Source organism: Pseudomonas sp. P5_B3, from assembly GCF_056400405.1.
The window spans coordinates 1-115,343 of the sequence record NZ_JBFULI010000012.1; the positions used below are offsets into that span (position 1 = coordinate 1).

Annotated in this window: 106 protein-coding genes and 2 pseudogenes (1 of these 108 running past the window's edge); 34 read left to right on the forward strand and 74 right to left on the reverse strand. The window is 55.4% G+C overall.

The features are described 5' to 3' along the window. The 10 genes and pseudogenes from AC1DRN_RS09810 to AC1DRN_RS09855 all read right to left on the reverse strand — a co-directional run. A partial coding sequence (locus tag AC1DRN_RS09810) for a methyl-accepting chemotaxis protein (protein ID WP_477786698.1) occupies positions 1 to 697 on the reverse strand: 697 nt, incomplete at its 3' end. A gap of 42 nt (positions 698 to 739) precedes the next feature. Next, positions 740 to 1,765, reverse strand: a pseudogene (locus AC1DRN_RS09815) (methyl-accepting chemotaxis protein); the annotation flags it as partial. Positions 1,766 to 1,969: 204 nt separating this feature from the next. Next, positions 1,970 to 4,432 carry an efflux RND transporter permease subunit gene (locus tag AC1DRN_RS09820; RefSeq protein WP_223457573.1) on the reverse strand — a complete coding sequence of 821 codons (2,463 nt, stop codon included), beginning with the start codon at positions 4,430 to 4,432 and terminating at the stop codon, positions 1,970 to 1,972. 4 nt (positions 4,433 to 4,436) lie between these two features. Next, positions 4,437 to 5,540: a WD40/YVTN/BNR-like repeat-containing protein gene (locus AC1DRN_RS09825; RefSeq protein WP_223457571.1), complete on the reverse strand. Its 1,104-nt coding sequence runs from the start codon at positions 5,538 to 5,540 to the stop codon at positions 4,437 to 4,439. A gap of 76 nt (positions 5,541 to 5,616) precedes the next feature. Beyond that, positions 5,617 to 6,978, reverse strand: coding sequence for a DUF1329 domain-containing protein (locus tag AC1DRN_RS09830; protein WP_477786688.1), 1,362 nt, complete (start codon positions 6,976 to 6,978; stop codon positions 5,617 to 5,619). Between the two features lie 12 nt (positions 6,979 to 6,990). Continuing rightward, positions 6,991 to 8,694 carry a DUF1302 domain-containing protein gene (locus AC1DRN_RS09835; RefSeq protein ID WP_223457569.1) on the reverse strand — a complete coding sequence of 568 codons (1,704 nt, stop codon included), beginning with the start codon at positions 8,692 to 8,694 and terminating at the stop codon, positions 6,991 to 6,993. Positions 8,695 to 9,365: 671 nt separating this feature from the next. Further along, on the reverse strand, positions 9,366 to 10,268 hold the full coding sequence (locus tag AC1DRN_RS09840; RefSeq protein ID WP_223457567.1) for a SphA family protein: 903 nt from the start codon (positions 10,266 to 10,268) through the stop codon (positions 9,366 to 9,368). Positions 10,269 to 10,353: 85 nt separating this feature from the next. Beyond that, positions 10,354 to 10,704, reverse strand: a complete 351-nt coding sequence (locus AC1DRN_RS09845) for a Rieske (2Fe-2S) protein (protein ID WP_223457565.1) — start codon at positions 10,702 to 10,704, stop codon at positions 10,354 to 10,356. An 18-nt stretch (positions 10,705 to 10,722) separates the two neighbouring features. After that, positions 10,723 to 11,649: a VOC family protein gene (locus AC1DRN_RS09850; protein WP_223457563.1), complete on the reverse strand. Its 927-nt coding sequence runs from the start codon at positions 11,647 to 11,649 to the stop codon at positions 10,723 to 10,725. Between the two features lie 98 nt (positions 11,650 to 11,747). Next, the gene (locus AC1DRN_RS09855; RefSeq protein ID WP_223457560.1) at positions 11,748 to 12,746 is read right to left on the reverse strand and encodes a fumarylacetoacetate hydrolase family protein; all 999 of its coding nucleotides are present in this window, start codon (positions 12,744 to 12,746) and stop codon (positions 11,748 to 11,750) included. Positions 12,747 to 12,990: 244 nt separating this feature from the next. Here AC1DRN_RS09855 and AC1DRN_RS09860 point away from each other — a divergent pair, with 244 nt between their 5' ends. Then, positions 12,991 to 13,632 carry a TetR/AcrR family transcriptional regulator gene (locus tag AC1DRN_RS09860; protein WP_223457557.1) on the forward strand — a complete coding sequence of 214 codons (642 nt, stop codon included), beginning with the start codon at positions 12,991 to 12,993 and terminating at the stop codon, positions 13,630 to 13,632. A 114-nt stretch (positions 13,633 to 13,746) separates the two neighbouring features. On the opposite strand, the gene kce is transcribed toward AC1DRN_RS09860, so the two are convergent. The 7 genes from kce to AC1DRN_RS09895 form a co-directional block, all read right to left on the reverse strand. After that, on the reverse strand, positions 13,747 to 14,673 hold the full coding sequence (gene kce / locus AC1DRN_RS09865) for a 3,5-dioxohexanoate:acetyl-CoA acetone transferase (protein WP_477786689.1): 927 nt from the start codon (positions 14,671 to 14,673) through the stop codon (positions 13,747 to 13,749). Continuing rightward, positions 14,670 to 15,209, reverse strand: coding sequence for a cupin domain-containing protein (locus AC1DRN_RS09870; protein ID WP_223457553.1), 540 nt, complete (start codon positions 15,207 to 15,209; stop codon positions 14,670 to 14,672). Before AC1DRN_RS09870 ends, kce begins: the two co-directional genes overlap by 4 nt. Positions 15,210 to 15,265: 56 nt before the next feature. Next, a complete protein-coding gene (locus AC1DRN_RS09875) occupies positions 15,266 to 15,736 on the reverse strand; it encodes a PaaI family thioesterase (RefSeq protein WP_223457551.1) in 471 nt (156 codons plus the stop codon). An 11-nt stretch (positions 15,737 to 15,747) separates the two neighbouring features. After that, positions 15,748 to 16,737 (reverse strand): fumarylacetoacetate hydrolase family protein, encoded by a 990-nt coding sequence (locus AC1DRN_RS09880; protein ID WP_223457549.1) that lies wholly within the window; start codon positions 16,735 to 16,737, stop codon positions 15,748 to 15,750. A gap of 13 nt (positions 16,738 to 16,750) precedes the next feature. After that, positions 16,751 to 17,596 carry an ABC transporter substrate-binding protein gene (locus tag AC1DRN_RS09885; protein ID WP_223457547.1) on the reverse strand — a complete coding sequence of 282 codons (846 nt, stop codon included), beginning with the start codon at positions 17,594 to 17,596 and terminating at the stop codon, positions 16,751 to 16,753. Between the two features lie 97 nt (positions 17,597 to 17,693). Continuing rightward, a complete protein-coding gene (locus tag AC1DRN_RS09890) occupies positions 17,694 to 18,701 on the reverse strand; it encodes a PDR/VanB family oxidoreductase (protein ID WP_223457544.1) in 1,008 nt (335 codons plus the stop codon). A gap of 29 nt (positions 18,702 to 18,730) precedes the next feature. Beyond that, complete coding sequence (locus AC1DRN_RS09895) at positions 18,731 to 19,978, reverse strand: Rieske 2Fe-2S domain-containing protein (protein WP_223457542.1); 1,248 nt, start codon at positions 19,976 to 19,978, stop codon at positions 18,731 to 18,733. Between the two features lie 269 nt (positions 19,979 to 20,247). On the opposite strand from AC1DRN_RS09895, the gene AC1DRN_RS09900 reads away from it, so the two are divergent. Then, positions 20,248 to 20,811, forward strand: coding sequence for a MarR family winged helix-turn-helix transcriptional regulator (locus tag AC1DRN_RS09900; RefSeq protein WP_223457540.1), 564 nt, complete (start codon positions 20,248 to 20,250; stop codon positions 20,809 to 20,811). 61 nt (positions 20,812 to 20,872) lie between these two features. On the opposite strand, the gene hpaR (AC1DRN_RS09905) is transcribed toward AC1DRN_RS09900, so the two are convergent. Together hpaR (AC1DRN_RS09905) and hpaA are read right to left on the reverse strand one after the other, a co-directional pair. Beyond that, entirely contained in the window at positions 20,873 to 21,295 is a 423-nt protein-coding gene (gene hpaR / locus AC1DRN_RS09905; protein ID WP_223457538.1) for a homoprotocatechuate degradation operon regulator HpaR, read from the reverse strand. 127 nt (positions 21,296 to 21,422) lie between these two features. Continuing rightward, positions 21,423 to 22,325, reverse strand: coding sequence for a 4-hydroxyphenylacetate catabolism regulatory protein HpaA (hpaA, locus tag AC1DRN_RS09910; protein ID WP_223457536.1), 903 nt, complete (start codon positions 22,323 to 22,325; stop codon positions 21,423 to 21,425). A 177-nt stretch (positions 22,326 to 22,502) separates the two neighbouring features. Between hpaA and AC1DRN_RS09915 the strand changes: the two genes are divergently transcribed. The 8 genes from AC1DRN_RS09915 (at position 22,503) to hpaI (ending at position 29,815) form a co-directional block, all read left to right on the forward strand. Then, a complete protein-coding gene (locus AC1DRN_RS09915; protein WP_223457535.1) occupies positions 22,503 to 23,177 on the forward strand; it encodes a fumarylacetoacetate hydrolase family protein in 675 nt (224 codons plus the stop codon). Further along, positions 23,174 to 23,944 carry a fumarylacetoacetate hydrolase family protein gene (locus tag AC1DRN_RS09920; RefSeq protein ID WP_223457534.1) on the forward strand — a complete coding sequence of 257 codons (771 nt, stop codon included), beginning with the start codon at positions 23,174 to 23,176 and terminating at the stop codon, positions 23,942 to 23,944. Before AC1DRN_RS09915 ends, AC1DRN_RS09920 begins: the two co-directional genes overlap by 4 nt. Before the next feature lie 5 nt (positions 23,945 to 23,949). Next, positions 23,950 to 25,410 carry a 5-carboxymethyl-2-hydroxymuconate semialdehyde dehydrogenase gene (gene hpaE, locus AC1DRN_RS09925; protein ID WP_223457533.1) on the forward strand — a complete coding sequence of 487 codons (1,461 nt, stop codon included), beginning with the start codon at positions 23,950 to 23,952 and terminating at the stop codon, positions 25,408 to 25,410. 107 nt (positions 25,411 to 25,517) lie between these two features. Beyond that, positions 25,518 to 26,375 (forward strand): 3,4-dihydroxyphenylacetate 2,3-dioxygenase, encoded by an 858-nt coding sequence (gene hpaD / locus AC1DRN_RS09930; protein WP_477786690.1) that lies wholly within the window; start codon positions 25,518 to 25,520, stop codon positions 26,373 to 26,375. A 61-nt stretch (positions 26,376 to 26,436) separates the two neighbouring features. Next, complete coding sequence (locus AC1DRN_RS09935) at positions 26,437 to 26,829, forward strand: 5-carboxymethyl-2-hydroxymuconate Delta-isomerase (RefSeq protein ID WP_223457532.1); 393 nt, start codon at positions 26,437 to 26,439, stop codon at positions 26,827 to 26,829. A 46-nt stretch (positions 26,830 to 26,875) separates the two neighbouring features. After that, complete coding sequence (locus AC1DRN_RS09940; protein ID WP_223457657.1) at positions 26,876 to 28,180, forward strand: MFS transporter; 1,305 nt, start codon at positions 26,876 to 26,878, stop codon at positions 28,178 to 28,180. 12 nt (positions 28,181 to 28,192) lie between these two features. Beyond that, a complete protein-coding gene (gene hpaH, locus AC1DRN_RS09945; protein WP_223457531.1) occupies positions 28,193 to 28,996 on the forward strand; it encodes a 2-oxo-hept-4-ene-1,7-dioate hydratase in 804 nt (267 codons plus the stop codon). Between the two features lie 18 nt (positions 28,997 to 29,014). Continuing rightward, entirely contained in the window at positions 29,015 to 29,815 is an 801-nt protein-coding gene (gene hpaI / locus AC1DRN_RS09950) for a 4-hydroxy-2-oxoheptanedioate aldolase (RefSeq protein ID WP_223457530.1), read from the forward strand. A gap of 64 nt (positions 29,816 to 29,879) precedes the next feature. Here hpaI and hpaR (AC1DRN_RS09955) read toward each other — a convergent pair whose 3' ends face one another. The 3 genes from hpaR (AC1DRN_RS09955) to AC1DRN_RS09965 form a co-directional block, all read right to left on the reverse strand. Further along, a complete protein-coding gene (gene hpaR / locus AC1DRN_RS09955) occupies positions 29,880 to 30,302 on the reverse strand; it encodes a homoprotocatechuate degradation operon regulator HpaR (RefSeq protein WP_223457529.1) in 423 nt (140 codons plus the stop codon). Positions 30,303 to 30,429: 127 nt separating this feature from the next. Further along, positions 30,430 to 31,380, reverse strand: a complete 951-nt coding sequence (locus AC1DRN_RS09960; RefSeq protein WP_223457528.1) for a p-hydroxyphenylacetate 3-hydroxylase reductase component — start codon at positions 31,378 to 31,380, stop codon at positions 30,430 to 30,432. 76 nt (positions 31,381 to 31,456) lie between these two features. Next, positions 31,457 to 32,626 carry a p-hydroxyphenylacetate 3-hydroxylase oxygenase component gene (locus AC1DRN_RS09965; RefSeq protein ID WP_223457526.1) on the reverse strand — a complete coding sequence of 390 codons (1,170 nt, stop codon included), beginning with the start codon at positions 32,624 to 32,626 and terminating at the stop codon, positions 31,457 to 31,459. A 591-nt stretch (positions 32,627 to 33,217) separates the two neighbouring features. Here AC1DRN_RS09965 and AC1DRN_RS09970 point away from each other — a divergent pair. Continuing rightward, entirely contained in the window at positions 33,218 to 33,841 is a 624-nt protein-coding gene (locus tag AC1DRN_RS09970) for a TetR/AcrR family transcriptional regulator (protein ID WP_223457524.1), read from the forward strand. A gap of 118 nt (positions 33,842 to 33,959) precedes the next feature. Here the strand turns inward: AC1DRN_RS09970 and AC1DRN_RS09975 are convergent, their stop codons facing one another. The 7 genes from AC1DRN_RS09975 to AC1DRN_RS10005 all read right to left on the reverse strand — a co-directional run bounded on the left by AC1DRN_RS09975 (position 33,960) and on the right by AC1DRN_RS10005 (position 40,041). Next, on the reverse strand, positions 33,960 to 35,258 hold the full coding sequence (locus tag AC1DRN_RS09975; RefSeq protein WP_477786691.1) for an oxidoreductase: 1,299 nt from the start codon (positions 35,256 to 35,258) through the stop codon (positions 33,960 to 33,962). Between the two features lie 66 nt (positions 35,259 to 35,324). Then, positions 35,325 to 36,098, reverse strand: coding sequence for an SDR family NAD(P)-dependent oxidoreductase (locus tag AC1DRN_RS09980; RefSeq protein WP_223457520.1), 774 nt, complete (start codon positions 36,096 to 36,098; stop codon positions 35,325 to 35,327). Positions 36,099 to 36,141: 43 nt separating this feature from the next. After that, entirely contained in the window at positions 36,142 to 37,314 is a 1,173-nt protein-coding gene (locus tag AC1DRN_RS09985) for an MFS transporter (RefSeq protein WP_223457518.1), read from the reverse strand. Continuing rightward, a complete protein-coding gene (locus AC1DRN_RS09990; RefSeq protein WP_223457517.1) occupies positions 37,311 to 37,664 on the reverse strand; it encodes a c-type cytochrome in 354 nt (117 codons plus the stop codon). The genes AC1DRN_RS09985 and AC1DRN_RS09990 overlap by 4 nt, the downstream gene beginning before the upstream one ends. Further along, complete coding sequence (locus AC1DRN_RS09995) at positions 37,661 to 39,337, reverse strand: FAD-binding oxidoreductase (RefSeq protein ID WP_223457515.1); 1,677 nt, start codon at positions 39,335 to 39,337, stop codon at positions 37,661 to 37,663. Before AC1DRN_RS09995 ends, AC1DRN_RS09990 begins: the two co-directional genes overlap by 4 nt. 3 nt (positions 39,338 to 39,340) lie before the next feature. Beyond that, positions 39,341 to 39,796 carry a hypothetical protein gene (locus tag AC1DRN_RS10000; RefSeq protein ID WP_223457513.1) on the reverse strand — a complete coding sequence of 152 codons (456 nt, stop codon included), beginning with the start codon at positions 39,794 to 39,796 and terminating at the stop codon, positions 39,341 to 39,343. Between the two features lie 2 nt (positions 39,797 to 39,798). Further along, on the reverse strand, positions 39,799 to 40,041 hold the full coding sequence (locus AC1DRN_RS10005) for a hypothetical protein (RefSeq protein ID WP_223457511.1): 243 nt from the start codon (positions 40,039 to 40,041) through the stop codon (positions 39,799 to 39,801). Positions 40,042 to 40,372: 331 nt separating this feature from the next. On the opposite strand from AC1DRN_RS10005, the gene AC1DRN_RS10010 reads away from it, so the two are divergent. Continuing rightward, the gene (locus AC1DRN_RS10010) at positions 40,373 to 40,966 is read left to right on the forward strand and encodes a TetR/AcrR family transcriptional regulator (RefSeq protein WP_223457509.1); all 594 of its coding nucleotides are present in this window, start codon (positions 40,373 to 40,375) and stop codon (positions 40,964 to 40,966) included. A gap of 108 nt (positions 40,967 to 41,074) precedes the next feature. Here AC1DRN_RS10010 and AC1DRN_RS10015 read toward each other — a convergent pair whose 3' ends face one another. Further along, positions 41,075 to 42,187, reverse strand: coding sequence for an FAD-dependent oxidoreductase (locus AC1DRN_RS10015; protein WP_223457507.1), 1,113 nt, complete (start codon positions 42,185 to 42,187; stop codon positions 41,075 to 41,077). 500 nt (positions 42,188 to 42,687) lie between these two features. On the opposite strand from AC1DRN_RS10015, the gene AC1DRN_RS10020 reads away from it, so the two are divergent. The 3 genes from AC1DRN_RS10020 to AC1DRN_RS10030 are packed head-to-tail and all read left to right on the forward strand — an operon-like array spanning position 42,688 to position 46,229. Beyond that, positions 42,688 to 43,692, forward strand: a complete 1,005-nt coding sequence (locus tag AC1DRN_RS10020; RefSeq protein WP_223457505.1) for an ornithine cyclodeaminase family protein — start codon at positions 42,688 to 42,690, stop codon at positions 43,690 to 43,692. A 46-nt stretch (positions 43,693 to 43,738) separates the two neighbouring features. After that, positions 43,739 to 44,749: a dihydrodipicolinate synthase family protein gene (locus AC1DRN_RS10025; protein ID WP_223457503.1), complete on the forward strand. Its 1,011-nt coding sequence runs from the start codon at positions 43,739 to 43,741 to the stop codon at positions 44,747 to 44,749. Between the two features lie 28 nt (positions 44,750 to 44,777). Then, positions 44,778 to 46,229 (forward strand): NAD-dependent succinate-semialdehyde dehydrogenase, encoded by a 1,452-nt coding sequence (locus AC1DRN_RS10030; RefSeq protein WP_317850356.1) that lies wholly within the window; start codon positions 44,778 to 44,780, stop codon positions 46,227 to 46,229. Positions 46,230 to 46,479: 250 nt separating this feature from the next. Here AC1DRN_RS10030 and AC1DRN_RS10035 read toward each other — a convergent pair whose 3' ends face one another. The 4 genes from AC1DRN_RS10035 to AC1DRN_RS10050 are packed head-to-tail and all read right to left on the reverse strand — an operon-like array spanning position 46,480 to position 50,320. After that, a complete protein-coding gene (locus AC1DRN_RS10035) occupies positions 46,480 to 47,376 on the reverse strand; it encodes a LysR substrate-binding domain-containing protein (RefSeq protein ID WP_223457501.1) in 897 nt (298 codons plus the stop codon). Then, positions 47,373 to 48,299 (reverse strand): alpha/beta hydrolase, encoded by a 927-nt coding sequence (locus AC1DRN_RS10040; protein WP_457266054.1) that lies wholly within the window; start codon positions 48,297 to 48,299, stop codon positions 47,373 to 47,375. The genes AC1DRN_RS10035 and AC1DRN_RS10040 overlap by 4 nt, the downstream gene beginning before the upstream one ends. Before the next feature lie 10 nt (positions 48,300 to 48,309). Continuing rightward, on the reverse strand, positions 48,310 to 49,266 hold the full coding sequence (locus tag AC1DRN_RS10045; protein WP_223457498.1) for a PDR/VanB family oxidoreductase: 957 nt from the start codon (positions 49,264 to 49,266) through the stop codon (positions 48,310 to 48,312). A 1-nt stretch (position 49,267) separates the two neighbouring features. Next, a complete protein-coding gene (locus AC1DRN_RS10050) occupies positions 49,268 to 50,320 on the reverse strand; it encodes an aromatic ring-hydroxylating dioxygenase subunit alpha (protein ID WP_223457497.1) in 1,053 nt (350 codons plus the stop codon). Positions 50,321 to 50,423: 103 nt separating this feature from the next. Here AC1DRN_RS10050 and AC1DRN_RS10055 point away from each other — a divergent pair, with 103 nt between their 5' ends. Further along, positions 50,424 to 51,338, forward strand: a complete 915-nt coding sequence (locus AC1DRN_RS10055) for a LysR family transcriptional regulator (RefSeq protein ID WP_223457496.1) — start codon at positions 50,424 to 50,426, stop codon at positions 51,336 to 51,338. Positions 51,339 to 51,630: 292 nt separating this feature from the next. On the opposite strand, the gene AC1DRN_RS10060 is transcribed toward AC1DRN_RS10055, so the two are convergent. The 10 genes from AC1DRN_RS10060 to AC1DRN_RS10105 all read right to left on the reverse strand — a co-directional run bounded on the left by AC1DRN_RS10060 (position 51,631) and on the right by AC1DRN_RS10105 (position 64,525). Beyond that, on the reverse strand, positions 51,631 to 52,812 hold the full coding sequence (locus tag AC1DRN_RS10060) for a hypothetical protein (RefSeq protein ID WP_150658880.1): 1,182 nt from the start codon (positions 52,810 to 52,812) through the stop codon (positions 51,631 to 51,633). A gap of 249 nt (positions 52,813 to 53,061) precedes the next feature. Beyond that, positions 53,062 to 54,300: a serine hydrolase domain-containing protein gene (locus tag AC1DRN_RS10065; RefSeq protein ID WP_223457495.1), complete on the reverse strand. Its 1,239-nt coding sequence runs from the start codon at positions 54,298 to 54,300 to the stop codon at positions 53,062 to 53,064. 6 nt (positions 54,301 to 54,306) lie between these two features. Then, entirely contained in the window at positions 54,307 to 55,263 is a 957-nt protein-coding gene (locus tag AC1DRN_RS10070) for an ABC transporter ATP-binding protein (protein ID WP_159389621.1), read from the reverse strand. Positions 55,264 to 55,287: 24 nt separating this feature from the next. Then, positions 55,288 to 56,319 (reverse strand): ABC transporter ATP-binding protein, encoded by a 1,032-nt coding sequence (locus AC1DRN_RS10075; RefSeq protein ID WP_223457494.1) that lies wholly within the window; start codon positions 56,317 to 56,319, stop codon positions 55,288 to 55,290. Continuing rightward, positions 56,319 to 57,203, reverse strand: coding sequence for an ABC transporter permease (locus tag AC1DRN_RS10080; protein ID WP_223457493.1), 885 nt, complete (start codon positions 57,201 to 57,203; stop codon positions 56,319 to 56,321). Before AC1DRN_RS10080 ends, AC1DRN_RS10075 begins: the two co-directional genes overlap by 1 nt. After that, positions 57,200 to 58,216 carry an ABC transporter permease gene (locus AC1DRN_RS10085; RefSeq protein ID WP_056723400.1) on the reverse strand — a complete coding sequence of 339 codons (1,017 nt, stop codon included), beginning with the start codon at positions 58,214 to 58,216 and terminating at the stop codon, positions 57,200 to 57,202. The genes AC1DRN_RS10080 and AC1DRN_RS10085 overlap by 4 nt, the downstream gene beginning before the upstream one ends. A gap of 178 nt (positions 58,217 to 58,394) precedes the next feature. Continuing rightward, the gene (locus tag AC1DRN_RS10090; protein WP_477786692.1) at positions 58,395 to 59,939 is read right to left on the reverse strand and encodes an ABC transporter substrate-binding protein; all 1,545 of its coding nucleotides are present in this window, start codon (positions 59,937 to 59,939) and stop codon (positions 58,395 to 58,397) included. 222 nt (positions 59,940 to 60,161) lie between these two features. Beyond that, complete coding sequence (locus AC1DRN_RS10095; protein WP_477786693.1) at positions 60,162 to 60,989, reverse strand: helix-turn-helix domain-containing protein; 828 nt, start codon at positions 60,987 to 60,989, stop codon at positions 60,162 to 60,164. A gap of 496 nt (positions 60,990 to 61,485) precedes the next feature. Then, positions 61,486 to 62,862 carry an aspartate aminotransferase family protein gene (locus AC1DRN_RS10100; RefSeq protein WP_223457489.1) on the reverse strand — a complete coding sequence of 459 codons (1,377 nt, stop codon included), beginning with the start codon at positions 62,860 to 62,862 and terminating at the stop codon, positions 61,486 to 61,488. 682 nt (positions 62,863 to 63,544) lie between these two features. After that, entirely contained in the window at positions 63,545 to 64,525 is a 981-nt protein-coding gene (locus AC1DRN_RS10105) for a LysR substrate-binding domain-containing protein (protein WP_223457487.1), read from the reverse strand. Positions 64,526 to 64,638: 113 nt separating this feature from the next. Between AC1DRN_RS10105 and AC1DRN_RS10110 the strand changes: the two are divergent. Beyond that, positions 64,639 to 64,881: pseudogene (locus AC1DRN_RS10110) on the forward strand (IS5/IS1182 family transposase); the annotation flags it as partial. Between the two features lie 376 nt (positions 64,882 to 65,257). Here AC1DRN_RS10110 and AC1DRN_RS10115 read toward each other — a convergent pair. Then, entirely contained in the window at positions 65,258 to 66,196 is a 939-nt protein-coding gene (locus tag AC1DRN_RS10115; RefSeq protein WP_223457485.1) for a LysR family transcriptional regulator, read from the reverse strand. 124 nt (positions 66,197 to 66,320) lie between these two features. Between AC1DRN_RS10115 and AC1DRN_RS10120 the strand changes: the two genes are divergently transcribed. After that, entirely contained in the window at positions 66,321 to 67,247 is a 927-nt protein-coding gene (locus tag AC1DRN_RS10120) for an alpha/beta hydrolase (RefSeq protein WP_477786694.1), read from the forward strand. 322 nt (positions 67,248 to 67,569) lie between these two features. Here the strand turns inward: AC1DRN_RS10120 and AC1DRN_RS10125 are convergent, their stop codons facing one another. The 10 genes from AC1DRN_RS10125 to AC1DRN_RS10170 all read right to left on the reverse strand — a co-directional run bounded on the left by AC1DRN_RS10125 (position 67,570) and on the right by AC1DRN_RS10170 (position 78,179). Then, complete coding sequence (locus AC1DRN_RS10125; protein WP_223457480.1) at positions 67,570 to 68,475, reverse strand: LysR family transcriptional regulator; 906 nt, start codon at positions 68,473 to 68,475, stop codon at positions 67,570 to 67,572. An 86-nt stretch (positions 68,476 to 68,561) separates the two neighbouring features. After that, positions 68,562 to 69,098: a 2,4'-dihydroxyacetophenone dioxygenase family protein gene (locus AC1DRN_RS10130; RefSeq protein WP_223457479.1), complete on the reverse strand. Its 537-nt coding sequence runs from the start codon at positions 69,096 to 69,098 to the stop codon at positions 68,562 to 68,564. Positions 69,099 to 69,274: 176 nt separating this feature from the next. After that, the gene (locus tag AC1DRN_RS10135; protein WP_223457477.1) at positions 69,275 to 70,294 is read right to left on the reverse strand and encodes a LacI family DNA-binding transcriptional regulator; all 1,020 of its coding nucleotides are present in this window, start codon (positions 70,292 to 70,294) and stop codon (positions 69,275 to 69,277) included. A gap of 175 nt (positions 70,295 to 70,469) precedes the next feature. Next, positions 70,470 to 71,432 carry a cyclase family protein gene (locus tag AC1DRN_RS10140; RefSeq protein WP_223457475.1) on the reverse strand — a complete coding sequence of 321 codons (963 nt, stop codon included), beginning with the start codon at positions 71,430 to 71,432 and terminating at the stop codon, positions 70,470 to 70,472. A gap of 58 nt (positions 71,433 to 71,490) precedes the next feature. Next, positions 71,491 to 72,606: a glycerol dehydrogenase gene (locus AC1DRN_RS10145; protein WP_223457472.1), complete on the reverse strand. Its 1,116-nt coding sequence runs from the start codon at positions 72,604 to 72,606 to the stop codon at positions 71,491 to 71,493. A 97-nt stretch (positions 72,607 to 72,703) separates the two neighbouring features. Next, on the reverse strand, positions 72,704 to 73,441 hold the full coding sequence (locus AC1DRN_RS10150; protein ID WP_263289552.1) for an SDR family oxidoreductase: 738 nt from the start codon (positions 73,439 to 73,441) through the stop codon (positions 72,704 to 72,706). A gap of 89 nt (positions 73,442 to 73,530) precedes the next feature. After that, complete coding sequence (locus AC1DRN_RS10155; protein ID WP_223457468.1) at positions 73,531 to 74,235, reverse strand: ABC transporter ATP-binding protein; 705 nt, start codon at positions 74,233 to 74,235, stop codon at positions 73,531 to 73,533. After that, entirely contained in the window at positions 74,228 to 76,009 is a 1,782-nt protein-coding gene (locus tag AC1DRN_RS10160; RefSeq protein ID WP_477786695.1) for a branched-chain amino acid ABC transporter ATP-binding protein/permease, read from the reverse strand. The genes AC1DRN_RS10155 and AC1DRN_RS10160 overlap by 8 nt, the downstream gene beginning before the upstream one ends. 11 nt (positions 76,010 to 76,020) lie before the next feature. Next, positions 76,021 to 76,896: a branched-chain amino acid ABC transporter permease gene (locus AC1DRN_RS10165; RefSeq protein WP_223457466.1), complete on the reverse strand. Its 876-nt coding sequence runs from the start codon at positions 76,894 to 76,896 to the stop codon at positions 76,021 to 76,023. A 71-nt stretch (positions 76,897 to 76,967) separates the two neighbouring features. Further along, the gene (locus AC1DRN_RS10170; protein WP_223457464.1) at positions 76,968 to 78,179 is read right to left on the reverse strand and encodes an ABC transporter substrate-binding protein; all 1,212 of its coding nucleotides are present in this window, start codon (positions 78,177 to 78,179) and stop codon (positions 76,968 to 76,970) included. A 75-nt stretch (positions 78,180 to 78,254) separates the two neighbouring features. Between AC1DRN_RS10170 and AC1DRN_RS10175 the strand changes: the two genes are divergently transcribed. Then, the gene (locus AC1DRN_RS10175) at positions 78,255 to 78,434 is read left to right on the forward strand and encodes a hypothetical protein (RefSeq protein ID WP_223457462.1); all 180 of its coding nucleotides are present in this window, start codon (positions 78,255 to 78,257) and stop codon (positions 78,432 to 78,434) included. A gap of 102 nt (positions 78,435 to 78,536) precedes the next feature. Here AC1DRN_RS10175 and AC1DRN_RS10180 read toward each other — a convergent pair whose 3' ends face one another. The 6 genes from AC1DRN_RS10180 to AC1DRN_RS10205 form a co-directional block, all read right to left on the reverse strand. Next, positions 78,537 to 79,373, reverse strand: a complete 837-nt coding sequence (locus tag AC1DRN_RS10180; RefSeq protein ID WP_223457460.1) for an alpha/beta fold hydrolase — start codon at positions 79,371 to 79,373, stop codon at positions 78,537 to 78,539. Between the two features lie 136 nt (positions 79,374 to 79,509). After that, on the reverse strand, positions 79,510 to 80,730 hold the full coding sequence (locus tag AC1DRN_RS10185; RefSeq protein WP_223457458.1) for an alpha/beta fold hydrolase: 1,221 nt from the start codon (positions 80,728 to 80,730) through the stop codon (positions 79,510 to 79,512). 82 nt (positions 80,731 to 80,812) lie between these two features. Further along, positions 80,813 to 82,201: an MFS transporter gene (locus AC1DRN_RS10190; RefSeq protein ID WP_223457456.1), complete on the reverse strand. Its 1,389-nt coding sequence runs from the start codon at positions 82,199 to 82,201 to the stop codon at positions 80,813 to 80,815. A 431-nt stretch (positions 82,202 to 82,632) separates the two neighbouring features. Continuing rightward, the gene (locus AC1DRN_RS10195) at positions 82,633 to 83,169 is read right to left on the reverse strand and encodes an antitoxin Xre/MbcA/ParS toxin-binding domain-containing protein (protein WP_223457454.1); all 537 of its coding nucleotides are present in this window, start codon (positions 83,167 to 83,169) and stop codon (positions 82,633 to 82,635) included. 188 nt (positions 83,170 to 83,357) lie between these two features. Then, positions 83,358 to 83,576: a BPSL0761 family protein gene (locus tag AC1DRN_RS10200; RefSeq protein ID WP_223457451.1), complete on the reverse strand. Its 219-nt coding sequence runs from the start codon at positions 83,574 to 83,576 to the stop codon at positions 83,358 to 83,360. Positions 83,577 to 83,909: 333 nt separating this feature from the next. Next, a complete protein-coding gene (locus AC1DRN_RS10205) occupies positions 83,910 to 84,836 on the reverse strand; it encodes a site-specific integrase (protein WP_223457449.1) in 927 nt (308 codons plus the stop codon). Positions 84,837 to 84,969: 133 nt separating this feature from the next. Between AC1DRN_RS10205 and AC1DRN_RS10210 the strand changes: the two genes are divergently transcribed. Further along, positions 84,970 to 85,920 carry a DNA-binding protein gene (locus tag AC1DRN_RS10210; RefSeq protein ID WP_223457447.1) on the forward strand — a complete coding sequence of 317 codons (951 nt, stop codon included), beginning with the start codon at positions 84,970 to 84,972 and terminating at the stop codon, positions 85,918 to 85,920. A gap of 139 nt (positions 85,921 to 86,059) precedes the next feature. Here the strand turns inward: AC1DRN_RS10210 and AC1DRN_RS10215 are convergent, their stop codons facing one another. From AC1DRN_RS10215 to AC1DRN_RS10225, 3 genes are all read right to left on the reverse strand, one after another. Further along, a complete protein-coding gene (locus tag AC1DRN_RS10215) occupies positions 86,060 to 86,509 on the reverse strand; it encodes an antitoxin Xre/MbcA/ParS toxin-binding domain-containing protein (protein WP_223457445.1) in 450 nt (149 codons plus the stop codon). 645 nt (positions 86,510 to 87,154) lie between these two features. Next, entirely contained in the window at positions 87,155 to 87,979 is an 825-nt protein-coding gene (locus tag AC1DRN_RS10220; RefSeq protein ID WP_223457443.1) for an inositol monophosphatase family protein, read from the reverse strand. 277 nt (positions 87,980 to 88,256) lie between these two features. Next, positions 88,257 to 88,406 carry a hypothetical protein gene (locus AC1DRN_RS10225; RefSeq protein ID WP_223457441.1) on the reverse strand — a complete coding sequence of 50 codons (150 nt, stop codon included), beginning with the start codon at positions 88,404 to 88,406 and terminating at the stop codon, positions 88,257 to 88,259. A gap of 823 nt (positions 88,407 to 89,229) precedes the next feature. Between AC1DRN_RS10225 and AC1DRN_RS10230 the strand changes: the two genes are divergently transcribed. Then, complete coding sequence (locus AC1DRN_RS10230) at positions 89,230 to 89,883, forward strand: hypothetical protein (RefSeq protein ID WP_223457438.1); 654 nt, start codon at positions 89,230 to 89,232, stop codon at positions 89,881 to 89,883. Positions 89,884 to 90,231: 348 nt separating this feature from the next. Here the strand turns inward: AC1DRN_RS10230 and AC1DRN_RS10235 are convergent, their stop codons facing one another. Next, entirely contained in the window at positions 90,232 to 91,110 is an 879-nt protein-coding gene (locus AC1DRN_RS10235; protein WP_223457436.1) for a hypothetical protein, read from the reverse strand. A gap of 1,734 nt (positions 91,111 to 92,844) precedes the next feature. Between AC1DRN_RS10235 and AC1DRN_RS10240 the strand changes: the two genes are divergently transcribed. The 7 genes from AC1DRN_RS10240 to AC1DRN_RS10270 all read left to right on the forward strand — a co-directional run bounded on the left by AC1DRN_RS10240 (position 92,845) and on the right by AC1DRN_RS10270 (position 101,144). Further along, the gene (locus tag AC1DRN_RS10240; RefSeq protein WP_223457434.1) at positions 92,845 to 93,567 is read left to right on the forward strand and encodes a Tn7 transposase TnsA N-terminal domain-containing protein; all 723 of its coding nucleotides are present in this window, start codon (positions 92,845 to 92,847) and stop codon (positions 93,565 to 93,567) included. 303 nt (positions 93,568 to 93,870) lie between these two features. Beyond that, the gene (locus AC1DRN_RS10245) at positions 93,871 to 95,790 is read left to right on the forward strand and encodes a hypothetical protein (protein WP_223457432.1); all 1,920 of its coding nucleotides are present in this window, start codon (positions 93,871 to 93,873) and stop codon (positions 95,788 to 95,790) included. 4 nt (positions 95,791 to 95,794) lie between these two features. After that, positions 95,795 to 96,727, forward strand: coding sequence for a TniB family NTP-binding protein (locus AC1DRN_RS10250; protein ID WP_477786696.1), 933 nt, complete (start codon positions 95,795 to 95,797; stop codon positions 96,725 to 96,727). Further along, the gene (locus AC1DRN_RS10255; RefSeq protein WP_223457428.1) at positions 96,720 to 98,654 is read left to right on the forward strand and encodes a TniQ family protein; all 1,935 of its coding nucleotides are present in this window, start codon (positions 96,720 to 96,722) and stop codon (positions 98,652 to 98,654) included. The genes AC1DRN_RS10250 and AC1DRN_RS10255 overlap by 8 nt, the downstream gene beginning before the upstream one ends. Positions 98,655 to 98,854: 200 nt before the next feature. Further along, a complete protein-coding gene (locus tag AC1DRN_RS10260) occupies positions 98,855 to 99,484 on the forward strand; it encodes a hypothetical protein (protein ID WP_477786697.1) in 630 nt (209 codons plus the stop codon). Positions 99,485 to 99,503: 19 nt separating this feature from the next. After that, entirely contained in the window at positions 99,504 to 100,133 is a 630-nt protein-coding gene (locus tag AC1DRN_RS10265; protein ID WP_223457426.1) for a helix-turn-helix transcriptional regulator, read from the forward strand. Between the two features lie 150 nt (positions 100,134 to 100,283). Next, positions 100,284 to 101,144 (forward strand): CAP domain-containing protein, encoded by an 861-nt coding sequence (locus tag AC1DRN_RS10270; RefSeq protein WP_223457425.1) that lies wholly within the window; start codon positions 100,284 to 100,286, stop codon positions 101,142 to 101,144. An 813-nt stretch (positions 101,145 to 101,957) separates the two neighbouring features. Here the strand turns inward: AC1DRN_RS10270 and AC1DRN_RS10275 are convergent. Then, the gene (locus AC1DRN_RS10275) at positions 101,958 to 102,590 is read right to left on the reverse strand and encodes a Vgb family protein (protein ID WP_223457424.1); all 633 of its coding nucleotides are present in this window, start codon (positions 102,588 to 102,590) and stop codon (positions 101,958 to 101,960) included. Between the two features lie 35 nt (positions 102,591 to 102,625). Beyond that, positions 102,626 to 103,846: a helix-turn-helix domain-containing protein gene (locus tag AC1DRN_RS10280; RefSeq protein WP_223457423.1), complete on the reverse strand. Its 1,221-nt coding sequence runs from the start codon at positions 103,844 to 103,846 to the stop codon at positions 102,626 to 102,628. 84 nt (positions 103,847 to 103,930) lie between these two features. Here AC1DRN_RS10280 and AC1DRN_RS10285 point away from each other — a divergent pair, with 84 nt between their 5' ends. Together AC1DRN_RS10285 and AC1DRN_RS10290 are read left to right on the forward strand one after the other, a co-directional pair. Further along, a complete protein-coding gene (locus AC1DRN_RS10285) occupies positions 103,931 to 104,689 on the forward strand; it encodes a DUF899 domain-containing protein (protein WP_223457421.1) in 759 nt (252 codons plus the stop codon). A 242-nt stretch (positions 104,690 to 104,931) separates the two neighbouring features. Then, a complete protein-coding gene (locus AC1DRN_RS10290; RefSeq protein WP_223457419.1) occupies positions 104,932 to 105,204 on the forward strand; it encodes a DUF2790 domain-containing protein in 273 nt (90 codons plus the stop codon). Positions 105,205 to 105,260: 56 nt separating this feature from the next. On the opposite strand, the gene AC1DRN_RS10295 is transcribed toward AC1DRN_RS10290, so the two are convergent. From AC1DRN_RS10295 to AC1DRN_RS10315, 5 genes are all read right to left on the reverse strand, one after another. Further along, positions 105,261 to 106,193: a LysR family transcriptional regulator gene (locus tag AC1DRN_RS10295; RefSeq protein WP_223457417.1), complete on the reverse strand. Its 933-nt coding sequence runs from the start codon at positions 106,191 to 106,193 to the stop codon at positions 105,261 to 105,263. 64 nt (positions 106,194 to 106,257) lie between these two features. Beyond that, positions 106,258 to 107,208, reverse strand: a complete 951-nt coding sequence (locus AC1DRN_RS10300; protein ID WP_223457415.1) for an aldo/keto reductase — start codon at positions 107,206 to 107,208, stop codon at positions 106,258 to 106,260. A 23-nt stretch (positions 107,209 to 107,231) separates the two neighbouring features. Then, positions 107,232 to 108,710, reverse strand: a complete 1,479-nt coding sequence (locus AC1DRN_RS10305) for an efflux transporter outer membrane subunit (protein ID WP_223457413.1) — start codon at positions 108,708 to 108,710, stop codon at positions 107,232 to 107,234. 19 nt (positions 108,711 to 108,729) lie between these two features. Further along, a complete protein-coding gene (locus tag AC1DRN_RS10310; RefSeq protein ID WP_223457412.1) occupies positions 108,730 to 110,226 on the reverse strand; it encodes an MDR family MFS transporter in 1,497 nt (498 codons plus the stop codon). Then, positions 110,226 to 111,362, reverse strand: a complete 1,137-nt coding sequence (locus tag AC1DRN_RS10315; RefSeq protein WP_223457411.1) for an HlyD family secretion protein — start codon at positions 111,360 to 111,362, stop codon at positions 110,226 to 110,228. The genes AC1DRN_RS10310 and AC1DRN_RS10315 overlap by 1 nt, the downstream gene beginning before the upstream one ends. 260 nt (positions 111,363 to 111,622) lie before the next feature. On the opposite strand from AC1DRN_RS10315, the gene AC1DRN_RS10320 reads away from it, so the two are divergent. Next, positions 111,623 to 112,249, forward strand: coding sequence for a TetR/AcrR family transcriptional regulator (locus tag AC1DRN_RS10320; protein ID WP_223457410.1), 627 nt, complete (start codon positions 111,623 to 111,625; stop codon positions 112,247 to 112,249). Further along, complete coding sequence (gene mug / locus AC1DRN_RS10325; protein ID WP_223457409.1) at positions 112,242 to 112,751, forward strand: G/U mismatch-specific DNA glycosylase; 510 nt, start codon at positions 112,242 to 112,244, stop codon at positions 112,749 to 112,751. Before AC1DRN_RS10320 ends, mug begins: the two co-directional genes overlap by 8 nt. A gap of 164 nt (positions 112,752 to 112,915) precedes the next feature. Here mug and AC1DRN_RS10330 read toward each other — a convergent pair whose 3' ends face one another. Together AC1DRN_RS10330 and AC1DRN_RS10335 are read right to left on the reverse strand one after the other, a co-directional pair. Continuing rightward, complete coding sequence (locus tag AC1DRN_RS10330; RefSeq protein WP_223457407.1) at positions 112,916 to 113,998, reverse strand: sterol desaturase family protein; 1,083 nt, start codon at positions 113,996 to 113,998, stop codon at positions 112,916 to 112,918. 77 nt (positions 113,999 to 114,075) lie between these two features. Next, complete coding sequence (locus AC1DRN_RS10335; protein WP_223457405.1) at positions 114,076 to 114,738, reverse strand: hypothetical protein; 663 nt, start codon at positions 114,736 to 114,738, stop codon at positions 114,076 to 114,078. Between the two features lie 151 nt (positions 114,739 to 114,889). Between AC1DRN_RS10335 and AC1DRN_RS10340 the strand changes: the two genes are divergently transcribed. Continuing rightward, positions 114,890 to 115,261 (forward strand): DUF3302 domain-containing protein, encoded by a 372-nt coding sequence (locus AC1DRN_RS10340; RefSeq protein WP_223457403.1) that lies wholly within the window; start codon positions 114,890 to 114,892, stop codon positions 115,259 to 115,261. A gap of 3 nt (positions 115,262 to 115,264) precedes the next feature. Next, positions 115,265 to 115,343, forward strand: the beginning of a protein-coding gene (locus tag AC1DRN_RS10345) for an HlyD family secretion protein (protein WP_218431934.1). The gene runs 881 nt beyond the window's last position; 79 of the gene's 960 nt are visible here — the first part of the coding sequence; its start codon is at positions 115,265 to 115,267; the stop codon falls past the right edge of the window.

Consider the following 115,343-nt stretch of genomic DNA (forward strand, 5'->3'; position numbering starts at 1 on the left):
CTGTTTCACCTGTCAGTGCATGGCTACCCTGTAGCCGTTCAGTTGCCTGCTGGGCGACGCCACGCAGGCGACTAATCAAGTCTTCAATTTCGGCTGTTTCACCTGTCAGTGCATGGCTACCCTGTAGCCGTTCAGTTGCCTGCTGGGCGACGCCACGCAGGCGACTAATCAAGTCTTCAATTTCGGCGGTAGAACTCTGCGTGCGGCGTGCCAGACCACGCACTTCGTCAGCTACTACCGCGAATCCCCGACCGTGCTCACCTGCTCGCGCTGCTTCTATGGCCGCATTTAACGCCAATAAATTAGTCTGTTCTGCTACAGCTTTAATCACATCAAGAACGCCGCCAATAGCCGTACTTTCTGCCAGTAACGATTGCATTGCTTCAGCGCAGCCGGTCATTTCTAAAGCCAGTTGGTCGATCTTGGAGCCGGCTTGGCGCGCTAAATCGTCACCTTCGCGCGCCTGGTCATCAGCAAGAGCTACTGCAGCACTAGCGTCCTTGACGTTACGTGCGACTTCGCCGGCCATCGTAGTCATCTGTTGCATTGCGGTAGCGGCGATTTCAGTCTCCTGTCGTTGTCTCTCAACTCCCTGGCTGCTGCGTTGAATGACTTCTGCCAGGCTCCCTGCCGTTCCATTGAGCAGGCCTACCCCGGTACCAATTCGACCAACCAAGCCTCTCAGACTACCTAGCATGCTATTGACGGTATCCAATAGCTGCCCAAGCTCATCGTGGCGGCCGTTGCCATCAAGTGCACAACTCAGGTCACCTGCAGCAACCTGCTGAGCCAAATGAACAGCTCGACGCAACGGCGGCAGTATCAAATGACGTATTAGTAGACTCGCGCCAATACCCAGCGCTAGCGCCAGTAGGCTAATAAGGCCAAGCTGACTGTATGCGTTGCGACTATCGAGTTGAATCGCGTGGCTCTGAAATTGGTTGGCCTTATCTAACAACTCGCTGACTTGCTGGGTTTGCGTGTTCATTGCTTCGCTACTAAGAGCGATTTGCTTGCGGCTGGCAACGAACTGTTCGAAGGCTTTTCGATAATCTCCCAAAGCATTGCTTGCAGCCTGCAGCGAAACCTTTTCCTGATCATCGAGATTGAGCACCTGCATTGAAGACAGCAGGTCGCTCATGCTCATCTCCCAATCGCTACGGAAGCGCTCCTCACCATCCAACGAATAATTCAGCTCGCTGTCACGGAGCCTGGCCAGCTTGTCACGCAGAGCGGTGGTCTGTTCCAGCAACAACAGTTGCCCGCTGTCCGGAGGGGTACCTCGTTCCTGTTGCGCACTCAATGCATCCAGCTGGTCGAGAAATACCAAGGTGAAGCTTTCTCCCGCTGTCTGCGCGAGTGTTTGCATGCGCATGCGAGCCTCTCGTGCTTGCTGAAGAGATTCGGCATAACTTAGGAACTGCTTTAAATAGTCGCTGGACGCATCCCGCATCGCGATGTCGGCGCTATTTTTTTGGGGGAGGCCATCAAAATGCCGAGTGAGCTGCTCAACTGCACCTCGCACTTGATCCTGCGCCTGAGGAGAAAGACTCAGCGCATATTCTTTTTCCGCGATACGAGCCTGCAGGACCAACGTTTGAATCCAGTCCTCGGTACGAAGTTGTTCACCGCGAAGCCCTAACAGACTCAAAGAATGGAAGGCGGTAATCCCCACCCCGAGAGTGAATAGCAACACCAACCCAAAACCGATCGACAGCTTGGCTCCTACCGAGAGATTACCCAGTAGCCGGCTCACCAAAGACATACAAATCTCCTCTTCACACTGTGGTGGTGCACCCAGGAACAGGAAAACATGCCCACTGAAGGAGCCACTACTGCTTCTCCGACGAAGGAAGGGTCACTGGCCGGATAAACCTGAACCAGGTCCAGGATTATCCGGGCGCTACATGCCCCCACCGCAGTTGTTATGAAAGCCCTTGATCGAACGTAATACGCCGTGGCGCGCCAATCAGGAGTTGGCGCTGTACAGACGCAGTGAATGACCTGGAGTGGATTGCTCACTCAACGCCACCGGGCTAGCCACCTTGCGGCCAGAAGCATCATTGCGTGGTGTGGAAGGCAAGAGGAAGTAAGCCAGTGCCGGCAGCAGTAGAAGAGCCCCCACCATGTTCCAGACAAACATGAACGCCAGGAGTACACCCATGTCAGCCTGGAACTTGATTGGGGAAAATACCCAGGTACCCACACCTATCGCCAACGTTATCCCCGTGAGCATTACAACCTTGCCGGTGGAGACCAGGGCGCGGTAGTAAGCTTCGGAGAGGCTTTTACCTTCGCGCAAGAACCCCAGCATGATGGTCATTACATAAAGCGCGTAATCAACGCCGATACCTACACCTAGAGCGATTACCGGCAGGGTCGCCACTTTCACACCGATACCTAAACCGACCATCAGTGCCTCACACAGAATCGACGTGAGCATGAGCGGAATCACGGCACACAGAGTGGCTCGCCAGGACCTGAAGGTGACGAGGCAGAGCAAAATAACCGCGCCATACACCCAGAACAGCATCTCGCGATTGGCCTCTTTGACCACAATGTTCGTCGCCGCCTCAATTCCCGCATTACCGGCGGCAAGCTGGAATTTGACCTCATCAGTGTCATTAGCCGCTGCAAACGCTTCGACGTGACTAACCAGGCGCGAAAGGGTTTCGGCCTTATGGTCTTTGAGAAAAACGTAAAGCGTCAGCAGGCTGCAGGACTCGTTGTAAAGTCCACGTGGCGCGCTGGCGGTAATCATGTTGAGCATTGCCTGGTTGTTTTGCAGCTCGTACCACTTCGAGTTGCCCTCAGACAGCCCAACCAACATACGACGATTCAGCAGAGCCATGGAGTTCGTTGAGTCTACCCCGGGCAAACTACGCAACTGCCAATCCAAATCGTCGACCTTACGCAAGATATCGTAGCGCGAGCAGGCACTCTTCGGCGTCTTCACCATAATGGCGAACAAGTCACTACTGGCTCCGTAGCTACGCGTCATGAAGGCATCATCCAGGTTATAACGCGAGTCCGGACGTAGCTCTGGCGCACCAGCATCCAGATCGCCAATTGCCAGATGCAAGCTGACCATAAAGCCCAGCACAGCGGCCACCAGGCTGACACCTACGCTGATCAAGGCCCATCGCTTGCGAGTAAAAAGATCAAGGAATCGCCAAAAAACGTGTCGCGCTTGACCACTCTGCTCTGTCCGTTCGCTCTTGAGGCTTAGTTCGGCCGCGCGGGGATTGACGCCAACATAGGAGAGCAGGACGGGTAGCAGAATGAGGTTGGTGAAAATCAGCACGGCAACGCCGATGCTAGCGATAACGGCCAAGTCTTGTATGACTTTGATCTGAATAATCATTAGCACGGCGAAACCCACCGCATCACACAGCAGCGCAGTCAGACCGGCGAGAAACAGGCGACGAAACGTGAAGCGCGCAGCAACCACTCGGTGCATGCCACGACCAATATCCTGCATGATGCCGTTCATTTTCTGGGCGCCATGACTCATGCCAATGGCAAACACGAGAAAGGGCACCAGGACCGAATACGGGTCAAGCTCATACCCCAACAACGGCAGCAATCCAAGCTGCCAGACTACCGCGACTACCGAGCAAAGCACGACCAGAAATGTGCTCCGCAGGCATCGTGTGTAGCCATAGAGCACTACTGTCGTGATAGCGATGGCGGCGGCAAAGAACAGCATAATCTGCCCCAACCCATCAATCAGGTCCCCCACCTTCTTTGCGAATCCCGTGATGTGAATGTCGACGTTTTCACTTTGATACTCGGCGCGAAGCGCTTCCAACTGAGCAGACAGTTTTGCGTAATCGAGGGGCTGGTCATCCGGCGTGCGTGCCAGCAAAGGAATGGAAATGATGCTGGACCGCTGGTCGAAGGCTACCAGTTGGCCTATCTCGTTAGACAGCTGCACATTGCTGCGCAACTCAGCGAGTGATGCGGGGCTGCCGTCGTATTTGTCAGGAATGACCGGCCCGCCATCGAGCCCATCCTCCGTTACCGAAACCCAGCGGGTGGCAGGCGTCCACAGCGACTTCATGTAAACGCGGTCCACGCCTGGCAGCAAAAAGATACGATCGTTCATGGACTGCAAAGTACGCAGGTAATCCGTGTCGTAGATGTCCCCCTTCTTGTTGGCAACAGCGATGCGCACCGTATTACCGAGTCCGGAGAGCTCCTTTTGATTGGCTAGATAATTGGCAATATAGGGATGTCCAGTAGGGATCATCTTCTCGAAACTAGCGTTCAATCCTAGTCGAGTGGATTGCCAGCCGAGCAAGACCGTCATCAGCAGACATAGCAGAAGCACCCAGTGGCGATGGTTGAACAGAGCACGCTCAACCAAGGTCCCTGAGCTTGGATCAAATACGCCTGATTCAGGCAGGGAAGGATGACGAGCGGAATTCATATGCTCACTCCGAAACTTCAGTGGCGGGATGTGAAAAACGTGACAAACCAGCAAAACCGGAGGTAATCAGACTGCCGTCGACTGCCTCGACAATGCTGCTCACGGGAGTTCCCAGCGGTTTGCCCACCGGGTCAAGCGCTAAACCATTTGAGGTGGAGCTACTGAACAAATCACCCGTTTGATTGGCTAGCAATACGCTTCCATCGGGCAATCGAGTGGAGCTACTGATTGAATTCGGCCGGGAGCCTCTCAATTGATGAAAGCTGGCGCCATCATCTGATGACAAATAGGCATGACCTTTAAGGCCCGCGATCAGCAGAGCTCCGTCACCCCGTACATTGGCGGTGAAGAAACTACCGTTATATGGGTTTGGTAACTGTGCGAAAGACTCTCCGTCATCAGTTGAACGAGCCACATAACCTTGCTCACCGGCAAGGAACCAAAGGTGGTCTTTGCGAGCGATCGCGTAGATGTGCACAAGCGACGGATTTTCGATGCGTCCAATCAACGACTGCCATGTTGCCCCTCCATCCTGAGTAGAAAACACCATTCCGTAGGAGCCCGCGACAAGGCCGCGCTTGGCGTCAAGAAAGTGCAGCGCCAAGAATGGTTTATCAGGCCCATCCGCTATCAGGCGTTCGGCATTGGAGATGCGCATATCAACCGCGTCGGCATCGACTGCACTGGCCTTGTTATCTTGAGCAGTCTGCAACTCAATCTCTGCAGCCTGTATACCCGTAAGCTGGAGGCTCCAGCGCTCGCCACCGTCGACAGTGGCCAACACTGTGCCAGCGTGTCCGACTGCCCAGCCATGCATAGCGTCCACGAATTGAACCGCAACCAGACTAACTGAGACCGGAACTTGCACCTGCCGCCAGGACTGGCCGTTGTCATCGGACAGTACGATGACGCCCCTTTCACCAACGGCAATCAGTCGATCACCGGCACGTGCCAAATCAATCAGAACAGCATGAGCGGGTGTGGCTATTTGCATGGCCGGTGAACTCAGGGCAGAGCCAACAGCCCCGCCTTCAGCACAAGCCAGCGAAGCTAAAGCAGACAAAGCCAAAGCTAATGCCAAGGCACTTAAACGATTGTTTATTATCATTTTTATTATCTCTAGAATCGCGTGTTGCAAAAGCACCGACAAAGAGATTGTCGGTGCTTTTCAGAGAGGCTTAGCGTTAACGCACACCCTGCCCCGCCATGACTGTTGGCGAAAAATCAGACTTCTTGAAGCGATCGACAATCCCCCATTGCGAGGGTTGCCCAGTGAGCAGGTCAAGTACAAACCAAGTACCGGACGTAAAGTCATAGAACCCCGACGACACAGAAGCCAGGGCAGGAATATCTGGCATGACAGCCGGTAGCGCCCACAGTGTTTTCGCCAGTTGACCACTTGCATCCCAACGATCGCCCAGCAGCGCTTGCCAGGTATCTTCATCCAGGTAGTAACGGCTTTTAACCATTTGATGCCGCTCGCCAGGCTTTAGATTTGCCTCAACGACCCACACACGATGCAATTCCCAACGCAAGACGTCCGGATTAAGATGCCGCTTGCCAAGTACATCTTCAGGTTTGCCCGCGGTAAAGAATTTATTGGTGTTATAGGGAATATATAATTCCCTCTTGCCTACCAGCTTCCAGTTGAAACGATTGAGTCGCCCTTTATAAACGGACAGTTCATCATATGCCATCACGCCTGCTGATGATGGCGCCGGCGTGTCACAGCAGGAGTTAGGTACCTTTCGCACTCGCCGTTGACCGGCAAGGTAGATATGCGTTTGTGATTTGTCGGCATTGATGTTGGCCCGATCCATCGCCTGCTCACCGGCTCGAATGGGCGGACCAATATTAAGCAGGCGGATCATCCAATAATCGCCATCAAAAGTCTGCGCTGAGCCATCCTGGAAGTAATAAGGCATCTCCTGGATAGCACGACCATCGGTAGTCATGACCTGTTGACCATCGGCTGTCATCAGATAGAAGCGAGCGTCCCTTGTAATTGAAGTACCGCTCCAACTCAGCAGGTGGTTCCACATCGCCTCGTCGCCATTTTTCGGAATCGGAAACGGGATGCCACCATAGGCCCCTTCAGGCATTGGACCCGCGCTACCCTCTACCAGCTTGGCATTAACCGCATTCTTGGCTGTATTGTCATATACCCACTGCGGAGCCGCTGCCGTTCGACGCGTTGGGTAGATATCCATTCGATAGGTGTCTGGATACCGTTTGAACATTTCTTTAACACCATCGCTCAGCTTTTCTGAGTACTGGGCCATGTTCTTTGAAGTAATGCTGAAAAGAGGCTTATCCGCGGCGAAAGGATCACCACGCTTACCACCCTTCTGATAAGCCGGATCAACGGTGGTATATCCACCATCCCATGCCGGGATACTTTTATCAGCATTACCAGCCCGCTCCGCCCCCAACGGTGTCAGGCTTTTACCCAAATCATCTACTCYGGAAGCCATCGCGGACGCACTTAGAGCAACAGCACTCATTATGACAAAGTAAGCGGCACTAAATTTAAATCGAGAAGTCATGTCAAAATCCTCTTAGAAAGTGCTCTTGATCGAGAAGGCCAAGTAATCCCGATCCTTTAATGCTTGCTTATAATTGAACTGGCTTGCTTCATTGAGCGTGGTGTCTTCTGGACCGTAATAATGTGTGTACGTCAGACCACAAGTGACACGATCAAGGTAGGTGGCGGTTACACCGATATTGAAATCACCACCTTTATCAGGCCCGAAACTGCCGACCACAGCCGACTTACCCATAGGGAAATAGCTGACACCCAACGGAACACTAAGATCGATGCCCGAGAAGACCTGACGATAAGTTGGCGTATACACCAACTTCAGTCCTACACCGTCGTCTGTAGCATTCGGATCCAGAGCTGATCGGTTTTCAGTAACTTTCAGCAACCGGTTCCACGCAATTTCACCTATCAAGCTGGCCTCATTGGATATGAAGGATGGCTCAAGAGAAGCGAGAACGTTCAAATTCACATGGGCTGTCCGCCCGACCGCATATAGCGGATGATTGTCGTTGTCGGCTTCTACACCAGGCAGTACGACCTGACCATTCGATACCAGGGGCATGTTCCAGCGCATAGACGCTTCCCCAGCAAAGCTGTACTCACCCACTGATTTAGTGAAACTTGCGCCCAGTGCGCGAATATCCTCCGGATACACCCAGTAGAAATCACCCACTTGCCCGGTGGCAAAATTCGGGCCGGCTACACTAGGACGGAGGTACAACTGGGGCGTTTTATCGTGGTATTGGATAGCATAAAGCCCGTAATCGACGGTTTCAGCTGCGTAGCGCAACTGCAATCCACCCTGTCCAGAATTCCTGGCTTGCTTGTCCTTGCCGTGGAAAAAAGCCGCAGGGCTACTTGGATTACCACCAAGAAAATTCGGGAATGGCTCCCCAACAATCAAGCGCTCGGCCCCCTCTCCAAGTATGTCGAGAGTGGAGAAATAGCTACCGACAGCAGGTAACCGTGTTTTTTCCCACTCAAACTGATAGAAAGCGCCTAACGAGAGCGCATCAGTAAGCTGGTAGGAAGTAGACAACTGACTTACTGGTCTGGTGATCTCTTTGAACTGGGTATTCGGTACTGAAATAGCCTTCACCACGTCCACCGGAGCCATGCCGCCCGCAATCCCGTTGGACCCGAAAAACAGACTTTCCCCCCAAATCAAGGCATGCCGTCCCAAGCGAACGGACAAAGCACGATCTGCAACTTCACCATTCCAATAGACGAATGCATCTAATAACTCACCGTCGCCGCCATGCAGATGTCGAGTGTCATCAGTGAATTCGTCATAGGCAACTGAGACCTGGTTCGCGCGTGCGGGGTTGTTGTTATCGTTGTCCTTCTGGTATTCGGTGTCGAACCAGGCTGCCCCGCTCACACGACCACCGAAATTGCGGTAAGCGATATCCATTTCCGAGAGAAGGTCGAAACGGTTAGAGATCAGGCCCTTATCGAAAGCACGGTCACCATCATCCTGGTTCAGGCTGACTTGGCTTTTGGAAAGCTTGCTGCTTTGGTCATTCAGACGCCATGCAGAACTGTACTTGAGGGTGTTATCCCAGCGGACACGAAGATCGCTGTCGCCCGTGTCAATTTGAAATGCACTGGCACTCATCGATATCAAACTCACCGCACCGCCAGCGAGAACGCATGCCAAGTACTTCGGCCGCCCTGAAGGCGCCGGATATGAGTACGCAGTAGACTTGAATACACGCATATACGAACCTCTTTTGTTTTTGTATTAGGCTTCGCTGAATTTCAATTTTGACGCCGCTAACCGCTCCTCCCGAAAACTCATAAAACCTACCCGGCTCTCACCGAGCACCTGCGATAAGACAATTTCCACCAATTTTACAATACGGGACGTTTCGTATACTTACAGCTGTCAGCTATGCCTGTCAAGCCCGTGGTGATGTGTTTTGCCTACGGTTCTCTGGCAGGGGATCTTTGCCTGGTAGCCCATTACCCCGGCAGCCGGAAGATCTGCGGAGCCACTACCAGCAAGCGTGAAAGAACAGAGAGTTATGATCTTTTGAGATTTGGAAGCTGCCGCCCCTTTCCTGACGCCTGAACAGACGAAGCGCTGGCGCAACCTCACCTCTCAGCTGCTAAGCGGTGATAATTATAAATATAACAATACGAACCGTTTAGTAAATTCACATTTGTAATGTTTTGCAAGAGGGCCGGCAAGAAAAGTTAACGTTTTGAGGTCGTCGTTGAACGGGACAAAATAGCGTCACGTATCGCTTCTCTTGTATTTTAAGAATCGATACGCGCTGAATGGCGGGTAGAGGTCAAGAGTTCAGTAAAACCAACATCCCCCAGCAGTGATTTTCATTTAAAAAAACGCTTGCATTAGAAGCCAAGCGTGAAAATTGCAGTACCTAATTAAAATTTAAACATTCCATTGAGCATCACTGCGTCACCTTCCGAGGCATTTCGGGCATAAACATCTTTCTGATAGCTGAGTACTATTCCAAAGTCCCGACTTGCGTAGCCCAGTTGTGGTCCGACTTTTATTGACTTGGTTCGATTACCTACATCATCCCCGTGGGACTGGTCATCATTCAACTGCGTCGATAAATACCCACCAATACCTGCCAGCCAATTCTGGGTCAGCCGATAATTAAACCCATAGTCAACAGCGACCTGGACACCAGACTTATAATCAGTCTTTGGATTTTCGTAACTGTAGTTAACACTGACCTTCGAGCTGACCTCAACTTGCGGCATTGGAAACCAGGTAAAAGCGTAAGCAGCATAGATTGCTTTACTATTGTTTCCTGGATTGACCAATGCGTGCTCATCATATTTGCCCCAAGGCGCTACAAAATCCAACTCCAGGTTATGTAGATAGGTTGGAGACTGCCAACTAACCAAGGCACCGAATAATGGATCGCCCATTCCATTCGAGGAGTCTCTACCAAATGGCCCCAGTGCAGGGATATCCAGGTGACCGTCAACGTAAGGAACTGCGAGCTGCAATGAAACGTTACCGCCAAGTAGTGTTGGCCCATCAAGCGTGTGTACTAACCTCAAAGCATGAGCGTGGACTCTTCCTTTAGCCTTCGGAAATACTTTATTTCCTTGCCCATCTCGAATTGAGTCTATGGCAACAGTTTTATTGTATGTATAGGCATGAGTTTCGCCTGGAGCACCTACTGCCCCACTCATGACAGTTACAATACCCAATGGATAACTGGAAGTGCCACCTTCAAGCGCCATCGATTTGGCGGTAAACAGCAATACACCAACACAAATCACCAGGCGAAAATCAGCTGGAGTCTTCATCACACTTTCCTTTCTTGTTCTTGTTTTTGGCAATGGTAATTGACGCAATTAAACAACTAAAAATCTGCCAAAAATCTTTGGGATGCTACTCTCCCAAGAAAAATATTTCTCCCGCCTCAGAAATTTCCAAACTCACAGGAGTCAAACGCAAGCCAAGACAGGGACCTTTTATGCACAAACCCGAATTAATTTCAAACAACGCACCATGGCCACTACAAACGATATGCCTGGACTCACTGTCGAGATATCGGTTCTTGCGCACCGGCATAGTTGAACCGGGCCAATGGGGACAAGAATTTTTATAGCCAAAAATATTCCCGCATTCATTGACTAAAAAAATGTCGTCGTGATCTATGCTTTCCGTCCTGAACCCCAAAGATTGCCCTGGTGCAATTTGCTCGAGATGGCAAAGCCTGCGGCGATCAGATTTTGCCATCTTTGACTTACCCCCTTATCAATCAGGCTTTCCGCCGGGAGCCCATTTTTCACGCCAATGGAACAGGAACACTTGGGAGTTATCGGTGATTGCAGGGGCTACGCGCGGCGACCAATCATCGTCGTGCTGATCCATATCGGCGTCGTACTCGATGTGGCAACCCAATGGGGTGTTGAAGTACCAGAACCAGTTAGACCCAAACTTATGTCGCCCAGGCCCCCAATATGACTCGTAACCTTTAGCAGCAAACGCGTAGCCGGCTTGCAGTACTTCCTGTGGCCCCCCCATATGGAAGGTAAAATGCTCGCATCCCTGCAAATGCGGCGGGGTTTGAATGAAGAAAAGGGTATGGTGATCGAAAGTACCCGCAGGACGCAGGAATGGGCCCATTCCGACGAATTTGTCTGTGAGTTTGAAGCCCAGACGATCCGCATAGAAGCGCTCGGCCTTCTCGGCATCAGGAACGAAATAGACAACGTGGGAGAGCGTTCGTGGCTTGGGAGCGAGCTCGGAACTGTCATCTACACCGGTCTTGTTCGCAGGACGGTGAATATCTCCAGGCGCGTTTACACGCTCGGCGGCCAGTTTATGCGGCTTTCTGATCGAGACTTGGAAGCCCAGAGAGAATCCGAGATCGTCCACTAACTCCAGCGAACCATCGGCCAAAACCTTGACTTCACGCTCGCCCTCAAACTCCTTCTGGATGCTCTCGAGAGTCGCGATGTCTTTTACGCCGTACACTGTCTTGCGCAACATGTTTGCAGTCGGCAAATTCCAGGCAGGTAAAGCCGGATCGTCACGATGCTTGATGACTACACCAGTTCCATCTAATGCCTCAAAGCGTCCGCCCCCTACCGGCTCAAGACCGTAATCCTCCAGGAAGCGCTCGCAGAGCGCGACATCGTCAACACCAAAATACAAAGTGTCCGGGCCAAGGATGTTCATTTCAACACCTATCAAAGAATGCGTTTTTGTTTTATCAGGCCCGTACTTTTGCGCCCGGGCCTGAGATCTCTGATGCGCGCGTGAATTTCAAATACACGTCACATGAATGGCTTGCGTTCTTCGGGCCACCAAAGACCCGAGATAGGTTGCCCCATTGTGTTGCGCAGGGTTCCGACCCCCTCAACAATCATTTCGACGACATCACCTGGCTGGAGCTTACGATCAAGCTCCAAAGCTGAACCACCGCCCATGGTACCCGAACCGATCACATCGCCAGGCACGATGGCTTCACCAAGGCTGGCCCAGGCAATGAGCTCGCCAATCGTCCACAGCTTATTGGAGCTGTCACCTTTGCCCCAAGTCTCGCCATTGACGCGAACTTCCATGCCGATCCGGTCCAGGTCTTTGAATTCATCTACGGTGGTAATCCAAGGCCCGATACCGTAGGCGAAATCTTTACACTTGGTGGGGCCCATCCCAATCGGCATTTCGACTGCCTGACAATCGCGGGCACTGAAATCGTTGAAGATGGTGATACCAAACAGGTGATCAAGCGCGTTATCAGGACGCAGACTTTCTCCACGCTTTCCGATGACGTAGCCAAGCTCCAGCTCGTAGTCCATGTGCTGGATGTATCCTGGCCACGGAACTTCCGCCTCATGCCCAATGACCGTATGCGGGGTACCTTTGAAATAGCCAGGCACCTTCAAAAGATTTGGCGTTGGCGGCTGGCCAATTTTTTCATGGAAGCCCTTGATGTGCCCCACGAAAGTCAGCCCATCTCGCACCACAGAGGGATCCGAGGCTGGCAACCACTGCACGCTATCAAATGAGATTGAATGTGCATCCGGCCGCTTTGCATTGATCTTTTCAGCTGCCTGGGTAAACGGTGTGCCCAGCGCAATTGCCGCCGACATACTGCCAGGGAAAACAGCATTGGCGTATTGCAGAGCAGCTTCCCGGGAAGAGCCGTCCTTGACCAACTGTTCATGGAGCGCGCGCTTCAGGTCAATGACCCGGCGCTCCTCTGGGACTACCAGCACCAAACGAGCTTCCGCGCCGTCGGGCCCGTTAACAGAAATTCGGCCGAGCTTCATGTGATCTCCCTCTTTTTATTGACTAAATGAGCCTGAATCAGGTCTGTAGGACTCAAAGCTATACGACACGCACCGTTTTGTAAAGAGCAAAAACCAGGATGGGTATCGATTGATTCCTGTGGCTCTAACCAGAACCTTTTCCTGGCTAGAGCCACAGAGAGTTGAGGGAACCGAAACAGCTTAAGTGGCAATTTAGCTAGACGAACAATATACTATTCGTCTCGTTTCGTTTTTAAGATTTACAATGAATCAGTCAGACCACTTCAAGCCCGCAGAGCCAAAGAACCCAATGCAGGTCAAGAAAACCTCATCGCCTGCTGGACGCCCTCGCAGTGAAGCGACGCGTCGACAGATCCTGGAGGCTGCTATCAGCCTTCTTCAGGACAAATCGATTCAAGCGATATCTATCGAAGCAATAGCTCGAGAGGCTGGTGTCAGTAAGGCGACCATTTATCGATGGTGGGAATCCAAGGCGTCTGTGGTCATCGATGCGTTTATTGAGCAGCATTTGGTAAAAACAACGCTTCCTCGAGGAATGCGCCCACGCGACGCCATAGCACATCATTTCCGTTCTTTGGTGATGCAGTATTCGGGATGGCCTGGCCGGCTCGTCGCTCAGATCATTGCCGAGGGTCAATCTGATCCTGCCATTCTTCGAGTCTTCCGTGAGCGATTTCATTACGGCCGCAGAGCAGTCGTCAGAGAGATGCTTGAAGAGTGGAAAAACAGCGGCGACATTTCAAAAGATTCAAATGTCGAAGTGCTAATGGACTTGATCTATGGGCCGGTTTATATGCGCCTGATGATAGGTCACGCCCCTCTGGACGAATCCTTTGCTGAATCGCATATCAATTACATATGCGAATTGCTGGGCTCTAAATTCTGAAGATCGTTATAGTTTCCAAAATACAATGCCGGCCTGATGGCCGGCATTTGTATTTCACAACAGAGTCAACGCTTTATCTACAGGATGCCCAGCCACTTGGTGCGCCAGCTGGATCTAGAACGCAGTATTTGTCTTTCCTTTTAGCGCGAGCATTTCCCTCGCCTCTTGAGGCGTAGCGATTTCAAATCCCAACTGCTCCACGATACTTCGGATTTTCCGCACTTGTGCGGCATTAGAAACCGCCAACTCACCGCGCCCAATGTACAAGCTATCTTCAAGACCCACTCTGACGTTGCCGCCCATAATGGCCGCGAGAGTCGCTAGTGGCATCTGGTCTTTACCTGCGCCCAATACCGACCAGTGATACTGATCACCAAATAGACGATCTGCGGTTCGCTTCTGATGCATCACATCTTCGATATGAGCCCCCATGGCACCACGCAAACCAAAAATTGTCTGGATGAACAACGGCGGCTTAACCAGTCCTTTATCCAGGAAATACTTTAGCGTGTACAAGTGGCTGACGTCGTAACACTCGAACTCAAAGCGGGTACCGGTATCCCCAATGGTTCGCAGGATCCATTCGATATCGGAAAAAGTATTGCGGAAGACAAGATCCTTTGTGGCATTAAGATGTTCCACTTCCCAACTGTAACGCCACTCTCGATCCTTGCTGGCCATTTCGGAAAGGTTTAGGTTTATAGACCCCATGTTCAGGGAGCACATCTCCGGTTGCAGCGCAACACCTGCCGCCGCACGCTCGCTAATTGCCATTCCCGGGCCTCCACCGCCCGTAGAAATGTTCACGATGGCATCCGTTTCGGCCTTAATTCGAGACACGAACTGACRGAAGATTTCAGGATCGCCAGTGGGCCGACCATCCTCAGGGTTTCGGGCGTGAAGATGAACGATCGCCGCTCCCGCTTTTACTGCTTCGATCGCCTGATCGCCAATCTCTTCGGGAGTAACCGGCAGATGAGGAGACATCGACGGCGTATGAGCACCACCTGTGATAGCGGCGGTTATGATAATTTTTCTCACAGTTTTTCTCCTTCTTTCAGCGCTAACAGGACAAACAGCATTCGACAGTTACGCCCTGAACGATTCGACCAACTGTGGTTCGTTGCGCGCTGTACCAGTACGTCTCCTGGCCGCATAACGGTCTCACCGTGATCCATCATCGCGACAATCTCGCCCTCGAGTACCACGGCGTAATCAAGCGATTCCGTTTTGTGGAACCAGAAATGTCGAGGCTTCTTCTTGTCGCGAACACCTTCGTTATCGAGAAATTCGACCAACTTTTCTTGGTCATAAGCCTCGTCTGGTGGGAAGTCGACTATCCGAAGAAGCGAACCATCCTCAGAATGAAAACCAAATTTGTGTCCGGCTGGCGCTGGATCCAAGCCGTCCGCGCGCCCCGCACCCGTTGCCCAAACGACTTGTGCGACCGGTTTACCAGCTTGTGCCAGAACATTTGGAGTATTGGCGTCACTGGTGAAAATCGACTCACCAGCTTCGTTATGACCAGTGACAATTCTCCGTACTGGCTTATAGGCCACTTCGGTAATGTTATTCATCATGAAGCCTCAAAAACGGTTCGTATAGTTTCGTAATTAACTAAATTTTTTTTGACTCATGCCGCCTTTAGGCGACTCACCGGCATAACCACAAATGTTGCTGACGAACTGGCGACCAGCACTTCTCGCTGAGGGTCATGAAGTTCGGCTCTGGCGAATGCAATCTGACGACCCACACGCTCAACTGTTGCCTTTGCTTTCAACAACGACGGTTTCGCAGCCGCCTGCATATTCACCGTAATACTGGTAGTGGCACAGGTTTGCCCGCAGGGCAGCATGCTGAGCACTGCAAAAGCCATGGCATAGTCGAGCATGGTCATCAAGGTGCCACCGGCTATAACACCATTTCCCTGAATGGCTGTTACTGGCGCTTCGAAACTGAGTTCGACAGCTCCAGGGCGGCCATGAACCAACCGAGCGCCAAGCGCACTTAGTCCAGCAGTCAATTCAAACGGGATGTCGAATTGGGCCTCTGAAATAACACGCTCCAAAAAGGCCCGATCTGGATTGTCATCGATCGTTTGCATAATACGTTACCTCAACCTGGATAACTGATGCACTTCTGCCGCTGCTCACCCAGTCCGGCAATTGTGCCAACCATAATATCGCCGTCGCGCAAGAAACGATTGTAATGAGTTCCATTGCCTGCAGGGGATCCGGTACAAATCACATCACCTGGCAATAGCTTTGCGTACTTCGAGATGTATGCAATTTGTTGTTCAATTCCAAAAAGCATATCTGCAGTCGTCTCATCCTGCATTGTTTTGCCGGACACTGTCAGTTGCATCGAGAGGTTGTGTGGATCTTCAACGAACTGCTTGGGAACCAGATACGGACCAAGCGGAAGAAAGCCTGGCTGCCCTTTCGATCTCAGCCAGTCGGTACCGAGCATCTTGTAGTCAGTGCGTGGAATCAGGTCACGAGCCGAGATGTCATTGATGATCGTATAACCGGCGACATAATCCATGGCCTCTTCCGCCCGGATATTGTACCCCTCCTTGCCTATCACTACGGCCAATTCCAACTCCCAGTCCGGCTTGCTGGTAGTGGGTGGAAGTACCAAGTCCTCATAGGCACCCGAAATTGCAGAGACTGGCTTGGTGAATACATAGGGTTCTCCATTAGCCACCCTCTGATCCATCATATCTTCGGCCCACTTCCTCAGTTCTTCCTTGCTCAGCCCTTCTGGTCCGACATTTGAATCAACGGTCAAATCCACTACATGCTTTCGATAGTTTGCGCCTGTGCAGAACACTTGCCGCGGCAGGTCAATCGCAGGGCGAAACGTGAGTTGATCTTCATTATACCAAGAGGAAGTAGTGGTTTTACTCACAATCGATTCGAGCGCGGCGCAGCTGGCATCCCAGTTTTCCAGTAGCGACAGCACATTTTTTTCTCGGAGAATATCAACCCCGAACTCCTCAGCCACACTGCTGACTGGAACAACTTTTCCGTCGACAACCAGACCAGCAAAGCGGTGCTGCGGATTGGTTTTTAAAGAAAATGTACCGAGCGAGAACTTCTTCATGTGCACCTCCGAATTATTGTAAGAATGAGCCGTCGACAATTTGCTCATAGGTAAAATCCGCTCCGGGTAACCCAAGCAGCGCTCTCTGTCCAATAAGAAGTTCAATACCCTCGCGAGAAGGCGTCAGAGTTCCAGGGAATGTATTCACCAGTGCTGTTACTGCTTCGACAGGCATGCCAAGTACCTCCAAAGCCTCTGTCAGCTTTGCCGTGTCGCCAGGCAGGGTCGTTAGCGTTGCGTTGAGGATGCGTACCCACGCTTTCAGCGCTTCATTCGCATGACTCACCGATTTCCTCACGACCAATCCTTGACCTGGAAAATTGGCAAATACATCCTGAATCGTTGCAATTTTCTTGAGTCCCCGCTGAACCGCCATGGTGTCGAACGGCGGCCCGAGCAAGGTCGCATCACCCTCCTCCGCAACAAGAGCCGTAAACCGCTCACGCACCCCGCCAACGGGTGTCAGGCGATAGTCGTCAGAAAGGAGTCCTGCTTCCTTGAGTAGCGCTCGAAGGGCAATGACAAAACCGTTCTCAGGGGCATCCACCAGAATGTTGGCACCGCGCAAATCCGCAGGAGCTGACATGGCCGAGGAGCCGACCAGTTGTAACGGCGTCGTGGTTTCAATCTGAGCAATCACCACGAAGTCTTGTGGACCTTGCCGGCGGTTCCAGTGCAGAACGTTGTCGATCGACGTTACGACCGCGTCGACCTCTCCTGCACACAGTGACGAGTACTGCTCATCAGACGATTGAGTCATCGAAGACTCGAGGCGCAAATCTGCCGGCATTTGCCACGAGGCTGCTACCGCAATGGCAGGAGGGACAAACCACATCACACGCAGAGAGTCGTTGGACATTTTTTGTTCTCGTTGAAAGTACTCTATATATAAAACTATACGTATCGTTTTGTCAACGAGCCTACCCATGCTTGATAAACCCGCCAGAGGGCGGGTATTACAGGTCTAACACCATACGAGGCGTCTTGCTTCCTGAGCAGCAGACAAAGACAGTCTTGCCCGCCTGCTTTTCCGCCTCGCTGAGAATTGAATCGCGATGGTCTGGCGTGCCCTCCAGCACCCGCACCTCACAAGCACCACAGATGCCTTCGCGACAGGAATGCATCACCTCTACACCGTTTTCAATCAGCGCATCGAGCATGCTTTTGCCCTGCTCCATCTTGAGGGTCTTCCCGGTCTTCGCCAGTACGATCTCATACCCACCCGATGTCGCGGCTTCCTGCAGCGGTATAAAGCTCTCGAAGTGAACTCTGCTATCAGCGATGGAAAGCGCCTTTGCTTGCTGAGAATAGGCCTGAATCATCCCCGCAGGCCCGCAACAATAGTAATGCCGGGTTCCATCATCACCACGGAAAACCTCCTGGATGTGAGCGACGGTAGCCTCGACGTCGTACCCCAACAGCAACTGGACCTTGTCCTGGGTGATGTGACCTTGCATCGCGTCGATCAACGCGGCGTGGTTAACACTGCGAGCGAAGTAATGCAGCTCCCAGTCCATGTTTTTGCTATTCAAATGCTGCGCCATACACCAAAGCGGTGTAACCCCTATCCCACCCGCGATCAGCACAGAACGATGCTCGCCTTCAGAGAGGGGGAACAGATTTCTGGGCTCACTGACCTGCAACCTGTCCCCGGGACGCAAGCGTTCGTGAATCATGATCGATCCACCACGACTTTTAGGGTCTTTGGCTACCGCTATGACGTAACGATTTCTCTCGGACGGTTCGTTTAGCAAGGAGTAACTGCGCAGAGGAATAGCCTCCGCAATGACGTCAATGTGGGCCCCCGGAGTAAATGCAGGAAGCGTCACGCCTTCCAGCCCTTTTAGCTCATACGCCAGTACCCCATCTGCCTCATGGGTGACTGATTTGATGTACACCTGGAATGTGTTTGGCATCTCGCAACCTAGCCCGAACCATGGATTGTTATTGGAGCGTTCGGCCACCAGCTCATCAATCTGACGGCCTAACGGGCTCAGAGATAAGTCATTCTGCGTTCTTGACGCACCTGCTCCGTGTAGTCCTGAATGACGGTCCCAACAGGAATCATGTCAGCCAACGCCCTCAATGAACGGTAATCGCTCGCTTGCGCCTGGATGCTGTCTTCATTGGCTTCCGATTGGCGGATCCGCTCCATCAATTCACGCCGTAAACGGACAATTGCGAGATCCCCGCTACCCAGAAACTCCCGTGTCCGATCGACGATGGGAATGCTCTCCGCAACGGCATAATCCTCAAAAATAACGCCCGGAACACCTGTCCAGCTCCGACCGGCACGCATTGCTTCGCGATCTTGCCCATAGTTGGAAAGACCTTGGCGGGACGCTGCGAAGTTGTCGTCGGATTCATCGGTACCGAGTAGCGCGAAATCCGGGAGATTTTCATCGATAGGTTGGCGCGAATCCCAATAGACGTACCACTGAAGACTGCGCGTATTGTTGACTGGCACCACGATGATCAGAAATCCCGCTTCTTGTTCGGTGGTACCAATGAACGCGGTCGCCGGTGCTACAAACTCGGTAACCCGAAGGTAGTCCTGCTCCTGACCAGTGGTGCGCAACGAATACGACCGCAAGCCATACGGCTTGCTTTCCAGCGTGTACTTGGGGGTGTCGTTGCCAGTGACGAGCTGAAGCCCAGCTTGGGGAAGCTCCGGGTTCGCCGTGGTGTCATGGTGCAGCAGTCCGATATGGGCCGAGTCCATCAACGTTTCGACGTTTTGCAACCAGTTCGCTTCGTTATAGGAAGCCCGCGGTCTGGCGTGCTTACGATCAAAATAGGTGAATGCATAGTCGGTGAAGGCCGGCGCTTCACCCTCCCCCAAGTACACCCAAACAATACCGCCACCCTCGCGAACCTCGAACCCCTGACCCTTTACCTTTTTGCAAAAAGTCTGGTCTTTCTCGGTTGGCATTTTGGTGCAGTTGCCCTGCGTGTCAAAACTCCAACCATGGAAGATGCAAGTCAGACGGTTACCTTCATTTCGACCCAACGCCAGCGAAACGCCGCGGTGTGGGCACGCCTCATGAAGGAATCCGACATGGCCATCATCTGCGCGAAAGGCGACATATTTTTCGCATAGCAATTCGACACGTTGCGGCGTGCCTCCCGGCTCAAGCGCCTCACTGCGCAGTGCAGGAATCCATTGCCGTTTCCAATACCTGTGCAGAGGTGTGCCAGGGGAAACGTCCGTCAGCAGGCGGTTCTGTTCAGCGGTCAGCATAGCGAGTCCCGTTCTTGTTTTTTAGAAGAGCCGCAGCCAGGCGGCCAAAACTATCTTAATAAAGAAGTATCTCAATTATTAAGATAGTTTTAGGCTATGCTCACCTTTACCGATCGTCAAGAAAATTCGTTAGCATGTTAACGCTTTACGATGAACGCTCCGTCGGCCTCAATGCACTTGGGTTCATCGCCTCAGCAGCGCCATAGCTGCAGGGCACACCTGGTTCGCACTGAGGTATGATCACCTCAAAGCCACCTGATGGATTTTGCATGAACGATTTATTGTTTCCTGCCGCCAGCCCTGAGGCCGTGGCGCAAGCGTGGCGTAACGAACGTCCGGATCTGGATCACCATGGATTGGCGATTACTCTCCGAATCCGAAGCCTCGCCATGTTGATCGATCACCACATTGAGGTAATCGCGGACGACCTTGAACTGGGAATGAAGGATCTCATGCTGCTGTTCGCTTTACGGCGAAGCGGCCCGCCTTACTGCATGCGCCCTACCGATGTCTTTCGTCTGCTGAAGGTGACGTCAGGCGCTGCCACCTATCGAGCGGACAAATTGGTAGAACGCGGCGTCGCCAACCGGATTCCCGATCCACGTGATCGCCGAGGTCAATTGATTCAATTGAGTGAGGAAGGAATGCGCTTGGTTGATGTCGCCATCACCCGCCTGGCGGAATCAAGCTCCAAATGCCTCGCTTCGCTCGATAGCGAAGAAGTTGAGTTTGATCAGATTGGCCATCTGCTGCACTCGCTGGAAGCCGGGTGGATGGAGATTACTCCCCTCAGTGAAAACCCGCTCGCACGCTCTGACGATCCCAGTCTGTGATGAGCACTTCATGACTGCGGATGTGCGGATGTCGCCGATTTGAAAAAGCAGCGAGCCCTTTTCAGGGCTTAATCTTTTTAAGATCCTCGAGTAGCTCGAGCAATTTCTGCAGTTTCTTCTCACCAAACTGCCGCTGGATCTCGAGGTAATTGCGCTCCATTCCCTCGCTCATCGACAAAAAGCATTCATGTCCTTGCTCAGTCAGATTGAGGAAAATGCGTCGCTGATCTTCAGCCGATTTCCTGCGAATAACCAGGCCGTCGCGCTCCAGGCGCTTGAGTACACCGCTCATGCTGGGTTTGAGAATACAGGCCTGATGTGCCAACTGGTGGCTTTCAAGTTCGCCCTGTTGGCGCAAGATTCGAATGACTCGCCACTGCTGCTCGGTCAAGTCATGATCGTTAAGGCCAGGACGGAAAAACGTCATTACCGCTTCGCGAGCCTGGAGCAAGGTGAGTGTCAAGGAAGGTCTGGGATTGGACATTTTGATTTGGCTATGTGAACAAGCCAACAGCTTACGGTTGGTGCTTCAGCAGCGCAACCGCCTGGAAATCGGCCGCACACCTGTGTCCAAAAACAAACACGATTCAGCCGCAAAAAAACACAAGTCGTTAGCGAAAACCCGAATGTTGCTGGCGATACTCTCCTGGTGTCATTGCAGCATTGCGCTGAAAAAAACGACTGAAATACGCCGGGTCCCTGAAGCCCAGCAGGTAGCATATTTCATTTGCCGAACTGCCCGTGAACAACAGCAGACGCTTGGCTTCCTGCATGACTCTTTCGAACACCAAGCGCTTGGATGGCAAATCGGCAATACGTCGACAGACGTCGTTAAGCCGCGCTTCGGTAACACCAATGGCCTGCGCATAACGGCCAAGCGCCCAGTGCTCCAGATAATGCTCTTCAATCAGCGCATTGAATCGATGAAAGATCTGCAAGTCTTCACGTCGCGTGGGCGTCGCTTCGAGAGGGTTTGCGCACAGCCGTAATACGCTGACCATGATCAGTCGAGTCAGGCTTAACACCGCTGCACTGTGACCGGCGGCCCCACTGTTCATCTCCCCTCGCAGTTCTTCGAATAGAAATGTCAGACGCCGCGCTTCGCTTTGTAGCTCAGGCTTCAGGTGATCAAGCGCCACACAAGCAGGGGGCAGTTGCGGACCCAGTGCCAGCCCGGGATCGCTTTCGATCAATTGCCAGATCAACTGCTGGCGAACGGTAAGCACGTGGCCGTCGCTGTCCGCCTCCGTCACGAAAGAATGGGGAATCGTCGGTGGGGTGAGAAAAAACATGGGACCCGACTCGACGTACTGCTGATCATCAAGATAGACCCTCACCGTTCCGCTCTTGACGTAATGCACCTGGAAAAATCGATCGTGGCGGTGCACTGGCATGTTGCGCCCAAAGAAACCCGCCAGGTTGCCGAGCTTGTCGTAATGCACCTCGCTATCGCTGTAGCGCTGATCGTAGACCTGGCCGATGTTGATGTTAGGAATTGGATACCGATCGTTCATCACACACTTCTCATTTTTCTTAGTCCCGACATCCCCCGCCCCATGGTGCACCCGTTGCGAGTAAATCGCCATGAACGATAAGGTGCTTGACGATCATTAACATATTAACTATAACGATAATATGTTAACAATAATCAGGCCGGACACCTCCAGTCCCGCCACTGCCAGGAGAGAAGCATGAGCCATGCCTTGCATGACATTGCGACCGGCACCCTGCTCGGTGTAGCGCTGAACTACCAGGGATTGCTGCTGAAGCGCCTTTCTGAATTCGAGCAGCCGCCGTATCAAAAGCTGCCTGTCAAACCGGTTCTGTTCATCAAGACGCCGAATACGCGCAACGTACATGGCGGCGCCGTGGTGCATCCCGGTGCAGGAGTTTCATTGCAACCTGGCCCGGCTCTGGGGGTGGTGATCGGCAAGGATGCCAGTCGAGTCAGTGTTGACGAAGCGATGAATCACGTTGCTGGCTATACCATCGTCAACGAATTCAGTCTTCCGGAAGAGAGCTATTACCGCCCTGCCGTGAAAGCAAAATGTCGCGATGGTTTCTGCGCCATCGGCCCTGAATTTGTACCGCGCGAACAGCTTGCCAATCCGCATGACTTGCCCCTGCAACTACGAGTCAATGGCGAGCTTCGACAGGAAGACTCCACCGCAAACTTCGTACGCAAGATTCCTCAGCTGATCGCCGAAATCAGCGAGTTCATGACCTTGTATGCCGGAGATGTGTTGATCACCGGGACACCTTCGGGTCGTGTCGATGTCCTGCCAGGTGACCGCGTAGACGTAGAAATCCAGGGTCTGGGATGCCTGACCAATGTCATCGTTGCCGAGCAGGAGGGCACCGTATGAAACACGCTCGTATCCGATTCGAAAGCCAAATACATTCCGTCACGGTTGATGCAGACAACATCGTGCATCTGAGCGATGGCCGCTCCCTCAGCGAAGACCAGGTCGAGTGGCTGCCGCCGGCCCATGGCAACATGTTTGCCCTCGGCCTGAACTATGCCGATCACGCTGCCGAACTCGCCTTCGCGCCGCCAACCGAACCTTTGGTGTTCGTTAAATCAACGGGCACCTACACCGGCCACAATCAGATCACCTGGAGACCTGACAACGTTGCCTACATGCACTATGAGTGCGAACTGGTTGCGGTCATCGGCAAGCCTGCGCGCAACGTCAAGCGTGAAGATGCGCTGAGCTATCTGGCGGGTTACACCGTATGCAACGACTACGCGATCCGCGATTACCTGGAAAACTACTACCGCCCTAATTTGCGGGTAAAAAACCGTGACGCCACGACCCCGGTGGGTCCCTGGATTGTCGATGTTGCAGATGTCCCCGATCCGGGCAATCTGAAACTGCGCACATGGATCAATGGTGAGCTTCGCCAGGAAGGCTCGACCAAAGACATGATCTTCGACATTCCTTACCTGATCGAATACCTGTCCAGTTTCATGACCCTGCAGCCAGGCGACATGATCGCCACCGGTACGCCGGAAGGCCTTGCAGACGTAGTTCCAGGCGATGAAGTGATCGTGGAAGTCGAAGGCGTTGGTCGCCTCGTTAATCGAATTGTCAGCGAAGCGGATTTTTTCTCCGCACGTAAAGAGGCTTGAGCAATATGATCAAACATTGGATCAATGGCCGTGAGGTCGAAAGCAAAGATACCTTCACCAACTACAATCCAGCCACCGGCGAAGCGATTGGTGAAGTGGCCAGCGGCGGTGCCGAAGAAGTTGCACAGGCGGTGGCGGCAGCCAAGGAAGCCTTTCCTAAATGGGCCAATACACCGGCCAAAGAGCGCGCACGACTCATGCGCAAACTTGGCGAACTAATTGAGCAAAATGTTCCACACCTGGCCGAGCTGGAAACCCTGGACACGGGCCTGCCGATCCATCAGACCAAAAACGTGTTGATTCCGCGCGCTTCGCACAACTTCGATTTTTTCGCCGAAGTCTGCACCCGCATGGACGGCCACAGTTACCCGGTCGACGACCAGATGCTCAACTACACCTTGTACCAGCCGGTGGGCGTTTGCGGCCTGGTGTCACCCTGGAACGTGCCGTTCATGACGGCAACTTGGAAGACAGCACCGTGCCTGGCACTGGGCAACACTGCAGTGCTTAAAATGTCCGAGCTGTCGCCGCTGACGGCCAACGAACTGGGTCGCCTGGCCGTCGAAGCCGGCATTCCGAACGGTGTGCTCAACGTCATCCAGGGCTATGGCGCGACTGCCGGTGACGCGCTGGTCAGGCACCCGGACGTACGAGCGATCTCCTTCACCGGCGGCACTGCCACCGGCAAGAAAATCATGCAAACCGCCGGCCTGAAAAAGTATTCCATGGAACTGGGCGGCAAGTCCCCGGTGTTGATCTTTGAAGATGCCGACCTGGAGCGTGCCCTCGACGCGGCGTTGTTCACTATCTTCTCGCTCAATGGCGAGCGCTGCACCGCCGGTAGCCGTATCTTCATTCAGGAAAGTGTTTACCCGCAGTTCGTGGCTGAGTTCGCGGCACGTGCCAAACGCTTGATCGTCGGTGATCCGCAAGACCCGAAAACCCAGGTCGGCTCGATGATCACCCAGGCCCACTACGACAAGGTCACCGGCTACATCAAGATCGGCATCGAAGAAGGCGCCACCCTCCTCGCCGGCGGCCTGGAACGTCCGGCCAACCTGCCAGCCCACTTGAGCAAAGGTCAGTTCATCCAGCCGACGGTGTTCGCCGACGTGAACAATAAAATGCGCATTGCCCAGGAAGAAATCTTCGGTCCGGTAGTGTGCCTGATTCCGTTCAAGGATGAAGCCGAGGCCCTGCAATTGGCTAACGACACCGAATACGGCCTGGCGTCCTACATCTGGACCCAGGACATCGGCAAGGCGCATCGTCTGGCCTACGGCATCGAAGCCGGCATGGTATTCATCAACAGCCAGAACGTGCGTGATCTACGTCAGCCGTTCGGTGGCGTGAAAGGTTCCGGTACCGGGCGCGAAGGTGGCCAATACAGCTTCGAAGTTTTCGCCGAAATCAAGAACGTCTGCATTTCCATGGGCAATCATCACATCCCTCGCTGGGGATTGTGAGCAGCCGATAGCCGCTGCTGAAGGCTGCGATGAGGCGCGCATCAGCTCATCGCGGTTCTCACTGGCCGCTGAATTGAATCGACAAGAATAATTTCAGGAGAATCATCATGGGCGAAGTCGTCCTGGCAGCAAAAGTCTGCCATGTGCCGTCGATGTACTTGTCCGAACTGCCGGGCAAACACCACGGCTGCCGTGCTGCAGCTATTGCAGGGCATAAGGAAATAGGTCGTCGCGCGCGTGAGTTAGGTGCCGACACCGCCGTCGTGTTCGACGTGCACTGGCTGGTGAACAGCGGCTACCACGTGAACAACGGTGAGCATTTCAGTGGTGTTTACACAAGCAATGAACTACCGCATTTCATCAAGGACATGGTTTACCACTACCCAGGCTGCCCGGAACTCGGACAACTGATCGCAGAGGAAGCCAACGCGGCCGGGGTGCGCACGCTGTCGCATAACATCCCGAGCCTGGAACTGGAATACGGCACCCTGGTGCCCATGCGCTACATGCACATGGATGTACCTGCAGCCGAAAAACTCAAGGTGATTTCCATCGCGGCCTGGTGTGCCTGGCATCGTCTGGAAGACAGCTTCACTTTCGGCGCCGCCGTACGCCGCGCAATCGAGAAGAGCGACCGCAAAGTCCTGGTGCTGGCCTCCGGTTCTCTGTCACACCGTTTCTCTGACGATCGCGAAGCGGAAGCCAACATCCACAACTGGACGCGCGAATTCGACAAACAGGTCGACATGCACGTGGTCAAGCTGTGGCGTGAAGGTCGATTCAAAGAGTTCTGCGCGATGCTTCCTGATTACGCCGAGCACTGCTTCGGCGAGGRCAAGATGCACGACACCGCAATGCTCTTGGGTCTGCTGGGCGGACCGGACTACAACAAGCCGGTCGAAGTCCTCACAGAGCCCTTTGGCAGCTCCGGAACCGGCCAGATCAACGCCATTTTCCCGCTCTGAATTTCGCTCAAGCGGCAGGGGCGCGCCCGCCGTTCAGCGCAACTGCCTACCAGGAGGGCACATGCCGCATTTTATTGCTGAATACACCGACAACATCGAGCTACAGGCCGACTTGCCGGGCCTTTTTGAAAAAGTCCACGCGACACTGGGGGGCAGCGGTGTATTTCCGCTGGGGGGTATCCGAAGCCGAGGCGTTCGACTGGATACGTGGCGCATGGCCGACGGCAAACACGATTACGCCTTCGTCCACATGACGCTGAAGGTTGGCCATGGCCGCGACCTGGCGACGCGCCAACAGGTCGCTGAAAAGCTGTTCGAAGTCATTACCGCGCACTTTGCTCCGCTGCAGGCGGAACGTCTGCTGGCGCTGTCGTTTGAAATGATCGAGCTGCACCCCGAGCTGAACTTCAAGCTCAACAACGTGCATGCCTTCCTCAAGCAGCAGGCGAATTAGCAAGCCCTCCCCCCCCCACGGCCACTCTCACAAAAAGTACAAAATCATGAGCATAGCCACTTCCGCTACACAGCCTTTGAGCGATGCCTCAATGTCGACCCACCGCACAGTGACTTGGCGGCTGATGCCACTGCTGCTGGTGTGTTACCTGTTTGCTCATCTTGATCGGATCAACATTGGTTTCGCCAAGATGCAGATGGGCGCCGACCTGCAATTCAGCGATACCGTCTACGGCTTTGGTGCAGGCCTGTTCTTTGTTGCGTACGCGATGTTTGGTGTCCCCAGCAACATTGCCTTGGATCGCATTGGGCCACGGCGCTGGATCGCTTTGTTGATGGTCGTCTGGGGAACGCTGTCGACTAGCATGCTGTTGATCGAAAACGCTGAGGGCTTCTACGCGTTGCGCTTCTTGCTCGGCGTCGCCGAGGCCGGATTTTTCCCAGGCATTTTGGTGTACCTAAACCGCTGGTATCCAGCCAGTAGGCGCGCACAAGTAACCGCGTTGTTTGCCATTGCCGTGCCGCTGGCCGGGGTCGTCGGTGGCCCGTTATCGGGCGGTATCCTGCAAGGCTTTCATGATGTTGGGGGCCTGCGTGGGTGGCAGTGGATGTTCCTGATTGAAGGCGCGCCAGTTGTGCTTCTCGGCTTGCTGGTACTCAAGGTATTGCCCGACAACTTCGAGTCAGTTAGCTGGCTCAGCAACCAGCAGAAAGACCAACTGCGCGCCCAACTGGCTAGCGAAGAGCAACGCAAATCCATCATCTCGTTCGGCGGAATACTGCGAGATCCTCAGGTCTGGCTGCTGGTGGGCATCTATTGCGCGGTCATGTTGGCGGTCAACACGCTAGCTTTCTGGATGCCTACACTGATTCACAGCTCCGGGATTGGCAGCGATGGCAAGGTCGGCCTGCTCAGTGCTCTGCCCTATCTGGCAGGCTGCGGTTTCATGATCGCCTGCGGACGCTCATCGGATCGGCGCCGCGAACGCCGGTGGCACTTGAGTGTGCCATTGCTCATGTCAGCCCTCGGTATCGCCGTAGCCGGACTTTTGCCTGACGATCCCTTCATGGTAATCGGCGGATTGGTGATTACCGGTATGGGCGCGAGCGCCGCACTACCGATGTTTTGGCAGCTGCCTCCCGCATTCCTGTCAAACAGCACCCAGGCGGCGGGCATCGCCTTGATCAGCTCTCTGGGAAGTATTGCCTCGTTTCTGACACCCAATCTGATTGGCTGGATGCGTGACACCACCCACAGCGCCAGCCTTGCCCTCTACGTCCTCGCGACCTTGATCGTCGCAGGCGCCTTCCTGGTGCTGCGCACGCCTGCCGCCATCGTCAATCCTCATTAAGAGATCCACGTCATGCTCGATCAAGAATTCATCCAGCAAGCCGCTGCTCAACTGGACAACGCCGAACGCTCTCGTGAGCAAGTCGGGCAGTTCTCCCTCGCGCATCCACAGATCACCATCGAAGATGCCTATGCCATTCAGCGAGCCTGGGTGGCGCAGAAAATAAAGAACGGACGCAAGCTGGTGGGGCACAAGATTGGCCTGACCTCTCGGGCCATGCAGGTTTCATCAAACATTACAGAACCGGATTACGGGGCGTTGCTTGACGACATGCTGTTCGACGAAGGTACCGATATCCCCTTCAACCGTTTTATCGTGCCGCGCGTTGAAGTGGAGCTGGCATTCATTCTCGGCAAGCCGCTCAAAGGCCCAAACGTCACTATTTTCGATGTACTGGATGCTACCGAATGGGTGATCCCCGCCCTGGAAATCATTGACGCGCGTATCCAGCAGATCGATCCCGAGACCAAAGCCACGCGCAAGGTCTTCGACACCATTTCCGACAATGCGGCGAACGCGGGAGTGGTCATGGGTGGCCGTGCTGTGCGCCCTCATGAGGTCGACCTGCGTAAGGTGCCCGCTGTCTTGTACCGCAATGGCGTGATCGAGGAATCAGGAGTTTCTGCCGCCGTGCTCAATCACCCGGCGAAAGGTGTCGCCTGGCTGGCCAACAAGCTCGCACCTTACGATGTCACGTTACAACCGGGGCAAATCATTCTGGGCGGGTCGTTTACCCGTCCAGTGGCCGCCAGCCCAGGCGATACCTTCCATGTCGACTACGACATGCTGGGCTCCATCTCCTGCCGCTTCGTCTGACTCCTGGAGGATTGATTCATGGATATGCCCATCAACACATTCAAGCAACGCCTGAAAAGCGGCAAAGCGCAGATCGGCCTTTGGCTCGGCCTGGCCAACCCTTACTGCGCGGAGCTGGCAGCCAATGCCGATTTCGATTGGCTATTGATCGACGGCGAGCATGCGCCCAATAACGTACGCAGCATGCTTGGTCAACTACAGGCGATAGCGCCCTACGCCAGTCATCCGGTGATCCGCCCTGTCGCTGGCGACACAACGTTGATCAAACAAATTTTGGACATCGGCACCCAGACCTTGTTGGTGCCGATGGTCGAAAGCACCGAGCAAGCGCAAGAACTGGTGCGCGCCGTGCGCTATCCACCCAGTGGCGTGCGCGGTGTAGGTAGCGCATTGGCACGGGCGTCACGCTGGAACACCGTGCCCGGATACCTGGACAAGGCTGACGAGCAAATATGCCTGCTGGTGCAGATTGAAAGCCTCAAAGGCTTGGCCAATTTGGATGCCATCGTCAACGTCGAAGGCGTTGACGGGGTGTTTATCGGCCCCGCCGACCTCAGCGCTGCCATGGGCCATCGTGGCAATCCGGGCCATCCCGAAGTTCAAGCAGTCATTGAAGACACGATCATTCGAATCCGCAATGCGGGCAAAGCACCCGGCATTCTCAGCGCTGACGAAAAACTGGCCAGGCGCTACATCGAGCTCGGCGCGGCATTCGTAGCGGTGGGCGTCGACACCACTGTACTGATGCAAGGCCTGAAAGCACTGACAAGTAAGTTCAAAAATACCCCGGCCACCATCAGTACCGGTGGCGTTTACTGATTTCAAGTCAATTTCAAACACTCACTGCTGGCGGTCGTTTTTGCCAGCAGTGATCATCCAGAGATCAACGTTTCAGTGACTTCAAATCGTTGAGCAGCACCAACAACGTCTGCAATTTTTCCGCGCCGAAGCCTTCCTGCAAGCGCTCATAGTTCTCTTCCATGCGCCCCCTCATACTTTCAAAACAGCTATCTCCGGCAACGGTCAGTTTCACCAGCACTCGACGCTGGTCGTGTTCTGAGCGCCGTCGTTCGACCAGCTCTGCGGCTTCCATCCTCGCCAGTACCCCGGTCATGCTGGGCTTGAGAATACACGCCAAGTCCGCCAAGCGATTGATCTCCAGTTCGCCCTGCTGACTGAGAATCCGCACCACCCGCCATTGTTGTTCAGTGAGGCCAATATCCTTCAGGGAGGGCCGGAAAAAGCTCATGGCGACTTCACGGGCCTGGAGCAAGTTGAGTGTTAGAGACTGTCGGTGCTTGGGCATTTAAGAACGACTCGAATTTAGTTAGCATATTAACAATCTTATCACGCCGATATAGCCATAAAAATTCTCACCCTCATATAAAACGGCGCCTCTGGCGCCGACTAATTTGATTGCAATCTAAATCAGGTCAGAGCCTGATAACCGTTTTCAGCACGGTCTTGAAGGTTTCCAATTGGTCGTTGCTAAATTGACTGAAGACTTTTTCCTGCTGTTCACGGGCTATTGACCACAATCCTTCCGTTTCATCGATACCTTTAACCGTCAAATGCAAGTGCCCATCTTCTTCACAGACCAGACCTTTACGAGTGAGATTGGCAACGGCCTCCTCGATTTCCCGCACGGGCATCGCCACCTCGCGCTGCAGATCGGTGAGGCTTAGACCCGCATCACTTTCAAGCACCATCAGCATACGTGCCTCACTGGTTCGTAAACCGGTGGACAATTGTCGGGGCTGATAGCTTGCTTGATAAGCGCGAAGCGCCTGAGTCATAAGGTAGTAAAGATTATGGTTCAGCCGCCCTTGGAAGTGGCTGCTGGGCGGCTGACCTTCACCACTCTTGGTCATGCGCGTGTGCGGCAGCACCATGGAGTAGGCACCCTGGTGGTACAGCAACGGTGAACGACCAAAATCATCGAAAGCCACCACCTTGCCAATCATGATCCAATGATCACCACCGTCCACCTGCTGGTATTTTTCGCAATGAAAACGCGCCGAGCAGTCAGCGAACACTGGCGCCCCGCCCTTGCCTGTTTCGAATTCGACCTCTGCAAAACGGTCATCCTTTGGACGGGCGAAATTGTTCGAAAGATCGATCTGATCAGCAGCGAGTACGTTCACGGCAAAGTGTGTAGCTTCTTCAAACACGTCGTGACTTGAAGAGCGCTTGTCGATGCTCCACAGGATCAACGGCGGATCTAGCGACACCGAGTTAAAGCTGTTGGCCGTCACCCCCACTTTGCGGCCGTTCTGATCGGCGGCTGTCACTACTGTCACGCCGGTGGCGAAGTTACCTAACGCGCGGCGAAATGCACGCGCATCGAAGGCGGAAGAAACGGCAATCTCATTAATATCGGACATGCAAGACTCCCGAGCACGCCTTGGGGCGCGCTCTAATTATTTTTATGAGGGGCTTGTGGCTTGGCGGCGAACGGCCTCAGGCCATTGAGGGGTCGGGCTCAAGACCCATCAGTTCGCGACCGAGTATCTGTGCACAGACGTCATAGTCGGTGTAGGCATGCGCACCCGTAAGATGCGAATCGCGGAACAAGCGTTGCAACTCGTTGGTTTCAAACCATGCACCGCCGCCGGCCGCTTCCATCAGACGGTCCACGGCCTGGATACACATCTTTGTGGCATAGCCCTGATTGGTACGCCAGAACGTGAGCGTGGTACGGCTTGGGTATTCGTGGCGCTCACTGTAATCAGCAATCTCTTCCCAGCTTTTTTCCAGCAGCGCTCGGGCGGCTGCAACCTGATGCGTGGATTCTGCCAGGCGCATCAATGCCGGGGTGGCTGCGCCGACAGCGGCACCGGTGTAGGCACGGACGCGGTTGCGGGTTTTCTCACGGAAAACATCCAGCATGCGCTCGGCAATACCCAGGCTGACAGTCGAGAAGCCGCTGGCAAAATAAGGCCGATAAGGGGCGAAGAAAATCTTGCTGTCCGGATACAGACCAAAGCCCGCCGACTTGCCTTCGATCATGTCCCTGGCTTTCTGGATTCGGTGCTCAGGCACGAAAGCATTCTTGACGATCAGGGTTTTGCTACCGCTGCCACGCATACCAACGGCAAACCAGTCATCGCGAATTTCGTAGTCACTGCTTGGCAGCACCGCGAAACAATAATCCCGAGTGCCTTCGGTATTCTCGCGAAAGAATCCCATGATGGCCCATTCGGCATGATCACAGCCTGAACTCCATCCCATCTCACCACTAAAGGTGACGCCTCCCTCCACCTCCTCGGTGCGACCAAAAGGCGCGATGCTGCTGCTGGCAGTAGCATCGGGGTCATTCCCCCAAACCTCATCCTGCAGCTTGCTGGAAAACATTGCGATTTGATGACTGTGAGTACATAGAAGGCTCATGGCCCAGGCAGTGCTGGCACAGGAACCGGCCAACAATGCGATGCAGTCGGCAAACTGAGGCAGGGAGATCTCCATGCCGCTGTATTTTTTCGGCTGCAACGCATGGTGCATACCAATGCCTTTGAGCAAGGCGATATTTTCGGCGGGAACATAACGCGCGCGTTCGGCCTCGAAGGCATTAGCCGCGATAATAGGCAGAACGCCTTTCAGGTCTTCCAATAGCGGGTTTGGAGTTTTCATGGGCGGTCTCTTTATTATTGGATAGTAGCGCTCCGCTCAGCAAGCACCTGTGAATCGCGCCGGAAGGCACCGTACGCCAGATGGCAAGCAGGTAAGCGGGGAAATACCATTCCAGTATGAGGTGCTGGAACAGGACGAAAAATGCACGTTACAAACAGAAGATTGCACTTTTCATAGAGGCTCTTATCGCAACGAACAAAAAGCGCAAACGAGCCCGGAGGGGGTGACTCACCGACACAGGTGACAAATCACTCCTTGCTTGCTTACTCGCGTCGCTGACTGCCCGACAAAGCTCCCGCCCAAAAGAAGCTGAAACATACGAAACGCTGTGAGTCGAATAAATCTAACCAAATCGGAGAATTGCCGCCTACAACACCACCCTCAATTTAAGCTATGAAGACCCGCGAATATTCGGCAAAACTGGCTTAATCGTGATCAAAGGCTTTCCTACGACATGGATTTAACCCGGGGTAGAAATTATTCAACACAGGCAATATACTGAACACTACGTATACTAATTAATGTCTTGACGAGAGCCATCCTGGGCTTTTGTTTTTCAGAACAAATGTACCTGGGTAAGGGATCTTGAGAATGTCGATTAATAAACCCGCATCGACCACAAAATCGGTAGTGGGTCGCCCACGTAGTGAAGCTACGCGCCGTCAGATCCTGGACGCTACCATCAGTCTCCTGCAGGAAAAATCCATTCAGGCAATCTCAATCGAGGCGATAGCACGAGAAGCTGGCGTTAGTAAATCGACCATATACCGGTGGTGGGACTCTAAAGCGTTAGTCGTCATTGACGCGTTCATAGAAAATCAGATGTTGAAGACACCCTTGCCACGAGAACTTGGCCCGAGAGAGGCAATTGCTCAGCACTTCCGCTCCCTTGTGGACCAATATTCTGGTTGGGCCGGCCGATTGGTCGCACAAATTCTCGCGGAAGGTCAGTCATCTCCCTCTACTTTACGAGATTTTCGAGAGCGGTTTCATTATGGAAGACGCGCAATAATTCGAGAAACTCTAGAAGAATGGAGGGTTAGCGGCGAGATATCTCCCGATACGGATATCGAGATACTGATGGATTTGATTTACGGAGCCGTTTACATGCGACTCATGATTGGACACGCCCCACTTAATCAGGAGTTTGCCGAGTCGCACATAAACTTTGTGTACCACTTACTGGGTGTCAATAAGACTGACTCCGAGACCTAGCCGTTGATCAAGTTCAGTACGTAAGCTTGACTTGATCGGATACCGACGTCGAGTCATTGGTTACGAACACCCCGCTCGTCTCGCTATAAGACTTATCGAAGTGCTCGTCCCAATTGGGTCATTTCTTCCGCGTGGCGCGGGCAAGCTTGTCGGCAACGCCCATCAGCACTTTGTTACCCGCTACCCAGACGCCCAGGTTCTGAGCCGGGCTGGAACGTTTAGCCTTCGGATCCTCGCGCCCCATCTCCGGGTTCTTATGACAGGCAACCGGTGCGTTGAGTATCAGCCTGCGCAGACAGGAATTAGAATGGTCGCACCACACGATCTCAGCCTCACGGCCTTCGATAACCTTCACCGCATAATCAGGGTCGGCCAGCATCTGCCGCGCCAGCATGCTTGCATCGACATCACCGTCCCAAATTGCCGCCGCCRCTTGCCGGGGGTCTGGTGTACTGGATAGGAACAGGAGCACCCCGCTTCCTAGTGCCTTGCGGAAGGCCTCCGGCCCCCCGAGAGTCAGCATGTTGCCGGAAGAACTTGGCACATTGTCACGCATCGACTCGTAGTTGCCCTCGCTTAGCGAGATGAAGTCCAGGCCGACCTCGGCGATGTGCGCTGCCACTTCAGCGTAACCCTCAGGCCCCTGGCCGCCGGGCATATGGTCATTCACACTCATGCGCACACCCACCGGATAATCCGGGCCGACTTCGGCGCGCACCGCTGCAACCACGTCGCGCAAGGCTCTTGCGCGATTGGCAACCGAGTCGCCATATTCATCGGTGCGCTGATTGGCCAGCGGGGACAAAAAGGACGAGTAGAAGTAGCACATGTGTGCGCCAATCTCGACGCCATCGAAACCACAAGCCTTGGCTCGGCGTGCACCGCTGACGACGCTCGCCTCGATGTCCTTGATCTCCTGGATGCTGGCCTCGTGTGGCACCGGTGTGATTCGGCCGCCGGGGATGTAGAGATGGTTGGGCAAGCCACCGGCCCCCAGGTTCACCGGCTTCGGGCTGGCCGCCAAAATCCACCGGCCGTTTCGCGGCACGCCCATGCGGCCGAAACTCGGAAACAGCTGCGCGAACACTGCCGCACCGCTTTCATGTACGGCGTCTGTCAGGCGCTTGAGATCATCGACAAATTCGTCCTTGTCAAAGCGCAGGTTTGGCGCAAACGGTGACTCGTTCCAGGCGCGTTCGCTGCATACCGATCCGCCAACGATGGCCAGGCCAACTCCGCCCTGCGCGCGGCGCTTGAGGAACGCAATGGTCTGCTCGCTTGGGCGGCCGTCTTCGGTTGGGCGAAGTACCGCCATCGGCCCGAGGATAATGCGGTTTTTGATTTGCAATCCGTTGATCTGCAGCGGGCTTGCCAGCACCTTGGCTGCATTGAGGGTATTCATCGAAATGTTAGTCATGGTCAACACTACTCTTGCCTGTACAGGATCGGCCTGCCGGGCTCAGTCATCTGAACCCGACTCGACTTACATGATTGAGCTAGCCCCACCGTCCACAGGGATATTGATCCCAGTGACCCATTTAGATTCATCAGAGGTCAGGTAAAGGCCAGCCCAAGCGACAGCGATCGGCTCGCCTGGCTTACCGGTCAGGGTGCGCTCCACGATCGGAGCCACGGGTGCTTTGTCACCAAACTCCCGATACATCGCCTGAACGGGCGGGGTGTTCATCACACCAGGGCTAACCGAGTTAACCCTTACACCAACAGCAATGCCTTCTGCGGCCAGTTGGCGCGTCAAGGCAAGGACCGCCCCCTTCGCCGCGGCATGCGCAGCCTGCGGCAGCGTTCTCGCTCCCTGCATGCCAGCACCGGAGCCGATATTGACGATGGCACCTTTGGACTTCACCAGATGTGGCCAGGCAAGCTGACAAGCACGCCAGACAAGATCAAGTTCATTCTGGATAGTGAAGACATAGTCAACGTCGCTCTGCACCGCAAAAGGCGCAAAGCGCGGCAGACTGGCATTATTGTAGAGCGCGTCAATTCGGCCATGCCGAGCGACAGCACCATCAATCCAACGCGCTACATCCTCGCGATCGCTGAGGTCGACAGGCGCAACCACGTCGATGGAATGACCATCGTTTTCAACCAGTTTTGCGGTTTCTGCGGCCGTCTGCGGGTTGATGTCGCAGCCGACGACGATCGCGCCTTCGCTGGCGAACAGCCGAGCAGTCTCTCGCCCCATCCCGCTACCAATGCCGGTCAGTAACACGACCTTGTCTTGCAATCGCTTGCTCATACCAATCCTCTAGTAAGGGACTTCATATTATTGTTGTTTTCCATCACGCCTTACGGGTACCAAAGCGAAAGCAGAGGGCGGACGAAAGACCCAATATCAACGCCACCCAGCCCAAGCTGCCATAGCCAACATGCAGGGCGAGCACGCCCCCAAGGAGTGGGCCAGTAGCCGAACCCGCCATGACCATCACCGGGGTGGCTGCGACCACGCGACCGGACGGATCCAGTCGCGCCAGCACCCCGAACGCGAACACATGGGTAAATGTAACGACGGCGATGAGAACCGAGGTTGCAACGATGTAAACCTCGTAACCACCGAACTGGGTCACAGCGACAGCTGCAGTGGCTTGAATCAGAGGGCCAGCCACGACTACGCCCGAGGCCGGCAAGTGGCGTTCGAGAATGCTAGAAAGGGCGACAGGTACGAGATTCACGAAGCCACTGATGACAAGCACCGTGGTGATCTGCGCCGGGCTGAATCCGTGCCAGCCCCCTACTCGCTCGATGAAGCCGAAGACCATCGAATGACTCACCATCAGTAGACTCACGCCGGCGATGCCGAACCACACTCGCGCAGGCAACTTGGCGAGCGTGGATCGATCTTGCTGGGCCGTACGGGCGACGTTCGGAAAAGCAAGCAGTGCGGCCAGTGCGGCAGTGAACATGATGCCCGACATTGTGTAGAAGAATATGTTCGGGCCGATCTTGCCCACTAGCGGAGGCAGCGTCGCCATCACCAGGATGGACACCAGGCTCAGCGAACTAAAAGCCATTGCCGCTGCGCGGTGCGGATTGGCAGTACCACCCATCGTCCCGTGAACTATCGACAGGCCGCAGCCGACCGCCAGACCTGCGACGACATGCGCCGAAGCCAAAAGGACATAGCTGTCACTTACGCTTGCCATGCTGGCGAAGGACATACCAGCCACTGCATAAGACGCCGATGCCATGCGCTTGCGGTTGAGTCGGGATAGTTTTGGTGCGATACACAGACTGCTAAGCACGACCGACCCCAGAAAAAGAGTCAGCAGGAAACCCGCACGCTGCGGATCAAGTGCCAGTTGGCCGATCAGGACGATTCCGACCCAGATCGGCAAAGTGGTGATATCCATCAGGCCAGCGCAATGCCCGATGACGAGCGCTGCGGTACCGTTGCGGGAATCCCTCTGGTTGCCAGCAGCCTTGGTCAGGGTCTCAGAAGCAGAATGTGAGTTCATTGGTCTTTGGCCTTTAGGTAGTCGACGAGCAATTCAAGGTCGGCGTCGGTTATTTCGGTTTTACGAAATGCCGGCATGATCAGTACGCCGTTGCGAACGAAATGTTTGATGAAGGCCGGGGGCATGTCAGTGCGGTCTTCCAGGGCAGACGGTAAGCTGCCGCCGTACTTGGCCGTCAGCGAAGCAGTGCCGGGCATGCGTGGCGCTGCGGCGTGACAGATCGCGCACCACTGATCGAAAATCGGCTTGCCAGGATGCGCCGACACAGCTTGTCTGGCCGGCTCGGAGGCGACCGCCAGACCAGCCATGCATGCCAGCATCATCAGCACGATGAGACGGATCGTCTTCATTTGGCGTCCTTCCTCAAGTGCCTAGGCCAGATGCCGTAGCGGCCCGGCGAAAGAGTTCCGTTAGGATCGATGGCGTCCTTGATGACCTCGTTCAAGCGCAGCAGGCTGTTGTTGTTGTACGAATACAGGCCCATGGCCTGGTCCTGGAATTCCGGGTGGCAACGATATTCGCCCCAGCCATGCTGTGCGCCGATATCCAGCAGTGTCCGATACGCCTTGATGGAGGCTTTGTTCATCGCCGTATCATCGGTGATCGGGAAGCCCACGATGAAAAGGAAAGCGCGCTCGAAAAACGGCGCAGGCAACGCAAAAGGCCTGAGGTTCCAGATCGGCACGTTCTGCAGCGCAGGCAGGGTGCGGTAAGCCTCTTCGAAGACGCGATTGGCTTCGAGGATGCCTTGCGCAGTCTGTGGAATGACCGGAGAGAACCACATATGGCCGCGCATCGGATGCGGGTTGCCTCCGGCACGCGTGCCCATACCGAAGAAATCCATGTTCGGCACACCCACATCCTGCGGGTAAACCGTCCACTCAGCAGAAGCTTTGCGCGGATCGGTCTGGATCTGGCCAGCCTGAAAGCGCACACCCTTGATCGATTTTACCGCCAGCTCCTGTACTGCCTCCCACTGGGCCTGGATCACCTTCGGTGGTCCGTAGAACTTCAGGTTAAGCACCCAGTAAGGAATGTTGTTGTCCTGCCCATACTTCTGCAGTTCAGCCGAGTAACCGACACTGGCTTTCGCAATCAGATCAGCATGCTGCTTCTGCAACTGCGGCGGACCTTCGTAAAAGGCGTCTACAAGATGTTTCGTGTAATTGCTGATGCCGAGCAGTGGACTGCCCATTTCCGGCGCACCAGAGGCTAACCCGGTGTTCTCGACGTACTTGAGCAATTCCACTACGGCGTGCAGATCGTCATAACGCGCGGCCATCACCATGCCGTGCATGAAGGCCTCGGGTGCCGGCATCAACCAGATGCCCATCTTGGTGACAACGCCGAAATTGGACTGGGAAAAAATGCCGTCCAGGATCGGCCCCATCCCCATCTTGAATTGTCCCCACGTCTGGGAACCGGGTAGCGCTCCCATTCCTGTGCGAACCACCTCCCCATTGGCCAGCACCACCTCCATGCCGCAGTGCGAATCGAAGTGGTTGCGAAAGCGCGACAACGTGTGGCCCACACCATGGTCAAGCGCATTGCCAACCACACTGCCCCAGCCCGGATCGGCGACGTCCAACCACACCTTCAGGCCACGTTCCTGTATGTAGTTATACAGATCGAAATAGCTGACGCCAGGCTCCACGATTGCGTAGCCGTTGCTTTCGCTGACCTCAACGATTCGGTTCATCCGCTTCAGGTCCAGCACAACACTGCCGCCATGATTGGGCGCTGAACCGCCGTAGCCGAGGTTTTTGCCGGTGGAAATCGTATACAGCGGTATGCGGTGCTTATCGGCAATGCGCACGACCGCCTGCACCTCTTCAACCGAACCGGGCGCCACGGCAGCGGATGCGCTTCGATCCTCGGGCGTGTCGCGCAGCGGGGAATAAGAATCACGGTAGGGAAACAGATCCTCGTCCTCAACGAAGACCCATTCTTTTCCGACTACACCGACAAACGCCTTCAGCGCGACGGAAAAAACCTCGGGGGATACATTCGGGGGTGTTCTCATAATTCACGCGATGATCCATGAAACCAAAGGATTGGGCTGGCTCGCCGATACGTCGTGCTGATGCAGCACGACCGTGCGGCGCGACTGGCTGCGTGCTTGTTCCGCAAGGCAATGCCAAACCTCGCGTGTGGTGAGTCCGGCGACAGCGCCACCTTGCTCACGCCAAAACGGCACGAGCGATTCCTGCCAAAGCCTCGTGAGTCCGTTCGTGACTTCAAGCCGCGCACTACCCTTTTTGGCATGCTCAATGGCGAAAGCCAGGCTTTGCGGCAAGCGGCGATCCGTCACGACAAAGCGAACGTCAAACGGACTGGGGTCGAATGGTGTTCGAGCGATCTCTCGGGATGGCTTCGCGAGCGCCGGCAACGCACCCAGCATGGCGAGCGTCGCGGCACTGGCGGTGGACACGAGCAACTTGCGTCGCCCAATTCCGAGATTGAAAATATTGGGGACCGACATGCTCACTCCCCGAAAACGTTGAGGAATGTAGCGGAGCTCTGAACGCCGATTGAAAGACTGAGATCGGCGTCGAGGATCGAGCCGGTGGTATCGCGCGCCGAGGCAGCGCTGACGGGGAAATTTTGGAAATCAGCGGACACGAAGTGCTTGTCGCGTTCAGCCACCTGTTCACTGGTCGAGTGCCAGATGCTACCCACACTGGTAACGGTCGTAACATCGCCTTTCAGGCTCGAACCCTGATGCATGTTTGTCTCCTTCGCGCGTTCTTGTTGTTGTGCCCGTGATGGGCTTCATATGCGCGGAACAAACATATACGATCCGTATCGTTTTGTGCAAGCTTACTTTTTCAATACCGTCAGATGGCAGCCCTCATATGCCTTCGGAGTTAATCCACACAGGCCTTCCACGCTCACCAAGCCAGAACCAAAGCATTTTTTACATTGCTTCTTGAGTGGTCTGTTGGCTACGATCAGAAACGCCTCAGCTTGATTTCAGCAGGCAGCAGCCCCTGCCGCAGAGTGAGCACATGCAGCATCACGCTCCTGTTAAAATTAGACATTTATTAAGGAATACTTTATGCAGGAGAAGTCTTTAGGACGACCACGCAGCGAAGTTACTCGACTGCAAATACTGAATTCGACCATAAAGTTGCTACGCGAGAACTCCATTCAGGCCATCTCGATTGAGGCAATTGCAAAGGAAGCGGGTGTCAGCAAGGCAACCATATACAGATGGTGGGACTCGAAAGCGCTACTGGTCATTGACGCCTTCATTGAGAACCATCTTCTTAAAACCCCACTACCAATTGAACTCGGCCCCAAGAAGGCCATCGCTGTTCATTTCCGTACACTAGTGGAGCAATTTTCTGGTTGGCCAGGCCGAATACTTGCTCAAATCATAGCCGAGGGACAATCTGACCCTTCAGTATTACGAGCCTTTCGAGAGAGATTCCACTATGGGCGACGCGCAATAGTTAAAGAAACACTTGAAGAATGGAAACGCAGCGGTGAAATCCCAAGCGATACCAATGTCGAGTCGCTTATGGACATAATCTATTCAGCAGTCTACATGCGCTTGTTGGTCGGCCACGCGCCATTAAACGAGGAGTTTGCCAAGTCGCATATCGACTACATATACCACTTGCTGGGAGTAACGAACTCAGAAAACTGAACAGCACTGTTTGGCTGCCGATCGTTATAAAAGTATGAATTGACTCAGTCCCAATTCACCCTGAGAGGTGAATCGGGACTTTTTGACAGATAACGTCAACCTGATGCTCTAGATAGGCTGTCCCAAATATTGATAGGTTTTCAGCAATAGAGCCGCCGACTTCTCCCTGTTTTTCAGCGGATCTTCCTGCTCATAGTGACAAAGTTGCAATGACGCGTCACAAATGGTTTTGCATCGTTCAAATCGGCGCTCGCTGTACATCGCCAGTGCCTCGTTAACAGATCGGGTCTTGGATACGCAGTCTGCAAGCACCACGGCATCTTCGATGGCCATGCCACCTCCAGACGTCATATGCGGTGTTGGTGAATGTGCAGCATCGCCGATGAGCACTACGCGGCCGCGGTACCAAGGCGCTGGTACCAGCGTGATATCCAGCGGACGGAAGATAACCTGCCTGGCATCAGTTACCTGTTCAAGCGCTTCCAGTACAGCCGGCGCGGTATATTCGGCAAGGCGTTCGCGAATCATCGCTTTCGCTTGATCCTCTGGTACGCGCAGAGGCTCCACGCTGTTCTCGAGATAAAACAGGTAGCAGCTGTCCTCCGATGTCGGGAAAGAGCCCACTGTTTTACCTGACGGGCTGCGGTACAAACAGAACCCATCAATCTGAGCCGGACGCGGCGCATTGAAACGCCACACACTCTGACCTGCGAAACGAGGTCTGCACTCAGCACCGAAAACCTGATCGCGGAGCTTGGAGTAGGCACCATCCGCAGCCACAACCAAGTCATAGGTAGCCTCGCGACCATCCGAGAATTTAACTTCGACGCAGTCCCCACGGTCGTCGAGATGTTCGATCGTCAACCCTTTATCTAGAACTGCCCCCGCCCCTTGCGCTGCCGACTCCAGGATTCGGGCAAGTTCTGGCCGACGGATGCCACAGCTGGGAGGTGCAGGATCCGAACGCAGGAGTTGACCTGAGGAATCGAATTGCCGAAACGCGTCGAATCGCATACCACTGTCGAGGCATGGCTCCGCCAATCCGATCATGTCCAATGCTCGGACCGTGTTGTGTAACAGGCAAATGCCCGACCCTGCCGAGGGAATCCCCGGCTTGATATCGATGCAGTGGACGTCCACTCCCGCTCTGCGCAGTGCATAAGCTGCGGTGGCACCGCCGATTCCACTGCCTACAATCAAAACGCGTTTAACCTGACTCATTCTTGTCTCCTCTCCGCTTCTTTGGCGGGTGGTAGCTGCGATCTAATGACACAGCCTGTTTGCCAGATCCGATACATCGAAATACGCCTCGGCAAGAGACATCCGCGACCGGGTATAGCCCTCGTATAGTCATCTGTGGCGAGCCTTCAGGCCTCGCACAGTACCGCTTCAAGTGCAGCGACGAACAAATCCACTGGGCAGGACCGTCCAGGCCTTCAACTACCCATCATCCCCGCTTCATGGCGCTCACCAGAAATCAGCGTTGCAAAAGACAAATCAAATCTATACGTTCCGTTTCGTTTTCGCAACCGTACCAAAGCAAACCAATCTTTAGGAAAGTAAGCCATTGACAATGGCAATCTCACCCAATAATACTTTGTGTACGCATCGTTTTGTTAGTGCTGCCTTTAGTTAAGTAACCATCCGTAGCCTGAGTGCGGCTTACGTAGGCCGCCTCGCCCTTTACTTCAACTGTCTCTGCCTTTTTCGGAGCTCAACGCATGACCGCCACTTCCCAGTCCCCCGTGTTCGTTTCAAGCGCTGCCGCGCAGGCCGTTTTCCGTTGGAAAGATGCGATCGCCGCGCTACAGACCGCTTACGGGCAACATTTGCCAGCCAGGGCTACTCCGCCCCGCACCGTTGCAAGCCTTGAAAAAACCTGGCTTCGCACCCTGCCGGCTATTCCGGCGGGCGGACGCTACTTCGGCGCCAAGCTGATGGGCTCGAACATGGGCGATGCGCCACCGGGAATCGAGTACGTCATCGTTCTGTTCGATCGGACGACCAATCGCATCGCCGCTTTCATTGACGCAAACCTGGTGACTGGATTTCGCACTGCAGCTACCTCGGCCGCGGCCCTTGACCGCCTCGCCCCACAGAGGCCTGCACGCCTTGCCGTCATAGGAAGTGGATTGGAGGCTTCGATGCACATCCGCGCCTTCGCCAGCGTCCGCGAACTGACCGAAATTGTCGTCTTCAGCCCGACTCCTGAACGACGCGAAGCATTTGCCGCATCGGCGACACGAGATCTCGGTGTACCCGCCCGGGGTGTTGGCTCAGCACAAGAAGCCGTGGAAGGCGCCGACATCGTGCTGACGGCAGCACGCTCGCGCGATGAAAAGCCGATTCTTTTTGGCGATTGGTTGAAGCCGGGCGCCACCGTCGTTTCGATCGGCTCGACCATCCCGGAGCAGCGTGAAATAGATGTTTCAGTCGTGGAGCGCAGCGACTTGATCATCTGCGACACCCTGGAAGAAGTGCTGGAAGAGACAGGAGACATGCTTGCCGCCCATGCCGCCGGGATCGAATTCCGCCAGAAGGCCTTCAGCCTGTCTGACCTGATGGGCGGCGCCTGCAGTGAACAGTTGAAGCAAGCCAAGGCCCCAATGTTCAAGTCAGTTGGCGGTGGTCTTCAAGACATCGTGGTGGCGGAACTCATCCTGACCAAGGCACTTGAAGCCGGGCTGGCAACACCATTGCCGATCGATTTTGAAACAAAGCGCTGAGCGAACAGCGACGACTATCACCCACCCTGACTGACAGGAGCCTTACATGGCCAATTACAATAAAAAGGACGCTCGAGACTGGGCCCGCGAGAAACTCGTTGGGGTCGCCAACGTTACGATTCCGACAATGACCTCCGACTTCAAGCGCATCAATGAGAAAGCCATTCGCCACGACGTAGAACTGGCAATCAAGCACGGTTTCGTCGGGTCGTTGTCCTGCTCGGAGGTAGCCATTACCCAAGAGCAATACGGTGAGTTCTGTCAAATCATGGCCGATCAAGCAGCCGGCCGTCTCGTGATCGTTCACCACGCGGTGTTCAACACGCTGGAAGATAACATTGAGGCAGTCAAGCGAGCCGAAGCTGCCGGCGCCGACCTTGTGCTGCTTGGCTATCCTCCGTACTTCTATCCGAAGTCCTATGACGAAGTATTCGAGTACACCAAGGCGATCTGCGCCGCGACGAACCTGGGCGTAATAATCTTCCCGCTGCCCGCCTGGGGTTTCAGCCGCTTGCACCCTGCCGACATTCCGCTGGCGGTGCTGCGTCGAATGGTCGACGAGATCCCCAACGTCGTTGCAATCAAAGCCGAAGGCGGACTGCCTTACATCATGTCGGCGATCGAAGTTCACCGCGAGTTCCATGAGGAAGTCGTTATCTCATCTCCGCTTGAGTATGAGTACGTGCCTTTGGCACAGGTGATGGACATCCCTTTCTGTGGAACTAACTACTCCTCTTACTACGGCCCATTGCTTCCACAGATCCACAAGTTGATCCGCGCGGGCAACTACGATGAGGCAACTCAGCTCTGGTACAAAATGGATCCGGCACGCAAAGCGTTTGCAAGCCTGCCAATGGCGGCAAACGGACTTCTCAATCGCATGATGTGGAAATACCAAGGCTGGTTGCAGGGTTACAACGGCGGTCCTATGCCCCACCCTACCCAACGCGTGTACCAACGCGACATGGCGGTGTTACGTAAAGGACTAGAAGCGGCTGGATTGAACCCGACCACTGACCTCGATGAAGCCTTCTTCATCGGTCGTAACTCCATCTGAGGTCTGCCCCATGAATAGCACCGCAACCTTGAATCTGAAAGACCCCGACCTGCTGCGTCAGGCGATGTTGATCGACGGCGAATGGGTCCAGGCAGAGAGTGGCCAGACAATCGAGGTCCGCAATCCAGCCACCGGTGAATTGGTGGCGCGCGTACCAAACGGTGGAGAGTCCGAGACTCGGCGCGCAATCGCAGCGGCCGAACGCGCCATGCGGGGATGGCGCAAGACGCTGCCAAAGGAGCGTGCAAAGGTCCTCCGTAAGCTCTATGAGCTTATGCTTGAAAACATCGAGGACCTGGCGGTCATCCTGACGGCCGAACAGGGTAAGCCCTTGGTGGAATCCCGTGGCGAAATCCTTTACGCCGCAAGCTTCATCGAATGGTTCGGGGAAGAAGCGAAGCGTGTGAATGGCGACATCATTCCGCAGAATGTGGACGGTCGACGCATTCTCGTGCAGAAAGCCCCTATCGGCGTGTTTGCAGCCATCACACCGTGGAACTTCCCCTCCGCGATGATTACACGCAAAGCCGGCCCGGGCTGGGCGGTTGGTTGCGCAGGCGTCATCAAGCCGGCCAGTCAGACACCGCTCTCGGCACTGGCTCTGGCCGTACTCGCCGAGCGCGCCGGTCTGCCTCGGGGTGTATGCAACGTCGTCACAGGCTCGGCCCGCGCAATCGGCGGGGAGCTCACAGCGAACCCGGTCGTTCGCAAGTTGTCCTTCACAGGTTCGACCGAAGTGGGATCGCTGCTGCTGGCCCAGTGCGCTCCGACTATCAAGAAGGCGAGCATGGAACTGGGCGGTAACGCGCCGTTCATCGTCTTTGACGATGCTGATATCGATGCCGCAGTGAAGGGTGCACTTGCCGCCAAGTACCGCAACACAGGCCAGGCTTGTGTTGCCGCCAACCGCATGCTCGTGCAATCGGGTGTCTACGATCAATTCGCGAAGAAGCTCGCGGATGCCGCCGCTGCGCTCAGGGTCGGTAATGGCATGCATGACGGGGTGGTACTGGGTCCGCTCATCAATGAGGATGCAGTGCAAAAGGTCGAAGAGCACATTGCCGATGCGGTGGAAAAAGGGGCACGCATTGCCACCGGGGGCAAACGCCATGATTTGGGTGGTAGTTACTTCGAGCCAACGGTGCTCACCGATGTGCCACGCGATGCACTCATCTTCAACGATGAAACCTTCGGCCCTGTCGCTCCCCTCTTCCGCTTCGATACTGAGGACGAGGCAATTGCGATGGCCAACGACACACCGTTTGGCTTGGCTGCCTATGTGTACGCACGTGACGTCGGCCTGATCTTTCGTGTCGTCGACAATCTTGAGTTCGGCATGGTGGGCGTCAACGAGGGGATGATCTCCACAGAAGTTGCACCGTTTGGTGGAGTGAAAACCTCCGGACTTGGCCGTGAAGGCTCAAAATACGGTATCGACGACTACCTGGAAATCAAGTACGTCGCGCTGGGCGGCTTATAAGCCAGCGATAGTGGGTGAGGTGGTGCATGTTTGTAAAACATGCGCCCCCCACCTACACGCATTAATTACAGAGCTGTAAATTTTTGCTAAATGGACCAACTGACAAGACGTATCACTGGGCTCCACAGCCCTCAAGTCAGCCCTCATCTCGCTCTGCGAGATCGACACAAGTTAGGCATCTCATGCCACAGCCAAAAGCGTGCACTCACCAGGCAATATGATGAGATGCTGGCGTGTAATGACATCCAGATCAGTAATTGAAGTCATGACCCAACTCCTTCTGCATCCACTCCAGGAATCTTCTGACCCGTGGGAAGTTTGCATGCGCTCTCGGGAAAACCAGGTGGTGTGCAGTGATTGTCGCACTCAACTCCGGCGCTACCTCGACCAACGCTCCACGCGCTAGATAATCCTGCGCGAGCAGTGTGCTTTCCAAGGCGAATCCAAGCCCGTGGCTGGCTGCCTCCAGCGTCATATAGGAACGGTCAAAACTCAGGCTGTAAGGCTTTTCTGGGCGCGACAGACCATGTTGAGCAAACAACTGTGGCCACTTTATCAGCGTCGCCTCCGACAGAATCAGGTTGCAGTCCAGCAAATCCGCAACGGCACAGATGGGGCGTTTTTCCAGTAGTTTGGGTGACGCCATAACCGCGATTTTTTCATTGCGCACGGTGCGCACCTCGAAACTTGGCCAGTTGGGCATGCCGTGGCGGATGTCCACATCGATCTTGTCGCGACTGAAGTGCAGCGATTCGTAGGAGCACGAGAGGTTGAGCTGAATATCCGGATGGCTCTGACGAAACTGCTCTAGTCGAGGCATCAACCACAACAGGCCGAAACTGGGCGACGAGTGCAGTCGCAGGCAATCGAGGCTGACATCGCTGGTGGCCCGTTCGGTGGCCACCCCAAAAGCCCTCAGCCCTGAGAGCACCACTCCTTGCGCAACTTGCGACGCTGCACGACCACCATCAGCCAAAAGCGCATCCCGATAGGCCAGCCCGTGATCCCTCAGTGGATCAGTCTTCGCCACGGCAATGAATGCGGGTGCCAATCCGCGGAAATCCTTCGCCTCTAATGGCATGGCACATGGATCCAGGCGGTCTTCCTGATTCGGTAGAGCAAAGCAATCGCCTGCAACGACAGTCAACCGCCAACGGACTTTTTCCGTACCAGCACCCTGTTTATGAAATTGACGGCAGCGGCGAGTGCTTCACGACCCTCAGAAAGAGCCGGCGCATACGCCTGCCAGACATGAAACATACCGGGCCATACCTCCAGTCTGGTGTCCACACCCGCTGATCCGGCGTTTCTCGCCAGACGTACCGCGTCGTCAAGAAGGATTTCACACTCCCCCACTTGAATCATTAGCGGCGGCAAACCGTCCAGGTCAGCCTCCAGGATAAAAGAAGCAGCCTCGACTTGCTCTCCCAGGTAGGCGTCAGCACAGGCTTGCAACTTCTGGGGTGTAAGAAAGCAGTCCACAGCAGCCTTGGCATGGAGGCTTTCTCCGGTGAGAGCCAGATCCACCCAGGGAGAAAACAGCACGACGCAACCCGGCATTTCCATGCCCATGGTCCGGGCCTGAATCAGAGCGGCCATGATGAGTTGGGCTCCCGCCGAATCCCCCACCAATGCGATATCGTCTGCATCTTCGCTGTTCGCGAGCAACGCCGCATACGCAGTCAGAACATCTTGCTGGGCAGCAGGGTATGCATGTTCAGGCGTTAGTCGATAATCAACGACATAAGCCGTGGAAGATGTACCAGCAGCAAGCGTACCGGCGATCCCCTCAAAACCTTCAGCGCTGCCCACCATGAATCCACCTCCGTGGACATAGAGCAGAGAGCGCCGGGAATCCACGCAGGTTACCGTCCGTACAGGCACTCCACCGAGCGTCGACGCCGTGGAGCGGCAATAAGGCGGAGCCGAAAAACGCTTGCACAATTGGTCAAAACCAATGCGAGCCTGCTGCAGCGACCCAGGAGTATTTTCTCTACGAGAGCGAAGCTCATCCCGGATAGCATTCAGTTCGCAAACACTCATTCTTGCCTCCCAGATAAAGCGTGACATGCAGTGTCAGTCAAATATCAAGCACCAGCCTTGGGGACTTGGCACGTGAAACACACTGCAGAATGACCGCATTGGAAGCACGCTCCTCATCGCTGAGGACATAGTCCCTATGATCAATCTCACCGGCTAGTACCCGGCATTCACAAGTACGGCAAAGCCCCTCCCGGCAGGAAAAAGGCACCATTATCCCCGCCTCTTCGAGTGCATCGAGAAGGCTGGTATCAGCTGGCACGGTTAGTTCCATGCCACTACGAGCAAGTTCCACCACGAAGCTTTTGTTCTGTTGTTTTTCAGGAGCACTCGACTGAGGTGCGCTGAACAACTCGAAATGCACCTGGCCGGAAGGCAGGTAAGCCTGTGCGACATCCCGTACCGCATTCATGAGGGGCGCCGGTCCACAGCAATAGAGGTGGTCCGTTGAACTTGCTTGACGAGTAAACGCCTGCAGATCGGGACGACCGGCAGTTTCGTCATCCGAGTGAAACACTAATTTTCCGCCACGAGGAAGATGCTCGATGTAAGCAGCCCGGGACCGGGAGCGGACGCAGTAGAGAAGTTGCCACGGCTTGTCATTCGCATCGCACCAACGAATCATGCTGAGAATCGGCGTAATGCCGATACCGCCGGCGATAAACAAATAAGTGCTTGCGTTGCGTTCCAGCGGGAAGTTATTGCGAACCGCACTAATTTCGAGCAGGTCGCCGACTCGCAGGTGTGCATGAATGAACGCTGAGCCACCCCGTGACGGCTCAGACAATCCGACCCCAATTGAGTAACTTCCGTCCGAGGGATCGTACCGGTGAACGGAGTACTGCCTGATCAAACCATTTGGCAGGCGAACATCAATGTGCGAGCCCGCGTCGGCCACAGGAAGAGGTTGACCGTCCAAGGCCAGCAAGCGGACATCCATAATGGCGTCAGCAGCTTTCACGATCGCCATCACTCGAACGCGGTTCCAGTCGCTCATCTCAGACCTCCTGGATCTTGACGGGATTACTTACCGCCTGCTCAGCCTTATAAGCATTCGCCACTAGCCACCTGAAATACGAAAGAGCAGTATCAGCTCCGATCGGAATCATTTTGAAATCGGAGGTCAGCTTCAACATGCGATCTTGCGCATGAATCATATCGCTGTCTTCCTGGAACGCTGTGACGACCTGGTCGTGGATTGCCAACGTCACCTCGGGGTCATCAATGGCGAAATTATGAGGCTGCGAAAAGAAGTAGTGCGTGGATTCGTCCGTTTCCGGAGTCAGTGCCTGAGTGCTACGGAACTCTGCCGCATTGACGCGATTTCCCGCCTTGGCATTTTGCCCAGTGGGCTGCATCCCCGAATCCATCAGGAAGATGCTCGGCAGCAGGAAGTCGTAGACATTCCAACGATCAACAGGCCCCGGATAATTCTTGATCTTCTGCACAAAAGGTGCCGGCTTAATACCTTCACCCCAACGCGTTACTCGTACGCCGTTTTCCAGCTTTTCGACCTGAGGTATACAGGCCGCATACGCCTCGTCACCGCCCAGAGTGTTCGGATGAACATAGGGCAAATGTGCGAGGTCAAGCAGGTTGTCAGCGATCAGCAGGTAGTTGGTGGTGTAATAGGTGTAACCCTCCAGGCTTCGCCACTCGGGGTGATCCAGCCAATGTGTATCAGGGATCAGGGACGGATCCGCCAGGCTGGCATCACCCACCCAGATCCAGATCCACTTGTGCTTCTCCACAACTGGGAATGTGCGCACCTTAGCCTGCGGAGGAATGCGCTCTTGTCCGGGTATTTCGACGCAGCGCCCCGTCGTATCAAATAGAAGACCATGGTACATACACCGAAGCTGATCGCCTTCCAGGCGCCCTTTCGATAGTGGAGCGCCTCGGTGACAGCAACGGTCTTCGAAAGCCACCATTTTTCCGGTGGTATCACGCCATAGCGCTACTGGCACGTTAAGAATCGTTCTTGCGAGAAGCTCGTCGACCGGAATCTCACTCGACCAAGCAGCTACATACCAAGCGTTACGAAGAAGCATGACGTCGACCTCATTTCTTGTTTTTGTTTTTGAAACTTTCCTTGCTGACGCCATGCTAGAGGCGGATCATGTATGCGCATAGATCATGGAGCTAATACAGATCATGCACGCCATTCATGGTAAGAAATTCGACTTGAACCTGCTGCTCGCGTTCGACGCGCTTCTGCGAGAACGCAATGTATCTCGAGCAGCAGAGCATCTTGGCTTGACGCAGAGCGCCATGAGCCATGCACTACGACGTCTACGGGAGTTTTATGAAGACCCCCTCTTCGTCCGTATTGGCGATGCGATGAAGCCGACGCCTTTCGCAGAGGAGATGGGGGATTCAGTTCTGGAGATCGTATCCGCCGTACAGCACAAGCTGTTGGCGCAGGCCAGTTTCACCCCTATGTCTTCCACCAGGGTCTTCAGCCTTTGTATGACGGATATGGGCGAGTTGGTATTTTTGCCCCGGCTGATTTCAGAGCTTCAGAAAGTGGCCCCCCATTGCCGAATACGAACGTCGCAGCTACCCACCGAGCATATAGCGAACTCACTGGAGAGAGGTGATACAGACCTGGCTATAGGGTCACACTACATCCAGGACCCTAACCTTTTTCAACAAGAACTGTTTACGCACTCTTTTTGCTCTATCGTCAGTTGCACGTACCCTGGCAACGAAGTTAGCCTTGAACAATTCCTTGGCATGAAACATGTTTCCGTCGTACTTTCAGACAGAAGTACACGCTACGACCAATTCATCGACGAACTGGGTCATCAACGACAAATTTACCTTACAACTCCACACTTTATAACGGTCCCGATGATACTGGAGAAAAACCCGAATCTAATTGCAACCGTGCCCAGTGAACTGGGGAAAACGTTCCTACGCTACAACGCGGTCAAGGTAATAAAAACCCCGATTAAGTCCCCCAGCTTGCACCTGCGACAGTATTGGCACCCGCGCCATCATCATGATCCCGGAAATATATGGCTTCGCCAGTTGGTCAAGCTTCTTTTCGACAGGTATATGAGTTGAGGGGCGTGATATTGGCGCAATCTAATCATCCCCTCACTTCAATGATTGCGATAATTTACGAGGATAAAACTACTCTTAGTGAATAGGGAAAATGACGAAATTTCACCGATATGATTTTAGAATTGATCGCTAACTAACTATGTGGGCCTATCTGATTCAGCCGACAGGGGCTGAAGCAAGTTTTGTTTGGGGTATGCGCGAGCGGGCTCGCTCCCCACAGATTATGCGCTAAACCTGTGAGAGCGAGCCCGCTCGCGAAGAGGACGTTAGGGCTGCCGCCAAAAAATCCGGATCAGAAGTAATAACCGATGTTCATGTACAACTGGTTTTCCCACTGGTTACTACCACCAGCCCCCAGACTCTGGGTGAGGCTGCCGCCACCGATGACCGGATCATTCTTGCCGTACAACCATTCCGTGGCGATCCACAGTTTGCTGAGGGAGAACGAGGTGCCGAAAATCATCCGTTGCGAGGTTTTGAAATCGTCGGCGGATTTATCGAAGGCGCTGTAGTTGGCGTACAGCTTCACACCGCTGATCTGATCGAACAGGTACTTGCCGCTGACGTCGTAGCTCACATCCGCCACGTACAAGTTGCCGCGACTGGCGACGTTGAAGGTGCCGTCGTAACCGCCGAAAGTCACCAGTTCATCGGTGCCGGGGTTGCGCGGGGACATCTGCTGTCGCGCGGCTTGCAGTTGCACGCCCCACGGACCGTTTTTGCCGATGTAGTGCACCGCCATGGCATTGCGCCGGCCATCGTTGTTGGTGTCGCGGTTCTCCAGGGACGAGGTCAGGCCGGAGATCCCGACTTCGGACTTCCACGGCCCCAGGTCCAGCGCCTTGGCCACCCGCAGGACCACTGTGTTGCGTTCCTGGTTGTTACTGCCGTCGGTGACATAGCTGTCCGCTTCGGAGACCACGGTGGAGTAGGTTTCACCGTTGCTGGTGCCTTTGCCCTGCCAGGCCGGGCGCAGGTAATAACCGGCCTGAACATTCCAGTCGCCGCTTTGCTGGATGTACTTGGCACCGACTTCTTCGATGTCTTCCAGTCCTATGACGCTGCCCAGGGTTTGATAGAACGTGCTGCCGAAGTACGGCTGCAAACCGAACGGCAGCTGGTTCAGGCCGACCTGGACCTGCTGGTCGGGGTTGAACTTGTAGCCGATCCACGCCAACTCGGCGAACTGGACGTCACCGACATTATTTGTGTACTTGTAAGGGTAGGCTCGACCGTAGAAACGGTACTTGGCTTCGCCAATCCAGGTGTCGGAGTTGTACTTGGCGCTGAGGATCGCGGTGTCGAAGTTGAACGTCTGGATGTCGCGATCCGGGTCATAGTCCCAACGCGCCCGGACGGCACCACCGAGATCAAGGTTATCGGTAACCTGGATCGCCATCGCAGGGCTGGAAAGGGCGCCCAATAGCGCCAGTGGGGTCAATGAGCGCAAGGCCCGGGTTGTATTCAAGTTCATGGTCGCTCCGTCTCTTCTCTAGGTCTTATTTTTGGCAACAGCTATCCCGGCCACGGCAAAAGCGCGGTCTGGATAAAAGGGGTAAGGCCCGCCAGGACGAAGGCTGTTAACAGCGTCCAGGTGCGGGCCGGGAGGGTCAGCCGCCGGCGGCCTGCAGGGTCTGGGTGTAGCTATGCAGAGCCTGTATATGGCACCTCTTCATTAAGGCTGGGAGGTGTCTGACAAGCCGCGGTCATTCATACTCCCGCGTCAGCTGCGTTGCAGTTCTTCAACTACTGCCGCACAGGCACGGAAGGTATTCAACGTCCACTCTGGATTGATAAAGTCCGGCCAACTGGAAAGTTTTACGATTGCCACTTCAGAGGCTGGATCCCAATAGATACTCTGCCCAAATACTCCGCGCGCCGAGTAGGTACCTAGTTCACTGTCCAATACCCAGCACTGATTACTGTATGCCGCGCCAGGAAAGCTCTTGACGTAAAAGCCATAGAGAACTTCAAAAGCCGGTGTGGAACCACGGCCGCATTCACGCACAAACTCCTCTGGAACAATCTGCTGGCCGTTGAAACGCCCCCCCTGCAGATACATTTGGGCAAAGCGCCCCAGATCACGCAGCGTGGCGCTCATCCCGCCATCGGCCAATGCAGTTCCAACGCTATCGAGGGTGATATTCGCGTCTTGCTCTGCCCCCAGTCTTGACCAGATTTCCCGGCTCAGTAAAACGGGCAGCCGCTCGCCGCAAGCCCGCTCACAAACCCAGGCCAACATGTCGGTATCCACTGAGCGGTACTCAAAGTACTGGCCATGCTCACGGTCCTTACTCAGCGACTTCAACAAACCATAAATGCTGTCAGGTGACTCTCGCTCTCCCCGTTCACGCCAACCCGAGGCGATATCCAACTGAATGAATTCAGCATCAGGATCGGTGTAGTCCTCCCTGAATCTCACTCCCGTGCGCATATCCAGCAGATCCTGTACCCGAGCGTCGCCATAACCGCTTGCCGAAAGCTCGGGCACATAGTCGCTGACACGCGCTTGGGGATCGATTCTGCCCTGGCCGATCAATCTGCCGACCAGGCTACCGACGACGGTCTTGGATACCGATTGCAACAGATGCAACGTGTGCGGCTGCATACCGTTGAAATACTGCTCCGAAACCACCTTGCCTTGATGAAGCACCAAAAAACCATCGGTGTAGCTATCGGTCAAGAAGGTCGCCAGATCGGTTTGTCCGCCATCGACCCGCTGGAAACGTACGTCGTCCAGTGAGCGTTCGTTGCGCTCGAGTTCGGTGACCGGCTCGGGACTGCGATGAATAGCGGCCACCGGAAACAACTGGCTGATGTGCTGAAACGACCAGCGGTTATAGGGCGGACTGTCCCAATTATGCAGGCCGACTTGCTTTTCCCGGGGCGGCGGATAGCCCTGCATCAAACTTAGGTCCTGATAACCAATGCCGGGAGCGGTCATGTCTTTTTTATTGTACATAGGGGTTCAGCTCTCATCGTTCAGAGGGTGGTGGCAAGAAAAGCGGTGGCCGTGATCCTGGGTCTCGGCTGGCACCTCTCGGCGACAACGCTCACTGGCCCGCGGGCAACGGGGCGCGAAGTGGCACCCGGCAGGCCGGTTCAAGGGGCTGGGGATCTCGCCACTCAGGATTTGCAACTGGTCACGGCGCTCCGGGTCGATGGAGGGCACTGAATTGAGCAGCGCACGAGTGTAGGGATGACGCGGTCGGCCGAACACCTGTTCCACAGGCCCGGCCTCGACGATGCGCCCCAAGTACATCACCAGCACCTGCTGCGCCAGATACTCGACCGTCGCAAGGTCGTGGCTGATAAACAGGTAGCTCAGGCCATTGTCGGTCTGCAGCGTCTTGAGCAGTTGCAGCACCTGGGCCTGGACCGACACGTCGAGCGCTGCCGTAGGCTCATCGAGGATCAGCAGTTTTGACTCCAGCGCCAGGGCCCGGGCGATAGCGATACGCTGCAACTGACCACCGGAGAATTCATGGGGATAGCGTTCCATGTGCTCCTCGCCCATCCCTACATTTCCCAGCAGCGTGAGAATGCGCGCGTGCAAGGCGCTACCGCGCAAACCAAAGGCAACCTTCAGCGGCTCGGCAACAATCGCCTTGATCGTCATTTTCGGGTTCAGCGAGGCGTACGGGTTCTGGAACACCATACTCAAGCTCCTGCCCCGCGCCCTGGCATCAGTGGGCAGCGGCCGACCTTCGACCAGAATTTGCCCACTATCGGCTGGCAGCAGACCGAGCAAGGTCGCGGCCACCGTACTTTTGCCACAACCGGATTCCCCCACCAGCGCGACCGTCTCACCGACCTGCACCTCCAGGCTGATGTGGTCAATGGCGGTCACCAGGCCATCGCGGCTGGCGTAGGTCTTGTGCAACTGATTGACGCTCAACAGTGCGGGCTGTTTGTTGTTATTCATAGCCGTTTACCTTTCAAAGAAGCCTCACACCTTGACCAATATGTTGTGGCAAGCTGCCCAGTGCTCCTTGCCGATGACAACCCTCGGCGCAGCGTGATTGCAGCGTCCGGTGGCGCGTTCACAACGTGGGTTGAAGGCACAGCCAGCCGGGGGAGCCGCCATGTTCGGCACCTGCCCCGGGATGAAGCCCAGGGGCTGGGGTCCCTGCCCCAACTTGGGCACGGTGCCCATCAACTTCAGGGTGTAGGGGTGTGCAGGTCGCTTGAACACCTCGCCCACCGGACCGCTCTCCACCACTTCGCCGGCATACATCACCGCCACCCGGTCACAGAGCGAAGCCACTACCCCCAGGTTGTGGGTGATAAACAGAATCGCCAGGTCCTGCTCCCGTGCCAGTTTGCGCAGCAGGGCGATAATCTGCGCCTGCACTGTGACGTCCAGCGCCGTGGTCGGCTCATCGGCGATCAGCAGTTTTGGCCGACAGGCCAGCGCCATCGCAATCACCACTCGCTGCAACTGACCGCCAGACATCTGGTGCGGGTACTTGGCTAGCGCTAGAGAGGGGTCGGGCATGCTCACCGCTTCCAGCGAGCTCAGCGCCTCGGCGCGGATTTCTGCCTTACTCAGTTGCCGATGGCAGCCGATGACATCGATCATCTGCCGCCCGACGGTGAAGAACGGGTTGAGCGCCTTCATCGGATTCTGGAAGATCATCGCCGCGCCACCGCCACGCAAAACCGCCAGCTGCGACGCCGACGCGCCGTTGACCTGCTGTCCGGCGACCCTGACACTGCCTCCCAGCCGAGCGGCCTCAGGCATCAATCCAAGGCAGGACATGGCCGTCATTGACTTGCCCGAGCCCGACTCCCCCACCAACCCGAGGATCTCGCCGCGCCTTATCTTAAGGTCGATGCCGCGTACGGCCTGTACGGTCTTGAACAAACCAGGGAAGGACACCGTCAGCCCTTCCACTTCCAGCACCAGGTCTTGAGCTGCGTCGTTATTCGCAGCGGCGAGACGCTCAATAGTCGAATACTGCAAGGATTCGTCGATCATCAGCGCATCCCCTTCTTTGGATCAAGCACATCGCGCAGCCCGTCACCTACCAGGTTGACGGCCAGCACCAGGACAAAAATCGCCACTCCGGGAAACAGCACCGTCCAGGGATTCTCAAGTAACTGCGAGCGCGACGCCGCGGCCATCAGCCCCCATTCGATCATGGGCGGTTTGGCCCCCAGCCCGATAAAGCTCAGCGAGGCAGCGGCGAGAATGGTGTAACCAAAGTCCATGGAGCCCTGCACGATCACAGGCGTGGTGGCATTGGGCAGTACATGGCGAAGCAAGATACGGCAGTGACTGACGCCCATGGAACGGGCGGCATGGATATAGGTTTCTGAACGAACCCGTACTACCGCACCGCGCATGATCCTCGCGTACCAGGGAAACCAAGAGACAGCGAGCGCTAACATGGCGTTGGCCAATCCCGATCCCAGCGCAGCGGTGATAGCGATCGGCAACAACAGCGGCGGAAAGGCCAGAAACACATCTGAGAAACGCATCAGCAGCGTATCAACTCGACCACCGAAGTAACCGGAAACAAGCCCAATCGGAATCCCGATCAGCATCGCAATCAGAGTCACGCTCACTCCGATGATCAGCGAGGTGCGTGCGCCATAAAGCACCCGTGAAAGAATGTCGCGACCAAACTCGTCGGTGCCCATCCAGTGTGCCCAGTTGGGTGCCAGCAATTTCTGGGAAAAGACAATTTTGTTCGGTTCATAAGGTGCAAGCCAGGGAGCGAAGACTGCCGCCAGGATGATCAGCAGCAATAACAGCGCGCCGAATACAAACAACTTGTTATCGCTGGCAAACGCCAAGGCCTTGATACGCCATGATGGGGCTCGCGAGGACATGGACAGGGATACGTCTTGGATACTCATTGGACTCGCAACCTCGGATCAACAAGGTGATACAAGAGATCAACGATCAGGTTGATCGACAGATACGTCGTGGCCAGCACCAGGGTGGCTCCCATCACGGCGGGGAAATCATTCTGGGCAATCGAAAACACCACGAAGCCGCCCAGGCCGGGCCAGTCGAAAACGAACTCAACCACTACCGCACCACCGAGCAGGTAACCGAAGGTCAGGCCCACCACTGTCAGGAGCGGAATCATTGTCGCCTTCAGGGCATAGGCGTAATGGATACGCCACTTGGGTACACCGTAAGAAACGGCCGTACGGATGTACTCCTCGGATAGCACCTCCACCATCATGTTGCGGGTGATCCGGGTGACAGTGGCCAAGGTCACGATGACCAGGGTGAGCACGGGTAGCGTCAGGTGTTTGATGGCGCTCCACAGTGCTACGAAATTACCGGCCAGCAGAGTGTCGATCAGGTAAAAGCCTGTCACACGCTCAAAAGGGCTATCGAGAAGAATGGAAGCATCGATACGTCCTTGCAGGGGCAGCCAGTTGAGCTTGCCGTAGAACAGTAACTGCAAGCCCATGGCCAGGATGAAAACTGGAAACGCCGTCCCGGCGATGGACCCCGCTCGTGCCGCATTGTCGACCACTGAGTTCTGCCGCGCCGCTGAGATGACACCGATCGGCACCCCTAGCACCACCACCCAGAACATCGCCAGGAATGTCAGTTCAAAAGTCGCACCAACCCGCCTGACCACTTCCTCCACCACCGGCCGCCCGGTGCGCAGACTAGTGCCAAAATCACCTCGGAGAAGATCACCGATGTAATTGAAGTATTGGATCGGCAGAGGCTTATCCAACCCCAGTTTTTCCCGTGCGACGGCAATCTGCTCCACCGTGGGGTGGTTTCCCAGCATCATTTCTACCGGGGAACCCGGAAGAGCTCGGCTCAGAACGAAGGTGATGGTCAACACTCCCAAAAGAATGAAGAACATCACTATCAATCGCTGAGCTATATACTTCGCCATTTGGAATACCCCTTGTGGCTAAAAAACTTGACCCTGACTTCTTACGCCCTACATAAAAACCCCAAAAGTGGATTAACCCTTGAGGGAATGACCAGGCAAATTAACTAACTGCCTGGTTATCGATTTACATGGCAAATCAGGTATTACACGTACCACTTCATCAAGGACGACTCAGCATTCAGCGATTCAGGTTGTAGTAGAGAATCGCCTCATAAGCAGGATTCAGGCTCTTTTCCATACCCTTGATGTCTTTGCGGGAGACGCRTATCTGCTGCACGTCGGCGTACCAGATCGCAGGAGCGTCCTTGGCCAGTAGCTGCTGGGCCTGCACGTACTTTTCAGTGGACTTGGCCCGATCACTGCCTTCTAACGCCGCCGCCTCTTCGATCAACTGATCAAAGTTTGAGTTGCTGTAGTGAGACAGATTGAATAGCGTGGTTTTCTCTGTATGGAACTCACTGAAAAGCCAATCGCTGGGTGTCGGATACGTCGGCCACCAAGCCATAGATTGCATGTTGGGAGCGGTATCCAGCTTCTTTGCCTTATCCCAGATCACACCCCACTCGCCGGGGAGTAACTCCACCTCAAGGCCAACCTGAGACGCCGTCGCCTGGAATAGTTCTGCAGCGTTTGCATAGATGCCACTGATGTACTGCATCGAGACCTTCCAGTCCTGCTTAGGTACACCGGAGGCTTCCAACAATTGCCGGGCTTTATCCAGATCGTAAGAGGCCATAGGCACGCTGGCATGCCCCCAGATACTGGTGGGCAAAGGCCCCTTGGGAACACTGCCGTAGCCATGCAAAATATCTTTGGTGACACTTTCATAGTCCCAGAGGTACTGCAGCGCCTGACGAAATGCCAGGTTGTTCGTAGGGTACTTCTGGGTATTGATCAAAAATTGGAAATTCTTCCACGAAGGCGCGGTGCTCACCTTGATGGAGGGGTCCTCTCCCAACACCTTGAGCTGATCAAGAGGGATATCCCAGGCGACACCGGCCTCGCCATTTTTAATCATCTGGGTACGGGTGGAGGCTTCGGACACGACCTTCACGATGACCCGATCAAACTGCCCTTCTTTCCAACCTCCCCAGTAGCCATCGAAACGCTCAAGCACCACTTGCTGGCCCGGTTCGACCTGCCCAAGCTTATAGGGACCGGTACCGATGGCGTTGGGAGCCATCATCCAGTCATGCCCTTTCTCCACCGCCGCCGGGGCAATGATGTAAGCGGCATACTGACCTGCCGCGATCAGATTGGCTGGAGTGGGACTCTTAAACTTGAGCACTACCGTATCGTCAGCGAGGGCCTCGACGGTATCCAGACCGTTCCATACAAATGCAGCGCCCTGTTTCAGCTGCTTGACGTAATCAATGGACTTTTTGACGGCTGCGGCATTAAAGGCCGAACCATCATGAAATTTAACGCCGTGCCGCAGCTTGAAGGTCCAGGTCTTGCCGTTGTCGCTGCTTTCCCAGGACGTGGCGAGCCCGGGGGAAAACTCCTCAGCACTGCCTGGCGCGTTATATACCACTAGTGTCTCGTAGATATTGCCCAGCACCCGCACTTCCTCCGAAAAAGCCGAGGCCGGATCCCAATCCTTGAAAGAGGCTCGATCAGCAACAACCAACGTATTGTTTGCCGCATACACCAAACCACTGGTCAATGGCGCAGTAATGGACAGCGCCATCAACCCCGCCATCAATGTTCTTTTGAATTTCATAGGTGTTCCTTTTATTTTTATGGTGGGCGCAGCGGATCACTTGTAGAAACAGGCACTCATTCAACTGGAATGAATGATGTGATTGGCCGTTAACGAAACTGACATTTGAGTGGTGTATGGCATTATCGATCTGTCGCACAGCCAGCTCAATTTCGCGAGCACGAAGAAAAAAACGCCAGGTGACGCCCAGAAGCGTCACCTAGCGTCAATTTTTAGAAAAGACTAAAACAGCGGAGGGACGAGGTTGAACTCACCTTCTGATGGATGTACCAGCAGCCGCGACCTCACCTCGTCGGGAATCTCAGGGGCATCAATCGGAAAAYAGCTGCAACTGGTGAGAGCGTTACGCAGGTCGATCGACTCGCCTAGGTGCTCAAATACGATATGGGCACCAAAAGGACGGCGGAAATTGTCACCCGAAACGCCGAGTACCAAGCCGTTGAGAAAACGGAAACGACTGCGGTAGGAGGGATAAAGCGCTGACCAGATATAGCCCCGGGACGAGAGGTACTCGCGCTCGACGATGTAAATCAGATCCGATGAGGCAAAGCAGAACCCACGATATTTATTGATGCCGAAACTGTTCAGTTGGTCATCGCCCAGCCTCATCCGCTCGTAGGTTTTACTCAGGATCTTTTCGCCGGAGCGGGTCAAGCGGGTAATCGACTTGATCACCTCCCCCGGCGCGGCAGGCGACATCAAATAGACAAAGTAGTAACCCTGGTACTTCGACAACTCCTGCGCGGAGCTCGGGAAAAAATCGGCTGGTACCGCACTGTCCGGCTCTCGCGCCGTGCGTTGCCTGTTGAGCAGAGCGCGGAAGGATTCATGCTCGGAGAATATTTCCTCCTCATCCACCCCAAAAAAAGTGCAGATCTTGCGCAGGGTAAAGGACGAGGGAGTCGCTTGCGCCCCCAAGTATTTGTTGAACTGCTGGCGGTTGATATCAAGGGAGCGGCACACCTTCGCCACCGACTTATAATATCCGCAGAGAAGGCGCAAGTTTTGACTGAAGTCTTGCATCGACTGAGATGAACTGGAACTGACCATAAAGAGTATTCCTAACGCCAGAATTGACAACATGCTGAACTAATCGTCGCTTGGGGTCACGGCTTCAAAAGCTCAGTGCAAGACAGTGCCTGAAAGTGGCGCAGAAGCTCGGCATTGCCAACCCGTGATCGACGCGAGCATTGAGCCCGACCATAGCGACTAGGTGAGGAAATATTCAACAAATACAAAAGCTTATCCAGCGATTCCTGACCCATCGGCAGAATTAACATCGGCTGCATATTTGTAATTCGCGCCTATTGCTACCCAAGATGTCACCGCTGTGGTCTTCATTAACACCACCGGTGCAGGCGAGGCCGGGGCAGGCACCAACGAAAAAGCCCCGAATAATCAGGGCTCTAACATATATATGTCGTGGCATTTTCCGTGAATACTACAACGGGCTTGCCTGTAAGCCATTTAGCAGGCCCGCTGCCTACTCTCACAGAATCGTCCGCGATACGACGCCAAACCTATCAAAGTCGAGCCGTACCCGTACTCAATGCCCCTGCGCCAGCCACCGCTGTGTATCCTCCAACGCCTTGCTGAAACAGTTGATGATCAGGTCGACTTCTTCCGCTGTAGTGACCAGGGGTGGGCAGAACGCAATGCTGTCACCAATGTTGCGGACAATCATGCCGTGCTCTTGGCAGCGAGCATTGAAATAACTACCGACCCGGCGAAGCGGCTCGAACCGGGTTTTCTCCGATTTATCTGCGACCAGCTCAACGGCGGCAATGAAGCCGACACCTCGGATTTCCCCGATTAACGGGTGGTCAGCATATTGCGAAAGGCCAGCTCGCAGTCGCGCCCCCATTTCGGCCGCGTGTTCTACCAGGTGTCGCTCTTCAATCAACTTGATGTTCTCCAGCGCCACTGCCGCAGCCACTGGGTGCCCGCTCGCGGTGAAGCCGTGTCCAAAGGTCCCGATGGTCGAACTTTGCCCCGCGATCTCCTGATAAATCCGTTCGTTGATCAACACTGCTGCAAGCGGTTGATATGACGAGGTCAACTGTTTAGACAGCACCATAATGTCTGGCTCGATGCCGAACGTAGTCGAGCCGAACATGTTGCCAGTGCGGCCAAATCCACAGACGACCTCGTCTGCTACCAACAAAATATCGTACTTGCGGCAAACCGCCTGGATCTTTTGCCAGTAGCCGCGCGGAGGAACAATAACCCCACCGGCCGCCATCAAAGGTTCGCCGATGAACGCAGCCACTGTATCGGGCCCTTCGCGTTGGATGAGGGTTTCGAGCCCTTTTGCAAGACGATCCGAAAATGCCTCCTCCGACTCGCCGGGTTCGCCGAAACGATAGTGATGCGGGCACATTGCATGCGCTATGTCCATCATAGGCAGGTCGAAAGCACGATGATTGTTCGGCAAGCCAGTTAGGCTCGCCGCAGCGACGGTCACGCCATGGTAGGCTCCGATGCGGGATATCACCTTTTTCTTCAGCGGCAGGCCACGGGCGTTATTGTAGTAACGAACCATTTTCACCACCGTGTCGTTGGCCTCAGAACCGGAGTTGGTAAAGAAAACCTTGCTCATCGGCACCGGCGCCAGCGAGATGAGCTTCTCCGCGAGATCCACGGCAGGCTGATGCGTTTTGTGAGTAAAGGTGTGGTAGAAAGGTAGCTTACGCATCTGCGTCATGGCCGCCTCGACCAGTCGCACCTCGCTGAAGCCAAGTGCCGCACTCCACAGGCCCGACATGGCTTCGATATAGCGACGCCCCTCGGTGTCATAGACGAAAACCCCATCCCCGCGCTCAATTGCCAACGGACCGACACCTTCGTGCATCCGCGCATCGGTATAGCTATGAAGGTGATGGGCTATATCCCTCGCGTACAGTGTGTCAGTGGTATTGGACATGGGTGTCTCCAAGAAAGAAAGTGACGACCCCGCTCACCTTAATAGCAACTTGGCGGGGGTCTGGATTTAAGTTTTGGCTGGGAAATTAGTCCGAAACACAGTCGTTCCAGACTAGCTTGCGGCACTTGGTTATAACGCGGTTATGGCATGAGAATCGCTGTGCTCTAACGTGGTTTTCCCCTTCGCTGTTTTTGACATTCAGCCCGCGCCCACTCATTTGAGAGCTGAGTTTGATACAGTTTCTCCTGCTCAGACAGGCACTTTATTACTTCCTCAGTGGTGACTTCATGTCACCACTCCATAGCTAGTACGGAGGCATTCCTCCCCCATGACCTTCGTACATTCCGAACGGATCGTTATCCAGAGCAAATCACCATAAACGGCAAGTCTTTGCCACAAACAGCGAAACTAGCGGACAGCGCCCCCCCAAGCCGATTGTCGAAGGTCATTCGCCAGTCATTCGCAACGGGTCCGTTTGTGATGGGCGCGTGCATAGCATGTTGGTGAATGAGCGCGATTGCGACAATAACTGGGAGATACTTTTGTGAATGGACGAAACTTTGACGAGCCAGCGTCAATGGCAGGAGGAACTTGCGCGCATGTGTTCAGCGCAAGACAAGTTTAAGGCTATCCGAACTGCATCTACTCAGGTATTAAACTGAACTTCCACCTGACGGCGAAATTATTCTTCAGCGGAGCCGGGTTGATTTATCACACCAGCTGATTGGCCACCCGTCGTCTCCGCGATAGACTGCTGCATCCAAGCGCGGAAGCGCGCCAATGTCACTTCATTCCAACGCTCACGCGGTCCAACTAAATAATATCCTCCGAGCCGAACATCGGTTCCAAGCAACTCGACGAGCCGCCCGGTGCGGAGATCATCAGCGGCAATCAGGCGTGTCGCGAGTGCGATTCCCTGCCCTGTTACGGCCGCGTCGACCGTAAGATTGGCTGACCAGAGCCGCGGCCCGTTCAACACTACTTCATGCCCATAGCCAGCCTGATGGAACCATTGTCGCCATTGATCGCGGCTTTCCTCATGTATCAACGGCTGATTCACGAGATCGTCAAGAGTGCGGATGGGTGCGTTCTTGCTGATCCAGTCCGGGCTAGCGACCGGGAAAATCCGTGGCCTTTCCAGCAAAATCCAGCGAGCATTCCCCTTCGGCGCCTCCAAATAGCGGATATCGACATCGGCGTCGTAATGCGTGAAATCGGGCTCTAGATCGGTGGCGCGCATGACGAAATCGATGCCGGGCAGCGCAAGTTGGAGCTGGTTGAAACGCGGCGCCAGCCAGCGCGTTGCGAGACCAGGGACACACCAGATTCGTAAAACCGAGCGGCTTACCGCCGGACGCAATTCCGCCGTCGATTTGGCGATCATGTCGAAAGCCATTCCCACAGTCTCGGCAAAAAGCCTGCCTTCCGTAGTCAGCCGAATGCCTCGTGGTCCAGCATCCACAAGTCGCGTGCCAAGCCAGGATTCAAGATTTCGCACATGTCGGGAAACGACCGTATGACCGACATTGAGATCATCCGCAGCCTTGCGCATCGAGCCGAGCCGGCTCACTGCCTCAAAGGCGCGCACCATTGAAAGCGGTGGTAGACGTCCGCGTTTGGCGCCACTTTCTGGCTCCTCTTCTGGCGATTTGGCGTTGCGCAAACATGCCTCCTTGAAAGTGAGTATTTCCACAAGTTTAAACGTCATAATGCCGAAAACCCTTCTTGTGTGAAATCAAATCTGGGGCTTGTATCACGAAGACTGACGCACAGTGGTCTATGACGAAGCGCCCATCGCTGACGGATCCTCAAGCCCTCTGAACCGAAGCTCCAGGTGGCTCGGCGTTCTACGCCTGTTCCACGAACTATCCGATCGATACCAAGCACGGCGTCATCGTGGGTGTGGAACCCACACCGGCTCATTGGACAGCCGAGATCGAGAGCACCAAGGCCATGATCGACCGCGTCGAAACGCAGTTCGACATCAAGCCGGAACGCCTGATTGGCGCCACCGCATATCGCAGCCAAAAGGCTAATCGGGATAATTTGTTAATTGCTCTGATCACTCTGCTACTGGTGTGGGTAAACCGGCAGGTCAGCGTCGAAACTTCCGCAGACCGAAACGCCAACGATCGCGGGCGCGGCGACTTGCAGGCATTTACTCACTCCCTCGAAGCAAGATTTCGCGATCATTTGACCATCGAGCAGTACGCGGTGGATGTCGGCATTAGTGCTGCCTATCTCAATGCGCTATGCCGCAAGCTGGTGGGCAATCAGCCTTGCAAATGATCAACGAAAGGTTGGTGCTGGAGGCTAAGTGCAGCCTGGTGTACACGATGATGACGATCAACCTGTTGACGCCGACAGACTGCACTCCTTTGGCAAAATCCTCCCATCAGGCAGGATGGACATTGTCAGCCGAACGCTGCTCCCATGGCGGACAAGGTGACCATGCCTCTACAAGCTTATCGATGAAGAGGCGTATCTTGGGGGACAGGTGTCGCTTGCTGGGGTAGATCACCCGGATAGGCTCTGCTGCCTCGACATACTCTGCAAGCAGTTGAACGAGCTTGCCGCTGCGTAGCTCATCGTTAACCACGTAGGACGGAAGCGTCGCAATTCCCAAGCCTGCGATAGTTGCTTGATGCAACGCTTCAGCGCTGTCCATCTGCAGCCGCCCAGCATGAGTGACCGAAACAGGCTGACCTTTCACACGGAAATTCCAGGGAAGCAATCTCCCCCCACTCACGAAATGCAGGCACTCGTGCGCGGACAGATCTTCGGGTGTTTGAGGCTTTGGATGCTCAGCCAGATACTTGGGCGAAACACAGGTGATCATTTGCTGATAAGCCACCGTGCGCGTGAGCAATCGAGAGTCCTCCTTGGGAGGGCCAATGCGCATGGCTAAGTCGAACCCCTCATCGATCAGGTCTACCAGCCTGTCCGAGAACGTGACGTCGATGCTGAGCGAGGGCCAATCTTTCAAACAGCATTCGATGTGATGAAGAACGTGAAGCCTGCCCAAGGCAACTGGCAGGCTCATCCGCAATCTCCCACTAGGTGTCGAACGACGAAACGCGAGCGCGTCCTCAACATCGTCGAGATCCTGTAAGACCCCAACACATCGCTCATACAGAACCTGACCGTCATCCGTCATGCTCAGGCTGCGGGTTGTGCGGTTGAGTAAACGCACCCGCAATCGGGTCTCTAGCCTGACAATCGACTTACCCACTGCCGAACGGGTAAGACCTAGTTGCTTGGCCGCAGCAGTGAAGCTTCCAGCATTTACGGAGCTTACGAAAGCGGCGATGTCGTTCAGGTTATGAATTTCCATACGACCTCAGCTTCTCACAATGGTGGGGGCGCCTTTGCACCCGTTATAGGGAACCAAATTCCCTAATAATAAGAATAATATCTCAATTAGCCACTCCATTGCCCACCGATCTATTGAGGTCAATATGAATACCGAAGTACAAACAGCCGTTCAAACCTGGGCCAACAGCCTGAGCGATTTGGTACCTGTTCTTAAGGGAATCGATACCAACACGAAAATGAGCGATATCCGCGATTCCTATGCAAAAATGCTTGCGCAGAATCCGGCGCCTGCTGGGGTCAAGTTTGAAGGCGTAGACATGGGCGGTGTCCCTGGCACGCTGGTAACTCCGGATGAGGTCAAGACCGACGCAGTCTTAATGTACATCCACGGTGGGGCGTACATAGTTGGTCGTCCTGACGGCTACCATGGCATTGGCGGCAACTACGCAAAAATGCTTGGAGCCCGGGTGTACATGCCTGACTACCGCCTTGCTCCAGAGCATAAGTTTCCAGCATCCATCGACGACACTTTGCGCGCATATGAGTGGTTGCTTGAACAAAAAATCCCAGCAACCAAGATTGCATTTTCAGGCGAGTCAGCTGGCGGCGCGATGGTTGTAAGCGTCATGGTGGCGGCAAAATCCAAAGGGCTTCCATTGCCTGCGGTCGGTTCCTCCATCTCGCCTTGGGCAAACCTTGAACACACAGGCGCCTCCATGAGCAACCGTGAAGGCCTCGATGCGCTGAACTCCAAGCCTGTTCTGGATATCCTTGCCAGAGCATTCCTGGGCGACACGCTGGCCAACCACCCTTTGGCTTCTCCTGTTTTTGCGGACGTCACAGGACTCCCACCAATTCTGGTACAGATTGGCGAGAACGAGCTGATGTTAAGTGACGCTATGCGCCTTGCAAACCACTTGGCGGACAACCGTGTCCGAGTCAATCTGGAAGTGTGGCCTGCAATGTTCCACGCCTGGCACTTCTACTACTGCATGCTGCCAGAAGGTCAGCAGGCGATGGAGAGCTCAGTACGCTTCATTGAGGCTGGTCTGGTCGACGCCAACCGCTGAGTCGAAAGTCAGAGCGCGACAGCTTTCCCGGTTGTCGCGCTTCTGCGCTTCTGCCCCATAGGGCCGCCATCACTGGACAAATGGCTAACAGACGCTGATCGCCACCGGAGGGTCCGTCGCACATCAAACYCACCGGAACACAGGTATGATCCGAGTTGCCACGTTTTCGCCCCGAGAAGGTACGCGCCTTTGTCGAGCTATTGGAAGTTAGAGGGCAACAACGTCTGTGTATTGCTAAATAACGTTTGGCCGATTAATCACGCGGTGCTCCGCACTGCTAATGCTTCCACTAACACCATCACGCTCTACACAGGTTAGATTTTCAAGTCACCTTCCAAGGATTCTGACGCCACTTGTTCTGGAAGAACTCGATAAATACCCGAATACGTGGACTCAGGTGTTTTCGATCTGAATACAACAAATAGATAGGTTCAATAACCCCTGACTTGAACTCCTCCAGCAGTGGCACCAGCGTTCCGGCTTTTACATCGAGTCCAATGTGGAAATCGGCAAGTTTTACGACCCCGGCCCCCGACAGGGCCATGTCTCGCAGTAGATCACCTTGAGTAAAAGACGCACTGGCTGTAACGGGGACCGAGACCCCCTCACCGTCTTGAAGAAACGACCACTTGTTCCAAGGGCTGACAAAGCTGAAGTTAAAGCATCGGTGGTCCAACAGATCTGCCGGTTTAGCCGGAATACCATGCCCGGACAAGTACTGCGGCGACGCACAGATCAGCCATTCACACTCACCTATTCGCTTGGCTATACGCGAAGAGCTGGGCAGCACTCCGCTGTGGATGGCGATATCGAGCCCCTGTTCGAAATGGTCAACGAATTGCGCACCCAACTGAATTTCAACATCCAGTGATGGATACAAATCCAGAAACTCAGGAAGCCAAGGCACTATTTGGTGCTTGGCAAAAGAGGTCATGGTGTGAATACGAAGGGTTCCACTGACTCTCGAGGGCAGCGCTTCAGCCAAGGAGTCAGCCTCGTTCATGGCCTCAACGACTGCCTTGGCACTACGCAGGTAAGCGGCGCCCTCCTCGGTCAGCGTCAGAATGCGTGACCCTCTCTGGAAAAGCCGAACTTGCAGTCGGTCCTCCAATCGAGTGATCAATTTACTGACTGCCGATGGAGTAATGTTATGAGCGCGAGCAGCAGCCGAAAAGCTTCCACACTCGGTAGACCAGATAAAGGCGAGTAGCTGTGAGTAATTGTCCATGCCCTATCCTAACGTAAATTGTTCAGACTCATGCTCCCTGAGCGACCATAAAAAAACGCGCCGAAGCGCGTTTTTTATGGTCCGAGTTACCGGATGAACTGCTCAATGTAGTCGTCTGGCAAACCCAGCGCTTTATAGTGAGCGCGGGCGGATTCGAGCTTGGTAAAAACGTCTTCATAGCCCACTGCAACACCCTGAGGATCGACGTAAGTGTAGCCACCTTGAACGTGGAACCAGGTGATCATTTCTTCGACATCTTCAGGCACGAACAGGGTGTGAGTTTCACCTGGAGGCTCATACGCAAAAGAGCCCTCTTCGGCTACCCAATCGTGTTCGAGGTAATACCAGCGCCCCTTCAGAACGATCGCATGCACGCCGCCGGTGTGCCGGTGACGAGAAAGCACGCCGGCCTGGCGCACACGCAGAAGGTTGATGTAATACCCGCCACTTGTGTTGAGCAGAAGAGGCTTGAACGAAACAGATTTGGTGACTGGTACCCACAACTCGTCATCTTCCAGCCATTGGGTCATTACACCCGGGTGAACCATGTCTGGCGTCATGTAGGGAACTTGGGGCAACTGATACGGAATCGCGAGTTCATCAGGTTTGACAGGAGTATTCATTACTGGACCTCTCAGTTTTTATTAACGAATTCACAGCACGATGAGTGCGCTCTGATTTCCGCTGACTGAAAGGTTATGGCAGTGATCCCGCGATGAAAATAGCTACAATTTCAAACCACCTGTGACGCACAGTCATAGGGAGCGAGAGTCCTCCGCCGAGCATGTAGCCGTCGGAATCAGGACTTCACAGGGGCGGTGCTTTGCCTTACTACAAGATCAATTTGAACACGCTCACGCCTGGCAACCGGCCGGCCTTCGATCATCGCAATAATGTTATTAGCGCTACTGATGCCAATGTCGGTCGAGGGTACACAAACAGTCGTGAGCGCTGGTACCGAGACCGCCGCGAAGTCGATGTCATCAAAACCGGTAATGGACAACTCTGTAGGCACATGGATGCCTTGTAAGCGCGCTTCTGCAATGGCCCCCATACAGGTTACGTCCGTACTACAGACAATTGCAGTTGGCCTTGGCGTCAGCTCCATCGCCATCCTGAGCCCCGCCCGGCCGCCTTCCAGCGTAAACGGCTGCTGAATGATCTGCGTGGGCGCCAGCTCAATCCCCGCCTCCTTCAATGTATCTGCAACCCCCTTGAGCCGGTATTTAGCCCGCTCGTTGTAGGCCACAACTCCACTGATCATTGCAATATTCTTGTGACCTAGATCCACAAGATGTTTAGCCACCATGCGTCCCCCTTCTTCGTTGCTGAAACCAACGCAATGGTGAGGGTGAGAACCGTCCAATGACCACATCAGGATTAAGGGGCAATGCGAGGCATCAAGCGCGTCATACACTACTGGACTGTGTTCCGTCCCCACTAGCAACAACCCCTCAACACCCCGCTCAATCATGTTGCGCACATTGATCAGCTCGCGCTCCTGGTCATACTCATGGGACGAAATGATCAGGTGGTAACCCAACTCATTCAGACGCTGCTGAAGGGCCTGAACCGCTTCGGCGAATACGGGGTTGTTGAACGTGGGAAAGATCGCACCGATGCTGTGGGTTCGGCGCGAAGCGAGCGCCCTCGCTGCTCCATCTCGGACATAGCCAAGCTTGAGGACCGCCGCCGCAACTTTTTCGAGCGTCGCAGGTTTTACCAAGTGGGGAGTTGAGAGCGCCCGGGATGCACTGCCGATGGATACACCCGCCAATTCGGCAACGTCTTTAAGTTTGGGCTTTTCATTTTTTTTCATTAAAAAGTCAGCATTCCTGGAACGGCGCGGTGACTGACGATCGCCGCCAATCAGCGACCAAGCCTCGGTTTTTTCGAGGTAGGACCGATCGTTATGCTAACAACTTTTTAAATTGGAAGGGATGATTCGAGCACACTAAAAAGAGGGGATCCGAAGCCCCCCTAAAGCGTCGATTCTATTTGATAACGATCGGGTTGACCGGCGCCCCGGTGCCGCCAACCACCTTCAAAGGCGCTGCGGTATAGAGGAACGTCCATTGATTGTCCTCGGCACAATCCGCCGCCAGAGGATCCAGTTGCGCGATCTCGGTCAACGTGACGCCCAGGTTACGCATCAGGGCATTGTGAAGAGGCAATGCCACACCCGAGACGGGATCAACTGTCACTTCGTTGGCGATGGTGTCGGTGACGAGGTTGGGAATTTCCATCTCGTGAAACCAACTGACCAACTCCGGGCTGTAAGTGAGACCCGGCTCGATGAAATCTTTATAAAACTCTTCTGGGTCTCGGTAGTAAAAAGAGCCAATCCAGCCAGTTCTGATGATCAGGATGTCACGTTTCTGAATCGTCACACCTTGAGCTTCAGCGGCCTTCATCAAGTCCACATGATTAAAAGTCTCGCCAGGGTCAAGAACGTCCTTGCCGCGATACCGCGCGATGTCGATCAGAATGCCTCGCCCGACCACACCTCGCTCGCCGATCGGTGCGACGCTGGCCTTGGCCAATGAACCGATCGTGGTATCAGCGTCATAACCGTTCCAGATTTGATCGTCATACCAAACGTGACCTAAGGCATCGTATTGAGTCGACCCCTGAAGATGAAAAAACATCACGTCATCGGCATACTCATAAGACCCCGGAAAATGCGGGCCCTTGCCGCAGTTGTAATGGCCCCTGTCCATGATATTCATCCGTTTGGCCTGCGAGCGCCCAGGCCAGATCGGGTCGCCTTTGGGATCGGCCATTCGGACCTGCAATGTGAAGGTCTTGCCTTGCTTGACCTCGGCAATGCCCTTGAGTACTTCAACGCCAGTCAAATAGTTGAGAGCGCCTACCTCGTCGTCCGGGCCCCATTTGCCCCAGTTTTTAGGAGAGTCTTTCAGCAGTTCGTGAATATGTGGCACAGTTTTTTCGTTCATTTTTACGATCTCACTTTTTGTATTTATAAGACAGCGCGGGCCGTTGATTGAAGCCGGATCACAAGGCAGATGACTTGGCATTTGTCAGGCGTGAGCCGATGTTGTCAGCCGCTGCCAAACCATTAACAAGGCGCTCGTAGTTCAAGGGTGGATTCATATTTTTGGCATAGGCAGCCGATAAGGTGGCTTGAACCATTGTGTTGATTTGCGTCGTAGTGAACGGCGTGTTCTGGCCCAGTTCAGCGAAGGTGACGGGCAACTTCACGTCATGCAGTAAACGGGCAACCTTCTCGATCTCGTCGACAGGACGTTCCTCCACCGCCATTTGCACCAGGGTACCGAAGGCAACCAGCTCACCGTGAAGCATTGAGGCCATGGTCGGAATGGCTGTCAATCCGCGTACCAGCGCATGGGACAACGACAACCCGCCGCTTTCAAAACCAACGCCACTGATCAACACGGTGCCCTCGACTACCCGCTCGACGTCGTCATTGACCTCGTTACGACAAACCGCCTGATAAGCCGACACGCCGTACTGCATCAGCGTGTTGAACACCAGATCGGTCAGCATCAACGCGGTGTGCAGCGCGGGGGTTCCAAAAGAGTTATTGCCACCAGCGGAATGGCATTGATGGGCTTCAAATTTTTTACTGATGGCATCACCAATGCCCGCAGCAAAGAACCGTGCCGGTGCCTGAGCGATGACATGAGTATCAACGATGACGGCTGAGGGGTTCATCTTCAGGTACTCCACTCCCACCACTTTGTGGTCATCATCGTAGAGCACGATCAGCCGACTGGTCGGCGCGTCACTCGAGGCAATGGTCGGGCAAACAATGATGGGAGCGTTGAGATTGACCGCCAGCCCCTTGGCCGTATCAATCGTCTTACCTCCGCCCAGCGCGATGATGGTGTCAGGCGAATGGGGCAAGGCTTGCTCAGACAACAGGGCAATGGCTGCGTGGGTGCATTCACCCGGAAATTCGATGTGCAAAGGCTCGAAACCATGCGCTAGCAAAGCATTGCCAACCTCCGGCCACAAATGCCTGGCGACGAACTCATCGCACAAAACCAACGGACGAGACCGTCCCATGTCGGTCAGTACTCTGCCCAACTGTCTCAAAGCTCCAGGGCCTTGCTCGTACCGCCCTGGGAAACCCATCGCTTTGACCATGGCTGATGCCCTCCAAAAAAGTGATTACTTTTTAGAATCGGGTCGTCAATTTCTGTTGAACGACCCGGTCAAACTCATTCTTTTTGACCTTCGGTCGTTACCGCATCAACCATCCGCCCGCCACATCGACGACTTGGCCAGTAATAAAATCGCTTTCGCTCGATGTGAGGAAGCACGCCGCCCTAGCCACTTCAAGCGGTGTTCCCAGCCGACGTAGTGGTGTCTCGTCGACAACCGCCTGGTTGGCCTGCGCCGAAACGGTTTTGAGCAACGGGGTTTCGATTCGCCCTGGCGCTAATGCATTTACCGTTATCCCAAACGGCCCCAACTCACCGGCCAAATGACGGGTAAAACCAACGATGGCTGCTTTGGTGGCGCTGTAGTGAGCCGCCACTATCGGCAAAAACGCACTGCCCGCCACTGAAGACATGTTGACGATGCGGCCAAAGCCGCGCTCCACCATCCCAGGCGTCAAAACCCGGACCAGGTTGAATGAGCCATTGAGGTTGATGTCGACAACCCGTTGCCATTCCTCGGGGCTCATTGTCCAGATCGGCGCAGGAGCGCCATCGTGCTTTGGCGATATACCTGCGTTGTTGATCAAGGTATCGATAGGGCCCAAATCCTGGCCAAAACGGTCACAGGCGTCAGCGCATTCTTGATAATTAGCCACATCGGCTTTGGCCCAACCGACCGTAAACCCTGCCTCTCGCAGCAGTTCAGCCTGCTGTTGAACCTTCACTGCATCGGCATCGACCAGGGCGACCGCAGCACCTTCCTGGCAATACAGTTCTGCAATAGCAGCGCCAATACCACCACCGGCTCCAGTGACCAAAACGACGCGCCCGGAGTGTCTAGAATTTGTCATAGCGTGTTCTCGTCTTTGTTGCGGAGTAATAAGCGCACAGCCACAGGTCGACTCGATCAGAGCCCCAGGTAGGCACGTTTGACATGAGGGTTATCGAGGAGCTCCTGGCCCGTGCCGCTCAGCACTACCTCGCCGTTTTCAAGTACGTAGCCTCGATGCGCGATACGCAGGGTATGGACGATGTTTTGCTCGACGATCAGCACGGTTGTTCCCAGCTCCAGGATCTTGTTGATGATCTCGAAAACCTGCGAGACCAGCAGCGGCGACAAGCCCAACGACGGCTCGTCGAACATCAATAGCTTGGGCTCGGCCATCAGGCCTCGAGCGATGGCGACCATCTGTTGCTCACCACCCGAAAGCGTTCCAGCGTTCTGATCCAGGCGCTCACGAACCCGTGGAAAGAGATCCAGAACATCGTCGAGACGTTTTTTGTAACCCGCACGAGCGCTGCGTTTGTAGGCCCCCATCAACAGGTTGTCGCGCACGCTAATGAACGGAAACAACTGACGCCCTTCCGGTATCAACGTCAGGCCGGCATCGACAATCTGATCCGGACGATTGCCGTCAATTCGCTGCCCTTCGAATTCGATCGTGCCCTGGGAGGGGGTAACGATGCCGCACAGACTGCGCAAAGTCGTGGTTTTACCCACACCGTTGGCACCGACGATGGTCACCACTTCACCGGCATTGACCTCGAAAGAAACGCCACGAAGGATTTCAGTACCGCCATATCCGCTATGGATGTTATTGAGCTTAAGCATGGCTGTACTCCTTGCCGAGATAGGCTTCGATCACCTGTGGATCGCTGATGACATCCTTCGGCTCACCTTGCATGAGCAAAGCCCCGGAGCTGATTACGATGATGCGGTCCGACAGACTCATGGTTGCTTGCATCAGGTGTTCGATCATCAAGACGCTGACGCCGGAGTCGCGGACTCTGCGAATGACGGCGATCGCCTTGGCCACATCCGTTGGGTTGAGTCCGGCCATCACTTCGTCCAGCAACAATATCCGCGGACGAGTCGCCAGGGCACGGGCCATTTCAAGCCGCTTCATACCGCCGACGGTGAGGTTGCGTGCACGAGTATCCAGCAGGTTGGTGAGCTCGGTCAGTTCAGCGACTTGCTCCGCGACTGCCCTCGCCTCCTTCGCATCAGCCGTGTGCATGAATGCACCGAGCATGATGTTTTCGCAGACACTCAAATCAGCGAACGGTTGAACGATCTGGAAGGTGCGCCCGACACCGGCTTTGGCGAACTCGGCCGGGCTGCTTGGGGTAATCCATTGCCCGTTGCGCAGGCGGACCTTGACCTGGCCTCTGGAGGGCAGCAGGAAACCCGAGAGCTGGTTGAAGACAGTGGTCTTACCCGCGCCATTGGGCCCGATCACCCCGACGATTTCGCCTTCGGCCAAGCTCAGCGACACATCGTTGGTCGCATGCAGCCCGCCGAAGAATTTGTGCAGATTTTCAGCAATCAGAATGGGTTCGCCGCTCATTACCGATTGCGGCTCAGGCGCAGGGGATTTAACTGCCCTCACAGCCGCAGCGAGTGGCCGACGTCCACCGGGTAATGCGTCGATCCAGCCGAACACACGCGCGCCAAATCGCCCCACCACACCCTGCGGAATCGTCAGTACGACCACCACCAGTACAATGCCGTAGACCAGGCCGTGAACACCGCTGCCCATGTCGCCAAGCCAGCCACGCGCAAGCTCCGCCAATGGCAATACCAACAGCGTCCCGATCAATGGCCCCGAAACAGTGCCCAGACCGCCGATCAGCGCGAACATGGCGATCTGAATCGACATCTCCAGCGAGAACATTGAGCCGGGCTCGATGAAGGTCAGATACATCGCATGGAAACTGCCCACCAGGCTGGTGAGAAATGCCGATAAGACGACCGCGATCAGTTTGACTTTGACCGAGTTCACACCGACCGCATGCGCCGCGTCTTCACGCTCGCGAACTGCAATCAGGTAATAACCCAAGCGTGAACTCTTGATCTTCCAGGACACCGCCAAGGTGATGATCAGAAAACCAAAGGCGATCAGCAGATAAGGCCAGCGCGGGCGAAACAACATCCATTCGACGCCCAGCTTAAGCGGTACGCCCAAGCCAGCGGCTCCACCGGTCACGTCATGTTGATTGATGGCCATCAACCGCACGACTTCCAGTACCGCAATCGTCGCCAGGGCAAAAAACGGCCCGCGCAATCTGAAGCAAGGCCAACTGATCAACACCGCCACCATTGACGAAAGGATGGCGCCGGCGAACATCCCAATCCACGGACTGATGCCGAGATTGATCATCAGCAGCGTGGTGGTATAAGCCCCAACACCATAAAAAACCGCATGGCCCAGCGAGAGCTGACCAGCAAAACCTCCGACAATGTTCCAGGCGCTCGCGAGCGCTGCATAACTGCAAATCAGGATGAACAGGTGGTAAACGAAAGGAGAACCAGCCGTGAGCGKAATGATCAATAACGACGCCAGAACCAACACACTGACATAGACACGCGGATGCAGAATATTCATGACCATTCTCCTTATTCAGACCCGCGACCGGCGCCAAACAGGCCTGTCGGACGGAACACCAGGATGCTCAGGAAGATCGAGAAATAAACGACTTCCTTCAGGTCTGGAGCGATGTAGTAACCCGCAAGGCTGTCGACGATTCCGATCAGCATCGCGCCTACCAAAGCCCCCGAAAGACTTCCAAGACCGCCGAGTACAACGATCACAAATGCGGTCAGGACAAAGAACGTCCCCACCGTAGGGAAAACCGGGTATTGAGGTGCGATGAGGCCAGATGCGACGCCCAGGCAGGCGCAGCCCAAACCGAATGCGAAGATGTAGATCTTCTTCACGTTAACGCCCATCAACTGCGCCGCGTTGCGATGTTGCGCGGTAGCCCGAACGGCTCGGCCCAGAAAGGTGTTTTGCAGGAACCAGTGCAACCCGGCGACCAGAACCAACGACATCACGAACGTGATCAGCTGACCACTGCTTGCGCGAAAGGCGCCCAGGCTGACAGTCCCGGTGCCAAAGCTGACGTTCTGCACGGTCATGACGTCGGCACCGAAGATCAGTAGAGCGCCATTCATCAAGGCGATTGAGACACCTACTGTCGCAAAAATCTGAATATGCCCTTCAGCGCTGAGCAAGGGCTGGATGATGAACCGCTGCATCGCGGCGCCAGCAGCAAACAGAATGATCGTTGTGGGAATAATCGCCACGTAGGGATGAATCCCAAAGTGAGCGTTCATCAAATACACCGCGTACAGACCTATCATCAGGAACTCGCCGTGGGCGAAGTTGACCACCCTCACGATCCCGAAAATAAGCGTCAGACCTATGCTGATAATGGCCAACGTGCCGCCGAGCAATAAGCCGTTCAAAAGGAGCTGGATGAAAATTTCCACGGTTTGCGCCCTCTTTGCGAGCGAACGAATCCGTGAAGCTCCACGATCGAGCTTCAACTGGATTACAGGCTTCAGGGTTGGTCGGAAAAACGCGCTTTTGTCACGGCCGCAGCTTCGGGGTAAACAGTTTTCAGTACCCCGTCCTGCCACTGCATGATTGCCGTATTGGCTCGTTGGTTTTGGCCATTCTCAGCGAACTTGGCTCCGATACCTGCGGCCGTACCGCCGACAGGAATATCCACACTCGCGACCGATGCACGGATCGCATCGGCGTCCAGGGACGCACTTTTTTCCATGGCATCAAGAAAGACTTTCGCACCGACATAGTTGATCAGGCTATGACCTGATCGCGGCTCACTGCCAAAGCGATCTTTGTAGGCTTTGGCGAACGCACTGATGCCTGGAGCTCCATTTTCATTGGTTTGAAACTGAGGAAAATCCACGTCCAGAACACTTTCCATATTTTCAGCGCCGACGACCTTTACGGTGTCCTGCATGGAATATCCGCCACCCGCACCGACTACGGCTTTAGGTTTGAAACCGGCTTCACGGATCTGACGGAAAAACAGTGTCGTATCGTTCTGATAACTGGTCTGCAATACCACGTCCGCTTGTGCACCTTTCAAGCGAAGAATCAGCGACGAGAGGTCCACGGCTTTGGCAGAATACGGAAGCACCTCGACCACGTTCAGCCCTTGCTCTTGCGCCAGCCGCTTCTGGAAGCCAGCGATGGTCGTACCGTACAGGGCATCCTCATGGATGATGGCAATCTTGAGTTGCTTGGGATCGACCTTCAGCGAGGGGCCCACAATTTGCGTAATCGCCGTGATCGTCCCTTCAGCGAAATTTCTGGCGGTTGGGTTGCTACGCATGACGTATTTGAGGTCTCGCTCGGTGATGTTGTCGGAGACCGCACCGAGCTCGAAATACGGCACCCCGGCCATTTCCGTAACCTGCGTGGCAGCAAATGACAGGGCTGAGGAATAGCTGCCGAACACGGCGGTCACATTTTCAACAGACGTCAGTTTGCGGGCGGCACCTACAGCCTGGCCTGCGTCAACCGCGTCGGCTTTGAGCAGTTTGATCTGCTCACCTTTCAAGCCTCCGGCAGCGTTACGCTCCGCGACCGCTATTTCGAGGCCACGATAGCTCTCATCACCGAGCAGAGCCAAAGAACCGCTGAGGGGATAAAGGGCACCCATTTTGATGTCCGCGTATACGGCAATCGGGGTCGTCAGGGAAAGCACAACGCAGGCGGCTTTAACCCAGTTTTTTGTACTCATTGTTGTTATCTCCTGGTTTGGCGCCAGCGCATTTGGGCACCATTTGAACCGCTTCATATCTTTTAAACGACGCTCATGAAAGCCATCGTGCGCGTGGATATGAAAGGTTCTGTTTTAAATTTGTTATTAACCAAGCTCATTTATGAAGCGCTTCATATTTATTTCAAAAAATTGAGCAGCGTCAAGCGCTCAGTTAGGATTGCCAATCTGAAAACGCTTCAAATTTTCGTGACCCACGGGCATGAAAAAACCTGAAGCGCCCGCGACATGCAGGCGCTCCAAAAATAGGACTGATAGAGACAGTATGTGCTCGTGAAAGCATCCGGACTTAAACGCTGTGAACGAAAAATGTTGCCCTCATACGCGTGGGTTTAAATAGAACTCGATGATCGCGGGAAGTACCTGCTCGGGCGCTTCCAAGGTCGGGCTATGCCCAATCTTGCTGAGCCGGATCAATTTCGAGTTCGGCAATTCTCGCTTCATCTCATCGGACCACGCTGGAGGTCGCGGCATGTCCTCCTCACCGTTGATGATCAGCACCGGAATATTGATCGAAGACAACAGAGAGACAGAGCTTTCACGATGCATAACCCCTTTCATCGCAGGGCGCAGCGTTTTTGGCAAAACCTCAATGCGATCGCGCCAATACGCTACCAGCGACTGTTTTTCAGGGTTATTGCGCGTGGTCTTGCCGAACATTACTTCCATGGTCATATCGAGAATTTCGCCCGTGAAACCTTGCTCACCCGCATCAACAACCCATTGCGCAAATCGCGCCCCTTGCTCCGGCGGCTCACCGCAGGCCGATGACCCAGCCACCACCAGGGACCGAAACAGATCCTGCCGTTTGGCGATTAGCCGGAAAGCGACATCGCCGCCCATCGACTGAGCCATGACATTGATTGCCTTGAGTTGCATTACTTCAATCAGCGCGGCCATGTCGTCAGCACACTGATCCATGGTGATGATGTCGACATCATCCAGTGCGCTTTTGCCCTGCCCCCGGAAATCTGGCCGTATGACCCGAAATTTTCCGGCTGCAGCCTGCACCAGACCGTCAAACATAGTCCCGTCGAGAAAGCAGGAGTGAAGACAAAGAACGACTGGAAGATGGGTCTCACCTGTATCTTCGACCCAAAGTGTCGTGCCATTGACCTGAATATTTTTACCTTGCGAATTGGCGCCCGACAGCATGTTGATTCTCCTCAAAGACAAGCCTTTCAAATGAGCGAACAAGGCAGTGCGCGCACCACAGCTCATTTATTTTTTATTAAGTGAGAGGGCTGCTTATCGTCGCAGCCACCCCGGTTATCTTTGGACGTCGAGCGTGTCAGCCAGCATTTCCAAGCCCTGCTTCATGCAGGAAGCTTCGGACGGTGTCACAGAACTCAAGAGGGTTCTCAGTCATTGGGTAGTGACCCGTGCCTGCAAGCACTGCAATCTTGCTGCCGGGAATTCTTGATGCCGTTTCTTCGACTTTTTCCTGGTAGACCAACCAATCAGCATCACCGCGGAGCAGCATCACCGGCGCCTTGATTTTGCCCACCTGGGAGCGCTGGTCAAAATTGGCGTAGCCTGTCAGGTCGCCGCGCATGACTTGCGGCGTCGTGCGGGAAATCTGCCAAACAACTTCTTGAGCGCGGTCGGGCGGAGTCCGATAGCCAGTCATCGAGCGCGACCATGCACCAATGATTTGCGTACCATTCATCAGCAGCATGTCGAGAAAGAAATCCGAAACTGTTGGCGTGTAATCCGCACCTTCGGCTGAAATGATCGCGCTGTAGGCGTCGGGTTTACGGGCCCCCAGTTCCAACACAAGGTTGCCCCCCATGGAACATCCGATGATCGCTGGACGTTCCAGACCCAGGGCCTGCATCAACCGCTCGTTGAACTCGGCGTGGCGTGTCAGGCTATGGAACGGACCGGAAGCCGGGGGCTCCGACTTTGAATGTCCGGGTGCATCGATTGCAATCACCCGAAACTCATCGGAAAGGCCGTCAAGTACATGGCGATACATGAGCGAGTCCTGGGACGCGGCATGGAAGCAGACGATGGGATGGCCCTGCCCAGCCTCCTCGTAATACACGCGGATGCCATCAACAGTAATGTAGTGCCCTGTGGTTTCCTTGCCCGACGGTTTGGGGACGGGGGACCAGGAAACGGTGCTTTCTACTTTTGCCTTGCCTACACGCTTCATGGCATCAAATGCCCGGGCCATTACATCTACGTACTGCCAGGCAGCGACAACATTCCCTTCTAGCTCAAGCTTGCCCAATCCTGGCGAGAGGGCCTCGAACCAATCGATCTTGCCTTCCAGAACGCGCTGCCACTCTTCATCCGGACCGGATACGACGATGTCTGCGCCCAACGGGCTACCTTCAGGAAAAACGGCTACTACCTTGCCGCAGAGAACCGCCAAAGTGGAAAAACCGCTGTCGTGCTTAAACTGGATCCGACCATCGAAATAGCGCGCTGCAGCTGTCCAGTCAGCATCGCTGTTGAGCTCTTCGGCAAATTGATTCAACCACTGACTGTCTTTGATGAGTGACATTGTAATTTCTCCTGACATTGGACATCCCACGAGGGATTTTTTATAGATTGCAGGCGTGACGTATTGAGTTTGTTCGACGATCTCAGCTCGCCATGTTGCAAGACGCTTTGGAAACCAACGCTTTGTCGTGCTTGAGGAACCACCCGGTGGTTTCGCGAGTGAAGAAGGCCGTCACGAGCGCAGCAACAATCATCAGCCCGGAAATGAAATACAGGGCGTAGTTGTAGCCGGACACTTGATCGAATCCACCACCGGCGCCAATGAACATGCCGATCACGAAGGGACCGAAGCCGCCTGCGTAAATACCCACGTTAACAATGGAGCCCGCAATGCCGGTGGTGCCAGGCTTGGCCGAGTCAAAGGCAATCGCATACAGCAGCGTGTAGGGCGCATTCATCGCAAACCCGGCAAACAGTTGGATGCAGATCAGCCAGGTCAGGCTCACTGACGAGAACTTGAAAAGGTACATACCGATTGCCAGCCAGGCGAACACGACGATCAGGCACAACTTGCGACCCAGCCGATCCGAGATCCAGCCCCAGGCTATTTGCCCGAGCCCTCCGGTGATGGTGAACAGCACCGAATAGGCTGCCGCCTCGGCGAAGTTGTAATGGGCCACGAACGCCAGGTATTGCGGCAACCAGAAACTGATCCCGAAATAACCGACGATAGCGAGCATCGAGACCAGCGCGATGGTGCTGATATTCGGATTGCGGATTGCGGAGCGAAAAGCACCTTCGGGAGCAACGACAGTCCCTTGCGCTGCGCTCAGTGCCGGAACGGTTTCACCTGCATCACGCACATGATCAACAAAGGACTCGTAGCGCTTTTTGGTGCAGAACCACCAATAGATGGAGAAGATGATGATCATCGGTACTGGGAACAGCAGAAAAGCCAGGCGCCAGTTTTCAGGACCGTAGGCGTTCAGCAATGCACTGATCGCCAGGCCTCCAATCAGCGTACCCCACGGATAACCCGTGTGATGCAGACCCAATGCAAAACCGCGCCGCTCGCGAGACCACCACTCGGACAAGGAGGTGACTTCGATAGCTTCACCGGCACCACCGAAGGCGTGGGAAATCACCTGCAAGGCCACGAGCATGCCCAATGATGCGGTCAGGAAGTTCAGCCCTGTCAAAAAGGTGAACAGTGTGTAGGCAACTACGATCGGCAGGTGACGATACTTGCGCATCCAGCCCTGCCCGCCTTTATCCGCCCAGATCATGCAAGGCACGGCGATCAAGGACGTTGCGATGGTGATGAACGCTGCGAGCAGCCCCGTCAGTTCTGCACTGGTTTTGAATTCGCTCGTGATCGAGGGCAACACCATGAAGAACATCTGACGTGAGTTAGCGTCCATGGCATAGACAAGCCAGAGCAAGGCCATTGCTCCCCACGAGGCGGCTCCAGCGCCTTTGGAAACCAGTGTGAACGACGCAACGGCACCAACTTTTTCTTGAGCGAGTCCCATAGGATTGTCTCCCGCTGAGTATTATTTTTATTGTCCCGACTGATGATCAGTGCAGAGCACGCGCATCGTCGGGTTTGCAGGTGGTTGCCGGACACTAAAAGCGTTGGAAAGCACCGTGCCCAAGATTACGGCTCGACAAGATTTGATGGATATAGCTAGAAAAGCACACCTGCTTTGAATTTTAGGCACAGGTAGTGGGCGAACGAGATTTGCTTGATGAGGCCAGCGTGCCAATTGCGCCTGAGCACAGTTCAAGAGCAGCTCCACCGCGATTAGGATTAGCTTTCGCAAAGTGCGTTAACGCAAAAGCCGAGAGGCATGTTGCGTCGAGTCGGCAAGTCCCTCCAGTCACCATTTACGCTGATATCCGGTCGCCCCGTTGCCCCGGTTGTTGCAGCCGATACACCTTTGACCCACGTACCGGAATTTCATTAACCCTGTTTCGAACCCCGAACTCGTTGTTGCATTTTGCTTTTCAGACTGCGGGGTTGGGTCAGCGTAGTGTCGGCACCCGGGTCAATAATGCGTCGACGGAAACATTTAGCGCCGATCTCGGTTTCGCAGAGCATGATCGGTGCCGTCCCACCGAGCGCTTTATTCGGTGCCGACATCCACTGGGTGGCAGCCGCTTGGCTTTCAACGATCCTCTCGGCCAAGTGACTGAGCGTAGCAATTCGGTCCACACGTTCGGAGGCGACAGGATCAAGGTTCTTTTGCGCTCGCCGTCGTCTTTCAAGGGTCGAAATTGATGCATTGAGCAGCGTTTCCAGGTGGCGGTCCTGAAGGTTGAAGGCCAAACGAACCACCTGGATGAGGTCGGCGGGCAACCCTACTTTTATTTGGTGCAGCCTCCGCGCATCCGTCAGCGACTCTCGATGGGAACTGAATCGCCAAAAGGCCGCGATGCCCTCCTCTCGGGACACAGCTTTCTTTTTTGCCGGACGTCGAGTCGCAGTTGAAGTGCTCATTAACACTTCCTCCCAATGATGTCCCATCCAATGGAATATGAGCTAACGCCTGTCTAACCGGAAGCGCCATTGAGCGCCAGTGGAATTCCATAACGCCCTAGGTCGATAAGGCGATGGAGCCCTTTCCCCTCTACGTATCCACAGACCAGGATCAGCTGCTTAGGGCTGATGATGAGTGGCCACGGCGGTCAATCGATGCTGGAGCTCAGGAAGGGCTCGGTCAGTCGGTCGCCCCTTCGCTCTTCGAGCTGCCCGGCCCGCAGGATCTCGTTTGCATGGGGATAATGCCGTAACAGCTGGCGGGCCTGACGTCGCATGGACGCTGAAAGCGCGGAATCTTCTGCAAGCTCGACCAGAAAGTCTCGTGTCTGGATGAGTGCGCGCGTGCGCTCGTTCGGCATCGTCATGTTCTTCTCCTCGCACACACCGTGCACGGTCCCGCCGCGCTGAGTTTGATGGCGTCTGCCGACTTTTCTGCCCGGTCAATCACCTACAGCCTACACCCAAACCAAGACCGCCCATGGACTCTATCGCCGGGATCCGCCCGGGCTGTTCGTGAATCACGCCCCTCGCCGCCTCGGCGTACCGCCACTCGAGCCTCTGCGCACCAAAACCGCGATCAGGTTTGAGAATCTTGGTTTCTCATACCTGTGGAATCGCTTACTTCAAGGGTGAATTAGCCTGGTTGTACAGCTGTAATAACGTAGTCCGTAGCTCACTACGAAATCGTCGCGACGCAGTCATTTTGACTCATCCGGATGACGCCGCCAGTCACCGAACGGCGCGTCGGCCTCCACGTAGCGCAGGGCGCTGTGCACGTCACGCCAGCCGACATACTCCATCAACGCCTTGGTGCTCCATTGGTTACGCGTGGCCCAGGTAGCAAAACCGCGGCGCAAGGAATGCCCGCTGTAGCGCTCCCCGGCGACGCCGCCGCGGGTCAAAGCCCGGCGCACCACCCGCGCCACGCTGTACGGGTGCAGGGCCTCGGTGGACAGGTGGCCCCAGCGATCGATGGCACAAAACACCGGCCCCTGCTGCAATTGACTGAGGCTCAGCCACTCCTCATATGCCTGAACCGGACACAGGCGTTTTAATGCCGGCACACTGACGCTGCGGCCCTGATGCTCACGGTCGGACTTGCTGCTGGCGAGGAACAGACTCAGCCCTTCGCCCGGCACGAGCTGATTGGCTTCAATGCGCAGGCGGCACAGGTCATCACTGCGAAACGCACGCCAAAAACCCAGGAGCAGCAAGGCCTGATCGCGACAGGCGCGCAGGCGCACGGCCACGTCCGGCGACGCTGCCTCGACTTGTAATGCAGCCACGCACTGCTCCAGTTCGCGCAGTTGCAACGGTTCGGCTTGCCGGACCTGCCGCGGGTGCAGCGCCTGAATACCGCGCAACACGTCGCGCACTTGCGGGGCTTTGGTTGGGTCGACAAAACCATGCTTCAGATGCCAACGCGCCAAGGCCGCCAGGTGGCCGCGCAAGGTGCTGATCGACAGGGCTTCAGCGTGCTCAGCCAGATAACGCACAATGCTGTCACTCGACGCTGGGAGAAACCCACCCCAGCCCACCTCAAAATGCGCCACGGCCTGTTCGTAGCGGCGCGTGGTGCTTTCCCGCCGCGCCGCCTGCAGGTACCGCTCCGCGGCAGTGGTCATCCCCTACCCTCCTCGCCCGGCGGGCTTGTACCGGTGTGGACTAAACAGATTGTCGTCTTGATCAGAAACCAGGCAAGTCAAATGGCATGCGTCATACTGCTTAAGAGCCGGAAATCCTACAGGAGCTCCTGACATGGCCCGTGGCGGTATCAACAAAGCTTTGGTGCACGCCGCGCGTGATGCCTTGTTAGGGCGTGGGCTGCATCCGAGCATCGACCTGGTCCGCGTTGAGCTCGGCAATACCGGCTCGAAAAGCACCATTCAGCGCTACCTGAAGGAACTCAACAGCAGTCAGGCCGCCAACCTCGGGCCGTCGCCCACCCTCAATGAAAAATTGACCACCTTGGTGAGCAGTCTAGCCGAGCAATTAACCCAGGAGGCGCGTGACGCCGTCGCTGACGAGCAAGAGCACCTCGCGCAGCAGCAGGCCAGCTATGCACAGGCGCACGCGCAGCTACGCGAACGATTGGAGCAATCGCTGACCACCATCACCCTCCTCACCGACGAGCTGGAACAGCAGCGGCAGCGCGAACGTGGGCTGCGCGAGCAATTACAAGACAGCGAGGGCGAACGCCAACAACTGCGACAGCTAGTGGCAGGGCAGCAACAGATCCTTGAAGAGCGGGCCCAGCAGCTGCAATCACTGGAGGACAAACATCAGCATGCCCGAGAGGGACTTGAGCACTATCGACAGGAACAACTGACTCAGCGCGGGCAAGAGCTGCGCCGGCACGACGAGCAGACCAATCAGCTGCGCCAGGAACTGCGGTCCTTGCAGAACGTGCAACTGGCCAAACAGGAGGAACTGGTCCAGGTGTACCGTGAGCAGGAACGCTTGCGCAATGAGCATCGGGTACTGCACGCACAATTTCGTCAACAAACCCAGACCCTGAGCGATACCCAACAGGCCCACGACGTACTGGCGATCAAGCTGCAACAAATGCAGACCGAGTACGCCGTATTACGGGAACGGGTCAAACCGTACCTGCTTCAACACCGCGAAAACCGCCGGCAGTTGCGGGAGCAGGCACGCCAGATTGAAACGCTGCAAACTCTCCTGCGCCAATTGACGCCCCCCGGCTAGGACCGGAGGTTTCGCTCGGAAGCCGGTGCCTACAAGATTGTTATCGAAAAATAGGTTGGCGCCGGAGATTAGGCGCATGCGGTGTTGCTACCAAGGCGGGTCCTGTGCCCCCCTGTAAAAGCTCTGACAAGCAACACCGTTAAAACGCCAATCCCTCTGCGACCTCAATCAACAATTCTTCAACCAAGCGAGTGCCCGGGCTGGTGGAGAGCAGTGCAATGGGATTTTCACCTGAAAAGCGCGCCTTGGATTTGCTCAGCCATCGCTGGGCTTTGTGGGTGTCCCCAAAGACCGTCTGGGCCATGGCCGTGATATGCGCAAGACGAAACAGGCGATCACTCTCAGCCACGCTCAGGCGCTGACCGTGAGTCAAGCGGGTTTTAAGGGCCTTGAGCGAAATGATGTGGTTGCACGCGTCAGGGCTGAATACCCCCAAGTCGCAGAGCGTCTTAATACTCCCCGGCGAGAACCCCGCCTCGATCAACGCATGGATGTCCAGGTCAGAGGCATCGGTGGGAATAGGTAAAAACATTTCCAGCCGGACCCGGTAGGCTCGGTAAACATCATTGCGCATGACTTCAGCAAACATGATTCGCCTTTTGAGTTTGGCATCGCGCTTAAAGCTTCGGCTATCTTCACTCAGTGTGAAGATGGGGTGGTCGGAAATCCACGGTGGTCACCTTTTCTAATGCTCAGACCGGGGCCCCTTTTAATTGGTAAACGTCTTTTGCTGGCTGCCTAAGGGGGTGAATTCAGGTCGATGTGGCAGTCCGGTTACCTGCCAGCAATCCGACCGGTTCCATGTCTCTACCCGCCGACAGTGCGATGTCCAAGAATCGACTTGCACAGGTGCGCGCCCTGAGCGCTGCTTGGGCTTCGAGCTGAAACTGCTCAGCGAGGAGCCATTGGTACGTTTTGACTTTGCGCTTACCTTTCATCACGGCTCTCGTAGTGAGTCACGCATGTCTATGCCCTGGCAGACGTGAAGCAATGAGCGGAGTGCCTTGGATTTCTGCAGTCTCTACTCCCGTCGTCCAAAAGATATCACGCACTATCTGTTCAGGGTGGGCCGCGCATCTCTTAGACGCCCGCTTCGGACCTGAAGCTCCATGTTTAAAAACAGGATGAAAAATGCAAGTCCAGAGTTGCCAATTTAGCACCCGTCGGACTGTGCGCAGTTAGCGGCCAATGAGATGACGATGCGGGTTGCTCGAATTGAGTCCGACAACTGCTCTCAGTTGGAGACGTCCGTGAAAATGCGACCCCATTCTCGGACGAGCAGGATCCGGCACGCCGACACTGCACCACCGAAGCAGCGTTGTGAAACCGTTTGCATATTGTCTTCAGTTACATAGGTAATCGTTTGCCCACGCTCATCGAGTAAAACGCCGCCAGCTCCTCTTAAAAGTGCGTGGCCTGCGACAACGTCATGTGCAGAAACTGGATAAAGCGAGATGCCACAGACCCCCTCACCGGCGGCGACTTTGGCGAGCCTATAGGCAATGGATGGCATTGCGACAAAGGTGCTGGGTTGGCAGAGGGCTCTGTTGAGCTCAGGCTTGTAGATTGCAGCGGCACTGACCATCACGAACTCGCCGCTCGACAAGGTTTTGGTAGAAAGCTGTGACAGCACCGATTGTCCGTTGCGGCTCACCTCGGCCATGCCTTCTGCCCAAGCAATGCAATCAGGGGCGCCCTCAACGGTGACGGGGGCATATACCACACCTAATACCGGCGTTTGTTTGTGCAACAGACCGATGGACAGGGCTGAGCCTTTGAGCCCTTTGAGGAAGTCCGTGGTCCCGTCGTTCGGGTCAACGACCCAGCACCATGGATGGCCGGTTAGACGATGCCCGGTTTCCTCTCCCCAGAAGTCGCAAGGGAAAAGCTGCAGCAGATGCGGACGCAAAAACTGTTCGATCTCTTCGTCTACGGCGGCCTTGTCACCTTGACCCCGTGGCCCGTCCACACTCGCCCACTCGGCAATCAGCAGCTCGCCGGCGCGAATAACGATCTCAATGGTCTGGGTGAGCAGCGGTTCAAGGTTGATCTTTTGCACGAAATGGGATGCCTTGAAGTTGGATGGGGTAATACGAGGGACCTCGACTGAGGCGCGAAGCGAGTAGCCCCTCAGCCGTCTAATCAGCTGTCAGTCAGACGGGCAACAGCATCGCTCAAAACTCGTGCGCGCCACTTGCCGCAGGACGACAATGGGCCTCGCCCTCCATCTACGCCTGGACTGAATGCTGTTACCTGGCCAGCGTAACCGCTGCGAAAGGGTTGCGTTGACATCAAGATACAACCTCTTCGAGGGGTGAGGATTGTCGAGTCACTGTTCAATGTGTACGCCCTTGTGCCTCGACCTGGACCAGTAAACAAGCCGCTTTGCCATGCTGGGTGATGACGAAAGCATGCCCTTGCGCAACTAACACCAGCAGACGACGCATCCGCCGGCGATCCTGGCTTTTGCTGTAGGTGGTACGCATGGCCGATACCCTGACTGTATCTCGATATAGCGTAGCCTTTTCACGCCATGCTGCGACCTCAACGCATGCACGCCACCTCAACACTTGGGTTGGCGACAACGAGTTCACAAGTTAATAACGTCCAGGATTCTAGGCGCTACTGGGTTAAGCCTGTCGCTGCGCCTAAAATCCTAGGCATTAGCTGAACGAAGAGTTAGGTTGCACGATGGTCGGATTGCCGCGCGGCTGGTAGCCCGCAAGCGTTTCGGACGATCATGACCCTGAATCGCCCGCTCTCGCTCGGTGAATTTACGACGCACGCACCGGTTAGAAAGCGCTACACCCTTCCGGTGTTATTTCACCTGTTGTTCTGACCACGCTCCGGTAACTGCAGGGCATACAGGCCAGCGAGCAACGCTCGTAAGACTGAAGGTCTTCACTTATTTTCGCTTCTCCTTGAGCAAAAAAAACCGCTTGGCCCTGCCCCACTACAGCCCAATCCCCCGGACGCACACTTGGTCGTCACCCCCCTGCGCCAGCAAAGTTGCCAAGCGATAGGAGCTCGATGCGACAAATGGTATGTACGTTCGCAGATCGGAACAACCGGCCGGCAGATCAGCGCGCCGGCGTTAGCGGACGCGTGCGCCCAGATCGATATTAAACGACGTCAGTTGGACAGAGACAAAAACACCATTATGGCGGCTGAGGCAGTAACATCGATTGACGCATTCCGGGGCGGCTTTGCCCTTGGTCGACCTTGCGTCAGCGCCAACACCCCGTGCACGGCTAAAAGGCTTATCGTTACGGTCGGCAAGCCCTTAATGCCGGCGTTCAAGGAGGTAACATGGCAACCAAGAAAATCGAGGTCTACCGCGGTTCAGAGGGACACACACCGACGTCTAAAAAGGCAGATAGCATTCACCTCCACATCGAACTGCCGGCAATGAGCGGGAGCGCGACAAACGTATACCTCGACTGCCTCGAGATCTTGAACCGTGTATTTCTCGGCGCACTGCCCATGGCCGCGGCCGATTCAGAGGAGCCTGCCTCGGGCCTCAGCGCTCCCGGCACACTGAACCCGCACACGTTATTCAGGGAGGCGGCCATGCTGGCGGAGGCGCAGCAATTGATCCTGCAAGGCGGTGAGTGGGTAACTTCGGCGGGCTTAGCCCAACTCACAGGGCTCTCGCCTGCCGCACTCGCGGCAGGACTAGCGGAATGGCTGCGCGAAGGCCGTATCATCAAATTGAGCGACCAGAGCCAGGATTACTTTCCAGCGTTCGCGTTTGGCGACCCAACGAAGCAGCACCCCACCACCGAATTCGGCGCGGTAGTCAAAGTGCTAAGCGCAAAAAAGGACTGTTGGGGGATGGCGTTCTGGTTCGCATCAAGCAATCACTTCTTGGGAGGCAAGCGTCCGCAAGACCTGCTGCGAACGTTACCGGATCATGTGCACAGTGCAGCGCAGGAAGAGGTGGCGTGGCAACTACCTGGTTGATAGCCTCACAATCGGGTACGAGGTAAGCAGGTGCGTTATGGCCGCGTAGTCGATCCACCCGGCCGAACGCATTTGTCTGTTGTGGCGGAGTGTGCAACACATGTTGCAGCAGCGGGAGAACCAAATCCAATTGCAAAGAAAAACATTGGCTCGCTCGCGAGGCGCTGGACCAATACAGACAAAAACGCCTGCGGCAACGCGAGGACAAAAGCCGTCACCACCCACGACTTGCAAATGCAATAACTGCAAAACGATTTGCGTGACCATCTGCAGACCCTGCTCTTGCAAGCTGAGTCGCAATCCGAAGATATGCCACCCCGACATGAAATGCATCTGATGCGACGACCCTCAAGTAGCGAAGGTCAATCGCAGGTCTGCTTGCTGGCGTAATACGCGGCCCGTGCGCGTATAAATTCGCCTGGGCCGTTCTACCTCCTGCTCTACAGGTGCGGCAAGTAATTCTCGAATCAACATGCCCTGCCGGGGTTCGCCGAGCACCCAAAGCCACAGTACGCAGCGCTCATCCCAGCATCGAACCCACCCACGCTCGATAAGACACTGTCCCAGTTTTGCTTGGTCACTTACACGTTGCTCAAATGCCGTCAGATCCCTTGGCCAAGCATAAATCTGACCCAACTGGCCGGAGCAAAGTAGCTCGTTTATCAATGGGTAGAGCAGCTGAGCAAAGCGACGGTGAATCGGCCTCGCACAGGCCAGCACGCAATAGTGAGTAAACTTTCGTTGCAACCATAGCCGCTCCAGATAGAAGCGGTTATCTAGACTGCGGAGCAACATAATCAAGATGCCTAGTCGCTGCCAGCATGGGCACCCACATAGGGCTCTGAGTGTTGTTGGAGAATAGCCAGGCAACGGTCGACCGTTCAGGCGTAAGGCAAACAGTTGTGCCTCAGTTTGATCCACCCGCAAATGAGGATCCAACGCCGACCACAGCACATTGTCATAAACCATGCGCAGGGCGGGGTAAACTTCGTACAAGTTCTTGCGTATGGCCACACTCGCCTCCGCCCCCTCAAAACGACGTCGCCATGCTCTACGTAGCTCTTGCGGTACCGCGGCGTCAGCAAGCAACGTGATGTCCTGCTTAGCCAGCGAGGCGGCGACCGCCGCGCCGGTACATTCGCAACCTATAGCCTGTGCAGTTGAAATCGCAAAGGCCATACCACGAAGTTTGGCGATGCTGATATACGGCTCCCGGCGAGCTGGCATATCACACCTCGAACAATCTGTAGTGCTACTACCTAAATTGTAGTTGAGCTACAACGCTAGGATACGCCATGCCCCTGTCGAAAATATTAATAGAGAAATCCTATGCGAAATATTCAAGCCCTGATAGAAATATAACCGATTGATAATATTAAATTTTTTCAACACCTCTCTTTAAAGCCTGCTTTGTTATTACGTGAAATTCAAAACCGTTACCCGACTCAGACGTTTTACTAATTCGCCTTTCGCTATTCATAAGCTCTGGCTGAAGGCCCAGACTGTGTAAGCCTGGCCGAGAATAGTGCCCAACCAATTGTAGGGCCTGGGATTTTTATTTTATCAGTGATTGGCAACTAGGCTGTGACAATCATTCGTTTAGGCAATCGAGAGCGCAGCGATCTGCTGCTTAGAAAAGTCAAAACTCACAATAGAACAAATCTATAATCTTATGCGATAACATAAGCTAGCAACCTATCCATTTAACCACCTGATTTAGATGATTTTTTAAATTATCCGACTCATAGATTTTCTTCATCAGTGACCTCGACGCCGGAGGACAAACGCGCGAGCATAACCCCAAGCCCTTCACCCTTAGTCTCCGCGATAGTTCCAAGCTGCCACCTCCGCGCGACCTGAGTTATGAGCGGGAGCGTAAGTTAGATATCGATGTGGTGAGTAGGCTGAACGGTCCAACACTGACGCAGGCGAAGGCTGGTCCTCTGCTCAGCCCCCTATCAGACAATCAATGAGCGCGGATCGTAATCTACAGCTAGTTCGGAGAACGATGATGAAGACGACGCGATTAATTCAGTCTCAAAAGCGGTTTGTGCAGAAAACATTGCACCCATTTACCCCTAAGCGTCCGTTATCCCCTGCGCCTACGGCACGGTCGAAAAACCTCCGTCCTTGCGATAAACGGTTCCGGCAGCATCAGCACGCTGAATGTGCAGTGAAAGGCAAAACATCTTTTATCTCCTCGCTCTTGCCTCGCCTCTCGCACTTGTACCAAAAGCTTTTCGGTCAGTCAGAACCTGCTTTGACCACTCGCACACACGGCACCCGATCAAATCTTGCCTTTGCAACCATTAAAATCGAGACTGATCTTTTAAACGACACTTCTAGATGGGCCAAATACGGATTGAGTATTCCGCACTACCTTACAACTGTGTCAACAAGCGTTTTTTGCCATATCCTCACGTGGCAATTCAAACAAGGCGGAACACTGACGCAGGCCACTTTCGAAGCCTTGAACTCCACGTTTAAGAAAGTGCCAGGCGACGTGTCCATGTTGTGCCCCATTACTCAGCGCTATAGATACCGCGGTACCGATTATGAAGTAGCTCTTGTTCAGAAAAGCTGTATATGGTTGCGTCCCTGTGTTACTCGCAATCGCAATACAATTCCAGCCCACCCTCTTTCAGCTTCGCGTTACACGCTCCAAGGCTTATCTCCATCCCTCGTTAAAATTCCGGGTCCAACGGGTAGGACTGCGCGCCCTGAAACTAGAACTACTATGAAAAATCAAACCGTACGGTCATTGCAGCTGGCTATGTCTCGCCTGTCGAAGTAATGGTGTTCTTTTATTGCAATGCTCTCGATCAACACGGGAGTTAGATACGTTAACAAAAAACCACTCAAGCGAGTCGAGCAGTTTGACCTAATCCTTATCAAGTTCATACTCTCCATACGCTGACCGTCATTGGGATTGGCGTATGATGGCCAAGCTAAAGGGCTACCATGATGCTGGATAAAAACTGGGTTCCGTCACATTCTTCACCGGCGCGTGACGTGCGTAAAAACCGCTATGGAAAGTCGCTAGTCTATTTTCCATCGCGAAAAAATCACGCCCAGCTTATCTGCGAAAGTCATAATGAAGCCGACATGTGCTTGATCTTGGAATACCTGCCTGCAGTCATTCAGTATTACATCCAGCCAGTCAGCCATACTTATAATGACGGCAACAAATCACATACATATACACCTGATTTTTTTATCCAATGCGACGACCGTAGTTATTTTATCGAGATAAAAGGAGGGTATTCGGATCAGACCAGTTCCTACCAGCGCACTTTAGATAATTTTGCGGCCACAGCCAGCGCGCTAGGTTACGGATTTGAAGTCTTCGTCCTTTCCGACTTTCCTACTGACGAAACTCTAGACAATCTCGGGCTACTGTATTCGCGCTCTCATCAGGTCACCGCGTTTGAGTTGCGGCAACTCATGCAATGCCTTGGTACATGGAACGGGCCACTGACAATCTCTCTACTGCTCGCGCACAATCCAGCGCCCTCAATGAGAGCTGTGTGTGCTGCCATTTTTCAACAAAAACTGAATTGTGATCTCACTAGCATGCTCAACTTGCACACCCCGCTTTCCGGTGAGGTCAAACATGAAGAACACAACCCTAACTGGCCAAGCTTAGTTTGTTTTGATCAATCGATTTCCTCTCACGACATCTAAAGAAATGCCGTTCCACCAAAATTTATGTATAGCCGATTTACCTGTGGTAGGCGATAAATGCAAAATTCCAAGCCAATACGCCATTAACTAGAGTTGACCACCCGCCTGACAGTGCCGGCGGGCACTCCCTTAGTACTTTCATACATAGCTTGCATAACTTCATCAGGGAAGCAATCACTGAGCATACAACCCCTAACATACGGCAGAGCCAACCACTCCGACAAATTTAGTGAAATTTTATACTGTTTAAAATAATTTGAAGCCACGCTTATAGTATTTTGCCCCAACTGAGGATTGCAATCTATGGGCAGCATCAAGACAATCAAGACCGGCAGCCAATACAACATTTACGGGAAAATTTACGAAGTGGTCTCAACAGAAGACACTCGGATTACAATGCGCTCGGTCCAATACAAAACAATATTATTCTTCACGCCGGATTTGCTGAATAGCCTTCTACTGAAAGGAGAAGTGCGCCTGCATGCAATGGCAACAATTGATTCATCGTACGAGGCTGTTTTACACACCATGCCCCAGGCCCAGAAGAAAGAGTATTTACGTAAAATATACTATAGTCGAGAACTTACGGAGCGCTTTCAAGGTTCTCTGCCTCATGATGCCGTTGAGGCAGAGGTAGAGCGGTTATCGAAATGCTATGGGGACGACAAGCCTCCCTGCTACACCAGCGTTTACTCATGGGTCAGAACTTACCGCGAGTCAAATTTCAATCCATTTTCGCTGATCAAACGAAAAAGCACTCTCCCTCGCGGCAAGCAACTCAACAATGAAACACGCGACATTATCTCAACATTTATTTATAAATTTTATTTACAACCCAAACATCCTACGATCAAAACCCTTCACAAGCTAATTACGGCGCACATCGATAACGAAAATGAGGACCGGAGCAGCTACTCTTTAATTAAAATCAGTACCCCCTCGCTCTCCACCGTATCTCGCGAGATCAACCGCATCAATCAATATTATAAAGATGTTGAACAACTCGGAAAACAGGAGGCCCAAAGGGTCAACAACTACAGCACGAAACAAAAAATTTCGCGACTATTACTAAGACTCGTCGAAGGAGACTCACACGAAATGGATATTATCGTGGTTGATGAAAAGAGACGAGTGCTTGGACGACCATGGTTACACTTGCTGATTGAAACCTCCACGCGCTATGTCATCGGATATGAACTTTCTCTGACACCTCCGTGTGCCGAAAAATTCCTGAAGTCGCTCCGGATGGCACTTTCGTGTGAAGACCCCGAACACTTCGGTGGTCGCCCGATCGAAATTACCGTCGATAATGGTGCAGAAGCCGCAAATGAAACGGTCAAAAATTCTGGTGATCTGCTTTGCATAAAAATTCATTATGCACCACCCCGCACGCCGAACGCCAAAGCAATTGTTGAACGATTTTTTGGTACGCTTAACAGTCAACTCATCCACGCAATGGAAGGCTCCACGGGATCAAACCCCGTTATTGGCAAATATTACAAAGCCGAAGATGGCGCCTGCATACAGATGAGCAAATTGAATGAACTTTTTGATTGTTTCATAAATGAAGTTTATCACCAAGAATACCACCAATCCATACACACATCACCGCATCAAGCGTGGTTGACAGAATCATTGGACCAACTGCCACCGGAACGTTACACCCAAGATGCACTGAAGAGCGTATGCCGGCAGGTTGTATACAAAAGAATAAACGGTGGAAGGGTTACACACAAATCTCTCTCATGGACCGGCCCTAGCCTGCCCGCGATTGCAGCCGCTCTAGGCAAGAGCCGAAAAGCTATTGTCTACATAGATATAACCGACCTCTCACGCGTATGGGTTTGTCACCCGGATAAACCCACTGAATTAGTTGAAGCCTTTGCGACAGCCCCCTACCAAAACAACTTGACCATGTACGCGCATCAGCTTGTTTTGGATGACCTCAAAAAAAACAAAATCAAGTTCGATGATAGCCGCGCACGTCAAGCACTGTTAAAAATCTACAATGAACTTTGGGAAATAAAACACAACTCAACAGCTCAGTCTCGCCATAATCTGCGGAAAAATAAACGACTGTTGGTGGCCGCGGAAAAACTCGGGCTTTCGTCGCGTACTTCGCGACCCACAGGCAAAAACGACGCACCCGCGCCTGCCAAGTTGCCGACCGATTTTGCCAGCCTTCCCTTACAGAATCTGCCTACCTACGTTATCGGGAGTTAATCTCATGACACTATCAATTGCCATGGAATCGAAGATCATCGAGTTTTCAAATACTATCATTATRCACCCTCAATATGCTGCGGCCATCGAAAAATTGCTTCACGGCATGGAAGCCACGCGGTTGAGAAAGGAACCCTGTTGCGCACTCTTATTGGGTGACCCAGGAACGGGGAAAAGTACCGCCTGTACGCAGATAATCAATATGGTCGGTGGACAGCGCACAGTCTTTCTTGAAAGTGGGCAGTTCAAACAAGTTCTCGCCTTTGATTGTCCTGTGCCAGCCACGTACTCAATCATAGATTTGTGCACCGAAATGCTCAAGGCGCTTGGAGACGACCCTCCTGTAGCCAAACTCGCTACATTACAAAATCGGCTTTTCCGTTTGCTGAAAACATGTGGAACCAAACTCATTATTATCGACGAGGTGCACGACCTCCTGAACCCAAGTGCTGTAAAGACGTGGCAGAATGTATGCAAGTGGATAAAACACGTGGCTAACAGCACTGCCATCCCGATTATTCTTTCAGGAAAAACCAGCGCAGAGTCACTGATAGACAAGCACGAAGAACTGGCTGGTCGCTATCCATATCGCGCCAGACTGAGCAACTTGAAGTACGATTCAATTTTCATGGCGGTATTACTCAAATTGAATACTGAAATGAGCAGAATCGGAAATTTCTCCAAACCGTTACACATTACCGACAGCAAAATCTCATGTGCGTTCTACTTGCACACACTTGGGAATATGCGGTCTTTACGGACACTACTTTATGAGATTATGCACATCGTATTAACCCGGAAAGGCGACGAAGTCACAATTTCGGATTGTGCAACGGCGGCGCGGCTACTAAACGACGGTGTCGAACCTTATACAAATCCCTTTGAAGTATCTGCTGGAACAATTCAAACACTTATGGAGCAACTGAAAGATGCATGAATTACCTTTTTGGCCTAGGCCCTACCCGCATGAAAGCCCGTCTAGCCTGGTTTCACGGACGGCTTTCCTTAATGGATATACCAATGTAATGAGCTTTTCGCGAGCACTTGGTGTGGATGCCTTTATAAGTTTTAAAAACTTATTCGAAGGAGAAGTCATAAGCGATTTCTTCTTAAAAAATGAAGAAAATCCATTCGCCTCTCAAAGCGTATTTTATAAGCGCTCATCCCCTTTAGCGACGGGCTTGAGTAACACCATAATTGCAAAAATTGAGATCCCTTTCAGAAAATGTCGGCATCACTCCCGATTTTGTCCGGCCTGCTTAGCGGAAGGATACTGGCGATTTATCCAAGATATCGACTATGTGGCTGTATGCCCCTACCATCATCTCTTTTACCTAAGCAACTGCCCCTCATGTGATAGGATATATCAATGGTCATACACCAATGGACCGTTTTGCAAATGTCAATTTGACCTACGGAACGCGTTAGCCACGCCCACCCAAGACACTGCCACTATAGAATTATTAGAATTATTTCTAAACCTTAACCAAGATGCAATCACCCGAACGTTCGCTGCTCTTGATTGCATGCAATACAAACTTCTTTCCGACCCCGACACTAATTGCGCAATCAGCACGGCGGTGAATATAGGAAAAGAGGATAAAAAATTCTTTATCTCTTACCTTACGAATCTAACCAACAGCTATCCGAACTTCCCGACACAAACATTGCTAAGTTCATGGATTCGGAGCCATGATCAATGGATCAGTAGCACAACATTGGATTATTTGAAAAATAATTCATCCCAATCGCACACTTGCACTGTGCATAACTGCTGCAAACCTCTCGCATTCAGCTTTGCCGAATTAAAATCCTCATTCGGCGCTGTCGGCGCACTTGAAACCACACGATCCATTATAAAAAATCATTCATTTCAAAAAATATGTATCGCCAACAGAATTTTTTACCACAAGGATCAAATGTGTGAGGTTATAAACAAATTTAAACAAGAACGAACTAGAGGAGAAACCCCTACCGGATATACACGCAAAGATTATGAATCGTTACATAAAATCCAATCTAACTGGGGGGTTCTGCCACACCAAGTCGAGGAACTTGTTTCAAATGGATTCATTCCAGGAGAGATTATCCTAGGAAAAATCACTCGAGGAAAATCTCGCGCAAAATTCATACACAAAGATTGCCTTAAATTATTTGCTCAAAAATTCACCACCACCCCGGCTTTATCCAGAGAATTTGGAATAACTGGCAAAGCCATCAAGTCAATCCTCTTTAAAAATAACATTATGCCGCCGCACGACAACTTCCCCTATCTTTATAGTCGAGAACAAATTACGTCGGACATAAAAAAATCCATAGAATCTCGCCACGATGACTTGAAGATCTTACGCGCAAGAAAAAAACACACGACTTTGGAGTTCGCATCACTAATAAACATTAAAAGAAAATCATTAATTCTGCTTATTCAGTCAAACACAATCCCAAAACTTACGTCACTATACATCCCTAAAACCAATTCTTTCACTGATCCGGACGCGGCCCTTAAGTTACTCATGGAATGGCGCAAAGACCATTTTACTCACTATGAGCTCGCCACCAAACTTGACACTAACGCCCATGTTTTAAGACGGCGCTTCGAGGTTAAACACGATACAAAACCGTTATTTATCGGCAATCAGAAATTTTATAGTACCAGTATTGCCAAGGAAATAGAGCGCCAGTTAAAAATGTATATCCCCCAGTACAAAGCGTGGTTATTGGCTAATCTGACCTCTGGAGGCCTTAAGCGCCTGATTGAAAAAAAGTTAATCAAGCCTATTACCACCGACCACCCCGCGTATTGCCCGTCAGTAAAACTATATTGTCTTTCGGACATACTTTCACTCTCGGACAACCTTCCCTGACCGGCACATCGTCATACCTCTCCCCCAAAAAGTCGTTCCCCTCTTATGTCGAAACCGATAGGCTGCAGATTTCGTTATCTGCTGAGTTTATATCCGAAAAATTCGCCTTCTGATGATTATAATTTTCAAGTCTATGACTTTTTGTTTACTAGAGTGGCTCTACCCAGTTAATCGGGTTCAACATCTAAAGGTTTTCAACGATGAATATCAAAACCCTGGCTTTGCTCCTGCTGGCTTTCTGTGCGCAACCGGTCTGGAGCCAAACGCCCGCCGCCTCGCCTGCCGCTGTCGACAGCCCCGCGCTGACCACGCGCCTGGCCGAGCGTGACCTTTGGGTCGAACACATTTTCTGGATCAGAAACTACGCGCTGGCCAATCAATCCGCCGATAAAAAGCAAGCCAAAGTCGCGGCGGACCAGGTCGTCGACAACGCGACCAAAATCGCCAACAGCATCGCCCCGCTCTACGGCCAACCGGCGGCGGATCAACTGCTCAAGCTGCTGGCCGGTCACTGGGGCGCGGTGAAACACTACAGCGATGCCACCGTCGCCAAAGACGCCAAGGGCAAGCAGGCTGCCGTCACCGAGTTGASCAGCAATGCCAAGGCGATTGCGGCTTTCCTGGCCACCGCCAACCCCAATCTGCCTGAAGCCACACTGGTCAACATGCTGTCGGCCCATGGCGGTCACCACGTCGCCCAGATCGATGCGTTTGCCGCGCACGATTACGCCGGCGAAGCCCGCACCTGGGCGATGATGCGCACGCACATCCAGGCCCTGGCCGACGCGCTGACCGCCGCGCTGGTCAAGCAGTTCCCTGACAAATTCTGATATCGCGCGAGGGTATCCCATGCTGGAAGGACTGGGCCGAACACAGCAAGACCTGCTCAATGCGCTGCTGCACCATGCGGGCGGCATGAGCATTGACGAGTTGGCTGAACATCTGGCCGTCACGCGCACGGCGATCCGCCAACACCTGGCGGCGCTGGAGCGTGACGGCCTGGTGCTGCGCGGCGACACCCGGCCGACGGGTCGTCGTCCGGAGCAGCTGTATCGGCTCACCGACCACGCGCGGGAGCAGTTCCCTCGCCACTATCAGCTACTGGCCAGCATATTGATTGATGAAGTCGCCGCCATCATCGGTCCCGAAGCCCTGGCTTCGCTGATGCGCAGCATGGGCCGCAAGCTGGCTTCGGACCTGGAACAACAGGTCGTGGATGAAGCCAGGATCGTCCAGCACATGAACCAGACGGGCTACGAAGCCGAGGTGTTTTTTCGCTCAGGCGGCACCCCGGAAATCGTTGCGCATAACTGCGTATTCCATCGCCTGGCCGCCGCCCACCCGGTGGTCTGCGAACTGGACCTGGCCTTGATCGGCACGCTGGGCGGCGGTGAAGTCGAACACAGCGAATGCATGGTGCGTGGCGGGCATGTCTGTCGCTTCAGGCTACGACCGAGCGAGAACCAGGATCCCGTTTAAACGACGCACCACTCCTTACCCTTCGTCGCACGCCTCGGCTGGACGACAGGCCGCCGCTTGTCCGCCGTGAACCTTGTGTCGAGACACCAGTCATACCCAGCGCTTCCCCCCCACTCCTATTATCGTCATCTCATCCGAGTTGCCCGTCCCATGCGCCAAACCGCCGTTGCCTTGCGCTTTCCTTCGCTGTGCCTGTTTTCCCTGCTCCCGGTTTTTGCCAGCCCCGCCCACGCCGATGGGCAACGGCAACTGGTCGACGCCATCAACGACTATCGCGCCCATCCGCAACGCTGCGACCGACGACCGACACAACGTTTATCACCCCTGACGCTTAAGTCGAACCTGGCCTTGCCCGTCGGCGTGGGCGGTGGGTTGCGGGACCGGTTAAAGGCTTCCGGCTATCAGGCAACCATGGTGCGCTCTATCCGCGTGGTGGGTGCACGGGATGCCGAAGAAGCGTTCGATATGTTCCAGGACGAACATTGCGCCGCACTGCTCGACAATCAATACGCCGACATCGGCGTCAGCCGCGCCGGGAGTGAGTGGCAAGTGGTGCTGGCGCGGCCGGTGCTCGACGGGCAGGCCGGCGATCCACGCAACGCCGCACAGGCGTTGCTGGCGCAGGTCAATGCCGCCCGGGCAAGGCCGCGCCTGTGTGGTCGCCAGCGCTTCGGGGTCGCGCGGCCGCTGACCTGGAGCGCCTCCCTCGGCGCCGCAGCCCAGGGCCATAGCAAGGCCATGGCCTACGGCAACTATTTCGCCCACCAGGACCCTGACGGCGACATGCCCTACGACCGCGCCAAGGCTGCCGGCTACCGTGGTCGGCAGATCGGTGAAAACATCGCCGCCGGGCAAGGCTCACCGAGCAAGGCCATGGCCGGCTGGCTCGCCAGCCCCGGGCACTGCGCCAACCTGATGAACCCGATGTTCACCCAGGTCGGCGCCGCTTATGCCACCAACGCCCGCAGCGACAACGGTGTTTACTGGACGATGCTGTTTGGCGCGCCCTGAGCCGCTGACCAGACCCACCTTGCGGGCATTAAAAAGCCCGCACTGGGCGGGCTTCGCGGGTGAGTGTAAGTAGGTGGCCGGCGCTGGTCTCCGGCTTACAAGGTTTATCAGGCCTCCCACAAAAGAGCCGTGAATCTGTATTGGAACTCTTCTGCTTCACACGGCATAAGGGCTGGATCCCAGCGCGGGGATCTTTCTAACCGTGTACCCTTCGGAACGCGCCCCACGTCTCCTTGCTATCCTTTTGCGCATCAGTCTGCGTCTTCACCTACAAGGTTGAGGATAGCAAAACAGACACGATTGCCAACCGGGCTTTTAGACCGATTTCGACCAGCAGAAAACATGGCAGGAAACAAAAATACTATCGGTGCGCAAATGACTCTAATGGATGAATTTCGCCAAGGCAGTTGCCTTTGTGGGAGCGAGCTTGCTCGCGATGAGGCCAACACATTCAACATTGATATCGGCTGACCCACCGCTATCGCGAGCAGGCTCGCTCCCACAGTGATTTCGGTTGCTTGCAGATTTTGCGTACTCCCACTAACCCTGTGGGAGCGAGCTCGCGATGAGGCCAGCACATTCAACATTGATATCGGCTGATCCACCGCTATCGCGAGCAAGCTCGCTCCCACAGGGTTAGTGGGTGTACGCAATATCTGCGAGCAACCGAAATCACTGTGGGAGCGAGCTTGCTCGCGATGGCGTCAAATCAGTCAACATTGATGTTGCCTGACACTCTGCAATCGCGAGCAGGTCGGATCGCCGCACCGTCGCTCCCACAAAGGTTGTATCTGGTGACCTTGCTGCAGCACCTCACGAAGGCCGGCGCACCACCCTCACCTTGCCGCTATCGCCACCACCGCAGAACAACCGCTCGCCGCCGTCGGACTCCAGCCCCGACACGCCGACGCCTTCCGGCATCTTGAGGCTTTCCAGTACTTCACCGGTTTGCGAGTCGATGCGCCGCAGTTCACTTTCGTCGCCCTCCCAGGTGCCATGCCACAGCGAACCTTGCACCCAGGTCACGCCGGTGACGAAACGGTTGGATTCGATGGTGCGCAGGATCTTGCCGGTCTCGGGGTCGATCTGGTGGATCTTGCGTTCGCGGTACTGGCCCACCCACAACGTCCCTTCGGCCCAGGTCAGTCCCGAATCGGTGCCTGCGCCGGGGGCGGGGATCGTGGCGAGAATACGGCCGGTGCGGGGGTCGATTTTGTCGATGCGGTCTTCGGCGATCTGGAACAGATGCTCGCCATCGAACGCGGTGCCGGCATGGGCAGCGACATCGATCGAGCTCAGCACCTTGCCGCTTTCCGGGTCCAGGGCGTTGATTTTGCTGTTGCTGGCGAACCAGACCTTTTCGCCGTCCCAGGTGACGCCGCACACATGATCGACATCGGCAAACGGGCCATATTCACGAATGATCTCAGCAGTTGCGTGTTTCATTCCGGCATTCCTCATTGGGGTTGGTGGCGTTCATCCTAGCCACCGGGCGGCGGCACCGGGAGTAACAAGGTCGTCGCGAATCCCGGTACGGGCGGCGTCATCCAGCGCCGCGCGCGACCACGGCCAAACCATTGCACCTTGCCCTCCTCCGCCAGTGTATCGAGTGTCCGCTGCACCGTGCGCTGGCTGGTGCCCAGCGCCAATGCCAGGGCGGAGCTCGACCACGACTCGCCATCGGCGAGGCAGGCAAATACCGCGGCAAATTTTTCCTCGGCCGGCGGCGCCAGTGTCACCACCTGCGTACACACCGGTGATTGCAGGGCAAAACCGCGAGCCGTCGCGGTGATGCCGGCCAAGGGCTTGAGTGCTTGACGCAGCCTGCCGATTTCCACGCGAAGCCGGGCGCGATGGGATTCATCCGAGAGCTTCAAGCGGAACGCCCGGGCGATCAGGGTTTCCCGCGCAACGTCAGCGGGCCACGCTTCGGCCAATGCGCGGGCAAGCATGAACAGAATCGGCCGCGTCGCAAGCGACACCGACATGCCACAGCCACGCACAGCGTACCGGCAGGCATCCACCACCAGCGACGTGGAACCGAGCAACGCTTGAACTTCACCGAGCAACAGCGGCCGTACCTCACCCTGGGCAATCAGGCGTGCCGCGGGGGCATCGAGCAGGCGCGCAGCGTGTTCGACCTCGGCCATCAGCGCGGCAATCCCCGCTTGACTGGCCGCTTGCCCGGCCCTCGTCAACGCGTCCCGTGCCGCGTTCGATTGCAGGCATCGAATGGCAATACCCGCCAGTACCAGTTCATGGGTCGCACGCAATGCCGGCGGCAATGGCCCGGGATCGAGTTCGGCCAGTAGCTGCTGCGCCTCATCGAGCTGACCGATCAGCAGCAACCGGCGGATTTGCAGATACCGCGCATGGGCGGCATTGACCCGGTCACCGTGGTGTTCGAGGGTGACCCGCGCCGTTTCGAGCGCCTTGACCGGCCACCCGAGTTCCCGCGAAGCCAGGGCGATTTCGGCCTCGGCCACCACACAGCGCGCACGGGCCAGCACTTCCCTGGGCGCAAAGGCCCGTTGCGCACGCTTGATCAGCACCCGGGCCCGCACCAGATCGCCCAGTTGCGCCATGGCGATACCGCGCAGGGCCAGCGCCGGCGCATCGTCGCGCAAGGCCACACGGTCCAGCGCGCCCAGCGGGTTCCCTGCGGCCAGCGCATGGGCAGCTGCCATGATCATCGAGTCCATCGAAATCCCGCCACACTTGTCACTCCCCTCATTCGATACCCGGGTTTAGTCTAAATCACGACCTTTCACCAGGAGCGTATAACGATGAACACGCACAATACCGCGACCCGGGAACAATGGCTGGCAGCACGTCTGCAATTGCTCGAAGCGGAAAAGGCCCTGACCCGGCGCAGCGATGAAGTGGCCAGGCAACGCCAGGCATTGCCATGGGTTCGCCTCGACAAGACGTACCGCTTCGATACCGACGACGGCAGCGCCACCCTGACCGAGCTCTTTCAAGGGCGCTCGCAACTGCTGGTCTACCACTTCATGTTCGGGCCCGACTACACAGCCGGCTGCCCGTCCTGCTCAGCCATCGCCGATGGCTTCGACCCCGTTGTCATCCACCTGGCGAACCACGACGTGACCCTGATGGCGATATCCCGCGCACCTTTGGCGAAACTGCAGGCCTACAAGCGCCGAATGGGCTGGACTTTCCCCTGGGCTTCGGCCGCCGACAGCGACTTCACCGCCGACTTCAACGTTTACTTCACCGAAGCGCAGCAGCGTGAAGGGCTGGTCGAGTACAACTATCAGCGCGGCGGGCATGCGATGGACGCCAGCCAGATCCCGGAACCGGTGAAACAGTTCGCCGCGACCTGTGGCACCGATGCGCCGACCTATACCCGCGACAGGCCAGGACTGAGTACGTTTGTGCTGGAAGACGGCGAGATCTATCACACCTATTCCACCTACGCCCGGGGCCTGGACGGATTGTGGGGCATGTACCAATGGCTCGACCGCGCGCCCAAGGGGCGCAATGAAACGGGGCCCTGGTGGCGTCGGCATGATGAGTACCAGTGAGCGCCAGCGGTGTCACTGACCGCCGATGAAGACGTCCGCCGGTTTGTCCACCGGCGCCGTCTACGAATTCCCCTCGATTCATGAGCGATCCGGCAACAGTGTTTATCCCGCGAGCCGATATTTGCGCCCCCGCCAAACGCCTAATATCGGCTCTACCCAAGTGAGCAAACCCAATCAGATGCAACCCGCTCACAAGGCTGAACACCCTTGCAGGACAACGCTTCAACCACGAGGTGAAGATCATGAAACTGTTGAACATCGCACTCTTTGTTGCCCTTGGCGCCGCCGGTGCCCAGGCCTTTGCAGACGACAACCACTCCACTGCCGCCACCGGCCAAACGCCGCTTGAAACCTACACATACGGCACCAGGCTCGATATCAAGCGCGTCATCGAAGTATCGGAAGTCGCCGATGAATGCGGACCGGTCCCGGCGCGTATGACCTACGAAGATTCCCAGGGTCAACGCCGCACCATTGAATATCAAGTCATGGGCACCGGATGCTCGAACGGTTGAACATTGTATGGACGATGGAGGGTCGACACTCCATGCGTACAGCGCCAGCCACATCGCTACACAGATGCACCGACAATTTTTTCATCAGAGGCAAGCAAACCCGGAATGGAATGCTTCAGAAATTCCACCCAGGTTTTTATTTTAGCATCCACGAACTTGCGTGACGGGTAGATCGCAAACAGGTTCAGCTCCTCCAGCCGATACCCCGGCAATACCCGCACCAAAGTCCCCGCCCGCAGGCCCTCGACGGCCGAAGCAATCGGTTGAATGCCAATCCCCATCCCGTTCTTGATCGCGAAAGTCATGGCGTCAGCCGTGTTGACGTGAAAGGGCGACACCGGTGTGCTGAACGTTTCTATCCCCTGCGGGCCTTCAAATACCCAGTTCTGCGCCGGCATGACCGTGTTGACGATTCGCAGGCAATCATGGCCGCCAAGCTCACCCGGCGACTCGGGAATCCCTCGTTTGCTCAGGTACACCGGCGAGGCGCAAAGGATGCTGTAGGTGATACCCAGCCGCTGGGCGACAAACCCGGAATCGGGCAGGTCCCGCGCCAGCACGATCGACATGTCATAGCCTTCCTCCAGCAAATCCGGCAGCCGATTGGTCACGGTCAGGTCAAACAGAACCGAAGGATAGGTTTCCCGGTAGCGGGCAATGGCGCCGATCACGTAATGATTGCCAATGGCCGACATGGCATGGATTTTCAGCCGGCCGGCGGGCATGACCTGAGCCGTGCCCGCCTCTTCATCGGCCTCGCGTATGTCCTGCAGAATCCGCTCGCAGCGCTGCAAATAGCGCACGCCGGCTTCGGTCAATGCCAGGCGCCGGGTGGTGCGGTTGATCAGCCGCGTTTGCAGCCGGGCCTCCAGGCTGGAAACGGCTTTTGAAACGTTGGTCGTGGTGGTGTCCAGCATCGCGGCCGCTGCCGTGAAGCTGCCGCTTTGGGCGACCGCCGCGAAACAGCGCATGGTCTGGAACACATCCATCGTTTTCACCTCAAGGGGTCAGCAAACAGGACGGCCTTATGACAGACCGCCCTGGCGTCAGGCATTACTTTTTGCGCGGAATGAATCCAGGCACACCGGTTTCAACCACCGAGTTGAAGCGTATACGGGTTTTGATGTCTTGCTGAATCTCCACCATGGCCCTGAGCGGCAAGGTCGAGATATCGATGTTTTCCCGGATATGGCTCGGCGTTGCCGAGGTGGTCAGGAACGCCACCCCACGTTGTACCGACCAGGCCAGCGCCACCTGGGCCGGGGTTTTCTGCACACGCCGGGCAATGCCGGTAAGCACCGGGTCCTGCAGCACATTCGGTTCCATGCCATGCCCCAGTGGCGCAAACGCCAGCAGGATAATCCCGTGCTCTTTGCAGAATTCCAGCAACTCCCACTCCGGCAAATAAGGGTGGGACTCGACCTGCACCACGGCGGGTTTTATCCGGGCGTCGGCAACCAGCGCCTTCAGCGCCTGCAGCGTGATATCGGACACACCGATGGACCTGGCCCGCCCCTCATCCACCAGCCGCTCAAGCGCCCGCCACGTCTCGATCAACGTCACGCCGTTGTCGTAGATGACGTTGCCCTGCTCGTCCCTCGGGTCCTGGTTGTCGCCGGGTTGAAAGGCAAACGGCGTGTGGATCAGGTAGCAGTCGATGTAGTCCACTTGCAGGCGTTGGCAACTGGCTTCGAACGCGGGTTCGACGCGCTCCGGGCGATGGTTGGTGTTCCACAGTTTGGTGGTGATGAACAGCTCTTCGCGCCGGACTTTGCCAACCTCCTGCACTTCCTTCAGCGCAACGCCAACCTGCGCTTCATTGCGATAGCGTTCGGCACAATCGAAATGGCGGAAACCGGCCGCCAACGCCTCCTTCACCGCTTCAGTCGTGGTGGCGAGATCGCGGAACAACGTACCGAACCCAACCGCCGGCATCTCGACCGCCCCATGGTTGAGCAGGAATCCGGTATCGCGCAGTCCGTCGTGAAAGGCTTCATAAGTCATGTCATTACTCCAGGCCGCAGCCATTATTGATACGAAGGTTTCTGCCCGTCGCCGGACGCCACGCGTTGCTCGAAGGCACCGACGGAGTTGCCGCCCAGCGCAATGAACAGCTGCACGGAGTCGAGGTACTGCGCGGTTTGCACGCGGATCTGTCCCAGCAGTGCCTGCTCGTAGGCACGCTCCGCTTCCAGGACCTGGAGAATGCTGTTCTCGCCTTGCGCGAAGGCTTGCTGGTTCAACTGCAAACTGGTTTCGGCCGCGCGCAATGCGTCGGTCTGGGCCTGGTGTTCCTCGGCGTCATGGTTGATCGCCTGCAAGGTGTCGGCGACCTGCCCGAACGAGGTAATGACCGTCTGCTGGTAACCGGCGAGCGTCGCCTTGTAACCATCGACGGCTGCCTGTTGTTCGGCCTTGAGCGTTCCGCCATCAAAGAGCGGTCCGGCCAGCCCCGCCGCGAAACCCCAGAGTGCCGCGCCGCCATTACCGGAAGCCGCCTGCGCCAGGGACGCGGACAGCGTGACGTGGGGATAGAGATTCGCCGTCGCCACGCCCACCGCTGCGCTGGCCATGTGCAGTTGCGCCTCGGCTTGCAGCACATCCGGCCGGTCGTGGGCCATTTCCGAAGGCAGACTCACCGGCATGTTCGACGGCAAGGCAAACTCGCCCAAGTCGAAGTCAGGAGCGATCCAGTCCGCCGGTCCCTTCCCCGTCAGGATCGACAGCGCGTGGCGTGCGGCATCGCGCTGCTGAGCGAGGGGCGGCAACAGCGTGCGGTCCTGGGCGAGACGGGTCTCGGCCAGCGACACATCGATCTGCGTGGTGCTGCCATTGAGGTGGGCCATGCGCACCAGCTCAAGGTTCCTCGCGTCATTGGCCAGCAGCTTTTCCACGGCCCGTATCTGTGCGTTGGCGGAGGCCACCAGCAACGCCTGGCTGGCGACGTTGCCGGTCAACGTCAGGTACGCCGCTTCGTAACGGTGTTTTTGCAGCTCGGTAAACGCCTGCTGCTGTTCGACCAATCGCTTGTTGCCGCCGAACACATCAAGGTCGAACCCCACCCGCGGCCCAATCGCATAGAAATTGGCGATGGAGGGTTCCCTGGTGTTGTGCAGCCGTTGACGACCGGCCACGGCAGCGAAATCGACCTGCGGATACAGCGCACCCTGCGCCGCAGCCACAGAAGACGCGGCTTGCCGGATCGTGGCATCGGCGGCCACCAGATCCAGGTTGCCGTCGATGGCACGACGAACCACGTGGTCGAGCTTCTGCGAGCGAAAGGCCGTCCACCAGTCACCACTGACCTTCCTGCCGAGGTTGATGCGAGGGTTGCCACCCTGGGCCAGACGCTGCTCGGCCTGTGGGTCATAGTGCTGCGACGCACTCGCCGCTGGTGCCTGATAGTCGGGGCCAACGGTGCAGGCCGTCAGGAATGCAAGCAGCGACAACGCCGCGAATTTCGTTTGCAGCAGATAGCGGTTGATGACCAGCGCATAAGAATTCATTTGGCACTCTCCACGAACACTAATTGGCCGCAACGGGCTTGCGAAGGAACAACACCAGCGGGCTCACCACCAGCATCACCACCATCAGGATCTTGAACTGGTCGATCACGGCGATGAACGCGGCCTGGCCGGTGATCATTTCGTTGAGCCCGCCCAGCACCTGCAACGGCGCCGAGGTCAGCGAATGCGCAGCGGCGCGGTACGGCGTCAGGTGGCTGGCCAGCGCCATGTGCAGCGCCTGGGTGTTGTTGAAGAAGAACAGTTGCACGATCGCCACGCCCAGCGTGCTGCCGTAGACCCGGGCCAGGTTGAACAGGCCGGTGCCTTCGGGGCGCAGCGTGGGGTCGAGCGTACTGAACGCGACTTTGCTCACCGCGGGCATCAACATGCCCAGGCCCGCGCCCTGGATCGCACCGGCGACAGCCACGGGCCACTCGTCCATCAGCGGCGAATAACCGAGCATCAGCCAGTTGGCATACACCACGATGGCGATACCGGCCGCCACGAAGAGGCGCCGGTCGAAGCGCTCGGGCAGCCGCCCCATCAACAGAAAAGCGCCAACCAGGCCCACCCCACGGGGAATGGTCAAGGCGCCGGTGGTGTCCGGCGGGTAGCCGAGAATCTCGTCCAGCATCGGCGAGGTCAGGGCCATGGTCGACAACAGCACGAAACCGAGGGCGAAAAAGATCACCGTCGACAACACGAAGTTGCGGTCCTTGAGCAGGCGCTTGTTGAGGAAATGCACCTTCGAAGTCAGCACATGCACCGCGAACAGGTAGGCCCCCAACGCAGCCGCCACGGCTTCGAGCCAGATCTCGGGCGAAGCGAACCAGTCCAGGCGCTCCCCCCGGTCGAGCAACATTTGCAGGCTGATCAGGCCGAGGGTGAAGGTGCCGAAGCCGAAGAAATCGAACGCCGGAGGTTTCTCGGCCTTCTTCTCGGTCAGCAACAGCGCCGCCACCAGGAAGATAAACGCCGACAGTGGCACGCTGAGGTAGAACATCGGCCGCCAGCCAAAATGCTCGGCGATCCAGCCACCGATACTCGGGCCGCTGACGATGCCGAACAGCACAATGGCGGTCCAGCTCGCGCCAAACGTTGCACGCTTCTGAAGCGGCAAGGTTTCCATGGCAATCGCCATCGACAGCGGCGCCAGCACGCCACTGGCGATGCCTTGAATGATGCGCGCCCCCACGAACTCCAGTGGCGTCGTCGCTGCCGTGGCGAGCAACAAGCCAAGGACAAACACCGCCAGCGCCGCCTGATACACGAACTTCAAGCCAAAGCGCCCGGCCAGCCACTGCGCGACCGGCATGCTGATCGCACTCGCGGCCAGGTACGAGGTGAAAATCCACCCAGCCTGATCGTCGCTCATCGACAGGCTGCCCTGAATCAACCTGAGTGCCGCGTTCGGCAGCGGCAGGTTCGCCGACTGCATGTAGGTCGCCAGCAAGGCGGCGAACCTGAGCGAGCGCGCGCCCTCCCCACCGGGGCTTACCATCGATTGGGTATTCATCAGAAGTTACCTGCGGTCAGTAACGCCTTGAGTGGGTGCCACCAGGGGCTTTGAAACCGGGTATTGATCCGCACCGTGGCGCTGGTCCCGGAGAACAGCGGCAGCGTCGGGTCCACTTCGTCGAGCTCGAGCCGTACCGGTACCCGCTGCGTGACCTTGACCCAGTTGCCGGTCGCATTTTCCGGCGGCAGCAGCGCGAAATCCGACCCGGCCCCCGGGCTCATGCTGGTGACGTGGGCCTTGAACACCCGATCCGGGTAGGTATCGATGCGGATGGTGGCTTCCTGGCCCGGGCGCATGTGGGTCACGTCGGTCTCGCGGAAGTTGGCCTCGATCCAGATCTCGTGACCGGACAGCAAGGCAAAAGCCGGCGCGCCGTTGTTCACATGGTTGCCCACTTGCAGGTCGTCGACCTTGGCCACGATGCCATCCTGCGGCGCATACACCGTGGTGTACGAGAGGTACAACTGCGCCTCGTCGAGCTGCGCCCTGGCCTCGCGAACCGTCGGGTGACTATCGGCATCGATGTCCGGATTGCCGTTCAAGGCGACTACGGTACTGGCGATCTGTTGTTCGATGGACACAATCCGTTGCCGCGCCACCTTCACGTCGGTGTCGGCCCGTTCGTAAATCGATTTCGACACGAACTCGGAGGCGACCAGGGCTTTCTTGCGGGCAAAATCCTTTTGGTCGAAGTCAGCCGACTCTTTCGCCGATTGCAGTTCCGCCTGTTGCTGGCGATAGCTGGCCTTGAGCCCATCGATACGCAGGCGCGCCACGCCCAGTTGTGCTTGCGCGCGGTCGACGGCGATCTGGAATGGTTTCGGATCGATCCGGAACAGCACCTGGCCCTTGTGGACCGGCTGATTGTCTTCGACGGCGATCTCTACCACTTGCCCGGAGATCCGCGCATTTATCGACGCCTTCGCCACCCGGGCGTAAGCGTTGTCGGTCGAGACAAAAGCCTGCCCCGACACGTAGTGGGCATAGCCCAACGCTGCGAAGAGGATGGGAACACCCACCATCAGCCAGGGGCGCAACCTCTGTTTCAGTGGTTTGTCGATACGCGAGTCAGCCGGGTTTGGGCCTGGGTGCTCGAAGGTCTGCGAAGCCGGGATATCGAACGCTTTGGTCATGATCGAGTTCACCTTTAGCCGGGTAATCGGGCCGGCGTCGGCAACAAGCGCCGGCGGCCCGCAGGTCAATAAATGTCGTAAGGAAGCAAGCCCGTGCGCGGCCGGAAGGATCGCTCCCGGCGCGTCGGTTTCGTCGCCGCAACACTCAGTTCGCGCTCGGCTACAACAAACCCTGGAACAAGGAATTTCTGATTCCTTAATTTTGTGCGATGGTGTAAGAATATCCCTCGACCCATCCTCCGACAAGGATTTTGTACGACATGGCACAAAATAAATCGACAGAGGGCAAAGTCCGCGGCCGCCCTCGCGCCTACGACCCGCAGACAGCGTTGCAGCAGGCACTCGGGGTGTTCTGGAACACCGGCTATTCCGGCGCGTCGCTCGACAGCATCGCCACCGCCGCCGGGATGAATCGCCCCAGCCTCTATGCAGCATTCGGCGACAAGCACGCGCTCTATATCAAAGCGCTGGAGCAATATTGGGAGTTTGCCGCGGCGTCCATGCACGAGGCGCTGACGGACCTGGAGCTGCCGTTGGCCGAGGCCTTGCAGCGTTTCTACGAGGGGCAGTTATCGATTTACTTCTCGGGTGACGGCCAGCCCCGGGGTTGCTTCGCCATCGGCACGGCAACCACTGAAGCCGTCGAGGACCCGGAAATTCGCGAGGTGTTGTCCGACCGGTTGAGCCGGCTGGATGCCGATCTGGAAGTTCGCCTGCAAGCGGCGAAAGAGGCTGGCGAGTTGAAAGGCGACGCAGACCCGGCGGCCCTGGCCGTGCTCGCCTCGTCTCTGCTGCACAGCATTTCGATCCGTGCCCGGGCCGGTAAATCCCGAGCCGAACTGACAGCGTTGGCACGCCAGGCGATCAGAGTGATCTGCGGTGAGTGAAAAACTCGAAGATATCCTCGCCGGGCAATTGGCCGTGATCTTCTGCGGCATCAACCCCGGAATGACGGCCGCCGCCCAAGGGCACCATTTTGCCGGGCGCGGCAATCGTTTCTGGCGCACGCTGCATCTCGCCGGGTTTACCCCAGAGCTTGTGCGACCGGAAGACGATCGGACGATCTTGAGCTATCGATGCGGATTGACCGCGGTGGTGGAACGGCCGACGGCCAGTGCGGATCAGTTGGCCCTGCGCGAGTTCACCGCCGCGGCAGCGGCCTTCGAACAGAAAATCGCACGCCATGCGCCGCGCTTCGTGGCGTTTCTGGGCAAGGCGGCGTATGGCGCGCTGTCCGGTCAGCGCGACATTGCCTGGGGCCTGCAAACCAAAACCTTCGGCAATGCCTCGGTCTGGGTCTTGCCCAACCCCAGCGGAAGAAATCGTGGGTTCAGCCTCGAGCAACTGGTCACGGCCTACCGCGAACTGCGCCGGGCTGTCGACGACTGATAGCGGGTGCAATCATGTCGGAGGAATCGTCGCGAGCATACCGATCAGGATGGTCAACAGCAGAAAACCGCCGAGAAAAATCGTCATCTTGGCCATGGGGCCTCCCACACTATGAATTGGCGGTACAGGGGCGGCGTGCGCCGCCCGAACACCGTACCGAAGACTTATTGTGGGCTGGCGGCTGTATCCGTTACAGAGGCAGATTGCGCTGAAAAATACGGATCAGATCCGCTTTCAGGCTGTGCTTTCGCGCGTTTCCCAGAGAGGAGTTTGCGCGCGATGTCGACAAAAGGCGTGACGATCAATCCCCGCAGCGTCAGGTAACGCTCGTGATCCTGTTCCCCGGTGCCGTATTGAATGGCCTCGGGTGTGGACCGGGTGACGTACAGCGTACCGAACATCCAGTCCCACAGTGACAGATTGATGCCGAAGTTCTTGTTGAAGTGTCGCGGCGCATCACTGTGATGAATCTGGTGTTGTGCCGGGCTGCTCAGCACCCGCTCAAGCACCGGCCCGAAGGAAAACCAGACATGGCTGTGACGCAGGTTGGCCGCCAGGCTATTGAAGATGAACACCACGTAGGTCACGCCAAACAGCGTATAGCGGCTGATCTCCCCGCCGCAGGCGTACCAGAAGACACCGGCAAAGGCGCCGACGCAGATGATGTCGGTGAGTTTTTCGACCACTTCTTCCAGAAAGTGCACCCGACTGGCCGTCGCCGGCACCAGCACGGGCGCCGAATGATGGACTTTGTGGAAGGCCCACAGATACCGCGAATGAAAGGCGCGATGGCCCCAGTAATGGCTGAAATCCTTGACCAGGAATACACCCAGCCCATAAAGCAGGGTCAGCGCCAGGTGCTCCTCCACTTGCGTGCGCGCGCCCCACAGGTGGGTGAAAAACGCGATGTAGTCCGCTGAACGCAAGACATACGGATCGACCAGGCCGACGATGGGCAGCACCAGGGCAACCTTGAGGATGGCGAGTACGAAGTAATAACGGTAGTCGAGCAGCGCCGAGCGGTGCAGGTAAACCCGGCGACCGCCGATGAACTGGCCGAACGTGCGCACGTCGGTCAGGCCCCGGGATTTGCGCCAGCGGAACAGGCAATAAGCGACGCCGTAAGACATGCAGAGAAAGGATAGACCGAGTCTGCCGTTGAAGTCGAAAATGCCCAGGAACTGCCGGGTGACCGGCTCGATCACCCACTGGGATAAATAAAGATGGATAGTGACAAGAACATCCATACCAGGCTGCCCGACGTAAATGGAAGGGCAATACTAAATGAGAATGAGTCTTTAGTGTGTTGAATTACGACCAGCTGTCAGCCACCCAGCGCAATGATTGCCAGGATCAGCACGGCCCCCGTGGCGGCCATGATCACCCCACCCTGCCATTGCGTGGCGCCAGCGTATCTGGCGAGCATCCAGCCGGCGATGAACAGCACCACGAGGCCCACCAGGTTGGACAGGCGGATGGCGAGTGCCGTCTGATCGAGCAGTATGAACGGCACCACCAGCGGAAATGTCGAGCACACGACCAACAGGAAAACACCGAGAGCACCCTTGAAGTCGTTCCAGCCAAGGCCCGCCCTGGTCGGCAAGGGGGGCTGCTCGAGCAGTTGACGGCGCAACAACTCCAGGCCTTCGCTGCCGGCCGCCGCCGCCAATTGCACCGGCAACACTTGCGCAACGAGTGCCTGACCGGCCGCGGCGTCCGCGCCATTGCGCAAGGCGAGGTACAGCTTGATCCTGCGCGTGCGCTCGACCAGTGCGCGCAACAGGTACATGACCGCATCGGCCAGTCCCCAGGCGAGATTGCAACCGAGTGCGGCAATCATCATCGTGCGTTCGGCTGCCTGATCTGCCGTGGCCACGCTGATAGTGCCGGTGAACGTCATGGCCATCAGCAGGCCGAAGATCACCTCGGTAATGCGCTCGACGGGGTCAAGTACAGGCGCCCTTTCGAATTGACCAGTGGTTTGCATGATTTCACCTCGCCCGGGTTTGCCTGCACGATATCGGTCAACGCTTCGGCCAGGCACGGGTTGCTCAAGCTGGGTATCCGCGTCCCCGTCAAGTGTAGATTGAACGGCTACACTCATGCGCACACGTCACCTGTTTCAAGAGGAGTGATTCATGCTTGATTACTTCGCGCTGGGCCTGCTGATCTTTGTCGGGCTCATCTTGTTCTACGGGGTCATCCTGCTCCACGACATCCCCTATGAAATTGCCGTCCACCGCAACCACCCCCACCAGGATGCGATCCATGCCACCGGCTGGGTCAGCCTGTTCACCCTGCACGCGCTCTGGCCGTTCCTGTGGATCTGGGCGATGGCCTATCGAGAGGACCGGGGTTGGGGTTTCAGTGACGGACATTCAGCAAAAAGCCATGTGGTTCACCTCGAACAACAGGTCGCCGAACTGCAAGGGCGGATCGAGCGCCTCGAGGCGGCGACCGGCACTGCACCGGGCAGGCTGCCAACGGACAATCTCGGCGAGGGCATCTGAGCCATGGATCTTTTACTCATTCTGACGTATGCCGCACTCTGCGTTGCCATCTTCAAGATCTTCCGCATTCCCCTGAACAAAT

Excerpts from the sequence above, each read along its gene's own strand:
- AC1DRN_RS10280 (WP_223457423.1), bottom strand. The coding sequence starts at position 103,846 with ATGGACTCGATGATCATGGCAGCTGCCCATGCGCTGGCCGCAGGGAAC.
- hpaH (WP_223457531.1), top strand. The coding sequence starts at position 28,193 with ATGCTCGATCAAGAATTCATCCAGCAAGCCGCTGCTCAACTGGACAAC.
- AC1DRN_RS10290 (WP_223457419.1), top strand. The coding sequence starts at position 104,932 with ATGAAACTGTTGAACATCGCACTCTTTGTTGCCCTTGGCGCCGCCGGT.
- AC1DRN_RS10070 (WP_159389621.1), bottom strand. The coding sequence starts at position 55,263 with ATGAATAACAACAAACAGCCCGCACTGTTGAGCGTCAATCAGTTGCAC.
- AC1DRN_RS10120 (WP_477786694.1), top strand. The coding sequence starts at position 66,321 with ATGAATACCGAAGTACAAACAGCCGTTCAAACCTGGGCCAACAGCCTG.
- AC1DRN_RS10190 (WP_223457456.1), bottom strand. The coding sequence starts at position 82,201 with ATGGGACTCGCTCAAGAAAAAGTTGGTGCCGTTGCGTCGTTCACACTG.
- AC1DRN_RS10330 (WP_223457407.1), bottom strand. The coding sequence starts at position 113,998 with ATGGATGTTCTTGTCACTATCCATCTTTATTTATCCCAGTGGGTGATC.
- AC1DRN_RS10295 (WP_223457417.1), bottom strand. The coding sequence starts at position 106,193 with ATGGATGTGTTCCAGACCATGCGCTGTTTCGCGGCGGTCGCCCAAAGC.
- AC1DRN_RS10015 (WP_223457507.1), bottom strand. The coding sequence starts at position 42,187 with ATGAGTCAGGTTAAACGCGTTTTGATTGTAGGCAGTGGAATCGGCGGT.
- AC1DRN_RS10080 (WP_223457493.1), bottom strand. The coding sequence starts at position 57,203 with ATGAGTATCCAAGACGTATCCCTGTCCATGTCCTCGCGAGCCCCATCA.
- AC1DRN_RS10135 (WP_223457477.1), bottom strand. The coding sequence starts at position 70,294 with ATGAAAAAAAATGAAAAGCCCAAACTTAAAGACGTTGCCGAATTGGCG.
- AC1DRN_RS10310 (WP_223457412.1), bottom strand. The coding sequence starts at position 110,226 with ATGAATACCCAATCGATGGTAAGCCCCGGTGGGGAGGGCGCGCGCTCG.
- AC1DRN_RS10045 (WP_223457498.1), bottom strand. The coding sequence starts at position 49,266 with ATGAGCGACTGGAACCGCGTTCGAGTGATGGCGATCGTGAAAGCTGCT.
- AC1DRN_RS10130 (WP_223457479.1), bottom strand. The coding sequence starts at position 69,098 with ATGAATACTCCTGTCAAACCTGATGAACTCGCGATTCCGTATCAGTTG.
- AC1DRN_RS10335 (WP_223457405.1), bottom strand. The coding sequence starts at position 114,738 with ATGCAAACCACTGGTCAATTCGAAAGGGCGCCTGTACTTGACCCCGTC.
- AC1DRN_RS09960 (WP_223457528.1), bottom strand. The coding sequence starts at position 31,380 with ATGTCCGATATTAATGAGATTGCCGTTTCTTCCGCCTTCGATGCGCGT.
- AC1DRN_RS10020 (WP_223457505.1), top strand. The coding sequence starts at position 42,688 with ATGACCGCCACTTCCCAGTCCCCCGTGTTCGTTTCAAGCGCTGCCGCG.
- AC1DRN_RS10275 (WP_223457424.1), bottom strand. The coding sequence starts at position 102,590 with ATGAAACACGCAACTGCTGAGATCATTCGTGAATATGGCCCGTTTGCC.
- AC1DRN_RS10050 (WP_223457497.1), bottom strand. The coding sequence starts at position 50,320 with ATGCTTCTTCGTAACGCTTGGTATGTAGCTGCTTGGTCGAGTGAGATT.
- AC1DRN_RS10180 (WP_223457460.1), bottom strand. The coding sequence starts at position 79,373 with ATGCTGTCGGGCGCCAATTCGCAAGGTAAAAATATTCAGGTCAATGGC.
- hpaA (WP_223457536.1), bottom strand. The coding sequence starts at position 22,325 with ATGAACGATCGGTATCCAATTCCTAACATCAACATCGGCCAGGTCTAC.
- AC1DRN_RS09995 (WP_223457515.1), bottom strand. The coding sequence starts at position 39,337 with ATGAGAACACCCCCGAATGTATCCCCCGAGGTTTTTTCCGTCGCGCTG.
- AC1DRN_RS10320 (WP_223457410.1), top strand. The coding sequence starts at position 111,623 with ATGGCACAAAATAAATCGACAGAGGGCAAAGTCCGCGGCCGCCCTCGC.
- AC1DRN_RS10265 (WP_223457426.1), top strand. The coding sequence starts at position 99,504 with ATGCTGGAAGGACTGGGCCGAACACAGCAAGACCTGCTCAATGCGCTG.
- AC1DRN_RS09990 (WP_223457517.1), bottom strand. The coding sequence starts at position 37,664 with ATGAAGACGATCCGTCTCATCGTGCTGATGATGCTGGCATGCATGGCT.
- AC1DRN_RS10285 (WP_223457421.1), top strand. The coding sequence starts at position 103,931 with ATGAACACGCACAATACCGCGACCCGGGAACAATGGCTGGCAGCACGT.
- AC1DRN_RS10270 (WP_223457425.1), top strand. The coding sequence starts at position 100,284 with ATGCGCCAAACCGCCGTTGCCTTGCGCTTTCCTTCGCTGTGCCTGTTT.
- AC1DRN_RS10005 (WP_223457511.1), bottom strand. The coding sequence starts at position 40,041 with ATGCATCAGGGTTCGAGCCTGAAAGGCGATGTTACGACCGTTACCAGT.
- AC1DRN_RS10215 (WP_223457445.1), bottom strand. The coding sequence starts at position 86,509 with ATGTTTGCTGAAGTCATGCGCAATGATGTTTACCGAGCCTACCGGGTC.
- AC1DRN_RS10240 (WP_223457434.1), top strand. The coding sequence starts at position 92,845 with ATGATGCTGGATAAAAACTGGGTTCCGTCACATTCTTCACCGGCGCGT.
- AC1DRN_RS10000 (WP_223457513.1), bottom strand. The coding sequence starts at position 39,796 with ATGTCGGTCCCCAATATTTTCAATCTCGGAATTGGGCGACGCAAGTTG.
- AC1DRN_RS10140 (WP_223457475.1), bottom strand. The coding sequence starts at position 71,432 with ATGAACGAAAAAACTGTGCCACATATTCACGAACTGCTGAAAGACTCT.
- AC1DRN_RS09820 (WP_223457573.1), bottom strand. The coding sequence starts at position 4,432 with ATGAATTCCGCTCGTCATCCTTCCCTGCCTGAATCAGGCGTATTTGAT.
- AC1DRN_RS10125 (WP_223457480.1), bottom strand. The coding sequence starts at position 68,475 with ATGGACAATTACTCACAGCTACTCGCCTTTATCTGGTCTACCGAGTGT.
- AC1DRN_RS10155 (WP_223457468.1), bottom strand. The coding sequence starts at position 74,235 with ATGCTTAAGCTCAATAACATCCATAGCGGATATGGCGGTACTGAAATC.
- AC1DRN_RS09860 (WP_223457557.1), top strand. The coding sequence starts at position 12,991 with ATGAATCAGTCAGACCACTTCAAGCCCGCAGAGCCAAAGAACCCAATG.
- AC1DRN_RS09895 (WP_223457542.1), bottom strand. The coding sequence starts at position 19,978 with ATGCTGACCGCTGAACAGAACCGCCTGCTGACGGACGTTTCCCCTGGC.
- AC1DRN_RS09915 (WP_223457535.1), top strand. The coding sequence starts at position 22,503 with ATGAGCCATGCCTTGCATGACATTGCGACCGGCACCCTGCTCGGTGTA.
- AC1DRN_RS09825 (WP_223457571.1), bottom strand. The coding sequence starts at position 5,540 with ATGATAATAAACAATCGTTTAAGTGCCTTGGCATTAGCTTTGGCTTTG.
- AC1DRN_RS09980 (WP_223457520.1), bottom strand. The coding sequence starts at position 36,098 with ATGAGCAAGCGATTGCAAGACAAGGTCGTGTTACTGACCGGCATTGGT.
- AC1DRN_RS09880 (WP_223457549.1), bottom strand. The coding sequence starts at position 16,737 with ATGAAGAAGTTCTCGCTCGGTACATTTTCTTTAAAAACCAATCCGCAG.
- AC1DRN_RS10225 (WP_223457441.1), bottom strand. The coding sequence starts at position 88,406 with ATGCGTACCACCTACAGCAAAAGCCAGGATCGCCGGCGGATGCGTCGT.
- AC1DRN_RS09850 (WP_223457563.1), bottom strand. The coding sequence starts at position 11,649 with ATGAACATCCTTGGCCCGGACACTTTGTATTTTGGTGTTGACGATGTC.
- AC1DRN_RS10200 (WP_223457451.1), bottom strand. The coding sequence starts at position 83,576 with ATGACGATGCCGAACGAGCGCACGCGCGCACTCATCCAGACACGAGAC.
- AC1DRN_RS10205 (WP_223457449.1), bottom strand. The coding sequence starts at position 84,836 with ATGACCACTGCCGCGGAGCGGTACCTGCAGGCGGCGCGGCGGGAAAGC.
- AC1DRN_RS10300 (WP_223457415.1), bottom strand. The coding sequence starts at position 107,208 with ATGACTTATGAAGCCTTTCACGACGGACTGCGCGATACCGGATTCCTG.
- AC1DRN_RS10085 (WP_056723400.1), bottom strand. The coding sequence starts at position 58,216 with ATGGCGAAGTATATAGCTCAGCGATTGATAGTGATGTTCTTCATTCTT.
- AC1DRN_RS10305 (WP_223457413.1), bottom strand. The coding sequence starts at position 108,710 with ATGAATTCTTATGCGCTGGTCATCAACCGCTATCTGCTGCAAACGAAA.
- AC1DRN_RS10195 (WP_223457454.1), bottom strand. The coding sequence starts at position 83,169 with ATGAGCACTTCAACTGCGACTCGACGTCCGGCAAAAAAGAAAGCTGTG.
- AC1DRN_RS10040 (WP_457266054.1), bottom strand. The coding sequence starts at position 48,299 with ATGTCACGCTTTATCTGGGAGGCAAGAATGAGTGTTTGCGAACTGAAT.
- hpaR (WP_223457538.1), bottom strand. The coding sequence starts at position 21,295 with ATGTCCAATCCCAGACCTTCCTTGACACTCACCTTGCTCCAGGCTCGC.
- hpaI (WP_223457530.1), top strand. The coding sequence starts at position 29,015 with ATGGATATGCCCATCAACACATTCAAGCAACGCCTGAAAAGCGGCAAA.
- AC1DRN_RS10145 (WP_223457472.1), bottom strand. The coding sequence starts at position 72,606 with ATGGTCAAAGCGATGGGTTTCCCAGGGCGGTACGAGCAAGGCCCTGGA.
- AC1DRN_RS10170 (WP_223457464.1), bottom strand. The coding sequence starts at position 78,179 with ATGAGTACAAAAAACTGGGTTAAAGCCGCCTGCGTTGTGCTTTCCCTG.
- AC1DRN_RS09970 (WP_223457524.1), top strand. The coding sequence starts at position 33,218 with ATGTCGATTAATAAACCCGCATCGACCACAAAATCGGTAGTGGGTCGC.
- AC1DRN_RS10010 (WP_223457509.1), top strand. The coding sequence starts at position 40,373 with ATGCAGGAGAAGTCTTTAGGACGACCACGCAGCGAAGTTACTCGACTG.
- AC1DRN_RS09840 (WP_223457567.1), bottom strand. The coding sequence starts at position 10,268 with ATGAAGACTCCAGCTGATTTTCGCCTGGTGATTTGTGTTGGTGTATTG.
- AC1DRN_RS09885 (WP_223457547.1), bottom strand. The coding sequence starts at position 17,596 with ATGTCCAACGACTCTCTGCGTGTGATGTGGTTTGTCCCTCCTGCCATT.
- AC1DRN_RS10185 (WP_223457458.1), bottom strand. The coding sequence starts at position 80,730 with ATGTCACTCATCAAAGACAGTCAGTGGTTGAATCAATTTGCCGAAGAG.
- AC1DRN_RS10115 (WP_223457485.1), bottom strand. The coding sequence starts at position 66,196 with ATGGAAATTCATAACCTGAACGACATCGCCGCTTTCGTAAGCTCCGTA.
- hpaR (WP_223457529.1), bottom strand. The coding sequence starts at position 30,302 with ATGCCCAAGCACCGACAGTCTCTAACACTCAACTTGCTCCAGGCCCGT.
- AC1DRN_RS10025 (WP_223457503.1), top strand. The coding sequence starts at position 43,739 with ATGGCCAATTACAATAAAAAGGACGCTCGAGACTGGGCCCGCGAGAAA.
- AC1DRN_RS10245 (WP_223457432.1), top strand. The coding sequence starts at position 93,871 with ATGGGCAGCATCAAGACAATCAAGACCGGCAGCCAATACAACATTTAC.
- AC1DRN_RS09965 (WP_223457526.1), bottom strand. The coding sequence starts at position 32,626 with ATGAAAACTCCAAACCCGCTATTGGAAGACCTGAAAGGCGTTCTGCCT.
- AC1DRN_RS10075 (WP_223457494.1), bottom strand. The coding sequence starts at position 56,319 with ATGATCGACGAATCCTTGCAGTATTCGACTATTGAGCGTCTCGCCGCT.
- AC1DRN_RS10175 (WP_223457462.1), top strand. The coding sequence starts at position 78,255 with ATGAAAGCCATCGTGCGCGTGGATATGAAAGGTTCTGTTTTAAATTTG.
- AC1DRN_RS10100 (WP_223457489.1), bottom strand. The coding sequence starts at position 62,862 with ATGTCCAATACCACTGACACACTGTACGCGAGGGATATAGCCCATCAC.
- AC1DRN_RS10315 (WP_223457411.1), bottom strand. The coding sequence starts at position 111,362 with ATGACCAAAGCGTTCGATATCCCGGCTTCGCAGACCTTCGAGCACCCA.
- AC1DRN_RS09835 (WP_223457569.1), bottom strand. The coding sequence starts at position 8,694 with ATGCGTGTATTCAAGTCTACTGCGTACTCATATCCGGCGCCTTCAGGG.
- AC1DRN_RS09870 (WP_223457553.1), bottom strand. The coding sequence starts at position 15,209 with ATGAATAACATTACCGAAGTGGCCTATAAGCCAGTACGGAGAATTGTC.
- AC1DRN_RS10340 (WP_223457403.1), top strand. The coding sequence starts at position 114,890 with ATGCTTGATTACTTCGCGCTGGGCCTGCTGATCTTTGTCGGGCTCATC.
- hpaE (WP_223457533.1), top strand. The coding sequence starts at position 23,950 with ATGATCAAACATTGGATCAATGGCCGTGAGGTCGAAAGCAAAGATACC.
- AC1DRN_RS09845 (WP_223457565.1), bottom strand. The coding sequence starts at position 10,704 with ATGGCAAAATCTGATCGCCGCAGGCTTTGCCATCTCGAGCAAATTGCA.
- AC1DRN_RS09920 (WP_223457534.1), top strand. The coding sequence starts at position 23,174 with ATGAAACACGCTCGTATCCGATTCGAAAGCCAAATACATTCCGTCACG.
- AC1DRN_RS09940 (WP_223457657.1), top strand. The coding sequence starts at position 26,876 with ATGAGCATAGCCACTTCCGCTACACAGCCTTTGAGCGATGCCTCAATG.
- AC1DRN_RS10210 (WP_223457447.1), top strand. The coding sequence starts at position 84,970 with ATGGCCCGTGGCGGTATCAACAAAGCTTTGGTGCACGCCGCGCGTGAT.
- AC1DRN_RS09875 (WP_223457551.1), bottom strand. The coding sequence starts at position 15,736 with ATGCAAACGATCGATGACAATCCAGATCGGGCCTTTTTGGAGCGTGTT.
- AC1DRN_RS10060 (WP_150658880.1), bottom strand. The coding sequence starts at position 52,812 with ATGAACTTGAATACAACCCGGGCCTTGCGCTCATTGACCCCACTGGCG.
- AC1DRN_RS10255 (WP_223457428.1), top strand. The coding sequence starts at position 96,720 with ATGCATGAATTACCTTTTTGGCCTAGGCCCTACCCGCATGAAAGCCCG.
- AC1DRN_RS09855 (WP_223457560.1), bottom strand. The coding sequence starts at position 12,746 with ATGAAGCTCGGCCGAATTTCTGTTAACGGGCCCGACGGCGCGGAAGCT.
- AC1DRN_RS09985 (WP_223457518.1), bottom strand. The coding sequence starts at position 37,314 with ATGAACTCACATTCTGCTTCTGAGACCCTGACCAAGGCTGCTGGCAAC.
- AC1DRN_RS10055 (WP_223457496.1), top strand. The coding sequence starts at position 50,424 with ATGCACGCCATTCATGGTAAGAAATTCGACTTGAACCTGCTGCTCGCG.
- AC1DRN_RS09900 (WP_223457540.1), top strand. The coding sequence starts at position 20,248 with ATGAACGATTTATTGTTTCCTGCCGCCAGCCCTGAGGCCGTGGCGCAA.
- AC1DRN_RS09935 (WP_223457532.1), top strand. The coding sequence starts at position 26,437 with ATGCCGCATTTTATTGCTGAATACACCGACAACATCGAGCTACAGGCC.
- AC1DRN_RS10065 (WP_223457495.1), bottom strand. The coding sequence starts at position 54,300 with ATGTACAATAAAAAAGACATGACCGCTCCCGGCATTGGTTATCAGGAC.
- AC1DRN_RS10230 (WP_223457438.1), top strand. The coding sequence starts at position 89,230 with ATGGCAACCAAGAAAATCGAGGTCTACCGCGGTTCAGAGGGACACACA.
- AC1DRN_RS10235 (WP_223457436.1), bottom strand. The coding sequence starts at position 91,110 with ATGCCAGCTCGCCGGGAGCCGTATATCAGCATCGCCAAACTTCGTGGT.